Genomic DNA, 113,060 nt, shown 5'->3' on the forward strand with positions numbered 1-113,060 from the left:
TGCTCATCCGTGTCGGCAACATGGCCCGGCGAGTGCGTGGCCATCTGCTGCATGGGATGTCCATATTTCCCCATCGCCTCGCGGTAGAGGTCGGCCAGGGGCCGGAAGCCCCGCGGCTGGCCGCCGATGATCGCGAAGATGATCGGGTAACCGTACTGGGCGCACCGCAGCACGGATTCGGGGGTGCCGCCCACGCCGATCCAGGTGGGCAGCAGGTGGTGCTCCAGGGGCGGGTAAACGCTCAGCCCGTGCAGGGCGGGACGAGTGCGGCCTTCCCAGTGCACGGGTTTTTGCGCCCGGACCTTGTCGAACAGTTCGAGTTTTTCCTCGAACAGGACCTCGTAGTCCGCCAGGTCCAGCCCGAACAGCGGGAAGGACTCAATGAACGATCCGCGCCCGAGCATCACTTCGGCCCGGCCGTTGGAGATGGCGTCCACGGTGGCAAAGCGCTGGAACACCCTGATGGGATCGTCCGAGCTGAGGACCGTCACGGCCGATCCGAGCCGGATGCGGGACGTGCGCGCCGCGGCGGCGGCCAGGAAGACTTCCGGCGCGGAGACGGCGTAGTCCTTGCGGTGGTGCTCCCCCACGCCAAAGGCATGGAGTCCGACGGCGTCCGCCAGTTCCGCCTGCTCCAGCAGTTGGCGCAGGACCTGGGCATGGGGCTGCGGGCTGCCGTCCGGGTTCGCGCCGATGTCACCGAAGGTGTTCAGCCCAAGGAGGATGCGGTCCTCCCCCACGGGTGCGGTAGGCGCGGTGGAAGGACCGGTCACTGGGTTTCCTTCAGCCAGCCGGCCAGTTCGGCGGCCCAGTAGGTGAGGACCGTGTGGGCGCCGGCCCGCCGGATGCCCAGTACGGACTCGGTGATGGCGGCGCGGCGGTCGATCCAACCGTTGGCGGCGGCCGCCTCGATCATCGCGTATTCGCCGGAGATCTGGTACGCGGACACCGGTACCGGGCTCATGGCGGCAACGTCTGCCACGATGTCCAGGTAGCTCATGGCCGGCTTGACCATGATGATGTCTGCTCCCTCGGCCAGGTCCAGTTCCACCTCATGCAGGGCCTCGGTGCGGTTTCCGGCGTCCATCTGGTAGGTCCGCCGGTCGCCCGTGAGCTGGGAGTCCACGGCCTCGCGGAAAGGTCCGTAGAACGCGGAGGCGTACTTCGCGGCATACGCGATAACGGACGTGGTGACGTGCCCTGCGTCGTCCAGTGCCGAGCGGATGGCGGCAATCTGGCCGTCCATCATGCCGGAGGGGCCCAGCATGTGCGCGCCGGCCTCTGCCTGGGCCACGGCCATCCTGGCGTAGATCTCCACGGTGCGGTCGTTGTCCACGTAGCCGTCAGCGTCGAGCACTCCGCAGTGCCCGTGGTCGGTGAATTCGTCCAGGCAAACGTCACTCATGATCACCAGGTCATCGCCCACCTCCGCGCGGACGTCCCGGATTGCCTTGTTCAGCACGCCCTCCGGATCCAGGGACGCGGTGCCCTCGGCGTCGCGGGTTTCGGGAATTCCGAAGAGCATGATGCCGCCCAGGCCGAGCTCAACCGCTTCGGCGGCGGCCCGTTTCAGGGTGTCGGTGGTGTGCTGGACCACGCCCGGCATGGACGTGATGGGGTTGGGCTCGGTGAGTCCCTCCCTGATGAAGGCAGGAAGGATGAGCTCGGCCGGGGCGAGGCGTGTTTCGGCGGTCAGCCGGCGCATGGCAGGGGTGGTGCGCAGGCGGCGGGGGCGTTGGGTGGGGAAAGTCATGGGTCCTGTCCTTCGCATGGTTGTGAAGCTTTGTGGAGGGAAAACGTGCCGGCCCGGTCAGGGCGGGTTGAGGGCCTTCGCGACGGCTGCCACCAGCCCGTCCGGTGTGGGCTCTGCCGCCACCTCGGCGACCTCAAGGCCCAGGGCTGTGGCCTGGTCCGCCGTCGAACGGCCAATTGCCACCAGCCGGCAGCCGGCGAGCGGACCAAGGGCGGCGATCCGCCGCACCGCGCTCGGCGAGGCGGCGATCACGGCGGCAATGCGCCCTTCGGCGATGTCCGTGGCGGCAGCTTCCGGCGTCAGGAGGGAGTACGACGGCGGCTGCGGGCCGGCGTCGGCCGCTTCCGCCCGGACGGCGAGACGGCGCTCCGCTGCCGCCGGGTAGTCGACGGTGCGGTAGGCAGTCACAGCGGTGACGTCGCCGCCGGCGGCTTCCAGGCCCGCCGCCAGGGTGCCGGCCGCGATGTCCGCCTGCTGCAGCAGGATCCTGCCCCTCCCGGACCAGACGGCGAGCAGGCCGGCAGCTGACTGCTCGCCGGCCGGCGTGAGCGCTACGTCCAGTCCACCCGCTTCCAGCAGCCGGTGAGTTGCCGGACCGATGGCGGCGATCCGCGTGGCGGCAGGTACCAGGTGGTCCAGGCGCAGGCCACGTTCGGCGGCTTTTTCCATCAGGACGTGCACTGTTGTGGCACTGCTGACCACCAGCCAGTCGAAGGCGCCCGCTGCAAGGGCGTCGCAGGCGACGTCCAGCGCGTGCTGGTCCGGCGCCCTTTCGAAATCGATAAGCGGGAGCAGCACCGGCAGGGCACCGGCCCCTTTCAGGGCCTCCACCAGGGCGCCCGAGCGCTCCGGGCTGCGGGTGACCAGGACCCGGACCCCGCCAAGCGGCATGCTTCCATGCGGCGTGGCGGATCCGGAGTCACTGGAAGGCTGCGTCATTGCCAGGTCAGGACGCCTGCAGGTCTGCGATGTCGGCGGCTCCGGCAGCAAGGAGGACCTCCGCCAGTTCGATGCCCAGCAAGGTGGCTCCCACCTCCGTCAGCCCGTCCGTGGCGCGCTTGTCCCGCACGGTGGCGGTGCCGTCAACGGCGCACACCACGGCTTCGAGGTGCAGCATGCTGCCTTTGCGGTAGGCGTAGGCGCCCACCGGAGCTGCGCAGCCTGCTTCGAGCCGGGCCAGCACGGCCCGCTCGGCCGTGACGGCAAGGCGGGTGTCGGGGTCGTCCAGCGCCGCCAGGGCCTGGGCCAGGACGTCACGGGAGCCGTCAGCCGCGCCGGACTTTGCCGGGGCGTCCGCTGTCCGGCACTCGATGGCCAGTGATCCCTGTCCCGCGGCGGGCAGCATCACGTCGGTTTCCAGGTATTCGGTGACGGCGTCCAGGCGGCCGATCCGCTCCAGGCCGGCGGCTGCGAGCACCACGGCGTCCAGGTCACAGGACTTTCCGGGGACCACCTGGCCGGTGGAGTTGCCGGGCAGCCCGGGGACGCGGCCCAACCGGGTATCGACGTTGCCGCGGATGTCCACGATGTCCAGGTCCGCGCGGGCGGCGCGCAACTGGGCCGCACGCCGTGGCGAACCGGTGCCAATGCGGGCGCCGGCCGGCAGGTCTGCCAGCTTGAGTCCGTCGCGGGCGCACAGGACGTCGCGGACGTCCACCCGGCGCGGGGTGGCGGCAAGGCTGAGCCCTACTGCTGCCCCTGTCGGCAGGTCCTTGAGCGAGTGGACGGCAACATCGCACTCATTGCGCAGGAGCGCGTCACGCAGGGCGGCAACAAAGACGCCTGTGCCGCCCATCTGGGAGAGCGAGCCCGTGAGGACGTCCCCGTCCGTGCGGACGTGCACCAGTTCCACCGGGAAACCGCCGACGGCGGCCAACTGGTCCGCGGTCTGCTGGGTTTGGGTGAGCGCCAGCTTGCTGGCGCGTGTTCCGATCCGGACCGTCACAGCTGGGCCGTTTCCGCGGCACCGCCGGACGGGTACGGGTCATGGCCGGTGCCCACGGTGGTGTCAGCCCCTGCAATGGTGGGCTTTTCGCCGCGGAAGTTGGCGCAGCATCCCGGCCGGCAGACGTCGTACCAGGGACCAAGATCCGTCAGGGCGGGGCGGTCACTGATGTTGTTGGCCACCGTCCGCTCGCAGATCAGGTCCACCAGGCCGTCCACGAACTTCCGGTGCGTACCGGGCGTGGGGACGCGCGTGGCGGCCAGGCCCAGGTTGCCGCAGGTTTCCATTGCTTCGGTGTCCAGGTCCCAGACAACTTCCATGTGGTCGCTGACGAAACCGAGCGGAACGATGACGATGCCCTTGACGCCCTGGCCGGCCAGTTCCTCGATGGCGTCATTGATGTCCGGTTCCAGCCACGGCACGTGCGGGGCACCGGAACGGGACTGGTAGACCAGGGACCACGGTGCGGTCAGCCCGGATTCCTTCTCGACCCGCTCGATGACGGCGGCGGCATTGGCGAGGTGCTGGGCCACGTAGGCGGAGCCTTCCTCGAACACGCGGGGCTCCCCCTCGGAGCGGCCCGCTGCTTCGGCGTCCCGGGTGGGGATGGAGTGGGTGGCGAACAGAATGTGGACAGGGGCGTCCGGCGTGCCGGCTTCGGCGAGCTTTGCCCGCACGTCAGCCAGGCCGGTGGCGGTGCCCTCCACGAACGGCTCCACGAAACCGGGGTGGTCGAAGTACTGGCGGACCTTGTCCACTTCGAGCTTGCCGTCCAGGCCGGTCTCCGTCAGCGCCATGCCGATGTCCTCGCGGTACTGGCGGCAGCTGGAGTAGCAGGAGTAGGCACTTGTGGTGAGCATCAGCACCCGTCGGTGCCCGGCGTCGTACGCTTCCTGCAGGGTCTGCGGGATGTACGGGGCCCAGTTGCGGTTGCCCCACAGCACGGGCAACTCGATGCCGCGGGCAGCCAGCTCGGCTTCCAGCGCTGCCTTCAGCTCGCGGTTCTGCTGGTTGATGGGGCTGACGCCGCCGTTGGCGCGGTAGTGGTGTGAGACTTCCTCAAGCCGCTCGTCCGGGATCCCCCGGCCGCGGGTGACGTTGCGGAGGAACGGGATGACGTCATCCTGGCCTTCCGGGCCACCGAAGGAGGCCAGCAGGACGGCGTCGTAGTTCTTGGGGGCCATGCGTCCGGCCTCGGTCACCGGGTTGACGGCGGTGGCGGCCTGCTGTTCCGGGCTCATGCCAGGACCTCGGCAACCTCGTCGGCGGAGATACGTCGACCGGTGTAGAACGGGACTTCCTCCCGCACGTGGTTGCGTGCCTCGGTAGCGCGGAGGTGGCGCATGAGGTCCACAAGGTCAACGAGTTCGGGGGCTTCCAGGCCCAGGATCCATTCCCAGTCGCCCAGGGCGAAGGAGGAAACGGTGTTGGAGATGACCTGGGGGAAGTCGCGGCCCAGGAGGCCGTGGTCGCGGAGCATTTTGCCGCGCTCGGCCTCGGGCAGGATGTACCACTCGTAGGAGCGCACGAACGGGTAGACACAGAGCCACTCCGCCGGAGCGACACCGCGGGAGTATGCCGGGGTGTGGTTCTTGGCGAACTCTGCCTCGCGGTGGACACCCATCGCGGACCAGACGATCTCGGTGCCGGCGAAGAGGGTGCTGCGGCGGATGTCCCGGATGGCCTGCTGCAGCGCTTCCGGTTTGGGTCCGTGGAGCCACACCATGACGTCGGCGTCGGCGCGCATGGCCGAGACGTCGTAGCTGCCCCGGTGGGTGACGCCGGCAGCGGCGAGCCGCTCCAGCAGCGCTTCGAAGTCGGCGGCGGCGTCAGCGCTGCGGACCACTGACTCCGACCTCTTGAATACCGTCCAGAGGGTAAAGAACTGCTCGGCTGATTCTTCGGTTTTAGTGACAGATTCGGCAGAAGTGTGGCTCATGGTTACAAGTTTGCCCCTTCCCCGCCCCAAGACGAAACCGAAAAGTTCTACAGCTCGTAGAAGTGAGCAAAGTCACATTCCCTCATCCAGCAGGCCACCAGGTGCGCCCCCTTAGAGGCGGCGCATCCGCAGGAACACCAGCCCGGCAGCCGCTCCCACGCCGACCAGGCCCGCACCCAGCCACACCATGGCATCGGGCACGCCAGGCAGTGGGCCGGTGGAGGAAACTGCCTGTCCCGGTCCGGCCGGGGCGCCGGCGGCCTGCGGCGCGCGGGTGGGCTGGGACTGGCGCGCATTGATGGACAGCGACGTCGGCAGAGCGGACGCATATGCGGCATCCGGGCTGCCGGCCGGCGTCTGGGCCGGCGCGCCGAATGCACTGCCGTCCGCTACGGTGGCGCCGGCAACGAAAGGACTGCCCGCCACGCCGGAGCCCGGCACTGCTGCCTGGGTTCCCGGGGCCAAAGCAGCCCCTCCGGCTGGCGCTCCGGATGCGGCCCCGGCCGTTCCGGCGGCCGAAGGAACGGCTGAACGGGCCGGTGCCCCGGCCGCCGTGGACGTGCCGGTTGCTGGGTCAGCGGCCGGCGCTGACGCAGTGGAGGGCCCGGATGCCGTGGGAGACTCTGGCCGGTCCGTGGCCGGAGAGCTGGTCGGAGTGGCGGCGGCTGTGGTCCGCGGGCCAGGTGCCAGTGGCGTTCCCGAGGACGTCGGACTGGGCGCGCTTGTCGACGTGGCCGCCGCGGACGGGGAACCGCTGACCGCCGGAAGCAGGGAACCCGGCACCGGAAGAATTGACCATGGCGTGCGCGGGGCGCTCGTGGCCGGGGATCCCGCCGTGGGTTCGCCGGCTCCCTGCCGGCCGTCCCCCTCATGACCGGATCCAGGGTTCCCCGTGGCTTCCTGCGCTCCCGGAGCGCCTTGACGGGCCGCCGTGGACAGTCCGAACGCCGCGGCGGTTGCGGCGACGGATCCTTGTGCCGCCGGATCCTGCGGAGGGGGGACCGCGTCGTCAGCCAAGGACGCCTGGACGCCGGTGGAAAGAACCAGTACCGCTCCGACGGCCGCTGCTGCGGTGCCGCGCCGGAGTCCCCCATGGATACCGGTCCGGGAAAGTGAAAGCTCGGACCTGTGTTGAACCATAGTCATCGACCCTAACCAGAACGGCTGGCCGATTGGAAACCGGCAAGGAGGCCCGGCCGCCCGCCACGCCGGAGCCGCGGACCGGCTTCGGGGCGCTGACCAGCACCGACGCTCAGCCCGCAGTCAGTTGGCCGATTTGCTCACGTGTGTCCGCCACCACAGCGGCCAACCCGTTCCCGGCAACCCATCCGCCCACGACGGCCAGGCCGCCCGCAGCGCTGCAGGACCGCCGGATGTCCGCCGCCCGTGCGCGGTGCCCGACGGCGGCGAACGGCAGGGCTCCGCGCCACCGGATCACGTCCCAGCCCCGCACGTCCCCGCCGGTGATCCGGACGCCCAGCAGGGCAGATGCGTCGCGCAGGGCGTCCGCGAACAGCTCATCATCGGTTTGGGGGCCGGTGGCCTGGGCCGAAGCGCCGTCCACCCGGCCGTAGGAAAGGCGCACCACATGGCGCCCGGGGCCGGCAGCGGCGGTCAGCCAATCCCATTTCCCCGTGGCGTGCGTCAACGCTTTTGCTTCGATGCCGGGCGTTTGCGGGGCTACCAGGATTCCCGTTCCACGCGGCCGCCGGTCCAGGTCCGGTTTGTCCAGGACCAGCGTGACCAGCTTGACGTCCGGCCCGGAGGCAGGTTTCTTTCCCGAGATTGCAGGTACGGCATGTTCGAGCAGGTCGACGGCGGCAGGGCCCTCCACGGCCATGACAAGCAGCGCGGCATGGAAGGCCGCCCCGGCGGCGTCGACGCGCCAGCCTTCCGGGGTGCGGGAAACCGCCGTGGCGGCAGTGCCCAACAACAGGGTCACGCCGCGTCGTTCGAGCTCCGCCACCAGGGCGTCCACCAGGGTGTGCATGCCGCCTTCGAGGCCTGCGACGGCGGACCCGGCCTTTGCCGGTTGGGGCGTCCCGGCTTGGCCGGTTGTCCCGGCGCCGCGCCGCTGTGCCGAAACTGCGGCAGCGAGGGAACCATGCCTCCGCAGGCCTGCACGCAGGCCCGGAGCCACCATGTCGACGTCGAGCAGGCCGGGATCGGCGGAGTGGACACCGCCCACCACGGGCGAGACGAGGCGTTCCAGCACGCGCGAGCCCATGCGGGTCCGGACCAGCGCGGAGACGCTGGTGACGCCGGCGCCGGCCCCTATGGATGCGGGCAGCAGCCGGTCCAGGGAGGCACGCAGCGAGCCGAGCACGCCCAGGGTACGGCGGACCTCAGGGTCCCAGGGGTTGGCAGGGATGCCCAGGACTCCGGTCCGGGGCAGCTCGCGGGGCCCGTCCGGAAGCTGCACCCAGGCACCCCCGGGCCGCGGGGGAACGATCTTTCTGCCGAGCCCAAGGTCCGTGCAGAGCCGGGCTACGGCGTCGGACCTGGTGGCGAAGGACTCAGCGCCGCTGTCCAGGGTGAGCCCCGCGACCGTATGGCTGCCAACACAGCCGCCCCACGCCGTCCCGGCTTCCAGGACGGTCACCTCATAACCGGCTGCTGCGAGTTCCCGGGCGGAGAGCAGCCCGGAGATCCCGCCGCCCACCACGAGCGCCTGGCCAGGTTTCGCCGGGGAGCTGCCCACGGGTTACTCCGGCGAGATGGAGTGGATGAGCTCCACCACCCGGGTCAGGACGTCCGGGTCCGTTTCGGGCGGTACGCCGTGTCCCAGGTTCAGAACGTGGCCCGGGGCGCCGGCGCCGGCGGCGATGACCTCGCGGACATGCGCCTCCAGGATGTCCCAGGGTGCTGCCAGCAGCGCGGGGTCGATGTTTCCCTGCAGCGGAACCGTTCCGCCCAGGCGGCGGTTCGCCTCATCGAGCGGCAGCCGGTAGTCAACGCCCACCACGTCCACTCCCACGTCCCGCATGGCCACGAGGAGTTCGGACGTGCCGGTGCCGAAGTGGATGAGCGGGGCACCCAGGTGGCGGACATGGTCCAGGGCACGGGCCGACGCCGGTGCAACGTATTTGGTGTAGTCGGTCAGCCCCAGCGAGCCCGCCCAGGAGTCGAACAGCTGGGCGGCGGAGGCGCCCGCCTCCAGCTGGGCCTGGAGGAACATGCCGGACGCGTCGGCAGCCCAGTTGGCCAGCGCGTTCCATGTCTCCGGGTCCGCGTGCATCATGGTCCGCGGGCCCAGGTGGTCGCGGGACGGCTTTCCTTCCACCATGTAGGCGGCCAGCGTGAACGGTGCGCCGGCGAAACCAATCAGGGGCGTCTTGCCCAGTTCGGCCACCGTGAGGCGGACGGCTTCACGGATCGGCTCCAGGGCTTCCCACGTGAGCTGCGGCAGGGCGGCAACATCGGCCGCCGTGCGTACCGGCTTGTCGAGGACCGGCCCGACCCCGGGCACGATGTCCACTCCCACGCCGGCGAGCTTCAGCGGGATGACGATGTCGGAAAAGAAGATGCCGGCATCCACGTCATGGCGGCGGACGGGCTGCAGCGTGATCTCAGAGGCCAGCTCTGGGCGGAGGCAGGAGTCCAGCATGGCGATGCCTTCGCGCACCTTGAGGTATTCGGGCAGCGACCGGCCGGCCTGCCGCATGAACCAGACGGGACGGCGGGACGGCTTGCCGCCGCGGTAGGCCGTGATCAGCGGGGAGTCTGCTGTGCGGCCGTCCATCAGTGGATGGTCTGCGGCGAGGGTGCCGGCAGCGGAGACGGCAGGGCTAGGAGTCATGCTTTTGATTGTGCCCAAAAAGAGCTGCAAAAGATAACGACAACCTGTCGCTGACGGCACGGGAATCCTTGAGGTGGCACGGATCACGTCCAGGTGTGGCGACTATCCTTTCCGGTGGTTGTTCTACCGGGCAACGAAAAAGCTATGATTGGTCTGCTGTGGTTCTTTTCTCATTGGTGGCTACACACGCCGACATCGATCTTGAAACCGTTGCTCAGTTGAGCAACGGTTCCTCCGGGATTGCCGCATCCGCGCTCACCGAATCCCCTGCCGTGGCCGGAGCGGTGGTCCTCGCCACCTGCAACCGCTATGAGATCTACGGCGAAGCGCCCAATCCGAACGACGTCGAAGCGGCCCGGGCTGCACTGGTGTCGCGGATCAGCCAGGCCAGCGGACTCTCCGAGCCCCTCGTGTCACGCTCCTTCAGCACCCGGACCGGTCCCGAGGTAACCCAGCACCTGTTCGCCGTCAGCGCCGGACTGGATTCCGCCGTCGTTGGCGAGCGCGAGATCGCCGGCCAGGTGCGCCGCGCCCTTATCACCGCACAGCACGACGGTACTGCCAGCGCCGGCCTGGTCCGGCTGTTCCAGGCCGCCTCGAAAACCGCCAAGGACGTCGGCGCGCAGACGGCCCTCGGTTCCCGGGGGCTTTCCATCGTTTCGGTGGCCCTGGACCTGGCCACTGATCTTTCCGAAAACCCCGACTGGACCACCAAGAAGGTTGTGCTGTTCGGGACCGGCGCGTACGCCGGCGCCACTATGGCACTGCTGCGTGAACGCGGCTGCACGGACATCTCCGTCTACTCCTCATCCGGCCGGGCCGAAGGATTCGTGGCCTCGCGCGGCGGGTCCGCCCTGGATGTGGATTCGCTGCGCCCAGCGGTGGCGGCCGCCGACGTCATGATCGGCTGCAGCGGCTCGGACACCCGGGTTGAAGCGGACGAACTCGCCCAGGTCCGCGCGGACTCACCCCAGCCCCTGATTGCCATCGACCTGGCGCTCACCCACGACTTCGATCCCGCCGTCGGCGAGCTGGACGGCGTGGAACTGCTGACCCTGGAATCGGTGCGCCTGGCCGCGCCGCAGGAGCAGGCGGAATCGCTGGCCCAGGCAAGCGGCATCGTCAAGGGCGCCGCCAAGGCCTTCGAGCAGGAGCGCGAAGCCCGCTCCGTGGACTCCGCCATCGTTGCCCTGCGCCGCCACACCATGAACGTGCTGGACGCGGAGATGGAAAAGGTCCGTGCCCGGCACGGCTGCACCGCTGCCGCTGAAGAAGTGGAGTTCGCGCTCCGCCGCATGGTCAAGCAGTTGCTGCACGTCCCCACCGTCCGTGCCCGCGAACTCGCCGCAAACGGCCAGCAGGATGATTACGTTGCGGCGCTCGAGGCGCTGTACGGCATTACCGTCGAGCAGCCGGGCACCTCTCATCCCGCCACAGCCGCGCCCGCAGTGGTGGAGGCCGAGTGCCCGGTGGACCACAAGGGCCGCGAAACCGCCTGACGTTCTCCCTCCCCGACGCCCCATCACCATTTGCCCCTAAATCGGTAACGCCCCATCACTTTCTTCAGGGAAGTGATGGGGCGTTTCTCAAAAAGCGGCTAAAGGTGATGGGGCGTCCGGGTCAGTAGACGGGTTTCCCGGGTTCCACGTCCCGCACCCAGGCCAGGATCCCGCCGTCGAGATGGCTGACGCGCTGGTAGCCGGCCTGCCGGGCCGCCGCCAGGACGTTGGCCGAGCGTGTCCCGGCCTTGCAGTGGAACACGATGTCCCGGTCCTGCGGAAGTTCATCCCAGGCTTCGCCGGCCAGGATGCGTCCCTGCGGAATCAGTTTGGCCCCGTCGATCCGCACGATGTCGTACTCGCCCGACTCCCTGACGTCCACCAGTTCGAAGTCCTTGAGCCCGGCCTTGCGCGAGGCCAGCATGGTGGCCAGCTGGGTGGCCGTGACGGTGTGTTCCATGTCCGACGGGGCGGCCGGGGCGATGCCGCAGAACGCCTCGTAGTCAGTGAGTTCCGTGATGGGCTGGGCGGCCGGGTCCTTCGACACCCGGATTTCACGCCAGCTGCCGCCCAGTGCGTCAAACAGGGCCACGCGGCCCAGCAGGGAACGTCCGACGCCGGTAATCAGCTTCACCGCTTCGGTCACCATGAGCGATCCCACGGCGGCGCACAGCATGCCGAAGACGCCGCCCTCACCGCAGGACGGCACGGAACCGGCAGGCGGCGCCTCGGGGTAGAGGTCCCGGTAGGTGGGTCCGTGCTTCTCCCAGAACACACTGACCTGGCCATCAAAACGGAAAATGGAACCCCATACGTAGGGCTTTCCCAGGATGGCGGCGGCATCGTTCACCAGGTACCGGGTGGCGAAGTTGTCGGCACCGTCAAGAATGAGGTCGTACCCGCTGAACAGTTCCAGGGCATTGGATGAGTCCAGGCGTACGTTGTGCAGCCGGACGTCAACCAGCGGGTTCAGCCCGGCGATGGCATCGCGTGCCGATTCGGTCTTGGGGCGGCCCACGTCGCTGACGCCGTGGATCACCTGGCGCTGCAGGTTGCTCAGGTCCACGACGTCGTCGTCGATGATTCCGATCGTTCCCACACCAGCTGCGGCGAGATACAGCAGGGCCGGGGCACCCAGGCCGCCGGCGCCGATGACCAGCACCTTGGCGTTCTTGAGCCGCCGCTGCCCGAGCGCGCCTATCTCGGGAATGATCAGGTGCCGGGAGTACCGTTCAACCTCGGCGGGAGTGAGGCCGGCAGCCGGTTCCACCAGCGGATCCAGGGCAGGGGTTGCAACATTTGCGGTGAAAGTCGAAGCCATACTTCAATGTATGCCCCGGGATACCGCCGGGTCATATTACCCCGCAGTAAAGTGAGGGGTAACTGCAATGGAAAGAAGGACAACTGTGGTCCCTGAAGCACGGGCTGACCGTCCGGCCTCCGCCGCACCCCAAACTCCCTCCCGCCCCGCAGGCCAGCGGTCCGCCCGCCTGCCCCGGGATGAGCGCCGCGCACAGCTCCTTGCCGCGGCCCAGGAGGTGTTCGTAGCCAACGGCTACCACGGTGCGGCGATGGATGAGATTGCAGAAACTGCCCATGTGAGCAAACCGGTGTTGTACCAGCATTTTCCTTCCAAGCGCGAGCTCTACCTCGCCCTGCTGGAAAGCCATCTGGCCTCGCTGACCGAACTGATGCTGGGCGCCCTGAACTCCACCACGGACAACGATGAACGCGTCCAGGCTGTCATGCGCGCCTACTTCCACTTCATCGCCAATGACGACCAGGCCCACCGCCTGGTGTTCGAGTCCGACCTGATCAACGATCCCGATGTCAGCTCGCGGCTGGAAACGTTCAACAGGACCTTCGCCGACGCCATTGCCCGGGTCATTGCGGAGGACACCAAGCTCCCCCACCTGGAAGCGGAACTGCTGGGCCGCGGCCTGGCCGGAATGGCGCAGGTCAGCGCCCGGTACTGGCTGGAAACGGACGGCAATCTGGACCTCGATGTGGCCAGCGACCTCATCTACCGTTTAGCTTGGCGCGGAATCTCTCGCTTCCCCAAAGAGTCCTAGACTACAAATGAGACAACACCTCGTAGAGAAACACGAGTACTTTCACAGGCTGGGAGGCCCCCTTGGAAATTAAGATCGGCGTTCAGAACGTTGGCCGCGAAATCGTGCTGGAATCAACCCAGGATGCGGAGACGGTGGCCAAGGTTGTTGGCGAAGCCATTAATGAGGGCAGCGAACTGCGCCTGAAGGATGACAAAGGACGCCTGATCATTGTTCCGGGCAACGCACTGGCATACGTGGAAATCGGTGCCGAGGAGGTCCGGCGCGTAGGTTTCGGCCAGTTCTAGTCCGGCCCGTTTCACCCTCTGCCCGTCCCCGGGCCACCGCAGTTTCCCAAGGAGATCCATGCTTTCGCTGACCATCGTGGTGCTGGCAACCGTCGCCGCCGGCTTCGTCGTCTGGGCCAATGACAAGCGGCATGCCAAATACGGTGCGGCAGTTCCGGCCGGTGTTGCCGCGGGTGTTGCGGCGCTGGCCTGGATCATCCTGATGACTGCGGGCTTCGGCTACTTGCCGGGGACCACGTGGCTTCCGTGGGTCCTGCCCATGGTCCTGGGAGTAGCTGCGGCCATCGCCGCCGTCGTCTACCTGGGCCGTACCCGCGCCCGCCGCGACACGGAACGCCTGACTGTTATTCTGCGGCGCTGACCGCCGGCAGGGCAGTACAAACGCGTGTGGCCACCACCCATCCGGGCGGTGGCCACACCTGTATGACGGGGGTCAGAGGAACTCCGCCCGGCCCTCCATCGCAGAGGAGGCAAGGGCGTGCTCCCGGCGCGGGATGCGCCCGGCGGCCCTGGCCATCCTGCCGGCGATCACTGCGTGCTTGAACGCCTCGCCCATGAGCGCGGGGTTCTGGGCACGCGTCACTGCCGTGGCCAGCAGGACGGCGTCGCAGCCCAGCTCCATGGCCAGCGCGGCGTCTGACGCCGTGCCGATGCCTGCATCCAAGACCACCGGCACCGACGCGCGGGAAACGATCAGCTCGATGTTGTGCGGGTTCAGGATCCCCAGTCCGGTGCCGATCGGGGCGCCCAGCGGCATGACGGCGGTGGCGCCGAGGTTCTCCAGCCGCAACGCAAGCACGGGGTCGTCATTCGTGTAGGCGAAGACCTTGAACCCGCGGTTGACCAGCTGCTCCGTGGCGTCCACGAGTTCCACGGCGTCCGGCAGGAGGGTCTGCTCGTCGGCGATGACCTCCAGTTTCACCCAGTCGGTCTCCAGGGCCTCCCGCGCCAGTTCGGCGGTCAGGACCGCATCCCTGGCCGTGAAGCAGCCGGCCGTGTTGGGCAGCACGCGGATCCCATGGTCCACCAGCAGCTGGAACAGCGAACCGGTTTCAGCAGTGGAGTACCGGCGCATGGCCACCGTGGTCAGGGCGGTGCCGGAGGCCAGCAGCGCTGCGCCCAGGCCGTCCAGGCTGGGTGCCCCGCCCGTGCCCATGATGAGCCGGGATCCGAGGGCGACGCCGTCAATCACCAGGGCGTCGGCGGCGCCCGCGTTTCCGGCGGGGTTGATGGTGCTGGTTTCGGTCATGGCGTCAGCCTCCCTGTACTGCAGTGACAAGTTCAATATCGTCGCCCTCGGCGAGCGCGGTGGCGAACCATTGGCTCCGCGGCACCACCTGGGCATTATGTGCGACGGCGACGCCCAGTTTCCCGCCGTCCGTCGCCTGTCCGTTGGGTGCCAGCGGGCGTCCGGTGACTTGGCTGACGAGCGTGGTGATGGAGGCGCCGTCGGCCACCTCGTGCGTGTTTCCGTTCAGGGTGATGTTCACGCTGTCTCCTTGATGTGGGGTGTGGTGGCGGCTGCCGCCGGCCGGGAGAACCGCTCCGGGCTGAAGGGCGACCAGCGGGAATCTGATGTCCCGTCCAGCAGTGCCGTGCAGATGGCGGCTGCGGCGGGGGTGAGCAGGACGCCGTGCCGGAAGAACCCGGTGGCGATGATGAGTCCCGGGACATGCCCGGCGGCAGGGTTTCCGGACCCCGGATCCACCGGCACGCGGCCCAGCAGGGGCGCGTTGTCGGGGGTACCGGGGCGGGCCCGGGCGGTGCACTCGAGCAGTTCCAGTTCAGCGACGGCGGGCACCAGCGCCTGAGCGTCCCGCAGCAGCTGGTAGACGCCTCCGGCGCTCACGGCATCGGAGAGCGCGTCCTCGCGCTGGGTTGCCCCGATCACCACGGTCCCGTCCTGCCGGGGGACGATGTAGACGGGGACTCCGTGCACCAGCCCACGAACCGTGGAGGTCACCAGGGGCTGGAGGTGCTGCGGAACGGCGAGACGGAGTATGTCCCCGTGGACTGGGCGCAGTGGCAGGTCGAGGCCGTCGGGCAGGCCGCCAAGGTCCCCTGCCTGCAGGCCGTTGGCCACGATGGTTTCCGTTGCCAGGACGGTGCCGCCGCCGGCGAGGCTGGCACCGGCAACCGTTCCGCCCTCCCACAGCAGGCCGGTGGCCCGGTCCGGCACGGCATACCCGTCCACCGCGCCCGCGGCGGCCAGCTCCGGGGACGTCAGTGCAACGCCCGCGAGGGCCAGCCGCAGGGCCGCCACCAGGCGCCGGGGGTCCACTTGGTGGTCCGCGGGTGTGTCCAGGGCACAGGCGATGGCGGGGCTGAGGAGCGGCTCGCGTTTGCGGGCTTCGCGCACGGCCAGGGGCTCCACCCCCAGTCCGTTGGCCTGTTGTACCGCGCGGAGGTCCATCAGCGCGCGGCGGTCCGCGGCGTCGGCACCCACGGCGAGTGTCGGCGTCGTCAGGTATCCGCAATCCGCCCCCGTCGCGCCGGCGATCCCCGCGGCGAACCCTGGCCAGCGGGACGACGCCTCAAGCATCAGTTCCAGGAGGTCCTCCTCCTGGTAGTGCAGTTCGCTGACCGGGGCCAGCATGCCCGCGGCGGCCCAGCTGGCACCGTTTCCGGGTGCGTCGTCGATCAGGGCAACGGAGCGTCCGGAACGCTGCGCCTCCCAGGCGATGCCGTGGCCCACCACTCCCCCGCCGATGACGGCGACGTCGGCCCGGACAGTGGAGTTTGCGCTGGCGCCTTCGGGCCCGGGGAGACTGTCAACGGGGTTGCGCATGTGGTTCCTTCCCTACGCCGGCATTAACCGGATCAGGTCAAGCGGTCGGCTCTGACGCCCTCTCAGCCCGGCGCTTTATGACAGCTGCCGCGGGCTCCCGCAGTACCAGCCCAGTTTAGAGGAACTAGGCTTGCAGGCATGAATGTGTCCGCCTCATCCCTGCCCGCCGGCCCCCACGCCCCAGCCTCCGCTGCCCTCCCCGCCGAAGTTGCCAACGCCGGCCACATTGACGCCCTCAAGGCAGCGCGCCTGTACCTCTGCACCGACGCACGGACTGCGCGCGGCGATTTCGCGGACTTCGTTGACGCCGCGTTTGCCGGCGGCGTGGACATCATCCAGCTGCGCGACAAGACCATCGAAGCCGCAGAGGAACTGGACCTCCTGGCGGTCCTGAAGGAAACAGCGGTACGCCATGGCCGGCTGTGGGCCGTCAACGACCGTGCGGACATCGCCGTGCTGTCCGGGGCGCCGGTGTTCCACATCGGCCAGAAGGACCTTCCGCTGCCGGCAGCGCGGACGCTGGTCAACGGCAACGCGGCCATTGGGCTCTCCAGCCACACCACTGACCAGGTGGACGCCGCTTTGGCCGCAACGGTGGGGCCGTCCGGGCTGGACTACTTCTGTGTGGGTCCGGTCTGGGCCACGCCCACCAAACCCGGCAGGGCCGCCGTCGGCCCTGAACTGGTGGCATATGCCGCCGAAGCCTCCCGGCAGGCCGGAGATCCCGTGCCATGGTTTGCCATCGGCGGCATCGACCACGGAAACGTCCGTGACGTGGTGGAGGCCGGTGCCGGCAGGATCGTGGTGGTCCGCGCCATCACCGAAGCACCCGACCCCGCAGCCGCCGCCGCCTCCCTTCTCGACGCGCTGGACGGCACCGGCTCCTGAGCCTGCTTAATTCCGGGACTTGGGGATACGCTGATTTTTGTGTCACATCATCGGTTGGCCCCCAACGTCCATGACCACAAGAACGCCCTGGAAGAGGCGCTGGGCCTGCTGCGGACGGAACTTGAACTGCCGGGACCGTACCCCGCCGAAGCAGTGGAAGACGCCCGCGCCGCCGTCGCCGCGCTGAAACTGCCGTCCTACGACCTGACCGCCGTCGGATTCGTGACCATCGATCCGGCGTCGTCCACGGACCTGGACCAGGCAGTGTTCATCGAACCGGACGGAAACGGCTACCGGGTCATGTACGCCATCGCCGACGTTCCGGCGTTTGTTGCTCCGGGCGGCCCGCTGGACGCCGAGACGCGGCGCCGCGGACAGACGTTCTACGCCCCGGACGGCCGGATCCCGCTGCACCCCGAGGTGATCAGCGAGGGCGCCGGAAGCCTGCTGCCCGGCCAGGAGTGTTCGGCTTTCGTCTGGGACTTCACGCTCGACGGCGACGCGACAGTGCTGTCCGTGGGCGTCCGGAGGGCGCGGGTCATCAGCCGTGACAAGCTCAGCTACAAAGGCGCCCAGGCCGATCTCGACGCCGGGACTGCCTCCCCCGTACTGGGCCTCCTCCGCGAGGTGGGACTGAAGCGGGTGGCGCTGGAACGGGCACGCGGGGGCGCCAGCCTGAACATGCCTGAGCAGGAGATCGTCCAGTTGCCCGACGGCGGCTACCGGATCGACGCTGTTCCGCAGCTTCCCGTGGAGGACTGGAATGCACAGATTTCGCTGATGACCGGAATGGCCGCCGCGCAGCTGATGCTGGAGGGCAAAGTGGGCATCCTGCGCACCATGCCTGCCCCGGATGAACGGTCCCTGCGGCATTTCCGGCTGCAGACCGAGGTGCTGGGCAGGCCATGGGACGGGGAGGTCAGCTACGGCGAGTACCTCCGGTCCCTCGATCCCACCGATCCGCGGCAGCTGGCCATCATGCACTCAGCCGGCATGCTGTTCCGTGGCGCGTCCTACACAGCTTTCGACGGCACTGTCCCGGAAGACGGCATCCAGTCGGCCATCGGCGCAGCCTATGCCCACACCACCGCGCCGCTGCGCCGCCTGGTGGACCGCTTCGTGCTGGTCATTTGCGAGGCCCTGAGCAACGGCGGCGACGTTCCTGGCTGGGCGCGGGAGGCCCTGCCGCTGCTCCCGGGCATCATGGCGGGATCGGACCAGCTGGCCTCCCGCATGGAACGCCTGGCCCTGGACACCGTGGAAGCGGCGCTGCTGCTGAACCACATCGGGCAGGAGTTTGATGCGATCGTCATTTCCGGATCCAAGCCGCAGAACGGAAACGGCAACGGGAATGGCAAGAATGGAAACGGGAACGGGAAAAACGGCAACGGCAACGGGAACGGAAGTTCGGGGATCATCCAGATCGCCGAACCTGCGGTGACTGCACGCTGCGCGGGCGAACTGGAGTCCGGTACCAAGGTCCGCGTCCGGCTGGTTTCCTCGGACATCACCACCCGGCAGATCCACTTCGAACTCGTTTCCTGACGGGCCGGCGGGCCGCCTGGGCGGGCCGAAACCGTGTTTCCGCGCCTGTACGGCTAGACTGGAGGGGTAGAACTGGATGCCCGGTCGTTGATTTCCTTGATTTGAAACCAACAAGCCCGCCCCTACGCGATCTTGAGATGTACCCGTTGGTCACCAGTGCCAGCATTTAGATAGCCCGCGATCGGCTTCCACTGGAATCGCTTGCGCGCCTGAGCGTGCTCCGGAGCGGCCAGCCATGGGCCGGCCCGTTGAGCAGGCAGCGCCATTGCCCAAATGAATAAGGAAACTCCCCTGTGAGTGAATTGCATACCCACCAGCTCCTGAGCGATGAGTCCGGCACGGAGACCATCGAGCCGGAAGAAACCATAATCTCCGACGAGACGCCGCACGAGATCGCGGAGAAGTCCTTCGCCGACTACAACGTCCGCGCAGACATCGTCGAATCCCTGGCCGACGCCGGCATCACCCACCCCTTCCCCATCCAGGCCATGACCCTGCCGGTCGCGCTGGGCGGCCACGACATCATCGGCCAGGCCAAGACCGGTACCGGCAAGACCCTGGGCTTCGGCATTCCGGCGCTGCAGCGCGTGATCGGGCAGGACGATCCCGGCTACGCCAAGCTGGCCGTGCCCGGCGCACCGCAGGCCCTGGTCATTGTTCCCACCCGTGAACTGGCAGTCCAGGTGGCCGGGGACCTGGTGACGGCATCGCGGAAGCGCAACGCCAGGATCGCCACCATCTACGGCGGCCGCGCCTACGAGCCGCAGGTCGAAGCCCTCAAGCAGGGCGTCGAGGTAGTGGTGGGAACCCCCGGCCGGCTGATCGACCTTTTCAAGCAGAAGCACCTGAGCCTGAAGAACGTCAAGATCGTGGTGCTGGACGAAGCCGACGAAATGCTGGACCTGGGCTTCCTGCCGGACGTGGAGACGCTGATCGCGGCAACGCCCGCCGTCCGCCAGACCCTGCTGTTCTCCGCCACGATGCCCGGCCCCGTCATCGCCATGGCACGCCGGTACATGACCCAGCCCACGCACATCCGCGCCGCGGATCCGGAGGACGAGGGCCTGACCAAGCGCGACATCCGCCAGCTGATCTACCGTGCGCACAGCATGGATAAGACCGAAGTGGTGGCACGCATCCTGCAGGCCCGCGGCCGCGGGCGGACCATTATCTTCACCAAGACCAAGCGCACCGCCGCCAAGGTGGCCGAGGAACTGGTGGACCGCGGGTTCGCCGCCGCCGCCATCCACGGCGACCTGGGCCAGGGCGCCCGCGAACAGGCGCTGCGCGCCTTCCGCAACAACAAGGTCGATGTCCTGGTGGCCACCGACGTTGCCGCCCGCGGCATCGACGTCGAGGACGTTACGCACGTCATCAACTACCAGTGCGTGGAAGACGAGAAGATCTACCTGCACCGGGTGGGCCGCACGGGCCGCGCCGGCAACAAGGGCACCGCCGTCACGTTCGTGGACTGGGACGACATGCCGCGCTGGGGCCTGATCAACAAGGCGCTGGGGCTGAGTGTGCCGGAGCCGGTGGAAACCTACTCTTCCTCGCCGCACCTCTACACGGACCTTGACATCCCCGAGGGCACCAAGGGCCGCCTGCCCCGCGACAAGCGGACCCTGGCCGGAGTCGACGCCGAAGTCCTCGAGGACCTCGGCGAGACCGGCAAGAAGAACAGCCGCGGCGGCCGCGACGCAGGCCGCTCACGCGACCGGGACGGACGGGGCCGCGGAAACAGCGACGCCGGCAAGGGCGGCAGCCGCGAAGGCGGCCGCAGCAATGACTCGACGGGCCGCCCGGGCGAGCGCCGTCGTCGTACCTCAACTCCGGAGACCGCATCCGCCGCCGAAGCTGCAGCACCCGCGGCCGACGGCGAAAAGCCCAACCGCGCCCGCCGCACCCGCACCCGCACCCGCCGCCGCAACGGCGAAGTGGTGGCCGGTGCGGACAACGGCAGCCAGCCGGGCAACTCCGAGGCCTAACGGCCCTGATGACTGACACTGTTTGGGCGCCGGACGGCGGCAGCCTGGTGGTGCACGCGGACAACGCGGAGTACCTCCCCACGCTGCCGGACGGCGCCTTCACACTGATTTATGTGGACCCGCCCTTCAACACGGGCCGGCCGCAACAGCGCCAGGAAACCCGGATGGTGGTGAACGCCGGCGGCAGCGGGGACCGGGTGGGCTTCAAGGGCCGCTCCTACGACACCATCAAGGGCGCCCTGCACCGCTACGATGATGCGTTCAGCGACTACTGGTCCTTCCTGGAACCCCGGCTCGTGGAGGCCTGGCGCCTGCTGGCCGACGACGGCACCCTGTACCTGCACCTGGACTACCGTGAGGTGCACTACGCCAAGGTGATGCTGGATGCCATCTTCGGCCGCGAATGCTTCCTGAACGAGATCATCTGGGCGTACGACTACGGCGCCCGGGCGAAAAACCGGTGGCCCACCAAACACGACAACATCCTGGTGTACGTCAAGAACCCCGCGAAGTACCATTTCGACAGCGCCGAGGTGGACCGCGAGCCCTACATGGCGCCGGGCCTGGTGACCCCCGCCAAGCGGGAACTGGGAAAGCTGCCCACCGACGTCTGGTGGCACACCATCGTCTCGCCCACCGGCAAGGAAAAGACCGGCTACCCTACGCAGAAGCCGGAGGGCCTGGTCCGCCGCGTGGTCGCTGCGTCGTCCCGGCCCGGTGACTGGTGCCTGGACTTCTTCGCCGGCTCCGGCACCCTCGGAGCAGTTGCCGCCAAGCTCGGCCGCAGGTTCGTGTGCGTGGACCAGAACCAGCCCGCCATCGACATCATGGCCAAGCGGCTCGGAGCGCACGCCACCCTGAGCTCCTTCCCGTCCAGCTAGCCAAGGTGTTGTCCGCCCCTCAGGGACGGACGACGGCGGCTCCCGTACCCAGTTCCTCGATCCGCGCCAGCATCTCCGGGGCCGTGAGGTTTTCGCCGAGCAGGTTGGGCTTGCCGGTGCCATGGTAGTCGGAGGAGCCGGTGACCAGCAGGCCATGCCGGGCCGCAAGTTTGCGCAGGAAATCCCGGCCCTCTTCCGGGTTGTCCCGGTGGTTGATCTCCAGGCCTGCCAGCCCGGCGTCGATCATGTCCCTGTACGTCCGCTCCCCCACGATCCGGCCCCGGGCGGAAGCCACGGGATGGGCAAACACGGGCACGCCGCCGGCGGCACGGACCAGTTCGACGGCGGTGGCCGGGTCCGGGGCGTAGTGCGGGATGAAGTAGCGGGACCGGGAGGTGAGGATGGACGCGAATGCCTCGGACCGGTCCTCCACGACGCCCGCGGCGACGAGGGCGTCGGCGATGTGCGGCCGGCCAAGGGTGGCTCCGGGCGCCACGTGGTGGATCACGTCGTCCCAGGTGAGCGGATAGTCCTCGGCAAGGATGGTCACCATGCGTTCGGCGCGGGTCAGGCGGGAGTCCTTGGCCTTCGTGATTTCCTCGAGCAGCCCGGGATGGGTGGGATCGTGCAGGTAGCTCAGGAGGTGGACACTGATGCCCTCCTCGGTCCGGCAGGAGACTTCCATGCCCGGCACCAGGGCCACCCCACACGTGGCGGCGGCCGCGGCGGCCTCCGCCCAGCCGGCCGTCGAATCATGGTCGGTCAGGGCCACCACATCCAGTTCCGCACGGGCAGCAGAGGCCATGACATCGGCCGGGGTCTCGGTGCCGTCGGAGACGTTGGAGTGGGCATGCAGGTCAATCCTCACTTATCCAGCGTAGTGGACCGGGGACAGGAGACCGGGGAGGCCTGTTCGCGTAGCCGGGATGCTGGTGAGACGATGGTGCCGTGAACGATGCCGAAAACACCCAAAACTCTGCTTCCCAGCCGCTGGAGGACCGCGTCAACAACCGCTCCCAGCGGCCCAGTTCCAACGCCTTCAAGGCCTTCATGGCCAGCAACTGGGCGCCGTCCAGCCAGGAGCTCCCCCGGCGCGACGCCGTCGCCGGCTACGCCGCATCCCGGCGCAAGGCGATCTCGGCCCAGTTCAAAGGCGAACGCCTGGTTATCCCCGCGGGGCCGCTTAAGGTCCGTTCCAACGACTGCGACTACCGCTTCCGCCCGCATTCCGGCTTCGCCCACCTGACGGGCCTCGGCCTGGACCACGAGCCGGACGCGGTCCTGATCCTGGATCCGGTGGAAGAGGGAACGGGCGACGACGGCGCGCACCACCGCGCCACGCTGTACTTCCGGCCGCTGGCCGGCAGGGACACGGAGCAGTTCTACGCGGACTCCCGCTCCGGTGAGTTCTGGATTGGCGCCCGTCCCACCCTCGAAGAGTTCGAGGCCCGGCTGGGACTGGCCACCGCGCACATCGACCAGCTGGAAACGGCAATCACCAAGGATGTGGGCGCCCCGGAGATCGGCGGGATCTCCATCCGCCTGGTCCGCAAGGTTGACGACAACATCGATGCACTGGTGGACACGGCCCGGTACAACACGGCCAAGGACCCCGAGAACCTGGACCTCGAGGTGCTCGACGCCCTGGACGAGAAGCTCAGCGAAGCCCTCTCCGAACTGCGCCTGCTCAAGGACGAGTGGGAAATCGAGCAGATGAAGATTGCGGTGTCGGCCACCGTTGAAGGATTTGAAGAGGTGGTCAAGGCCCTGCCGCGCGCCCTCACGCACGCCCGCGGTGAACGCGTGGTGGAGGGTGCCTTCTTCGCCCGTGCCCGCGAGGTAGGCAACGAACTGGGCTACGACACCATCGCGGCGTCCGGAAACAACGCCACCGTGCTGCACTGGACCCGGAACACGGGCCGGATCCACGCCGGCGAACTCCTGCTCCTGGACGCCGGCGTCGAGGCCGACTCTCTCTACACCGCGGACATCACCCGGACCCTTCCGGCCAGCGGCACCTTCAGCGACATCCAGCGCAAGGTCTACCAGGCGGTCCTCGACGCTGCCGACGCCGGATTCGCAGCGGCCCAGCCGGGAACCAAGTTCCGCGACATCCATACTGCGGCCACCACAGTCCTGGCTGAGCGCCTGGCCGAATGGGGAATCCTGCCCGTCAGCGTGGAGGAAGCCATCAGCCCGGAGGGCCAGCAGCACCGCCGCTGGATGCCACACGGCACCAGCCACCACCTGGGCCTGGATGTCCATGACTGTGCCCAGGCCAAGCGGGATCTCTACCTCGACGGGGTACTCACCGAGGGCATGGTGTTCACCATCGAACCGGGCCTGTACTTCAAGAAGGAAGACCTCGCAATCCCGGAGGAATACCGCGGCATCGGCGTCCGGATCGAGGACGACATCCTCATGACCGCCGAGGGCCCCGTCAACCTCAGTGCAGCCCTGCCGCGCAAGGCGGAGGATGTGGAGGACTGGATGGCCGGCATCTACCGGACCGAAGAATCCTGATACGCGCTGAAGAAATCAAAGAGCGGGGCCGCTGGAATGATTCCAGCGGCCCCGCTCTTAGTTTGTGGCACCGGTTCCTGACGCCGTCCGCCCCGTGTACCCGGACGCACCTGCGCCGTTACTGCCGGTGGTCGCCCCGGTGCTGGTCCCCGTCCGGACCATACTGGTTTTCTACCGGGTGCTCCGCGCCATCCTGCACGTGGTCCCCTGCCCGGTGTTCTGCTTCTGCCCGGTGTTCCGTGGTTTGTCCCATGCCAGGCTGCCCCGCATCAGCGGCAGGGCCCTGGGGCAGGCGCACGCCGTACTGCGGGCGACCGTCCGGCAGGTCCGGGTAACGGACGGAACGGACCGGCTGCGCCGGCTGCTGGCCGCTGTGCTGCTGGCCGGCGTCGTACTGCTGGGCCGGCTGCTGGCCGGTGTGCTGCTGGCCTGCGTCGTCCGGGTACCCGTGGCCTTCCTGCACCGGTCCGTTGTGGGCGGACGAACCGGAGGACCGCTGGCCGTAGGGATCGTTCCACCCGGCGGGGCGGGCCGGGCCCTGCCCCTGCTGCTGCCCGGGCTGCTGGTGGTGCTGCTGCTGGTACGGCTGGTTGTAGTAGTCATGCTGCGTATACGGGCCGTGGCCGGATGCTGCGTCCGAGCGGGACATGGGCAGCTGCTGCAGGAGCCGCCGGGCCTCGTGGGCTGCCTCGGGGGCCACGATCACGTCGTAGCTGGTGGCCACCACCTGGCTGGTGGAGGTGAAGTCCCGCTTGCCGCGCTGCATGGCGTAGGTGACGATGCCGAAGAGCATGAAGAACGCCGCGCCCATCAGCACCGAGGTCATGATGGAGAAGTACCCGGGTGACGGAGCGAAGAAGGAGAGCATGACGCCCACGAACAGGCCGAACCACATGCCGCTCAGCGCTCCCGACAACGCTACCCGCGGATAGCTCAGGCGCCCCGTAACCCGCTCCACCATCTTCAGTTCATTGCCCACGATGGACACCATCTGGACCGGGAACTGCTGGTCCGCCAGGTAGTCAACCGCTTTCTGGGCGTCGAGGTAGGAAGTGTAGGAGCCAACGGTGTCACCGGTGGGAACAGCCCGGGCATCGTCCGGTCCGTTCGCGGCGCCGGCCTTGGGAGCACCAAAAATGTTCGACATAAACCCATTCTTGCCCATCAAGGTGGGTGCCGCCTGTAAATTCAGCTAAAAGAGAGCAGACTCGGTAGCCTGTAGTGGTGAGCACAACACCTACACGCGTCTTCGTGGCACGCCTCCTGGGCCTCGACGTCTTCGACCCGCTGGGCGACCGGCTGGGCCGGCTGCGCGACGTTGTTGTGCTGTCCCGGGGAACCCGGGGAGCTCCGCACGTGGTGGGCATTGTGGTGGAAGTTCCAGGCAAGAAGCGCGTCTTCGTGCCCATGACCCGCATCACCTCGATCGACCAGACGCAGATCATTTGCACGGGCCTGGTCAACCTGCGCCGGTTTGAACAGCGTGGGGCGGAAACCCTGGTGGTGGCCGAGATGTTCGACCGCCGGGTCACCCTACGCGACGGCAGCGGCGACGCCACGATCGAAGACATCGCCATAGACCAGCACCGGTCCCGCGACTGGTTCGTCAGCAAGCTCTTTGTCCGGCGCGGCCACTCCCTGTCCCCTTTGAGCCGGCTGCGCCGCAACGAAACGCTGATCATCGACTGGGCGGACGCCCAGCAGGGGCCGCGCACCGAACCGCAGGCCGCCACCCAGTTCGTGGCCAACCACGAGGACCTCAAGCCCGCGGACTTCGCCGAGGCCCTGCAGGAAATGAGCGACAAGCGCCGCTTCGAGGTTGCCAGCGAACTGCAGGACGAACGGCTGGCCGACGTCCTCCAGGAACTGCCGGAGGACGACCAGGTAGAGATCCTCTCCGCCCTGGATGTCCAGCGCGCCGCGGACGTCCTGGAGGAGATGGATCCTGACGACGCCGCCGACCTCCTCGGAGAACTCCCCTCCGCCCAGGCAGAGGAACTGCTCCAGCTCATGGAGCCTGAAGGCGCCGAGGACGTCCGCCGCCTGCTTGAGTACGACGAGGACACCGCCGGCGGCCTGATGACCCCGGTGCCTGTCATCCTGCCGCCGGAGGCCACCGTCGCCGAAGCCCTGGCCCACGTCCGGCGCGAGGAGCTCTCCCCCGCCCTGGCGTCGTCGATCTTCATTGCCCGGCCGCCGCTGGAAACGCCCACGGGCCGCTTCCTGGGCGTGGTGCACATCCAGCAGCTGCTGCGTTTCCCGCCGTTCGAGGCACTGGGAAACCTGGTGGACAAGAACCTTGAGCCGTTGTCCGACCAGGCCCACATCAGCGAAGTGGCACGGACTTTGGCCACCTACAACCTGAACTCCCTCCCGGTGGTCAATGACGCCGGCCGGCTTGTGGGGGCGGTGACTGTTGATGACGTCTTGGATCATTTGTTGCCGGACGACTGGCGCGCCCATGACGGCGAAGCCCCGATAAGAAAGCTCGGTGGCCGCATTGGCTGATAACAGCGCTCTGAAGAACACCAACCAGCGGAACCTGGCCAATGCGGAATCAAAAGGCAGTCTCGATACACCCCTAAGCGCGCGCCAGCGGATCCTGCCCAAATTCAAGCCTGACCCGGACGCGTTCGGGCATGCCACCGAGGGCTTTGCCCGGTTCATGGGCACGCCGCAGTTCCTGGTCTACATGACCGTGTTCTGCATTTTCTGGCTCGGTTGGAACACCTGGGCGCCGGTGGAGTGGCAGTTTGATTCGCGGGACCTTGGCTTCACCCTGCTGACCCTGATGCTGTCTCTGCAGGCCTCCTACGCCGCACCCCTCCTGCTGCTGGCGCAGAACCGGCAGGATGACCGTGACCGCGTCTCGCTGCAGCAGGACCGGCAGCGGGCAGAGCGCAACCTGTCCGATACCGAATACCTGACCCGGGAGCTGGCCTCCCTGCGGATCGCGCTGCGCGAAGTAGCAACCCGCGACTACGTCCGGGCCGAGCTGCGCTCGCTCCTGGAAGACCTCCTGGAAGCGCAGGAGGAACTGCGGACCCATGAGGACTCCGGGCCCGGCTCGCACGAATCCCCGCGGGACAAGGTCAAGGACAAACTGCGCGAGCAGCGGGACCGGCAGCGCAACCCGCGCACCCAGCAGATCCCCCGGGTCAAACCCGGCCACTCTGCCCAATGACAAGCAGGCCGTCCGTCACCGGCCGGCCCGCCGCCGATACCGCACGAAAGCCGAGGCTCCGTCCATGAGCGCCCCCACCCACCCCGCAGCCGCCGGCCGGCCACCACTGGTCAGTGCCGTCAACGATGCCCTGGCCACGGTCATCGATCCGGAGCTGCGCCGCCCCATCACGGAACTGGGCATGGTGGACTCCGTCCAGGTGTCCGACGACGGGAAGGTCACCGTCGCGGTCCTGCTCACCATCGCGGGCTGCCCGTTGCGGGATACCATCACCGCCGATTCGCAGAAAGCCCTTTCCGCGGTCCCCGGCGTCACGGCCGTCGACGTCGAGCTCAAGGTGATGGACCAGGCGCAGCGCGATGCCCTCAAGGAGAAGCTGCGCGGACCGGGCGGCCAGCGCACGATTCCCTTCAACGAGCCGGACTCCCTGACCAAGGTCTACGCGGTGGCCAGCGGCAAGGGCGGCGTGGGCAAGTCCTCGGTGACGGTGAACCTGGCCACGGCACTGGCCGCCCAGGGCCTCCGGGTGGGCATCGTGGACGCCGACGTCTACGGCTTCTCCGTACCCGCCCTGCTGGGCATCACGCAAAAACCCACGCAAGTGGACGACATGATCCTTCCGCCCGTGGCCTACGGCGTGAAGGTGATTTCCATCGGTATGTTCGTGACCGGCAACCAGCCGGTGGCCTGGCGCGGACCCATGCTGCACCGGGCGCTCGAACAGTTCCTCACCGACGTCTACTTCGGCGACCTGGATGCCCTGTTCCTGGACCTCCCGCCAGGCACCGGCGACATCGCCATCTCCGTTGCCCAGCTGCTGCCCAAGGCTGAAATCCTGGTGGTCACCACGCCGCAGGCAGCAGCAGCCGACGTCGCCGAACGGGCCGGTGCCATCGCCACGCAGACCGGGCAGAAGATCGCCGGCGTCATCGAGAACATGTCGTATCTGGAGATGCCCGACGGTGGCCGGATGGAGCTGTTCGGCAGCGGCGGCGGGACGGTGCTCACAGAACGGCTCAGCGCCACGGTGGGAGCGGACGTCCCCCTGCTGGGCCAGATTCCCCTGGACATCGAGCTGCGCGAGGGCGGGGATGCAGGGGTTCCGATCGTCCTTGGCAGGCCCGGGGCTCCAGCGGCGGCCGCGCTTACCGGCATCGCCGGGGAGCTTGCCGCTAAACCGCGCGGCCTCGCCGGGATGAAGCTGGGTCTGCAGCCCCGCTGAGTGGGAGGCCTAGGTAGCTTCGGTGTCGAACGGGGCGGTCTCGCCCGGGGCGAGCCGCTGGACTACCCTTTCGGGCCGGCTGGGGGCGGCATCTGCCGCGGCGGCAGCGCCGGAAACGGCAGCCACCGCGGCAGGGGCGCCTGCGCTGACAGGCTTGGTGTCGTCGTCGAGCAGTGCTTCCTTGATGATGCGCCGGGGATCGTACTGGCGGGGATCGTATTTCTTCCAGTCGACATCATCGATGTCGATGCCCACTTCTTCCTTGATTTGCTCACGGGCACCGTTGGCCATCTGGCGGACTTCCTTGACCAGGTTCGCCAGCTTCTGGGTATATTCCGGCAGCCGCTGGGGGCCGATCACCAGCACGCCAATGATCAGCAGAAGGATGAACTCCGGGCCGTTGATTCCAAACACTTTAGGAAGATTACCCTCTCCGGGCAGCGAGTGACGATTCCCACCCGGCGGGCGGGTAAACAGTCCGTGTCATTGGGTGAACAGGGCCGCGATCTTGTTGATTCCGCGCTCCAGCCGTGCATCCAGGGGTTCCGCGGCCTGCCCTTCCGGCCGGTCCGGGACGTCTGCCGCGACTCCCTCCGCCGCGGAATCGGCAAGCCGCTTGAGGATGGGCATGGCATCGTCGGCCTGCTCCGCGGGCAGGTCGGAGCGGTAGGTGATGGTCAGGCCTGCGGCCCGGTACGTGGCGGACCACTGGGAGGTGCCCGGCACCTGCACCGGTCCACCCTCCTGGCCCGCAGCGCTCTCCCCTTCTGCAACCCCGTGAACCACCGGGGCGTGGCCTGCTGGTTCATTGGCGACAGGGTGCTGCTCCGTGACAGTGGCGTGGTGTGCGCCGTCAGTGAGCCTCAACTCCACTGCGGGCTCCCCGTTGACCACCAGCGCACGCGCCGCTTCCAGATGGAATCCCATGGCCTGCAGGTCCGGACACGCCCATCCTTCGGAACGCAGGGTGGCCAGCTGCGTGGCGCTCAAGGGCCGGCCGTCAGCGGGGGTCTGCGATGAGACATGCGAAAAAGCGGCCTCGGTTCCCGCCGGTTCGCCGGCTCCGGGGTCACCTGCTGCCGTGAAAGCACCCACGGCCAGCACGCCCGCCGCAGCTACGGTTCCGCCGGCGGTGAGCGCAAGGGCCCGGGCGGCCATGCGGGGGGTGACACCCTGGGGCGGCGGCACCGGGGCGGCCGGCTGGGCTGCCAGTTCGTGGGTCCGGGCCAGCAGCCGTGCGGTCAGGTCCTGGCTGGCGGGCGGAATGGGGGCATCCCGCAGGCGCTCAAGGTACTGCCGTTCCCGGCGCACCGTGGCGGCACACTCCTGGCAGGCCTCAAGGTGGCTGCCGGTGCGCTGATGCCTGCCGCCGAAAGGAAACTGGGACTTCATGTGCCGTTCAGAGGATGCCGGCGATGCGCGGCATCGAAAGCTTGCGGCGGGACTGCTGCGGGCGCGGATCGCGGTGGGCTAGCTTTTCGCGGAGCATGGTCCGTCCCCGGTGGATGCGCGAACGGACGGTGCCCAGCTTCACGCCCAGGGCCTCGGCGACTTCGTCGTAGGAGAGCCCTTCAAGGTCGCACAGGACCACGGCGGCGCGGAAGTCCGGCGGCAGTTCCTCCAAGGCGGCCTGCACGTCCAGGTCGAGGTTGTTCAACTCGAAGCTTTGCTCCGGACCCGGCTCCCGGCCCGGCAGCCGGGACTCGGCGTCCTCCGCCAGTGCGTCGAAACGGATCCGGGTCTTCCGCCGGGCCTGGTCAAGGAACAGGTTGGTGGTGATGCGGTGGAGCCAGCCATCGAGGGTTCCGGGCTTGAAGTTCTCCAGCGAACGGAACACGCGGACAAAGACCTCCTGGGTGAGGTCCTCGGCGTCGAACTTGTTGCCGGTCAGGCGGTAGGCCAGCCGGTAGACCTTCGCGGAGTGGTTGGTGACCACTTCTTCCCAGGTGGGACGGACCCACTCATCATCGGGATTGTTTACTGCAGGGACAGGTGCCACAACTGAAGATGACATCGTCCACTCCCCTCGTGGAATGCTAACGCCCGGATACTGTTGACATCTCTGATTCGGCGCCGGTCACCTTTTGGATGAGCGGATACCAATCATTTCAAACTTGGCTGGGAATTTCCTGATCGGGCGCAAACTTCAGCCGTCGGCGCAACGCCCGCTTCCCTGCCCGGGCCGGCCGGACACAGTAGGCTTGAGGAGACATTCCCCCTTTACGCCCAGAAAGCGATTATTCATGAGCGCCGACAAGTCCAGCAGCTGGTCCTATGCAGAAGATCTGCCCGCTGAGGATGAGGTTATGCTTCGGGCCCGGGAACGTTCTTTTGAATTGGGCGTCAGCGCCATCAGTCCCGGCGTGGGCGCGGTCCTCACGGTCCTGGCCGCCGCGTCCAAGGCGCAGACGGCGGTGGAGATCGGCACCGGCGCCGGCGTCTCCGGCGTCTGCCTGCTGCGGGGCCTTGGCGCGCACGCTGTCCTGACCACCATCGATGTGGACGTGGAGCACCTGCGGGCTGCCCGCGAAGCGTTCGCCGAGGCCGGCAGTCCCGCCAACCGGACCCGCACCATTTCCGGCCGCGCGGGCGACGTCCTGCCCCGGCTCACGGACGGCGCCTACGATCTTGTCTTCATCGATGCGGACAAGCCCGGGCTCCCCGGCTATGTGGAACAGGCCATCCGGCTGCTCAAGCGCTCGGGCCTGCTGGTCATCAACGATGCCCTGGACAAGGACAAGGTGGCCAACCCTGCAGGCCGCGAGCCCAACACGGTGACCCTGCGGCAGGTGGGCAAGGCCATTCGCGACGACGACAGGCTGGCGTCGGCAATGCTTCCCACCGGGGACGGCCTGCTGGTTGCCGTCAAGAAGTAGTCGCCGCATGAAGGTCGGGGTGCGCAGCCCGCGGGCTGCGCACCCCGACCGGCACGACTATTCGGTAACGCCGACCAGGCATTCCTTGAGGTTGGCTGCCTCGGCAGCGTTCAGTTCGACCACCAGGCGCCCGCCGCCTTCGAGCGGGACCCGCATGATCAGGCTGCGGCCCTCCTTGGTGACTTCCATTGGGCCGTCGCCGGTGCGTGGTTTCATAGCCGCCATGAGGAATTCCCCTCCATTTTGTCCCAGGACTAATCAGCCCGGGCGGGCTGTGTCCGCATGTCGATCAGGCCGCTGTGGCGGGGTGGTTGGACCACCGCCGAGGCTGCGCGTTTTCTGAATGCTTTTGTCCTTGCTTACCTATCATTATCGCGGAATTACCCGCACGTAGCTAATCGATGGACATTTCCCGGAACGTGTCATTCCCGCCCTGACCTGCGCGAAAGCCCATTTTGCTACGGCGGATAATCCCCTCCGCCGGGCAGCGGCGCCCACGCCCACAGCCACACGATCCAGACGATCTGCAGCAGCAGGAACATGGCCACAACGGTCCCCCGGTACGCCCTGGACCGGGACAGGAAAACCGTGCCCAGTGCCAGCGGAAACAGCGGCAGCAGCATCCTGAAGGTACTGGTCTGGGGGTGGAGGAACGCCAGCAGGTAACCCATGTAGCAGGCGCACCAGAGCCGCAGTTCGACGCCGAGCCGCACCACCGGCGGCAGGAACAGCATCACGCCGAACAGGGCCACGAAAACCAGGGGTGCGAGGACGCCCAGCACAGGACCAAAGAGGTCGACGCCGGTGTCGAACCACGGCTTGAACGGCACCAGGTCGCGGCCCCGCCAGACGGTTTCGGTTTTGGTGTACGCCTGCAGGTCCCCGGTGGCCGCCCATGCCGCAGCCGGCCACGCCAGGGCGGACAGGCCGGCGACGGCGGTGAGTCCGGTGAGTGCCGCCAGGTCCTTGACCGAGTGGGTATTGTCAGCCGGCCCCCCTTGCCGCCCGCGGCGGAGATTCGCGGCGGCGTGGAAGACCAGGAGCAGCCCCAGCATGGCAGCGAAGGGAACGCCCACGGGCCGGGACAGGCACAGCAGGACCACTACGGGGGCGGCCCAGAGGTACCGGCGTCGCACCACCAGGAGCAGGGCCCCAGCGAGCAGCAGGAGGGACAGCGGCTCGGCGTAGGGCACTTGCAGAACAGCCGAAACAGGGAAGACCGAGAAGAACGCAACACCCCACATAGCGGGTGCGTGCGGGGCCTTCTGCCGGAAGAGGGCGTACACCGCGAGCGCAGCACCCCATCCGGCCAGCATGGCGACCACCGTGAGTGCGGCGGCAGGGTTCAGGCCGGTGAGGCGGCTGAGTCCGCCGGCCAGCGCAGGAAAGAGCGGGTAGAACGCCCACGTGTTTTCCTGGACGTTCCCGGCGGCGTCCGTGGGAAGGACCGACGGGTAGCCGTTGGCGATGACCTGCGCGTACCAGCGGGCATCCCAGATGTTGATGAAGTTCCAGTAGTCCGGCTTTGGCGGGAACCAGGGGTTGGGGCCCTGGTGGAGCGCCGCGGCCATGAAAATGCAGGCTGTTATTAGCCTGGACCCGCCGTACAGTGCGGTGACCTGGAGCCACCATGGCCAGCCCCTGACGGCGGATGCAGCCCGGTGGGCCATATTGCCGGCAGAGGCCAGCGGGCTGCGGCGGGCAACCGTGCTCACAGGCCGCCCTTCCGCGGGGCAGCGCCTTCATGGACCGCCGGGTTCCCGCCCTCTCCCGCGTCCGGCACTTCCGGAACCGTGCTGGGGGCCTGGGGCCCGCCGTCGTCCGGCTGGCCTGGGCCGGCGCCGGTTTGCGCTTCCGTGGCGGCCAGCCGGTCCCGCAGTTCGGCCATTTCCGCGTCGCGTGCCGCCAGCTGGTCCCGCAGTTCGTCCAGGACCTGGTCCACCTGGTCCATCCGGTAGCCGCGCAGGCCCAGCGAGAAGCGAAGCCGGGTCACGTCCTCCGGAACGGCGCGCTCCGGCAGCAGCACCGGCGGCAGATTGGCCGGCGGCTCTTCGAAACCGCCCAGCAGGACAGGCAGCACCGCCCCGTCCGGCCTGCGGGAGCGCCGGCCCAGGCCGGCCCAAAGGACCGCCGCCACAAGGACGACGGCGAGGAAAACCAGAAAGAAGCTCACTGCTCCATCGTGCCAGACCGGTGGCGCCAACCGCGGCCCGCAGCTACTCCGGCCGCTGTTCCCCGTTCAGTGACGGGGCCACCGCGCCGTGGAGGACCCGGTCCACGGCTTCGGCGGGGTCATCAACCAGCTGGATAAGGTCAAGGTCCTTCTCTGAGACCATGCCCTCGGCCACCAGGGTGCCCCTGATCCACTCGATCATCGGTCCCCAGAAGTCGACGCCCAGGAGGACGATGGGGAAGGACGTCACTTTCCGGGTCTGGACCAGGACCATGGCCTCGAACAGCTCATCCAGGGTGCCCAGGCCGCCGGGCAGCACAATGAAGCCCTGCGCGTATTTAACGAACATGGTCTTGCGGGCAAAGAAGTAGCGGAAGTTGATGCCCAGGTCCACCCACTGGTTCAGGCCCTGCTCGAAGGGCAGTTCAATGCCGAGACCCACCGATACGCCGTTGCCTTCCACCGTTCCCCGGTTGGCCGCCTCCATGGAACCCGGGCCGCCGCCGGTGATCACGGCGACGCCGGCTTCGGCGAGCTTGCGCCCCACTTCCACGCCCATCTCGTAGTACACGCTTCCGGGCTTGGTGCGGGCTGAGCCGAAGACGCTGACGGCCTTCCCGATGTCCGCCAGCGCGCCGAAGCCCTCGACGAATTCGCTCTGGATCCGCAGGACCCGCCAAGGGTCGGTGTGGACGAACTGGCCGGGGCCTTTCGTATCGAGCAGGTGCTGGTCCGACATTTCCACGGCCGCCTGCTTGCGGCGCAGCTCGAGGGGCCCCTTACGGCGCGGCTGGGTATTCTTGGCCGGATCTGCGTTGATGCTCATTCCCCTAGGCTAACCTCCAACTCCAGGTATCTCTTGAATCACGATCGGCATGAACTTGGGGTGATTGGCGTCATAACCCACGGTTGTTCGCTAGATTCTTTCCTATGACTACTCATGTGCCCGGCGATGCTCTCGTCTCCCTGAACGCCGTTAACAAGCATTACGGCCAGCTGCACGTTTTGAAGGACATCAACCTCCAGGTCCGCAAGGGCGAGGTTGTTGTGGTCATCGGGCCCTCCGGCTCCGGTAAGTCCACCCTCTGCCGGGCAATCAACCGCCTGGAAACCATCGAGGGCGGAACCATCAGCATCGACGGGAAAGTCCTCCCCGAGGAAGGCAAGGAACTCGCACAGCTCCGCGCCGACGTCGGAATGGTCTTCCAGTCGTTCAACCTGTTCGCGCACAAGACCATCCTTGAAAACGTCACCCTGGGGCCGATCAAGGTCAAAGGTGTTTCCAAGGCGGCAGCGGAAAAGGACGCCATGGCGCTCCTGGAACGCGTGGGCGTGGGCCACCAGGCTCCCAAGCTGCCGGCCCAGCTCTCGGGCGGCCAGCAGCAGCGCGTTGCGATCGCCCGCGCCTTGGCAATGAAGCCGAAGGTGATGCTGTTCGACGAGCCCACGTCAGCGCTGGACCCCGAAATGATCAACGAGGTCCTGGACGTCATGGTCCAGCTCGCCAAGGAAGGCATGACCATGATCGTGGTCACCCACGAGATGGGCTTCGCCCGCAAGGCGGCCGATCGTGTGGTCTTCATGGCGGACGGCCAGATCGTGGAGGACGCCACCCCGGAGGAGTTCTTCACCAACCCGAAGAGTGACCGGGCCAAGGACTTCCTGTCCAAGCTCCTCACCCACTGACTTACCGAACAACATCACACTTCAGATCGCATCCAGGCCGGAAAACCCGCGGCCACCAATGAAAGGAATGTCATGAAGGCATTTATGTCCCGGCGAAAGTCCTTCGTCGTGGCGGCTACCGCTGCCCTCGCACTGTCACTGAGCGCCTGCGGCGGTGGAGACTCAGGCGGCTCCAGCAACCCGAGCCCCGTTGAGAAGCCGTCGTTCGCTGCCGGAACCACCATGGCGAAGCTGTCCTCCGCCGGCACCATCAAGATCGGCACCAAGTTCGACCAGCCGCTGTTCGGCCAGGTGGGCCTGGACGGCAAGCCCGTAGGTTTCGACGTTGAAATGGGCAAGCTGATCGCCGCCAAGCTGGGCATCCCCGCAGACAAGATCGAATGGTCCGAGACCGTTTCGGCCAACCGCGAGCCCTTCATCGAGCAGGGCAAGGTTGACCTGGTCATCGCCACGTACACCATCAGCGACAAGCGCAAGCAGGTTGTGGACTTCGCCGGCCCTTACTACGAAGCCGGCCAGGCCCTCATGGTGAACAAGGACAACGACACCATCAAGAAGCCCGAGGACGTCAAGGGCAAGAAGGTCTGCTCCGTCACCGGTTCCACCCCGGCCGCCACGATTGTGGACAAGTACGGCGCCGAGCTCGTCCCGGCCGCCACCTATTCTGCCTGCCTGGAGCCGCTGCGCAACAAGCAGGTTGAAGCCGTGACCACTGACAACGTGATCCTCGCCGGCTTCGTTGACAAGGAGCCGGACGCCTTCAAGCTCGCTTCCGACGAGACCTTCACCAAGGAGCCTTACGGCATCGGCCTGAAGAAGGGCGACACCGAGTTCCGCAACTGGATCAACGACCAGCTCGAATCCTTCGAAAAGGACGGCTCCTACAAGAAGGCCTGGGAAGCCACTGCGGGTTCGGTCATTAAGACCGCCCCCAGCCTCCCGGCCATCAACCGTTACTGAGTAGCGTCCGCCGCGCCGCCGGGGCTGTTCAGCAGCCCCGGCGGCACCGCCTTTAATCCGTCCACGCTTACAGCCGAAGGATCTTATGGACGTCATCTTTGAAAACCTGCCCCTGTACTGGGAGGGTTTTCTCCGCACTCTTTTTCTCTCCGTTGTCTCCGGCATTTTCGCGTTGATCCTTGGCACCTTGCTTGCCGCGGCACGCGTCTCCCCGGTCGCAGCGCTTCGCGGTTTCAGCACCGTGTATGTGGAAGTCCTCCGCAACACGCCGCTGACCATCGCATTCTTCTTCGCAGCGGTGGTGCTCCCCCGGATCGGGGTCAAGTTCGAGCAGTTCGAGATCGCCGCAATCATTGCCCTCAGCACCTACACCGCCGCGTTCATCGCCGAAGCTGTCCGCTCGGGCGTCAACAGCGTGCCTGTGGGCCAGGCCGAAGCCGCACGCAGCATCGGCATGAAGTTCGGCCAGGTTCTCTCGCTCATCATCCTTCCCCAGGCACTGCGCACGGTGATCCCGCCGCTGATCAACATCCTGATCGCCCTGGTCAAAAACTCCTCGGTGGCCGGTGCCTTCTTCGTCCTGGAACTGTTCGGTTACGGCCGCCAGCTGGCCAACGCCAACGGTGACGCCGTGATCACGGTCCTGCTGGGCACGGCGTTCTTCTATCTGCTCCTCACCGTTCCGCTGGGAATCCTCGCCAACACGGTGGAACGAAAGGTGGCGATTGCCCGATGAGTTCCGTTCTCTACGACGTCCCGGGTCCCAAGGCCCGCCGGGTCTCCCTCATTGCCTCCATCATTGGCGGCCTGCTGATTCTTGGCCTGCTGGCCTGGGTTGTCCTGACCCTTTCCCAGCAGGGCATCTTCGAAGCCCGCCGCTGGCAGATCTTCACCCGTGCCGATGTTTGGCGCCTCCTCGGCAACGGGCTGGGATCCACCCTCTCGGCAGCGGCACTTGCCGCAGTCATCGCGTTCCCGCTGGGCCTGCTGCTGTGCCTCCTGCGCATTTCGGACGCCGCCGCCATCCGGGTACCCATGCGGGTCATCCTGGAGTTCCTGCGCGGCATGCCCGTGGTCCTGATGATGCTATTCATCCTCCTGGGCTTCGGCACCTCCGCGTTCGTCGCCGTGGTGGCCGGCCTGGTGCTGTACAACGCGGCGGTCTTTGCCGAAATCATCCGGGCCGGTATCCAGTCCCTCCCGAAGGGGCAGCGCGAAGCCGGCCTGGCCATCGGCCTGACCAGCTACAAGTCGCGCATGCTGATCGAACTGCCGCAGGCAATCCGCCGCATGATGCCCTCGCTCGTTGCGCAGATGGTGGTTCTGTTGAAGGACACTTCGCTGGGCTACATCGTGGCGTACGGCGAGCTGCTGCGGGCCGTCCAGGTCATGGCGGACTTCCTGGGTACCCAGTACCTGTTCCCCATCTTCTTTGTGGCGGCGGCCATCTACATCGCCATCAACATCTCGGTTTCACGGCTTGCCGTATGGATCGAGCGCCGCGGCTCCAAAAAGGCGGCCGGCGGCACGGCGAAGGCCGAACCCGACGTCCTGGAAGCTGCGGCTCCCTAGGCTTCTAAGCTGCAACAGAAAAGGTCCGGAATTCCCGTGGGGAGTTCCGGACCTTTGCCGTTAAGGGCCGTCAGCCGGCGAGCCAGCTTTGCAGCGCGGCGAGGCATTTGCGGACGGCATCAGCGTGGACGTGCTCGTTGTCCTTGTGCGCCAGCAGCGCATCGCCCGGGCCGAAGTTCACCGCGGGGATGCCCAGCTCGCTGAAGCGGGCGACGTCGGTCCAGCCGTATTTGGGCTTGGGCTCGGCTCCCACGGCGGCAATGAAGGAGGCGGCAGCCGGGTGCTGCAGGCCAGGACGCGCTCCCGCGGCGGCATCAGTGCGGACCACGTCGAAGCCCGCCAGCAGTTCCCGGACGTGGGCTTCTGCCTGGTCCGGCGTCTTGTCCGGGGCGAACCGGTAGTTGATTTCCACCACACAGCGGTCCGGGATGACATTGCCGGCGGTGCCGCCGTTGATCTTTACCGCGTTGAGGCTTTCCCGGTAGTCCAGCCCGTCAACGTTGATCGTCCGCGGTTCGTAGGATGCCAGGCGGGCCAGGATGGGGGCTGCTGCGTGGATGGCGTTGCTGCCCATCCATGCCCGCGCCGAGTGTGCGGCCTCGCCCGCCGTGCTGGCCTCGAACCGGCTGGTGCCGTTGCAGCCGCCCTCCACCGTGCCATCCGTAGGCTCCAGCAGGATGGCGAAATCTCCTTGCAGCAGGTCTCCGTGGTTGCGGACCAGGCGTCCCAGGCCGCTCTTGACCGCCTCCACTTCCTCATGGTCGTAGAACACGAAGGTGACGTCCCGCTTGGGCTGCGCGCCGCCGTCGAACATTCGTGCTGCCAGCGCCAGCTGGACCGCCACGCCGCCCTTCATGTCGGTGGCTCCGCGGCCATAGAGGACGCCTTCACCCGGAACGCCGGATTCCCAGCTGGACGGGACAGTGCCCCTGGAACCTTCGGTCAGGGGCAACGGAACCGTGTCCAGGTGGCCGGCGAGGATGACCCGTTCGGCGCGGCCCAGTTCGGTGCGGGCGACGATGGCGTCACCGTCGCGCACCACCGTGAGCTGGGGAATCCCCCGCAATGCGGCTTCGACGGCGTCCGCGAGCTGCTTCTCATTGCCCGACACGCTGTTGATGTCCATGAGTGCCGCGGTCAGCAGCGCAACGTCCTGGTGCAGGTCAAGGGTGGACACGGAAGATTCGGGGGCGGTTTCAGCAGTCACGAAGCCAGTCTAGTTCGAACCGCCTGCCCGGCCCTCGATAGACTGGAGCACATGACTGAGACTGCTTCCTCCGCCGTGCCCGAAACCCTGACCTCCAACACTGAAGACCGTTCCGCCTATGGCTTTGGTGTGGCCACCATCGCCACCACCGGCAGCGACACCACGGTCCTGGACGTCTGGTTCCCGGCACCGGCACTCGGTGTTGCGGCCGAGGACCTCCGCTCGGTGGAAAACGCCGACGAAGCCCTGACCGCCATCGCTGAGAACGGCGCAGACCAGGACCGCGGCACGGAGCAGAAGGTGGTCTTTGTCCAGATCAACCTCGACGAAGCCCCCGCCGACACCGCGGACGCCTACCTCCGCCTGCACCTTCTCTCGCACCGCCTGGTCCAGCCCAACACCATTAACCTGGACGGCATCTTCGCCAAGCTCCCCAACGTCGTGTGGACCAATTTCGGCCCCGCCGCCGTCGAGGGCTTTGAACTGACGCGCGCCAGGCTGCGCCGGCGGGGCGCTGTCACCGTCTACGGCATCGACAAGTTCCCGCGCATGGTGGACTATGTGGTCCCCAGCGGGGTCAGGATTGCCGACGCCGACAGGGTGCGCCTGGGTGCGCACCTCGCCGCCGGCACCACCGTCATGCACGAGGGCTTCGTGAACTTCAACGCCGGGACCCTGGGCACCTCCATGGTGGAGGGGCGCATCTCGGCGGGCGTCGTGACCGGGGACGGCAGCGACGTGGGTGGCGGCGCGTCCATCATGGGCACCCTGTCCGGCGGCGGCAAGGAAAAGATCACCATCGGCGAGCGGGTCCTGCTCGGGGCAAACTCAGGCGTGGGCATCAGCATCGGTGACGATTCGGTGGTGGAAGCCGGCCTCTACGTCACGGCGGGCACCCGCGTCCGCGTCCCGGGCCCCAAGGACGAGGTGGGCGAGGACACCACCAGGATCGTCAAGGCTGCCGAGCTTTCCGGCGTCCCCAACCTGCTGTTCCGCCGCAACTCCACCACGGGCGCGGTGGAGGCTCTCCCCCGCAAGGGCCAGACCGTGGAACTGAACGACGCCCTGCACGCCAACTAGTCTCTTCGTGGCACCTCTGTCTGTGGCGCGCAGGCGCGGCCTGCGCCGCCTGGCGGTGCTGCTCCTCACCCTGGCACTGGCAGCGGGAGGCATTTACACGGCGGTCTACTTTGTGCAGCGTTCCGAGACCCTCGTCTCGGAGCGCTGCACAGCCACGGCCGGCGGCCGGACCGGGGAACTGGCGCCGGACCAGGCGGCCAATGCAGCCCTGATCACCGCCGCGGCCGTCCGGCGGGGCCTCCCTCCGCGTGCCGCCACCATTGCCCTGGCCACTGCCATGCAGGAGTCAAAGCTGCGCAACATCGGCCACGGCGACCAGGCCGGCCCTGACTCGCGGGGGCTCTTCCAGCAGCGGCCTTCCCAGGGCTGGGGCACCGAGGCCCAGATCATGGACCCGTACTACGCCGTCAACGCCTTCTATGACGCCCTGGTGAAGATCCCTGGGTACGAAACGCTGGACATCACTGACGCGGCCCAGCAGGTCCAGCGTTCCGCCTACCCCAAGGCCTATGCCCAGCACGAGGAGATGGGCCGGGCCTTCGCTTCCGGGCTGACCGGACAGACTCCGGCGGGAGTCCAGTGCACGCTGCGCTCCCCGACGGCAGGCGGGAATTCAACAACAGTGGTGACGGAGCTGGAGCAGGCGTACGGCGGCGTGGATGCGCAGGTGGACGGCGCCACCCTGGTAGTGGACGCGGACGGGGCACTGGCATGGTCGGTGGCCCAGTGGGCGGTTGCGAATGCCAAGGACCTGGCGGTGACAAGGGTGGAAGTCGCCGGCCGCAGCTGGGACCGGCCAGGCGGGGACGGATGGCAGGCGTCGGGGGCCGCCGCCGGGCAGGTGCGCATCACCGTACGGCAGGACGACGGCGGCACGTGACCTCCCGCCGTCGTCCTCCCTGCAGGGGCTAGACCAGGATTTCCAGCACCGGCTGGACGTAGCTGCGGAACAGCTCAGGCTGGCCCATCAACTCATGGCTCATGATGATCTTGTCCGGTTCCAGGTACCAGGCCCGTTGCTCGTCCAGCGGCAGCTCAATGATGGTCAGCGTGAAATCCCGGGAGTCCCGCCCCACCTCCATCAGCCGGTCGTCCACCATGTCCCCGAGCAGCTGGTCCGTTCCGCTGGCCACGCGCTGGGCTTCGAGTTCGGCGTATTCGCTCCTGCGTTCCCTGGCCCAGGTGAGGGCAGAGCCGAAATGGGCCTGCAGGAGCCGTTGGAGCGCCGGCGAGTTGCCGAACGCTTCGAAATCGGGTGGAGACAGTTCCGGGGAGGTGTGGGGGTGCGCCTTGAGCAGCTGCTCCCACCAAGCCTCCCACTCTGTCTTCAGTGCGCTGAGGCCGCCAACATCCGCGGTCAGGTGCTTATGGTCCGCCGAGCGGACTTTGGGTGATGCATGGGACAGCATGGGACGGCCCACGCCGTTCAGGCCGGCGGTGTCCCGGACGTAAAGAGCAATCATCATCGGCCCGGATGTGTCGGTGGTGATCTGCCACCCTGAACCGCTTGCGTGCTGCATCCAAAGTCCTTTCCTGGCCTACCGGTGCCGGGCATCGTGATCGGTCCCGCCTACCCGGCTATCAGTCTATTCCCGCAGGCAGTCCACGGACGTGCAGGACAGTCTTTTGATCCCTTACCGTCCGATCCCGTCCAGGTGCCGCTCAAGCACGTCGCGGCACATCTGCGCCGTCATCCAGCCGGGCTGGAGCAAGGCATGCATGCACAACCCGTCCAGCGTTGCCAGGAGCCGTTCGGCCTCAACCACCAGGTTCTCCTGCGGTTCATCGTCCGGGAGCAGGGTTGCGACGAGCGCACCCATGATGGCTGCGATTTCACGGTGGCTCCGGTCCGCCTCCGCGGCGAGGAACGGCCTGATGCGGGCGGCGTTCTTAAAAGCCAGCCACGCACATGCTTCCACAGCTGTTTCCTCATCCAGGGGAAGCATGCCGCCCAGAAGGGTTAAAACAGCCTCCCGCTGTTCGGGGCTGGCTGCGGCAGCATCAAGCACGGCGGGCAGCAGGGCTTCCAGCCGGCCGGCCACCCGGTCCACCACCGTGCCGAACGTAAACGCCAGGAGCTCCTCACTGCCCTGGAAGTAGTGCCGGACCGAGCCGACCGCCAGTCCTGCTTCGTCCGCAACCTCCCGGAGCGAGGCACGCTCGAGACCGTCCACGGCAATGATGCGGAGAACCGCCTGGACCACATCCTGCCGCCGGGCATCGGCGTCTACAATTTTGGGCACCATTCTTAATAGCACACTTGTGCTTTATCTGCCTTGTCACAGTGCGCCCGGCATCCGGGACACAGCGGCGGGCAACGCTGCACGTGGGATAGCGTTGAGGCATGAAAATCTTGGTCACAGGGGGCACCGGCTACATCGGTTCCCACACTGTTCTTTCCCTGCAGGAAGCCGGCCACGACGTGGTCGTCATCGACAACCTGGTCAATTCCAGCGAGGAGTCGCTGCGCCGCGTGGCCGAACTCAGCGGCAAGACCGCGGAGTTCTACAACGTGGACCTGGTGGACGAGGCCGCCGTCGAGCAGGTGTTCGCCAGCAACGGCATCGAGGCCGTCATCCATTTCGCGGGCCTCAAAGCCGTGGGTGAATCAGTGCGGGAGCCGCTGAAGTACTACTACAACAACCTGGTGGGGACGTTGAACCTGGTCCGCGTCATGGACAGGCACGACGTCCGGTCCATCGTCTTCAGCTCCTCGGCCACCGTCTACGGGGAACACAACCCCATCCCGTACGTGGAAAAGATGGAGATCGGCGCCAACAACCCGTACGGGCGCACCAAGGAACAGATCGAGGACATCCTCTCCGACCTCGGCGCCGCCGACTCACGCTGGCACATAGCACTGCTGCGCTACTTCAACCCGGTTGGCGCACACCCCTCGGGCCGTATCGGCGAAGACCCGCAGGGCATTCCCAACAACCTTGTCCCGTTCATTGCCCAGGTGGCCGTGGGCCGGCGCGAGAAGCTCATGGTCTTCGGCGGCGACTACGACACCCCGGACGGCACCTGCCTGCGCGACTACATCCACGTGGTGGACCTCGCCGAAGGACACGTGGCCGCGCTGAACCACATCGCGGACCGCACCGGTGTTTTCCGCTGGAACCTCGGTTCCGGCAAGGGCTCCTCTGTCCTGGAAGTCCTGCGCTCCTTTGAGAAGGCAGTGGGCCAGCCCATCCCCTACGAGATCACCGGCCGCCGCGCAGGCGACCTTCCGGCGTTCTGGGCCGATGCCACCTCGGCCCTGGCAGACCTGAGCTGGTCCACCACCAAGACCGTGGACCAGATGTGCGAGGACCACTGGCGCTGGCAGAAGAACAACCCCCAGGGCTACGCCTCCTGACCCTGCCCTCCCCATCGATTGCTCCGCACTTGTCGTTATGGAGCCCCAAAACGACAAGGTGGGCCCACGCCGGCGAGGGCCCCGGCCCGAGCTTGCGAGGGCAGGGAGCCGGTGGGGAGCAATGGATGGTGATTAACGCGGAACGGCCGCCCACCTGTGAAAGGTGGGCGGCCGTCGTCGTCATGGCTGTTGCTGTCCCTGACGGGCAGGGGATCAGCGGGCGGGGTAGTCGCGCTCCGGCTCGCCGATGTACAGCTGGCGCGGGCGGCCGATCTTGGTGTTCGGGTCGCTGATCATTTCGCGCCACTGGGCAATCCAGCCCGGCAGGCGGCCGATGGCGAACAGGACGGTGAACATCTTCTCGGGGAAGCCCATGGCCTTGTAGATCAGGCCGGTGTAGAAGTCCACGTTCGGGTAGAGCTTGCGCTGGATGAAGTAGTCATCGCTGAGCGCCTTCTCTTCCAGGCGCATGGCGATGTCCAGCAGTTCGTCGTTGCCGCCGAGCTTGCTGAGGATCTCGTGGGCCGTGGCCTTGACGATCTTGGCGCGCGGATCGTAGTTCTTGTAGACGCGGTGTCCGAAGCCCATCAGGCGGACGCCGTCTTCCTTGTTCTTGACTTTCTCCATGTAGTCCTCGGGCTTGAGGCCCTCGGCCTGGATCTGGCGCAGCATCTTCAGCACTGCCTCGTTGGCGCCGCCGTGGGCAGGGCCGAAGAGGGCGTTGATGCCTGCCGAAACGGAGGCGAAGAGGTTGGCGTTGGAGGAGCCCACCAGGCGCACGGTGGAGGTGGAGCAGTTCTGCTCGTGGTCCGCGTGCAGGATGAGGAGCAGGTCCAGTGCCTTGACGATGACCGGGTCCAGCTCGTACTGCTCGGCGGGGAGGCCGAAGCTCAGGCGCAGGAAGTTCTCCACCAGGTTCATGGAGTTGTCCGGGTACAGCATGGGCTGGCCGATAGACTTCTTGTGTGCGTACGCGGCGATGACCGGCAGCTTGGCCATCAGGCGGATGGTGGAAACCTCCACCTGCTCGGCGTTGAACGGGTCCAGGGAGTCCTGGTAGAAGGTGGACAGCGCGGACACGGCCGAGGACAGCACCGGCATGGGGTGCGCGTCGCGTGGGAAGCCGCCGAAGAAACCCTTGAGCTCCTCGTGCAGCAGGGTGTGGCGGCGGATCTTCTGGTCGAACTCGTCCAGCTCAGTGGGCGTGGGCAGGTTTCCGTAGATCAGCAGGTAGGACACCTCGAGGAAGCTGGAGTGCTGCGCCAGCTGCTCGATGGGGTATCCGCGGTAGCGCAGGATGCCCGCATCGCCATCGATGTAGGTGATGGCGGAGGTGGTTGCTGCGGTGTTCATGAAGCCGGGGTCAAAGGTCACGGCACCGGTCTGCTTGAGCAGCTTGGAGACGTCGTAACCCTCGTTCCCTTCAACAACCTGGATGCGCGGGAGCTTCAGCTCGCCACCTGCGTGGAGCAGGGTCGCAGCATTGTTGGTCTCAGTCATGGAGTCCCCTTCATGAGGCGTCTTCGGCCTCTGTCGAAAGCTTGATCCAACATCAGGTGAGCCGCGCACTCGAGCCTGAGAAGACAGGTTCCAACACCCGGGCTGCCTTCTTGTAGAAAGCCACCATTGATCGTCAACTTAAAAAGTACCGCTCCTTGGCGGGTGTCACTAATCCGCAGGCTTCCCATCCAGCCTAAAAAGCGCCGGATGTGGGGCGAGTCACACGAATGTTACGTGTGCCTAGGAGCCGGAACCGGCCAGCCGTGCAACGGCTGCATCGATCCGCTCGTCGGATCCGGTCAGGGCCACGCGGACATAGCCGTTGCCCGCCTCTCCGTAGAAGACTCCCGGGCCCACCACGATGCCGCGCTCAGCCAGGCGGGCCACCGTGGCCCACGTGTCCTCCCCCGCCGTCGACCACAGGTACAGGCCGGCGTCGGACTCCTTGATCTCCAGGCCGAAGTCCAGCAGCGCGGGCACCAGGCGTTCACGGCGGCCCCGGTACAGGTCCTTCTGGGCCTCAACGTGGGTGTCATCCCCCATCGCCACCCGCATGGCCTCCTGGACCGGGTAGGGGACGATCATGCCTGCATGCTTGCGGCTGTTGACCAGGTTGGGCATCAGGTCCGGATCACCGGCAACGAAGGCTGCGCGGTAGCCCGCCAGGTTGGACTGTTTGCTCAGCGAGTACACGGCGAGAAGGCCCTGGTGCGAGCCGCCTGCCACGTAGGGATCGAGGATGCTGGGGACGCGCCGGCCGCCGCGCTGGACGTCCCAGTCGCCCCAGCCAAGCTCTGCGTAGCATTCGTCCGATGCCACCACAGCGCCGATTTCACGGGCCTGGACCACCAGCGCCTTCAGTGACTCCGCGTCGCGGACACTGCCCGTGGGGTTGCCCGGGGAATTGACCCAAATGAGGCGCACGCGTGCACGCGTGGCGTCGTCAAGCTCGTCCAGGTTGTCCGTGGCCACCGAGGTGGCCCCGGCAAGGGTGGCGCCGATATCGTACGTGGGGTAAGCCACCTTGGGGCGTACGACGACGTCTCCGGACCTGAGGCCCAGCAGCAGCGGGAGCCACGCAACAAGTTCCTTGGACCCCACTGTCGGCATGATGTTGCGGGGGTCGAGGCCCGCCACACCGCGCCGGCGTTCAAACCAGCCCGCGATGGCTTCCCGAAGCGCGGGAGTGCCGTGAACGGTGGGATAGCCGGGGGCATTCGCGGCCGCCTTCAGTGCATCCTGGACCAGCTGCGGGGTGGGATCCACTGGGGTCCCGATGGACAGATTGACTGCCCCGCCCGGGTGTTCCGAGGCTTTGGCCAGGTAGGGGGCCATGGCCTCCCACGGGTAGTCGGGCAGGTTCAGGCCAAACGAATTCACTGCTGCGGTCACGTTTCCCGTCCGCGTCAGTGGTCTTGGTTCTGCGGCGGCAGGGCGGCGATCATCGGGTGGTCCTTGCCCGTGTTGCCGATCTTGGCCGCGCCGCCCGGAGACCCCAGGTCATCGAAGAATTCGACGTTTGCCTTGTAGTAGTCAGCCCATTCCTCGGGGGTGTCATCCTCGTAGTAGATGGCCTCCACGGGGCACACCGGTTCGCAGGCGCCGCAGTCGACGCACTCGTCCGGATGGATGTACAGCGAACGCTCGCCCTCATAGATGCAGTCGACCGGGCACTCCTCAATGCATGCCTTGTCCTTAACATCCACACACGGCTGCGCGATTACGTACGTCACGTCCCTGGCCTCTCCACGTTGGGTTCCGGCTTGCCCGCCGGCTCTTGCATCCGGCAGCACGGCCGGACTATTGACATCTGAGCCTATTATCTCCCAGCCCTTTCCCGCTAACCTAGCCGGCGGCCTAGTATGAACTGGTGAGTCTGCCAGTGTCCGCCCCCGTCCGCTTCCTTGCCGCGGCTGAGCCCGGAACCCGGGTGGTGGTGCGCTACCGGATTGAAGGTGGCCTCACGGACGCCCTGGGCCACCTGCTGGCGTGCGCCGCCGGTTCCTGCACCGTCCGCACCCGCCGGGCCGACGTCGTCATTCCCCTGGAGCTTGTGGTGGCCGCGAAGGAAGTGCCGCCCGCTCCCCCGCGCCGCGCCGCTGCGCACTGACACCGCCTCTCACCGCTCATGGGCTGTCCCTGCGCAGCCACTCCTGCCGTCATTGCGCAGTGCGGTACGTGGCCAGCGCCCGCTGCACCATCCTCACGAACCCATCCGGCTCGTTAAGCAGCATCTCGAAGGTGACCCGGAGGGTTGGAACACCCCGGACAACGGTGACATTCCACCGCCGCCGGTCCTCGCGGTAAGCCTCCCGGCTGCTGTGGTGGGCGTAGCCGTCGGTTTCAACTCCGAGTAGGCCGTCAACGAGCAGATCCAGATGTCCCATCCCGGGGATCCTGACCTGCAGCTCGACCGTGTGCCCGGCCTCCTCCAACAGGTATCGCGCCATCGTTTCGATGATGGACCCGGATTGAGGGCGGATCCGGGCCACCAAGTCCCTGAGGCCCTTTTCGCGGACAGCCGGAAACCGCTCCCGCAAGGCGGGAAGTTGGATGAGCCCGTTCTTGACCGCGGACTCCGCAATGGCCAGTCCCTCCAGGGGCGCCAGGCAGCGCAACGACTGGCACACGATGTCCAGGGGTGTCAGCGGGATCCTGCTGCGGTGCACGATGCAACCAGAGACAGGCCTGCCGTGTGATGCGGCCAGATGCGTTCTGTCCGGGCGCCTGACCACCCACAAGCCCGCGGCGCTGGCAGCCGAGACGCACCCCAGGACAGCATGGTGGCGGCCTGCGTGAATGAGCACAGGATCAGCTTGCGGCTGGGCATAGACGCCACGGGCAATCCTTTGGACTGAGCCCGCAACCACGCCAGCCTCCAGGCTCCGGCGCGAAACCCCCGCCATTGACAGTGAGCGGGTACTGGCAACGCCGCCCAGGGCAGTCAGGGCTTCTGAAAGAGTTTGCATAACTGCATGCTCGCCGCTTACGGAGCCGGACGCAGGACCCGGAAACCGCCATGTGCAAAACCGTCCGTGCGCGGTGACAGCGCCGCTCGTTGCGCACGGACTGTCCCTGCTCAACGAGCGTCCGGTTCGCTGCGCAATTGCGGGCTTAAACGCAGAACGCCACCGGCAAATACCGGTGGCGTTCTGAGGACCTGCGGAGTTACTAGGCCTTGGCGCGGGCGCGGTTGGCCTTGGCGCGCTCGTTGGTGTCCAGGATGACCTTGCGGATGCGGATAGCCTCCGGGGTCACCTCGACGCACTCGTCCTCGCGGGCGAATTCGAGCGACTCTTCGAGGGTCAGGTCACGCGGCGGGGTCAGGTTCTCGAAGGTGTCCGAGGAAGCGGCACGCATGTTGGTGAGCTTCTTTTCCTTCGTGATGTTGACGTCCATGTCGTCGGCGCGGGAGTTCTCGCCCACGATCATGCCTTCGTAGACCTCGGAGGTGGGCTTCACGAAGAAGGAGCCGCGTTCCTGCAGGTTGATCATGGCGAACGGGGTCACAACACCGGCGCGGTCGGCAATCATGGAACCGTTGGTGCGGTACTCGATGGGGCCGGCCCACGGCTCGTAGCCTTCCGAGATGGAAGCTGCGATGCCTGCGCCACGGGTGTCGGTCAGGAACCGGGTGCGGAAACCGATCAGGCCACGGGCCGGAACGATGAACTCCATGCGGCACCAGCCCGTGCCGTGGTTGGCCATGTTGGTCATGCGGCCCTTGCGGGCTGCCATGAGCTGGGTGACGGCGCCCAGGTATTCCTCGGGCACGTCGATGGTCATGTGTTCCATCGGCTCGTGGATCTTGCCGTCAACGGTCTTGGTGACAACCTGCGGCTTGCCCACGGTCAGCTCGAAGCCTTCGCGGCGCATCTGCTCCACCAGGATGGCGAGGGCGAGCTCGCCACGGCCCTGGACTTCCCAGGCGTCGGGACGCTCGGTGGGCAGGACCTTGATGGAGACGTTACCGATCAGTTCCTTGTCAAGACGGTCCTTGACCTGGCGGGCAGTAACCTTGGCGCCCTTGACCTTGCCGGCCAGCGGCGAGGTGTTGATACCGATGGTCATGGAGATCGCAGGATCGTCCACGGTGATCAGCGGCAGCGGCTGGGGGTTCTCGGCGTCGGTCAGGGTTTCACCGATGGTGATCTCCTCGATGCCGGCGACGGCGACAATCTCGCCGGGGCCGGCGGACTCGGCCGGCACGCGCTCGAGCGCCTTGGTAGCAAGCAGCTCGGTGATCTTGACGTTCTTCAGCTCGCCGTTGGCGCGGGCCCAAGCCACGGTCTGGCCCTTGCGCAGGGTGCCGTTGTAAATACGCAGCAGGGCCAGTCGGCCAAGGAACGGGGAGGCGTCGAGGTTGGTGACGTGCGCCTGGAGCACACCCTCCGGGTTGTACGTCGGAGCCGGGATGTGCTCGATGATGGTCTTGAACAGCGGCTCAAGATCCTCGTTCTCCGGAGCGGTGCCGTCAGCGGGCTGCTCAAGGGAGGCGCGGCCGACCTTCGCGGCGGCGTAAACCACGGGGACCTCGAGGATCTTGTCCAGGTCGAGGTCGGGGACCTCGTCGGCCAGGTCGGAGGCGAGGCCAAGGAGCAGGTCCATGGACTCGTGCACGACCTCTTCGATCCGCGCGTCGGGGCGGTCGGTCTTGTTGACCAGCAGGATCACGGGCAGGTGCGCGGCGAGGGCCTTGCGCAGCACGAAGCGGGTCTGGGGCAGCGGGCCCTCAGAGGCATCGACGAGCAGGACGACGCCGTCGACCATGGACAGGCCGCGCTCGACCTCGCCGCCGAAGTCGGCGTGGCCGGGGGTGTCGATCACGTTGATGGTGATGGTCTCGCCGTTCGAGGACGGACCGTTGTAGGCGACAGTGGTGTTCTTCGCCAGGATGGTGATGCCCTTTTCGCGCTCCAGGTCACCGGAGTCCATGACGCGGTCTTCTACGTGGTTGTGCTCGGCAAAGGAATGGGTCTGCTTGAGCATGGCGTCGACCAGGGTGGTCTTGCCGTGGTCAACGTGGGCCACGATCGCTACGTTGCGCAGGTCACTGCGCGATGCAGTGGCTACCGCAGTGTTGGTGGAGGTTTCAGACATGCGTTATTGCTCGATTCAGTGGTGAAGTCAGCTGAGGTATCGCGACATTTCCAACCGGAACGCACGACGGACAAGGCCCTTGGCACAGGGCGCCTTCCTCTATTCTAGCCGCTGAGCCATTTGTTGGCCTAAATTCCAGCGGGACTGACCGCCGCCGCTTGAGCCAAGATCAGCCACCGTCCCGCACTTGGTGTGACCAAGTTCACTGCCGCCTGCGTGTGCATGGCATGATGTCTGTGACCAAGAGCCCATCCTTTGAGCACGCCGGAGACAACGATGCCCCCTGCCAAGGCCAGCACCATGCGCGGTGCCGCGTGGGCTGTGGCCGGAGTGGTCGCCGGTCTCGTGGTCGCCGGTCTCGTGGTCGCGGGATCCGGTGGAGACGGACTTTCCGCTGGTCCGGGCGGCAGCAGCCTGTCGCGGGCAGCCGCAGGCCAGGCAGCCAACAACCAGGCGCCAGCCGTGAAGCCGGGCGCCGCGAAGGTGTCGGTGGCAGCCACTGCCCACGTCCTGAATACGGGCAACGGCCGGCTGGAAGCAGTTGTGCCCGATGTGGGCAAGACTGTCCTGCTGATTGGGGATTCGCAGTCGGAACCCGTTGACGGCTGGCCCCGCCTGGGTTTGGCCGCCGCCGGGTACAACGTGTACTTTTGCGGCCGCGGGGGCACCGGCTACGTCGCGGCGAACGGTGCCACCGGTAACTACGTGGACGCCCTGCAGCGCGGGGACTGGCAGCTCCCCTCCGGGACCCCCGCCCTCATTGTGGTCGAGGGCGGTGGCAACGACGCCGCCGGAGGCGCAAGCAACGCGCAGATCGCACGGAACGCCGAGCGGCTGATCGCTGAGCTGCGGAGCCGCTATCCCGGCACACGGCTGGCAATGATCGGCACCCTGGCCCGGGGATCGAACGACGGCGGCGGCCGGCGGAGTGAGGTTGATGCTTTGCTCGGTGCCGTGGCGGCAGCAAATGGACTGCCCTTTATCTCCACCGGAGACTGGCTCACCAGGTACGGGCTGGCGAAGGACCTCGCCGATGCGGTGCACATGAACACCGAAGGCCGCACGGCACTGGGCGGGATTCTTGAGCGCAGGCTAAGGGAACTCGGACTGGACCGGAAAGCCGCAGCGGAGCAGGGCGCCCTCGCCGCCGTGCCTGCAGCCGGGAGCACCTTCCAGGACTGACAGCCGAACCGGGCTGGTTCCGCCGGCCACCCAGACAGTCTCGCCGGCCAATCAAACCGGTCAATTAACCGGTCACTTAAACGGCTGGAGCCGGGACCCAAAGGTCCCGGCTCCACCCGTCAGGGAAAACGTCCCGCTATGCCACCTCAGGCGGAAGCATCAGCTTCGCGCCGGGGATGGCATTGAGCAGGGCCTTGGTGTACTCCTGCTTGGGCGATTCGAAGACGTCGTCCGTGGACCCGGTCTCCACCAGGCGGCCCTTCTCCATCACACAGACGTGGTCCGCGATCTGGCGCACCACGGCAAGGTCGTGCGTGATGAACAGGTACGTCAGCCCAAGGTTGGCCTGCAGGTCGGCGAGCAGGTTCAGCACCTGCGCCTGCACCAGCACGTCCAGCGCGGAGACTGCCTCATCACAGATGATGACCTCGGGGTCCAGCGCCAGTGCCCGTGCGATGGCCACGCGCTGCCGCTGGCCGCCGGACAGCTCATTGGGATACCGCTGCATGGCGGACTGGGGCAGAGCCACCTGGTCCAGCAATGTCCGGACTTTCTTCTCCCGGCTGGCCTGGTCCCCGATCTTGTGGACCCGCAATGGTTCTTCGATCGTGCGGTAGATGTTGTACATCGGATCGAGGGAGCCGTACGGGTCCTGGAAGATCGGCTGGACCCGCCTGCGGAACTTGAACAGTTCGGCAGGCTTCAGGACCGAGGTGTCGACGCCGTCGAACAGGATCCTGCCCTCGGTCGGCTTCTCCAGCTGGAGCACCATCTTGGCCACTGTGGACTTGCCGGAACCCGACTCCCCCACGATCGCCGTCGTGGTTCCCCGCCGGACGTCGAAGCTTACGCCGTCAACGGCCGCGAAGTCCGTCGCCTTGCCCAGCCCCGAGCGGAGCTTGTAGACCTTCCGCAGGTCCTGGATCTGCAGGAAAGTGTCCGGCTTTACCGTTTCGGCGGCAGGTGCCAGCAGGTCCGACGTCTCCACGCCCTGTTCCTTGGCCACCTGGATGCGGCGGCTGGCAAGGGATGGCGCGGACTCCACGAGCCGCTTGGTGTAGGGGTGCTGCGGGTTGCGCAGCAGTTCCAGCGACGGCCCGGCCTCAACGACGCGGCCCTGGTACATGACCACGACTTTGTCGGCACGCTCGGCTGCGAGGCCAAGGTCGTGGGTGATCAGCAGCACCGAGGTGCCCAGCTCGTTGGTCATGGTTTCCAGGTGGTCCAGGATCTGCCGCTGGACGGTGACGTCAAGGGCCGACGTCGGCTCGTCCGCGATCAGCAGGCGCGGCTGGCAGGAGAGGCCGATGGCGATCAGCGCACGCTGGCGCATGCCGCCCGAGAACTCGTGCGGGTACTGGTTGGCCCGGCGCTTGGCGTCCGGCAGTCCGGCCTGGGACAACACCTTGGCGATATCGTCCGGACCGCTGGGCCGGCCGTTTGCACGCAGTGTCTCCCGGACCTGGTAGCCGATCTTCCATACCGGGTTCAGGTTGGACATGGGGTCCTGCGGCACCATGCCGATGGTGTTGCCGCGCAGCTCGATCATGCGCTGCTCGGAGGCGTGGGCGATGTCCTCGCCGTCGAGCAGGATCTGGCCGCCGGACACTTTGCCGTTGTTGGGCAGGAGGCCGATGGCGGCCAGGGCGGTGGTGGACTTGCCGGAGCCGGACTCCCCCACGATGGCCACCGTTTCACCGGGCATGATGGTCAGGTGTGCATTCCGCACCGCCTGGACGTCGCCACCGCCGGTCTTGAAGGTGATGGCGAGGTCGCGGATTTCGAGCAGCGGCCTGACGCCGGTGGCACCGGCCTCATCAATGCGGACGTCTGGACTTGTCATCTCTTTATCTCTCATCGCTGACGGCTCTTCGGGTCGAGGGCGTCACGCACGGCGTCACCCAGCATGATGAAGCTCAGCACCGTGATGGACAGCGCCGCGGCCGGGTAGAGCATGATTTCCGGCCGGGTCCTGATCGATGCCTGGGCGCCTGCAATGTCGTTGCCCCACGACATGATGCTCTGGGGCAAACCGATGCCCAGGAAGGACAGGGTGGCTTCGGCCACGATGAACACGCCAAGCTCCAGCGTCGCCAGGACGATGATGGGTGCCAGGGCGTTCGGCAGGACGTGGCGGATCAGGGCGCCGAATTTGGAGACGCCCAGCGCGCGCGCGGCTGTGACGAAGTCAGCGTTGCGTACCTCGATGACTGCACCACGGGTGATACGCGCCATCTGCGGCCAGGCCAGGAGCGAGATGACGAACACCACGGTCCATACGCTCTTGTTCTCCCGGAACAGCGGCAGCTGAGTGATCACCAGCGCGCCCAGGACAAGCGGCAGGGCGAAGAAGATATCGCCCAGGCGGGCGAGGACGGCATCGATCCAGCCACCGTAGTACCCCGCGAGGGCGCCGAGCGTCACGCCGATGACCAGCACGCAGAGCACGGAAAGCAGGCCCACGGAGAGGGAAGCCTGCGTGCCGTGGATGACCCTGGAGTAAACGTCGCAGCCCTGGAAGGTGAAGCCAAACGGGTGTCCGGCCGTGGGGGCGCCTTCGGAGTTGGCAAGCTCGCAGCCCTCGTTGGGGGGCGTGGACGTGAAGAGGCCCGGGAACAAGGCAATCACGATCAGGGCAAGGATCAGCAGTGCCGAGATGATGAACAGCGGACGACGACGGAGCTTGCGCCACGCGTCTGCCCACAGGCTGAGCGGGGCCTGGTCCGTCTTGACGGCGTCCGTTGCCTGCAGCGGTGTCTCGTCGATGGGGGCCACGAAGTGGCTGTTATTACTGGTCATAGCGGATCCTCGGGTCAAGCCAGGCGTACAGGAGATCGACAAGAAGGTTCGCCACGACGAACACCAGCACCAGCACGCTGACGATGGAGACGATGGTGGGGCCTTCACTGCGGAGGACAGCCTGGTAGAGCTTGTTGCCTACGCCGGGAACGTTGAAGATGCCCTCAGTAACAATGGCACCGCCCATCAGGCCGCCAAGGTTGGCGCCCAGGTAGGTCACCACAGGGATCAGGGAGTTGCGCAGGATGTGCGCCATGACCACCCGCGGCCGGGAGAGGCCCTTGGCCGTGGCGGTCCGCACGTAGTCGGCATTCATGTTTTCGCTGACTGATGCGCGAGTCAGGCGGAGGACGTAGGCGAAGGAGACAAGTCCCAGGACCACGGCCGGGAGCAGCAGGGTCCCCCAGTTGGCGTTCGCGCCCACTGTGGGTTTGGCCCAGCCAAGCTGCACGCCGAAGACGAGCTGGAAAACGAAGCCGAGGACGAAGGTGGGGACTGCGATGACAACCAGCGAGGCCACCAGGACGGTGGAATCGAACCAGCCGCCGCGCCGCAGCCCGGCGAAAACGCCGAACGCAACACCGAAGACAGCCTGGATGGCCAGCGCCTCGATGGCGAGCATCGCCGTCACCGGGAAGACACGGGCAAGGCTGGCCGCGATGGGCTGGCCCGTGAAGTCATTGCCCAGGTTGAAGGTGAAAAGGTTCTTGAGGAACAGGCCGTACTGGACCCAGAAGGGCTGGTCCAGGTTGTACTGGCTGCGCAGGGTGTCGATGACAGCCTGCGGGGGCTGGCGGTCGCCGAACAGCGCGGCGATGGGATCGCCCGGCAGGGCGAACACCATGTAGTACACCAAAAGGGTAGTGCCGAGGAAAACAGGGATCACCTGAAGGAGTCGGCGCAGGATGAACCGGATCACAGGATCACCTGCCTTCCGGTAAAGGGGAAAACGCGTTCATGAATGCCTTCCTGCCGCTTGCAAGCCAATGGGGGCCCGGACGCAACCGGAACCCCCATCAGCCTGACGGCAAGTTAGATCTGGTGACTACTTGGCGGTGATGCCGTAGTACAGGATGCCGCCGTTCCAGCCGGTCTCGGCCTTCACGATGTTGTTGCTCCAGACGATCGGGCGTGCCTGATCCCAGAGCGGCAGGCCGGGCAGGTCCTGGAACAGGACTTCCTGTGCCTGGTTGAACTTGGTGTTTGCCTCGTCCGTGCTCTTGGCAGCCAGGCCCTCCTTGAGGAGGTTGTCGAACTCAGGGTTCGAGTACTTCTCGTAGTTGGAGGAAGCGTTGGTGGCCCAGACCGGTCCCAGGAAGTTGTACAGCGACGGGTAGTCGCCCTGCCAGCCCGCGCGGGTCAGGCCGGGCAGCTGCTGGGACTTGCGGAGGTTCAGGACTTCAGCGAACTTGGCGAACGGCTGGATTTCAGCCTGGATGCCGAGGTTGTTCTTGAAGCCGTTGGCTACCGCATCGATCCATTCCTTGTTGCCGCCGTCGGTGTTGGAGGCGATCTGGAGCGGCTTGGAGCCGTCGTACGGCTTGATCTTCTCTGCCTGTGCCCAGAGGTCCTTGGCCTTGGCGGCGTCGAACTTCAGGACTTCGCTGCCCTTGAGGCCTTCCTTGAATCCGTCGATGACCGGCGGAACGAATGCCTTGGCCGGGGTGCGGGTGCCGTTGAAGACAACCTTGGCGATTTCCTCGCGGTTGATGGCGTAGGACAGTGCCTGGCGGCGCAGCTTGCCGGCTTCACCCTGGAAGTTGGGGTTGTACGGCGGGATGTTCAGCGTGGAGTTGGTCGCAACCGGCTTGGTGGAGTTGCGGTCCGGGAAGTCGGAGACGTAGGTCTTCAGGGCGTTCGACGGGAGAACATCCGTGATGTCGAGGTTGTCCGACTGCAGGTCCGTGTATGCGGGGCCCGGATCGGTGTAGAACTTGAAGGTCACGCCGCCGTTCTTTGCCTCGCGCGGGCCCTTGTAATCGGCGTTCTTGACCAGGGAGATCGACTGGTCATGGACCCAGGAACCCTGCTTTTCGAACTTGTACGGACCGTTGCCAACGGGGTTTTCACCGAAGGTCTTGGGGTCGGTCAGCGCGGCGGACGGAAGCGGGAAGAAGGCGGAGTAGCCAAGGCGCAGGGACCAGTCCGCTTCGGGCTGGGCGAGCTTGACCGTGATGGTGGAATCATCGGTTGCTGCCAGGCCGGACATGGTGTCGGCCTTGGGAGCAGGAGTGGTGGTGGTCTTGCCGTCAGCACCCTTTTCCGAGTTCACAGCCGAAACGTCTTCGTAACCGGCGATGGACTCGAAGAAGAATCCGTTGTTCTGCAGGTTCTTGGAGTTTGCGGCGAAGTTCCAGGAGTCGACGAAGGTCTTTGCCGTGATGGCTTCACCGTTGGTGAACTTCTGGCCCTGCTTGACCTTGATGGTCCAGTTCTGGGCGTCGGAAGACTCGATGGAGTCAGCGAGGGCGTTGACCGGCTTGCCGCTGGCGTCGTACGTGCGCAGGCCTTCGAAGAGAAGCTCGACCACGCGGCCGCCGTAAACCTCATTGGTGTTTGCCGGCAGCAACGGGTTTTGTGGCTCGTTGCTGTAGGCGGTGATGACCTTGTTCGGATCGCCGGCAGCTTTGCTGGCCCCGTCAGTGCTGCCGCCGCCGGCGCCGCACCCGGTCAGGGCAAGCGCGGCGATTGCCACGATGCCCAGTGCTTTGGAAGTGCGCGTAAAACGCATTCCGCCTCCTATGAGTTGTGGGAGAGATGTATAGGGGAATCTTGTGCTTCCCCGCAGGTCGGACGCAGCTCACCGCTGTGACGAAACCTACACAATACGAGTTAGCCTAACCGCACGAAGTCCAGATATTGGTACTCCGTTGCCAAACCGTGACCGGCGGCTTTTCAATGCCCCGGGCGGCGGCGATAGTTAGGCACGTCACATGCTACTCGCCGGTAGGCCGAACGGCGAATCGGTGCCGCAAGAGCCAAAGGACCCAAAAAAGGACGTGGCCGAGGCTAGGACAGCCGCCACTCCGCAACGTTCCACCACACGCCGAGGGGACCCGGGCTGGTCTTCACGCCGGCCACCCGGGAATTGAACGCAGTCGTTCCCGGGGTTTGATATAGGGGGAGGCCGTACGCGTCCTCCCAGATGTGCTTGTCGATCTCGGCCAGGAGCTCGTCCTGCTTGCCCAGGTCCGTGGTCACGGCCAGTTGCTCCATGATCTTGTCCGCGTCGCCGTCGGAATAGCCCGTGAAGTTGCTGCCTGCACCGGTGCGGAAGATCTGCGGCACCCTGCTGACGCCCGCCTCAGTCCCGATCCAGCCTGACAGGGCGGCATCATAGCCACCCCTGCTCAACGCGGCCGCCCAGTCTGCACTCCCCTGCCCGCCGTCGACAACCCGGAATCCCGCCAGTGCGGCCGAGTCGCGGATCAGGGCGAAGGCTTTGGCCCGGTTCGGGTTGTCCCGGTTATAGAGAATGCGGATGCTGGGGGTGGCGTCCTTGAGGAGCCTCTTTGCGCCATCGATGTCCACCTTGGCGTAATCGGAAGCCCCATTATTCTTCACGGTCTCGTCGTACTTTGGCTGTCCGGGCAGGAACACCTGGGAGTCCAGCGGCTTGTTGTCCGCCACCTGGGTGCCCACCACGGCGTCCACAATCGCCTGCCGCGGCACCGTCTTGAGGAAGGCTTCCCGGACATCCTTGCCGGCAAACGTCCCGGAGAAGTTGAGGTCAAGGTGGTCGTAGCCGGACTGTTTGTACCGTTCAACGGTGATGCCCTGACCTGACAGGCCGGTGAGGAGATTGTCTGTGGCAGCCGAGGGCTGGGGCGAAATGATGTCAGCCTGCCCGTTGCGCAGGGCATCAACCGCCGCCGGCACGGCCCCCGTGAACCGGACATTGATCTCGTCCAGCCACGGTTCCGCGCCCCACACGTAGTCCCGGTTCCGGACCAGCTTCATGGAAACTTCAGGCACGATGTCGCGGACGATGTAGGGGCCGCTGGAAAGGTAGAGCGCAGGATCATCCGGAACGGATTTCGTATCGAACCCGGTGTTCCAGAAGTCGCTGACCTTTTTGAGGGCCGGGTGCGACGCCGGTTTGTCCGGGTTGCCCCGGGGCGTGTCCTTGAGGAGCTTGACCAGGTCCTCCTCGTCGTTGAGTCCGCTCTTGGCAGCAACGACATGGGCCGGGAGTCCGACGTCGAACGCCACTTCCCAGTCAGCGTACGGTGCGGCGTACTCAATGGTGATGGAACGGCCGTCCGACCCGATTTCGGGAAACAGGGTACCCGCCAGGCCTGTGGTGTCGGAGGCGACCGAGAAGTACTTGGTGCCCTTCCCCGCTGCGGGGTCGACGTCGTCGAAGTAACCCGACCCTGCGGCCCAGCTCAGCAGGAGGTCTGCAGCTCCGATGGGCGCCCCGTCCGACCACTTCACGCCCTCATTGACCGTGTACTTTACTTTGAGCGGCTGGTCGGAGACCTTCTCGAAGTGGCCGAACTTGTCGTTGCGGACCACCTTGGAGCTGTCGTCCAGGTAGAAGAAGCCCGAGTGCGTGATGGCGCCGATCTTCGAGTTGATGTCGGTGTTGCCGTTGGCGCTGTAGGGGTTGAACGAGGAGAATGCGTTGACCTCGGCCACAGTGACGCTGCCGCCGCGCTTCGCCTCCCCCACCACCACGGACGGGGCGCTGCCGCCCGAACAGCCGGAAAGAACCAGGGCAGCCGCCAACGCGGCGATGAGCAACTGCATCAGACGCCGGACCGGCATGCCGCCTCCTTGTGGTTTTCCCTCTCCGGAGGGGATTGGGGCCGCTTCGATCACGCCCTACAAACTCAGGATACTTGGTGCTGCTGCCCGCCAACCCAATCCGAACCTCCTGGCAATGGGGTACGTAGTCCGGGCCGCCGGACGGGACCTACGGCCCAAGCCCGGGCCCGGCCGGTTCCGTAGCATGCTGGCAACGGAACCTCAGGAAGGAAAAGCTCGATGAGCATCCCCCAACCGTCCAATGTGCCCGGAAGTGCAGTCCCGCCCCTCGAACTGCCGTACTACGGTGCTCCGCCGGTGGACGCGGTCAAACGCGTCTTCCAGAAGTACGCGGTCTTCTCGGGGCGCGCCAGCCGAAGCGAATATTGGTGGTGGTTCCTCGCTTCCGGGCTGGCCTCAGCGGTGCTGAATTCCATCAGTCCCACTGTGGTCAACGGCCAGGTGACGGGGTCCAGCGCCCTGGGTGGCTTGTGGTTTCTCGCCACCGTCGTCCCGTCACTCGCGGTGGCGTCCCGACGCCTCCACGACGTGAACCTCAGCACCTGGATGCTGCTGCTCGCCCTCATCCCCGTGCTTGGATGGATTGCGCTCATCGTGCTGCTCGCGCAGCGGGAGAACCCGTCTGGCCAGCGTTTCGACAAGTACCCTGCACCGGAGCGTGGGCAGGCGTCATCCGCTCCCCCGTCCTGGCCTCAGCAGCAGCCTCCCTACCCGCCCGGTCCCGCTGGTCCGACCGGGCCGTAGGCCAGGGCAGACCTCCGGCAATTTTTCCGCCCGGACAGTGCCCCAGCATCGTTCCGGGACAGGCAGTGCGCCTGTTCCTGCGGAAATCAGACGTTGAAGCGGAACTCCACCACGTCGCCGTCGGCCATGACGTATTCCTTGCCTTCGATCCGGACCTTGCCGCGGGATTTCGCCTCAGCCATGGATCCGGCGTCCACCAGGTCGTCGAAGGAGACGACTTCGGCCTTGATGAAGCCACGCTGGAAGTCGGAGTGGATGACCCCGGCTGCCTGCGGTGCCGTGTCGCCCTGCCGGATGGTCCAGGCGCGCGCTTCCTTGGGGCCCGCCGTGAGGTAGGTCTGCAGCCCCAGGGTGTGGAAGCCCACGCGTGCCAGCTGGTCCAGGCCGGACTCGTCCTGGCCGTTCATCTCGAGCATCTCGCGCGCCTCTTCCTCGTCGAGCTCCACGAGATCGGCCTCGAGTTTGGCGTCAAGGAAGATGCAGTCTGCCGGGGCCACCATGGCGCGCAGTTCTTCCTGCTTTTCCGGGCTGCCCAGGATGCCTTCGTCGGCATTGAACACGTAGATGAAGGGCTTGGCGGTCAGCAGGCCCAGCTCCTTGAGGTGTTCCATCTCCAGTTTGTCGCTCTTGATGGAGGAGTAGATGGTGTCTCCCCGCTCGAGCACCGCCTGCGCGGCCTTGATGGCGGCGAGCTCGGCGGCTTCCCGCTTCTTGATCTTGACTTCTTTTTCGATCCGCGGGATGGCTTTTTCGATGGTCTGCAGGTCCGCGAGGATCAGCTCGGTGTTGATGGTCTCCATGTCCGAGCGGGGATCCACCTTGCCGTCGACGTGGATCACGTCGGGGTCATCGAAGACCCGGACAACTTCGGCGATGGCTTCAGCTTCGCGGATGTTGGCCAGGAACTGGTTGCCGAGCCCCTCCCCCTCCGACGCGCCCTTCACGATGCCGGCGATGTCGACGAAGGATACCGCGGCGGGCAGGACGCGCTGGGAGCCGAAGATCCCGGCGAGCTTCTGCAGCCTGGGGTCCGGGAGGTTCACGACGCCGACATTGGGTTCGATGGTGGCGAACGGATAGTTCGCGGCCAGGACCTGGTTGCGGGTGAGCGCGTTGAAGAGGGTTGATTTGCCGACGTTGGGCAGTCCGACGATGCCAATAGTTAGAGCCACGAGCATTGATTCTACCCGCCGGACCCCGCGGCCCAGTACCCGGGAATGTCACTGCCCATGATTGTCAGAGCCCCGTGCAACAGTGAAGCCATGGATGCTTTTGCCTTGATTCTGGCCCTTTTCATGCTGCTGCTGGGTGCGCTTGCCGGCGCTGCAGCCACCTACTTCTCGTTGCGCCGGAACTCGCACGCCCTGGAGTCGGACTTCGACCAGGTGTCGTCACGTCTTTCCGAGGTCACTGCGCAGCTGGCAGCGGCCGACGCCGAGCGGCGGCTTTTGGCCGCACAGAACCGTGAGCTGGGTGAGGCCCGGACACAGGACGGCAGCGTGCTGCGTGCCCTGGCGCCCGTGGCCGAGAAGCTGTCCGCGGTGCAGCAGCAGGTGGCGTTGCTGGAGCGGGACCGGGTTGAGCAGTACGGCCAACTGGCCCAGCAGCTGCAGGAGGCCAGGCTGTCCGATGAACAGCTCATCCGTTCCACGCACGCCCTGGAATCGGCGCTGCGTTCCAACAGCGCCAGGGGCCAGTGGGGCGAGGTGCAGCTTCGGCGCGTGGTGGAGGCTGCAGGGATGCTCCGCCACGTCGACTTCGTGGAGCAGGTCCACAGCGCGGGCCACGACTCAACGGTGCGGCCGGACCTGGTGGTGCAGCTGCCGGGTGAAAAACAGCTGGTTGTGGACGCCAAGGTGCCGTTGTCGTCCTACCTTGAGGCACAGGAACTGGGCTCGGTGGACCCGCGCCTGGCCCCGGCTGGACCGCAGTCGGCGAACGATGGCCGCAACAGGCAGGCCCTCCTGGCGGCACACGCCAAGGCCCTTAGGGCGCACGTGGATGCGCTCGGTACCAAAAAGTACTGGGATATCCCCGGAAACTCCCCGGAACTGGTGGTTTGTTTCATCCCGGCCGAGTCCATCCTGGCGGCGGCGCTGACAGCTGACGCCGGGCTCCTGGACCACGCGTTGTCCCGTAATGTCGTCCTCGCCTCGCCGAGCACCCTGCTGGCCGTGCTGAAGTCCGTGGCATTCACGTGGCGCCAGGACGTCCTGACGGACAGTGCACGCGAGCTCTTCGAACTTGCGCGGCAGCTGTACGACCGGATGGGCACGCTGGGCGAGAACGTCACCAAGCTCGGATCCTCGCTGAAGACGTCCGTGGACCGGTACAACGCCATGGTGGGAACGCTGGAAGCCAGGGTCCTGCCCACCGCGCGGAAACTCAACAGCCTGGAGGAAACAGGCTTGGTTGCACCACCCTTGGTGGAGGTGCAACCGCGGGCGCTGGTGGCACCCGAGCTGCAGGGCGACGGGGAAGCAGCCTGACACGGCCGCCGAAATGCAGAATGGGCCGGGCAGCCAGTGGCTGCCCGGGCCCATTCCGTTGGAATTGTGTGCCGGTTTTAGCTGCGGGTCCGTCGTCCGCCCAGCGCACGGCTGACATCGCCGGCCTGTTTCAGGGTGGCCCGGAGTTCCTTGGGCAGCGAAAAGAGGAGGTCTTCCTCGGCCGTCACGACTTCCTCCACGGCTCCGTAGCCGTAATCAGCGAGCAGCCGCAGCACGTCCTGCACCAGCACCTCGGGAACGGACGCCCCCGACGTAACACCCACGGTGGCGACGCCTTCAAACCACGCCTCGTCAACCTCGTTGGCGAAATCCACCCGGTACGAGGCCTTGGCACCGTATTCGAGCGCCACCTCCACCAGCCGGACAGAGTTGGACGAGTTGGCCGAACCCACCACGATCACCAGGTCCGCCTTGGGCGCGATCTTTTTGATGGCCACCTGGCGGTTGGTGGTGGCGTAGCAGATGTCGTCGCTGGGCGGATCCTGCAGGGTGGGGAACCGTTCCTTGAGCAGCCGGACGGTTTCCATGGTCTCGTCCACGCTGAGTGTCGTCTGCGAAAGCCAGATGACCTTCTCGGGGTCGCGGACGGTGACCTGGTCCACTTCGTGCGGGCCATTAATGATCTGGATGTGCTCCGGCGCTTCCCCTGAAGTGCCTTCCACTTCCTCATGGCCGTCGTGGCCGATCAGGAGGATATCGAAATCGTCCTTGGCGAAACGAACGGCTTCCTTGTGCACTTTGGTGACCAGGGGGCACGTGGCATCAATGGTGCGCAGGCCCCGGGTTTCGGCGGACTCGACCACTGCCGGGGACACTCCGTGGGCGGAGAAGATCACCAGGGCACCCTCGGGCACCTCATCGGTTTCGTCCACGAAGATGGCGCCCTTTTCCTCCAGCGAGCTGACCACGTGGACGTTGTGGACGATCTGCTTGCGGACGTACACGGGCGGACCGTAGTGTTCCAGCGCCTTTTCTACGGCGATCACGGCACGGTCAACACCGGCGCAGTAACCGCGCGGAGCGGCCAGCAGTACCTGCTTGGTGCCGTTCACGGGGGCCGCAGCTGCTACTTCCTCCGGGGAGCGGCGCCTGCGCGGAATGGATGGCATCGAAAGGGATACAGCCGAGGTGGTCATGCCTCCATGCTACCGGCTGGCCCCAACCCGTTTCCGGGATGCGAACAACGTCACAATGCCCACCGCCACCAGGACGCCGCCGGCAACCCCGGCCGTGGTGATCCACGTTTGGAAGTCCGTGCCGGCGGCAGCAAGGAAATGGTCGCGGAACATATTGGCCACCGCGTTGCCGGTATCCGTGGCCTGGGCGCGGGCTGAGCCCAGCTGCAGCCCCAGCCCCCACAGCCCGGCGAGCGCCAGTCCGCCGAGGCCGGCGGCCAGCAGTACCGTCCCGCGGCGGCGAGCCGCCACGAGCGCCAGCAGGAACGCTACGGCCGACCCGATGGCCAGGATGTAGCCCATGGGCGCGTAGGTGGCCAGCCGTTCAGTCCATTCCCTTTGCGCAGGCTGGCCTACATTGATCAGCGTCTGTTCCGGCGGATCGAGGGGAAGCCTGGTGGTGCGGGAGATCTCCTCCGAGCCCAGGGCAACCAGTGGGGCAACGTCGAGGGTCAGGGACGACGCCGATGCTCCTCCCTGGGATGCCGCGGCAGGATCGGCAAAGCTGAGTCGGTGGCTTCTGCGGAGGGTCTCCTCCCAGGCCGCCGGATAGCCGGGCAACCCGGTCAGCGACTCCGCCGCCTTTTCAAGCATTGGCTCCACCAGTCCCGAGAGGAACCCGGGAACCGACCCGGTGTCAATCGTTCCCACTGCGGCCGCGGCCAGCTTCTTTTGGAATTCCGTGTCCTTGCCAAGCGGAGCTGCAAGACGGACGAAGCCGTCTTCCTGGACGATGTTCCGGTCCACCCAGATGGCGGGAACGGCAACGGCGGCGAGGAGGATGCCCAGCACGGTGGCGATGGCAGAGATAAAAGTGCGCACAACAGGTCCTTAGGGGTTGGGGGCCTTATCCCATCCTAGGCAGGGTCCGGGGGCTGCCCCTGTCAGTCCCCGGTGCTAGACCTTATGGATAAGGTTGATTGACCGCCCACAACAGTTGAAGGACCGCATGCCCGCAGCACCAGCCTCCCACCGGCGTCCGCATGTCTGACCAGGCCTCCTTACCGGGTACCGCCCCCACCACCCTGCCGGCCACTGCGGCGGAAACCAGCCCGGACAACCCCTGGCCGCTGCAGCTGCTGTCGCAGAAGCTCAAGGCGCACATCGACCGCACCCCGTCGGCGTGGGTTGAAGGCCAGGTCATTGAACTGAACCGGCGCGGGACCAACGCCTACATCACGCTTCGGGACGTGGATGCCGAGGTGTCGCTGCCGGCATCCGTCTGGACCAAGGTCCTGGAGCGGCAGAACCTTCCACTGGAGCGCGGTTCACGGGTAGTGGCCCTGCTGAAACCGGAGTTCTGGCTGAAGACGGGCCGGCTGAACATGCTGGTGCGGGACATCCGGCCGGTCGGACTGGGTGACCTGCTGGCCCGCATTGAGCGGCTGCGCCAGGCCCTTGCAGCTGAGGGTCTTTTCGCCGACTCCCGGAAGAAGCGGCTGCCCCTGCTGCCGCACCGCATCGGCCTGATCACGGGACGGGACTCGGACGCCAAGAAGGACATCCTTCGCAACGCGGCCCTGCGGTGGCCGGCGGTGGAGTTCGAGATCCGCGAGGTGGCCGTCCAGGGGAACACAGCCGTGTCCCAGGTGGTCCGTGCCCTGCGTGAACTGGACGACCGGCCTGAGGTGGATGTCATCGTCATAGCCCGGGGCGGCGGGGCACTGGAAGATCTCCTGCCCTTTAACAGCGAGGAGCTGATCCGGGCCGTGGCCGCGGCCAACACGCCCGTGGTAAGCGCCATTGGCCATGAGGCGGACCGCCCGCTGCTGGATTACGTCGCCGATCTGCGGGCCTCCACCCCCACCGACGCCGCGAAGCGGATCGTGCCGGAGGTATCCGAGGAACTTGCCGGGGTGCGCCAGGCGCGGGAACAGCTGCGGCGCTGCGTGGAACGGCTGGTGGACCGGGAGTCGGACCGGCTGGCGGCACTGCATTCGCGGCCCGTCATGGCGGCGCCCGAGGGCATGGTCTCCGTCCGGGGCGAGGAAATCGAACGGCTGCTGCGGCGCTCGTCCGCCGCGGTGAGCTCCACGGTGGTGCGGGCAGCGGACCAGCTGGAGCATCTGAAAGCCCAGGTCCGTGCGCTCTCACCGCAGAAGACCCTGGACCGGGGGTACGCCGTCGTCGAACTGGCAGGCGACCAGGCCGCACGGATCGCCGAGGCCGGCCACGCCGTCGTCCGCAGGCCCGCCGAAGCACCTGCGGGTGCCGCCTTGTCCATCCGTGTCGCGGAGGGCCGCTTCGGAGCCACCTCCACCGGCCCTGCGGAGTCCACCAGGGCACCGCACCCAGGAAACCCAGACCAGCACCAGGAAGTGGAAGAGAAGGCATGACCGAACAGAAACCAGAATCCGATGTCGCCGCGCTGAGCTATGAGGAAGCCCGGGAGCAGCTCATCGCCGTGGTGGGCAGGCTGGAGGCCGGAGGGGCAAGCCTGGAGGAATCCCTGGCCTTGTGGGAGCGTGGCGAGGCACTGGCCGCGCGGTGCGAGGAGTGGCTCGAGGGAGCACGGAAGCGCTTGGCCGCTGCCCGGGACCAGCCGCTGTAACCCACGAACCGCCGGACCGGGCCAGCCTTGGGAACCGCGGCTGTCAAACCGGGGGAACCTGCTCCGGCCCCAGGGGCCCGGGTCAGGAACGGGCCACGAGCTCCCGTTCGATGTCGACGTCGAATTCAGCCTTGGGCCACTCCAGGCGGAAATCGGACAGCGCCGATATCACCAGTTGCTGCACGGCGATGCGGGCGAACCATTTCTTGTTGGCCGGAACCACGTACCACGGGGCAATCGCTGAGCTGGTCTCGTCAAACGCGGCCTGGTATGCAGCCATGTAGTCATCCCAAAAGGCGCGTTCCTTCAGGTCGCCGCTGCTGTATTTCCAGTGCTTGGCAGGGTTGTCCAGGCGGGCCAGCAGCCGGGATTTCTGCTCATCCTTGCTGATGTTGAGCATCACTTTGATGATCTTGGTGCCGGCGTCGGTTTGGCGGGCTTCGAATTCGTTGATGGCCCGGTAGCGCCGGCTGATTTCTTCCGGGGTGGCCCAGTTGTGGACGCGGTGGATGAGGACGTCCTCATAGTGGGAGCGGTCAAAGATCCCCACCATCCCGGCTCCGGGGACCTCCTTCTCGATACGCCAGAGGAAATCGTAGGACTTCTCCTGCTCGGTGGGGGCCTTGAACGCCTTGAACTGGACGCCCTGGGGGTCCATGGTTGCCATGACGTGGTTGACGATTCCGCCCTTGCCGGCTGTGTCCATGGCCTGCAGGACCAGGAGGATCCGTTTCTTTCCGCCGGCCCGGGATTCGGCGAACAGCTGTTCCTGCAGCTCCGAGAGCGTCCCGTCCATCTCAGCCAGCAACGCCTCGCCGTCCGCCTTGTTGCCGCTGTAGCCCGGGGTGGCGTCCGGGTCCACCGCTGCCAGGGAAAATCCCTTTCCAACGCGGAGCGTCTCAGACGGATGCTGGTCGAAGCCAACGACGCGGGCCATGGGGTTCCTCTCCGCAGGGGGTACACGGGCCCGGTGGCCCGTGAGCACAGGCTAGTTCCCCTGGTACCTGCTTAGGAAGTCCCCCATGCGCCCAATGGCTTCTTCGATGTCCTTCACGTTGGGCAGCGTCACCATGCGGAAGTGGTCCGGGCGCACCCAGTTGAAGGCGCGGCCGTGGGATACCAGGATCTTCTGTTCCCTCAGCAGGTCAAGGACAAACTTCTCGTCATCCCGGATGTGGTAGACCTCGGGGTCAAGCCGTGGGAACAGGTACAGGGCACCTTTGGCCTGCTGCGTGCTGACGCCGGGAATGGCGTTCAGCATGTCGTAGGCCTTGTTCCGCTGTTCCAGCAGCCGGCCGCCCGGGAGGATGAGGTCGTTGATGCTCTGGTAGCCGCCCAGCGCCGTCTGGATGGCGTGCTGGGCCGGAACATTGGCGCACAGGCGCATGTTGGCCAGGAGGTTGATGCCTTCGAGGTAGTCGGCGGCGTCCTTCTTGGGTCCTGAAATGGCCATCCAGCCTGCCCGGTAACCGCAGACGCGGTAGGCCTTGGACAACCCGCTGAAGGTCAGGCACAGGACGTGGTCGCCTGTGAGGCCGGCCAGGTTCACATGGACGGCGTCCTCGTACAGGATCTTCTCGTAGATCTCGTCGGCAAAGATCACCAGGCCGTGCTTTTCGGCCAGGGCCACGATGCGTTTCAGGGTCTGTTCCGGGTACACAGCGCCGGTGGGGTTGTTCGGGTTGATGACCACGATGCCCTTGGTGCGGGGAGTGATCTTGGCTTCCATGTCCTCCAGGTCAGGCTGCCAGCCGGACTCTTCATCGCAGAGGTAATGCACCGGTTTGCCGCCGGCGAGCGCTACGGAGGCCGTCCAGAGCGGGTAGTCCGGCGTGGGGATGAGCACTTCGTCGCCGGAGTCCAGCAGCGCCATCAGGGACATGGTGATGAGCTCGCTGACGCCGTTGCCCAGGTAGATGTCGTCAACGTGGATGTTCTGGATACCGCGGGTCTGGTAGTACTGCGAGACGGCGGTGCGGGCAGAAAAAATGCCGCGGGAATCGCTGTAGCCCTGGGCGTGGGGCAGGTGGCGGATCATGTCCACCAGGATGGCGTCGGGCGCTTCAAAGCCGAACGGTGCGGGGTTGCCGATGTTGAGCTTGAGGATCCGGTGGCCCTCCGCCTCCATCTGCTGGGCGGCTTCAAGGATCGGTCCACGGATGTCATATAGGACGTTGTTGAGCTTCGTGGACTGCCTGAATTCTGCCATCCCTCAAATATGCCACAGGAAGGATGAATGGCCGTTGAGACATCCGCCACATGGCTGACGGCGGCTGCCGGACCTTCGAAAGGCCGGCAGCCGCCGTCGTTGTCACCTCCGTGTTCCTGCCCTCGACAGGGAACGCGGACCTACTTGACGATGCCCTTCTCCTTGAGCCAGTTGGTTGCTGCCGTCTTGGCGTCCTGCTTCTGGCTGCCGCTGACGGCGCGGTTGAGGTTGATCAGGTCATCGGTGGTGAGGGTGCTGGAGACCGAGTTGAGTGCCTGCTTGGCCTTGTCCGTCATCTTGGCCTTGTTGTACAGCGGCAGGACCTGCTGGGCGATGAAGTTGTTCTTGGGATCGTCCAGCACCACGAGGTCGTTGTCCGCGATGGACGGCGTGGTGGTGTAGATATCGGCCACCTGCACCTGGTCCTCCAGGAGGGCCTTGAGCGTCACCGGGCCGCCGCCGTCGCTGAAGGGCTCAAGCTTCTTGGGTTCGCAGTTGTAGTTCTTCTTCAGCCCAGGCAGGCCGTAGGCGCGCTCGGCGAAGGTGGCCGGCGCGCCGACGACGATCTGGCTGCAGACCTTGGCCAGGTCCTCAATGGATTTCAGCTGGTACTTCTCGGCCGTTGCCTTGGTGACCACCATGGCGTCCTTGTCTTCGGCCTTGGACACGTCCAGGACGCCAAGGCCATCCGGCAGCTTGCCCGGCAGCGCCTTGGCGATGTCACCGGCGGAGACTTCCGTGGCTTCCTTGTCCACGTAGAGCAGCAGGTTGCCGCTGTAGTCCGGCACCACATCCACTGACCCGTCCTGGACGGCCTTGAAGTAGACCTCGCGGGAGCCGATGTTCGGTTTGGTGGTGGCGGTGATTCCGTTGGCGTTCAAGGCGCCGGCGTACAGTTCGGCGATGATCTGGCTTTCCGGGAAGTCCGCGGAACCCACCACCAGGGATGTGGCCCCGCCGGAAGCGCCGGCGCTGGATGCGGGCGCGTTCTTCAACGGATCGGACGAACCGCCGCAGGCTGACAGCGCCACTGCCAGGCCAAGCCCGGCGGCAAGGCCGCTGAACGCCCGCCTGCCGAGGCGCTGGGGACGGCTATCTTTCATGATTTACCTCCTTGTACAACAGTCTCCGCAACAACGGGGTCTGTGAGATCAACCGCAGCCTCCTGGCTGCGGAAGGACAGCTTCGAGGCCCCTGGTGTCAGGAACAGCCTCTGGAACAGGGACAGGAGAAGGTCGACGGCGATGGCCAGCACTGCGATGAGGAGGGAACCTCCCAGCATCTGGGGGAAGTCGCTGAGGACCAGTCCGTCAAAGAGATACCGGCCCAGTCCGCCGAGGTTGATGTACGCCACCACCGAGACGGTGGCGATCACCTGCAGCACACCGGTCCGGAAACCGCCGAACATGACGGTGAGGGCGTTGGGCAGTTCGGCCCGGAACAGAACCTGCAGTTCCGTCATGCCCATGGCCCGGGCGGCATCAACCACGTTCCGGTCCACGCTGGAGATGCCCGCGTAAGTCCCTGCCAGGAGCGGGGGCACCGTGAGGATTACCAGGGCCCAGATGGGCGGCATCAGCCCGATGCCTGCCAGGAGCACGAACAGGATCAGCAGGCCAAGGGTGGGCAGGGCGCGCAGTGCGCCGGCCAGGGCCACGACAGCGACGCGTCCCCTTCCCGTGTGGCCGACGAACATCCCGACGGGTACTGCAACGGCGGTGGCGATCAGCATGACCAGGCCGGTGTACTGGAGGTGCTCCCCCAGCCGGGCGGGAATGCCCATGCTTCCGGCCCAGTGCAGGGGGTCGGCGAGCCAGGCGAAGGTATCGGCGAAGACGTTGCTCATGCTGCCTCACCCACTGTGGAAGCAGCCTCTTCAGCAGCGGTGGTTCCGGAGGGGACGCCCAGGGCTCCGTGGCTCTTCAGCTTCCCGGCCCGCTCCCAAGGGGTGAGGACGCGTTCCAGGAGGACCAGGACGGCGTCCATCAGCAGCGCGAGGACCAGGATGGCGATGATGCCCACCACCACCTCGGTGACGAAGTCGCGCTGGAGCCCGTCAGTGAAGAGCATGCCCAGGTTGCCCACGCCCAGGAGGGCCGCAACGCTGACCAGCGAGATGTTGCTGACGGACACCACCCGGAGGCCGGCAAACATGACCGGAAGGGAGAGCGGCAGGTCAACCTGCAGGAACCGGGCCAGGGGCTTGAACCCCATGGCCTGCGCGGCCTGGCTGACGTCCGCGTCCACGGAGTCGAAGGCATCAAGGGCCGCGCGCACCAGCAGGGCCACGGCATAAATGGTCAGCGCCACCACCACGTTGAGGGGATCCAGGATCCGGGTCCCCAGGATGGTGGGAAGGATGATGAACAAGGCCAGCGACGGGATGGTGTAGAGAAGGGAAGAGGCCGTCAGCACCACGGAGCGGAGCGCACTGTTTTGGCGCGCCAACTGTGCCAGCGGGATGGAAATGAGGAGGCCCAGGACCATGGGGACCAGCGCCAGCACCAGGTGCTGGCCGCCGCGCTCCAGGATCATGCCGGTATTGGCCAGGAACCATTCCATCAGAGGGCAGCCTGCCGCACCTGGCGCGCTTCTTCGATCAATGCCAGGACCTCACCGCCGCGGACCACGCCCAGGACCACGCCGTCGGCATCCACGGCGACGCCCAGGCCGGAGGGCGAGGACAGGGCGGCATCCAGGGCGCGGCGGAGGCTCTCTCCGGGGCGGAACAGCGAGCCGCCGGGAATCAATTCAGTCTCCGTGCCGGGTGCCGACCATCCCAGCGGACGCTTGTCCGCGTCCACCACCAGTTGCCAGCCGCCGGCAGCGCTGGAATCGGACTGGTACCCTCCGGAGGCCCGGATGATCGTGGGCACCGGGTGGATCGCCACGCCGTCGGACGGGGAAAAACCAAGGTGGCGGAAGCCGCGGTCGCGCCCCACGAAGGAGGCCACGAAGTTGTTGGCCGGCGCCCGCAGGATCTCCTCTGGCGAGGCGTACTGGGCCAGCTTGCCGCCGGTGGCAAAGACAGCCACCTTGTCGCCCAGGATGGTGGCCTCATCAATATCGTGGGTCACGAAAACGATGGTCTTGGCCAGATCCTTTTGCAGCCGCAGCAGCTCGTGCTGGAGTTCGTCGCGGACAACGGGGTCCACCGCGCTGAACGGCTCATCCATGAGGAGTACGGGCGGGTCCGCAGCGAGGGCACGCGCCACGCCCACGCGCTGCTGCTGGCCGCCGGAAAGCTGCGACGGGTAACGCCCACCCAGCGACGGCGCCAGGCCCACCACATCCAGGAGTTCGCGGGCACGCTTCCTGGCGTCCGGTTTGGAGACCCCGTTCAGGCGCGGAACGGTGGCGATGTTGTCCAGGACGGAGCGGTGCGGCAGGAGACCGGCGGACTGCATCACGTACCCCATTGACCGCCGCAGTTCCGCCGCCGGTACCGACGTGACATCCCGGCCGTCCACGGTGATGGTCCCGGACGTGGGTTCCACCATCCGGTTGATCATCCTGAGGGACGTTGTTTTGCCGCAGCCGGAAGGGCCCACGAAGACGGTGACGGACCCTTTGGCGATGGACATGGACAACCCGTCCACGGCAGGCTGGCCGCCCGGATACTGCTTGGTAACGCTCTGGAACTCGATCATCGCCTGGTCCATGGTGCGGACTTACCTGTTCTCTTGGACGGGCTGTTCCCAGCACCGCGACACTGCCATAAGCACGCTGATAGTTACGGTAACCCAAACCGGGTCAGGCTTCAGCAGCTCGGGCCCTAATCCGTACAAAGGAATCCCTACTGTAACCATTCGGAACCCCGGCCGGGATGGATGGGATTCCCTGGATCCGGCCCTGCAGCGGCTCCTGTCACGGGCGCCGCGGCCGGGCCTACAGTGGAGGCGTGACCAACTTGGAAGTATCGCCGCAGCAGGAAGTTTGCCCACCCGCACCCGAAGGAGGGATGTCCGGCCCGTGCCTGCAGCTATGGCCGGAACGTGAAGTACCCCTGGGCGGCGTCCGCGCCATGAACGTCAAGCGCACGTTGCCCCAGCGCGGCCTTCCCACGATCGGGGCCTGGTGCTTCCTGGACAGTTTCGGCCCGGACCGGACCGCGATGTCCGTCCTTCCCCACCCCCACATCGGGCTGCAAACGGTCACCTGGCCGCTGGCGGGGCACATCCGCCACCGGGACAGCGTGGGCAGCGACGTGGTGGTGCGCCCCGGGGAGCTGAACATCATGACAGCCGGCCACGGCGTCTCGCATTCCGAGTTCGCTGTGCTTCCTGCCGGCGGCGGGGAGTTGCCGCTGCAACGGGGCCTGCAGCTGTGGGTGGCCCTTCCCGACGGGGACCGGCACCGGGAACCGGCATTCGAACAGCACCGCGAGCTGCCACGCGCTGCCGGGCCGGGCTTCACGGCGACGGTCATGGTGGGCGAGCTTGCCGGGGTGGCCTCCCCCGCAACAGTGTTTTCGCCGATCGTCGGCGCGGACGTTTCCTGCGAGGGCGAGGCGGTGCTGCCGTTGAACCCCGGCTTTGAGCACGGCATCCTGGTGCTCGACGGCGGCCTGGCGGTGGACGGGCAGGACCTGCCGGCGGGACCGCTGGGCTACCTGGGCACCGGCCGCAGCGAACTCAGGGTGGAGGCTCTCCCCGGTACGAGGTTCCTGCTGATCGGCGGCGAGCCGTTTGGTGAGGAACTGCTGATGTGGTGGAACTTTGTGGGCCGCACCCATGACGAAGTGGAAAAGGCCAGGGACGACTGGGAAGCGCAGGCCGGCCTGCCGGACGCTGAGACGGCTGCAGCCCGCTACGGCCTGGTGCCGGGCCACGGTCCGGATGCCGGGGCGGAAGCCGGCCGGATTCCCGCTCCCCCGCTCCCCGGTGTCCGGCTGACACCGCGGAAGCGTTCCGTGGGCTAGGCGGGTTCGGCCACCAGCTGCAGCACGCCGAACACCGGTTCCTGGTCCAGCACCCTGACGTCGGTCACGCCGGTTTCGGCGAGGTTCCGGCGGAAGGACTCCTGCAGGGGTGCCACGTTCATGCCCAGACCGCCGCCCAGGATCACCGGACCTTCGATTTTCAGCTGGCCCAGCACCTGGCCGGCCAAAGCAGCGAGGTCCTGCCCGGCCTGCTCCAGCAACATGGCGCTGTCCCGGTGCCCGGAGGCCGCGGCTTCCACGACGTGCCTGGCCTGCTGCGCCCAGAAGCGCCTCCCGGTGTCCGGGGAGTGGAACAAGGCGATGAGCTTGTTGGGGTGGTCCAGCCCGCAGGATGCCAGGAGCGCCGCCGTGAGCTGGTCGACGGGCAGGCCCTGGTTCATCCTGCGGAGGCTGTGCCGCACCGCTTCCCGGCCCAGCCAGTAGCCGCTGCCTTCATCCCCCAGCAGGTATCCCCATCCGCCGGCCCTGGCCTCGCCGCCGTCGGCATTGCGTCCCCACGCGGCAGATCCGGTGCCCGCGATGACCGCTACTCCGGTGGCGGCGCGGCCCGCGGCCAGCAGGAGGCGGGAGTCATGGACAACGGTGACGCGTGCTTCGGGAGCCAGGGGCTGGATCAGCGCAGCCAGGGCGGCGGCGTCTTCATCGGTATCGATTCCGCCGGATCCCGCGTATACCCGGTCCACGTGACCTCCGCCGATCATGGCGAACAGGTCCGCAAGGTTGCGTGCCGCCTGCTCGCGGCTGACATTCTGGACGTTGGAGCTTCCGGCCGATTCGTCGGCTACGGGGTGGCCGTCCTCGAAACGGATGCCGTGGGTCTTGGTGCCCCCGATATCCAGCCCGATCGTGATGCCGTGCAAAGGACTGGCCGCGGAGCCTGCCGCTTGGTCAAAAGGAGTGGCAGAGGAGTTCTGGGTGTTTGTCACGTCACAAGGGTACTTGCCCCATGGTGTTTGGCACCCCGCCGCCCCTGCACCGGAAGCCAGCCGCCGCCGTCGGACATTTTCCCGGCTCAGCGGCCTGCCCTCGTGACCAGCCCGGCCAGTAGCGCGGGCCCCTGCCCCACCACCAGCTCGCGGAAAAGCCTGGCCGGAACCGGCTCGCTTTCCGGTTTCCTGCGCCGCCAGCTGACGCCGACTTCCCGGAAGGCGAGTGCCGAGTCCAGCGGAACCTCCACCCACCCCAGGTCCCCGGTTTCGGGACGCGGAGTCCGGCCGGGAGCGTCGCCGCCCGGCGGCAGGATGCTGACGCCAAGGCCGGCGGAGACCAGGCCGCGGACGGTGTGGGAATCCTGGCTTTCGAAGGCGATCCGCGGACGGTACCCGGCCTCGCGGAAGAGCGCGTCGGTCAGGGAACGCAGCCCATAGCCGGGCCCGAGCACTACGACGGGCTCCATCCGGATGTCGGCCAGCCGGGCCATCCGCTGCCGGGCAAGCGGATGGGCGTGATGCACCACCAGGCGCAGCGGCTCGCGGTACAGCGGCGCCGAGTCGAGGTTCTTGCCCGGCGGCGCCACGGGTGCCGTGAGGGCGAGGTCCGCCTCCCCCGCTGACAACTCATCCAGGCAGGTATCCCGGGCGCCTTGGCTAAGGCGGAAGCCGGTCCCGGGATGCCAGGCACGGAAGGCGCTGATCAGCAGCGGCAGGGTGGCTTCGCCGAAGGTGTGCTGGAAAGACACGGACACGGTGCCCCTGACCACCTGCGACTCGTTCCGCACCAGATCGAGTCCGGCCTGGAATTCTGCGAGCGCCTGCTCGACGTACGGCAGCAACGTGCGGGCAGCCTGAGTCAGGCGGACTCCGCGGCCGTCCCTGACCAGGAGTTCGGTGCCGACGGCGGCACTGGCCCTCGCCAGCGCCCGGCTCACCGTTGACTGGGGTACTCCGAGCAGTTCGGCCGTTTCCGTCACGTGCTCCGTCCGGCCCAGCTCTGCGAGCACCGGCAGCAGCGGCAACAACTGCGCAAGTTGTTTCCGGTCAGGCTCCATCGGCAATTCCTCCCAAGCGAAAACAATCCATAATTGCTATCACTTTGGCATAAAGCATGCATTGGATGCATTCATCCGCCGAGACTACGCTGGCTGGATGCCTCAGAACGCAAGCGCCGGCACTGACGCTTCCCCCCTCTGGAACGGCCACGCCAAGGGATCCAGGGCCTACGGGCGGATCCTGGCCGGCCTGTCCTGCGCTGGCGTGGCCACCTTCGCCCAGCTCTACTCCACCCAGGCGGTCCTTCCCCTCCTGGCGGCCGACCTGCGCATCACTGCTGCCGAGGCCGCCCTCACTATTTCCCTCGCCACCGTTGGCCTCGCCGCCACGGTAATCCCCTGGTCCTTCCTGGCGGACCGGATCGGCCGGGTGAAGGCCATGATGTGGGGCATCACCGCGGCCACCATCCTGGGACTGCTGGTACCCATGTCCACCAGCTTCACCATGCTGCTGGTCCTGCGGCTGCTGGAGGGAATGGCCCTGGGCGGCATACCCGCCATCGCCATTGCCTACCTGAACGAGGAAGTCAGCAAAGCCCACGCCGCCCTCGCCGCGGGAAGCTACGTGGCCGGCACCACGCTGGGAGGACTGTCCGGCCGGCTGGTGGCGGGGCCGGTTGGCGAGCTCTGGGGATGGCGGTCCGCGGCGCTGGCCGTGTCACTGCTGGCCACCGTTGCCGCCGTCGCGTTCCTTGTCCTGGTGCCCCGCGCCCGGGGTTTCGTCCCGGCCCCGGCTTCCGGGCTCCGCAGTGCGGTCCGGACCCTGGGCGGCCACCTGCGCAATATCAGGCTGCTGGCCCTGTACGCCCAGGCATTCCTGATGATGGGCGGCTTCGTGGCGGTCTACAACTACCTGGGCTTCCGGTTGTCCGGTGCGCCGTTCGGGCTTCCGGCGACAGTGATCAGCCTGATCTTCCTTGCCTACCTGTCCGGCACGTTCTCCTCCCGCTGGGCGGCGGGGATGACCACGCGGTACGGCCGCCGGAACGTGCTGCTGGCAGGACTTGCGCTGGCCCTGGCAGGACTGGCCCTGACACTCACCCAGTCCCTGATCCTGATCCTGGCCGGGCTGGTGGTGTTTACCGGCGGTTTCTTTGCAGCCCACAGCATCGGCTCCGGCTGGACGGGTGCCATCGCCAGGACCGGACGGGCGCAGGCAGCGTCACTGTACAACCTTGCCTACTACCTTGGTTCCAGCCTGCTGGGCTGGGCCGGCGGCCTGGTCTTCCAGGCCTGGGGCTGGAACGCCCTTGCGGGAACTGTCATGGTCCTGGCCTGCCTGACTGCGGCAACTGTCGCCGTCGTCCATCCGCCGGCGGAACGCGCCTCCTGAGCCGGGGCGCCGCGGACGAATTAACCAACTTCTCAAGGCCTTGGGAGGGTTTGGATGTTCGGCAGGACGCGCGCCTGCTGCGCAGCTCGCGGCGATTCTGCGGTCTAGGATGAACTAGGACCGCTTGGAAGGAACCGCAGTGAGCACGAATGCAAGGAACACCAGGCCCGGGGCGCACCTGGAGCCGCTGGACGCCATCGACGAGCGGCTCCTCGCGGCCCTGGTGGCTGATGCCAGGATTTCCAACAAACAGCTCGCCGAGATGGTGGGGATTGCGCCCTCGACGGCACTTATGCGCACCCGTGCCCTTTCGGAGCGGGGCATCGTGCAGGGCTACGAGGCGAAGCTGAGCCTGTCAGCCATCGGCAGGTCCGTACAGGCGCTGGTGGCTGTACGGCTCCGCGCCCACGACAGGGACCAGATCGACCGTTTTACCGCCCGCGTGCCGCACCTGCCCGCCGTACTGTCCACCTTCCACACCTCAGGTTCGGTCGACTACCTGCTGCACATCGCCGTCGGGACTACAGAAGACCTGCGGGACTGGGTATTGGACAACCTGGCCACCGACCCCGTGGTGGGGCACACCGAAACCACCCTCGTCTTCGAGCACATCCAGGGCAACCACGGCCCGCTTCCGGACTAGCAGGAAAACAGCCCCGGGGGCCACGGTTCAGGCGGCGGGCTGCCGCCTCACCGTTTGGACCAGCGTCGCGGCGGCAAGTCCAAGGGCCGCCGCACCGCACAGCAGGACGAAGCCCTGCACGGCCGCTGCCATGCCGAACGCGGCGCTGGCCCAGCCCAGGCCCAGGACCGGCACCGCGCTTCCCAGGTAGGTGATGACGTAGACGGTGCTGATGATCTGCGCGTGGCGGGCCGGTTCCACCCTGGCCGCCACATCGTTGAACACGGTACGGAATGCCAGCCCCTGCCCCACTCCGGCGGCAATGGCTGCGCCCACCAGCATCACGGGGCTGTGCCAGGTCCCGGCGGCGCCCAGCAGCATGACGGAGACGCCCAGTACGGCCAGGCCGGCGGGCACGGTCAGGCGCCCGCGCACGGTCACCAACTGGCTCAGGGCCGATGCACCAAGCGGCAGCCCGGCGAGAACGCCGATCAGCGGCCGGGAGTCCGTGCCCAGGACCTGGGCGAAGTATCCCGGGGCCAGGGACAGGGAGAAGCCAAACACGGCAAAGCTGAGGAAGCCGACGCCGGATGCCAGCCAGAAAGCGCCCCTCGCCTGGCGGGACACGGAGGGCCTGCGCGGCGCAAGGGCATGCAGCGGCCGGGACACAGCGGGAATCATGATGGCCGGGCGGGCACGGATCAGGTAGAGCGGCACCAGAAGCCCGGCGAGCAGCAGCGAATGGACGGCGTACGGAGCCGTGGTGGCGCCGGGAAGCAGGGACAGCAGGCCGCCGATGACAGGCCCGGCCGCAACTCCCCCTGAAGAGGCCAGCAGGGTAAAGCGCGACGCCCATTCCGGCCGGGAGGGAAGCAGTTCACGCAGGGCAGCCGCGCTGGCTCCCGTGGCAAGCGCGACTGCGATACCCTGCAGGGCCCGGCCGGCGCACAGGGCCGCCAGCGAGTGGGCCTCGGCAAATATTCCGCCACCCGCCAGTCCGGTCAGCACGGCGACCAGGAGGGCTGCCCGCCTGCCGATATGGTCCGACCAGTGCCCGGCCAGGAGCAGGGTCCCCACCAGCGCCAGGACATAGCTGGCGAAGGCTGCTGTGACTTCCAGGCTGGACAGTCCCAGGTTGGCCTGCAGCAGCGGGTACAGCGGCGTGGCAAGGTTGGCGCCCACCAGGAGCATGAAGATGGCGGCCCCGGAAATCACCAGCCGCGCCGTGGTGGAGGCATTCCACCCGCTGGGCGTGGCGGGTACCGGACGCATGCGCAGTTCGCTGAAGACCGTCATTGTGCCGCCTTAAGGATCGCCGCGGCGGGTGGTCCTTGTGGGAGCCCTTCGCGGATACAACAGTGTTGATACAAGAGTGCGGCAAGGCTGCGCCATCCATCCGTTACGAGGTGGATAATTGAGCAAAATCATCAACTTACGGATCACCGCATGATGGAGAGTGACGATCTTGAACAAGTTGGACACCACAGACCTGAAGATCCTCCTGGCCCTCATCAGGGATCCCCGGATCCAGATCGGCGAGCTCAGCGACTCCCTGGGCATCGCCCGCAACACGGCCCAGTCGCGCGTGCGCCGCCTGCTCCGCACCGGCGTACTGCGCCCTGGCGGCCGCGAAGTCGATCTCGAAGCCGTGGGCTATGACGTGGTTGCTTTCGTCACCATCGAAGTCTCCCACCGCGAGCTCGACGGCGTCGTGGCGGCACTGCGCCTCATCCCGCAGGTCCTGGAGGTCCATGAGATCTCCGGCCGCGGGGACGTCTGGTGCCGGGTGGTTGCCACCGACACACACAACCTCCAGACCTCCCTGCGGCAGGTCCTGAGGATCAAGGGAGTCATCCGGACAGAGACCGTCCTGGCCCTGCACACCCATATCCCCTACCGCACCGAGCCGCTCATCAGTGGCCTTAGCAGTGCCGCAGCCCCGGCTAGGATTTCCTGAATGACCATCATCGATAACGCCGTCTACGTCAACGGCGTCCGCCACGCCGAGCCCAAAAGCCTGGAACAGACCTTTGAGACCCTGGCCCGGCACGGCGGCATGGCATGGATCGGGCTCTACCGTCCCACTGCGGAAGAAATGACCGCCGTCGCCAATGAGTTCGGGCTGCACGCCCTCGCGGTGGAGGACGCCGTCTCGGCACACCAGCGGCCCAAGCTGGAGCGGTACGACGACAACCTCTTCACCGTCCTGCGTCCGGCCCGGTACCTGGATGTGGACGAGACCGTGGAGTTCGGCGAGCTCCACGTCTTCACCGGGAAGAACTTCGTAGTGACCGTACGGCATGCGGAAACGGCGGGCGTGGCCCGCGTGCGGCAGCGGCTGGAGGCCCGCCCCGACCTCCTCCAGCACGGGCCTGAAGCTGTTCTTTACGCCCTGCTGGACCGGGTGGTGGATGACTACGCGCCGGTGGTGGCGGGCCTGGAGAACGATATTGACGAAATTGAGGACCAGCTGTTCAGCGGCGATTCCTCGGTGTCACGCCGGATCTATGAACTGGCCCGCGAAGTCATCCAGTTCCAGCGCGCCATCCACCCCCTGCCGGAGATGCTGGACCAGCTGAAGCGGGGCTTCGAGAAGTACGGGGTGGAAACCGAACTGCGGCACAACCTGCGCGACGTGGAGGACCACCTGGAGCGGGTGATTTCCCGGGCTGACTCGTTCCGGGACTTGCTGCAGAATGCCCTGACCCTGGACGGAACCCTGACCGCCAACCGGCAGAACGAGGCCAGCGCCGAGCAGAACGAACAGGTCAAGAAGATCTCATCCTGGGCAGCGATCCTGTTCGCGCCGTCATTTGTGGCCGGCATCTACGGGATGAACTTCGACAACATGCCTGAGCTCCACTGGGCCGGCGGTTATCCCTACGCCTTGGTCCTCATGGTTGCCGCCGGGGCCCTCATGTACGGAATCTTCAAAAAGAAGGGCTGGATCTAGGGGCTTCGGCGCCGCGGGCCCTGCCGGCCCCGCCGGCCCCGCCGGCCTTTCCGGCCGCCAGCGCCGCCCGGGCGTTACCCGCTGCGTGGACAAGGACCGAGACAACCAGGAACGCAACCAGGACCTGGGTCGTGGAAACAAACACCCTGGCCCACCCGCCGTCGAGCGTGGGATCCAGGAAGTCGTAGACGTACCATCCGTCGAGGCCCCCGCGGATCCAGGAGAACGCAAGGAAAGCCACGGGATAGCCCAGCCAGGCGAGGGGCCGCCACCACGCCCCGCGCACCGTCCGTGTCACCAGGAGCCAGTCGAGCGCCGTCACCAGCGGGGCGAGGCGGTGGTGCACCATCTGGGGCCAATACAGATCCCAGCTCCACCACGGTTCTCCCGGCGGAGCCACCAGCACCACATAGATGATGCCCGTCATCACCAGATAAAGGACCAGCGCTCCGAAAAGGTGGTCCCACCAGTGCGGCAGCCGGGCCCGCCGCCGGACACCCGAAACAATCAAAACGAGCCCCAACGCAAGGTTTCCCTGGACGGTGAACTCCGAGTACAGCTGCGGAACATCCACGTCATTGGCCGGGAGGGTGGCGTCGAACGTCTTCTGGACCAGTGCGGCGAGCACGAAGAGTCCGACAGATATGCGGACGGACCGGATCCAGGGACGGTCAGGGTGCAGGGCGCGGTTGGCAGGGGTATCCCGGCGGACCGATGGGACCAAGGCCAAAGGACCGGCGGCGGGCTCTGTGAGGCTCATGGAGAAAGCGTGGAGCCGCGGAGGCGGAAGAGCTAGGGCCTTTTGGCAGTAAGGAGTTCACCGCCGGCCGGGCCGGCAGCCATTGGCCAGGCCGGCGGATTTACCGTCAGGCGTTGGTTCGGCGCTTTAGCCAGCCCCAGACGCCGGTGGCGACGAAGAGGACCAGGCCGATGATGGCGAGCCAGAGCAGGCCCTTCACCACGAAGCCGACGATGGACAGGATGAGCCAGATGACCAGCAGGCCGATGATGATTCCCATGGGCCCCACTCTAGGCCCCCATAATTCAATCGGGCCGCCCATCGGTCCCGCGTTTTGCCACGTGGCATTTTCCCCACTGGACTGCCCGCAGCGTCTGCCTCCGGCCGGCAGTGTTGGCTTGGGTCAGGCCGCGGTGACCCGCCCAGTGCTTCCGTCCACCATGACGGCCTGCCCGTCGGACAGGGTGCCGGTGCCGTTCCCCGTGCCCATGACGGCCGGGATGCCGTACTCCCGGGCGACGATCGCGGCATGGGAGCCGGCGCCGCCCAAATCCACCACCACCGCAGCAGCCCGCTGGAACAGTGGGGTCCAGGATGGGTTGGTATAGGGGCAGACCAGAATTTCACCGCTCCTGAGCAACCCGAATTCCTCCGGGCTGCGGATCACCCGCACTGTCCCCGTTGCCTGGCCGCGGCTGGCAGGCATGCCGCTGGCCAGGACCCCGTGCGGCCGCCGGGAGTCCGCGAACAGGGAAACGGGGTCCAGCAGCGGGATACCCTCAAGCTCCCTGCGCTTGGCAGCCCTTGCCAGCACCAGGCGGCGGTACCGTTCCCGGTCGTCCGGTGGCAACGCCCCGCCGTCGGGCATTGCGGCCAGTTCCTCGAAGCGCAGGTGGTTGACCTCCTGAGGGTCCGCCAAAACTCCTGCGATGACCAGGCGGCGCCCCAGCTCCAGCAGCGCCCGGCGCAGGGGCGGCAGCACCTTGGTGGCATGGAAGTGGCTGTCCTCCCGGAACGCCATCCCGGTTTTGGCTGCCTGGACAGTGGACAGGACGTGGCGGCGGAGGACGGGCACACGGAGGGCAGGATGCCGCATCAGGTCCGCGAGCGCCTCGCCGGTCTGGTCCCGGACCGGCGGGCGATCGCCCATCATCGACGTGATGAGCCCGAGCACCACCTCGGGCGCGTCCGACCACGTGGGTGCGCTGCTGAGCAGCACACTGACCGTTTCGCGGTGGCCGTACTCGGCCAGGAAACCGTCGAACGCGGACCGGAAGCCGGCGAACTCCTGTTGGTGCTCAAGGGCAGCCAGCAGTTCGCCCGGTGCGAGGCTGCTGAAGGCCTGCTTCAGGGCCGGGCTGGTCCTGACCTGGTCAGCCAGATTCCCGAGCGCCGTGTTGGCCTGGCTGGTGCGGGTCTCCGCACCGGCGATGAGTGCGGGTGCAAGCTTCAGTTTGCCCAGTGGGAGGAGCAGCAGGCGCAATTCCAGTTGGGGAAGGAGTATCCCGGGAAAGTACGAGATCCTGAGTTCGGTGATCCCCCGCATGGTGGTGAAGGCCTCAGTGGCGAGCGAAACGACTCCCTGCCAGGAGAGCGGGCGCGGGTCCTGGGCCGCCAGCCTGCTGACGTTGTCCAGAAAGGCCGTAAACCTGCTGTCGAAGGTCCACCGGGAAGGGTCGTAGCGCCTGGCCCGGCGGATAAGGGCCAGCGGCGCTGCCAGCGTCCGCAGGGTGGGCCGGGGTACCGGCGGAACCAGCCGCACCACCACACCGTCCTCTTCGGGCAACAGTTTCTCCACGGGCGGGAATGACACCCCCACGCTGCCGGCTATGCCGTGGAGCATGGCCAGGATGCCGCGCTGCATCCATCCGGAGACGTCCAGGGGGTAGGGGCGGACCTGGAACATCTCCAGCAAAAACGGCGCCAGCAGGCGCTGGATCGGGTTGAGCCGCAATGGCTGCGGGGGCAGGGCCGTTATGGGCCGGGCCTGCACCAGGAATATACGGCGGCCGGCAATCGCCCATTCGATGTCCTGGGGGCGGCCGAAATGGTCCTGCACGCCCACCGCCAACCGTGCCAGCTCAGCCGCCTGGCCGCTCCCGAGTCCGCGGACGGGCTCCCCTGCCCCAACGGACCTCTGGGTGCCGCCTTCGGTCCCTGCCCGGATAACCACCTCATGCCGGCCCGGCCTGAAGGCGCGGATCCCGCCCGCCCGGTCCAGGACATACCGTTCAGGGATGACCTCGCCTGCAACCACCGCCTCACCCAGGCCGGGGCTCGCATCGATGAGGATTTCGTTGCGCTCACCAGTTACCGGGTTGGCGGTGAACATGACGCCCGCCAGGTCTGCGCGCACCATTTCCTGGACGACGACGGCCATGGCGGCGCCGCCGGGGTCCACACCCTGCCTGCCGCGGTAGGCAATGGCCCGGTCCGTCCACAGCGACGCCCAGCAACCCACCACGGCCTGGACCACCGCCGTCTCGCCATGGATATTCAGGTAGGTATCCTGCTGCCCGGCGTATGTGGCCCCTGGCAGGTCTTCGGCGGTGGCGCTGGAACGGACCGCCACCGGGCTCCCGCCCAGGCCCGCATAAGCCGCGGCAATGTCCTTGCGGACACGGTCCGGCATCTTTGCCTCCGTGAAAAGACTGCGTACCTCCGCCGGCGCGGCGCCTGCCTTGAGCAACCGGCCAAGCTCGCCGCCCACCCCGGATTCCTCCAGCATGGCAAGGTATGCCCTGGTGGTCACTACAAACCCGGGCGGAACCGGAAAGCCGGCGCGGACCAGTTCCCCAAGGTTGGCGCCTTTCCCACCGGCCAGGGCGACGTCGCGGGCACCAAAATCCCCCAGGTTGCCGACCGTCGTCACATTCATTCCGGGGCTCCTGACACTGTTCCGCCCGCTGCTCACTCCACGCTAAGCCCCCGGGACCGGGCACACAACAACAACCCAGCCAGCGGCGCTAAGGCATGTATGGACGGGAAGCCAGCGCGGGTGTATACCGATGGAAGCCGCGACCGCGGCCGGGGAGAGGGTCGGATTCCCAGGAAGACGAAATGGCCAAGCGCATAGTAGTTTGCTGCGACGGAACGTGGGCAACCCCGGACCAGGCTGACGACGGGCAGCCGTGCCCCACCAATGTCACAAAGCTCGCCCTGGCCATCGCTGCGGCCGGCAAGGACCAGGACGGCACCGACATTGAACAGAGGGTCTTCTATCATCGCGGCGTGGGCACCGGACGCCAGGGCCGTCTCGGTGGAGGCGCGTTCGGCGCAGGGCTCTCCTACGACATCCTCGCCGCCTACCGCTTCATCATGGGCAACTTCCAGCCAGGGGATGAGCTGTTCCTGCTGGGCTTCAGCCGCGGCGCCTACACAGCCCGCAGTACCGCTGGACTGATCAGGAACGCGGGCATCCTGCGCCGGCGTTTCCGTGGAAGGCTGGGCGCCGCCTTCAGCCTTTACAGGGACCGGACTGCCACCACCAACCCGCGTTCGGTCGAAGCCACGCTCTTCCGCCGGTCCTTCTCCCACGAGACCCGGATCCACTGCATCGCGGTCTGGGACACCGTGGGGGCGCTCGGCATCCCGCTCACCGGGGTACCTGTCGTTGACAGGTTCAACCGCAGGTTTGCCTTCCACGACACGGCACTCTCCACTACCGTCGACAACGCGTTCCAGGCCTTGGCAATTGATGAAAAAAGGAAACCATTCGCTCCGACGCTCTGGCAGCCGCAGGACGACGCGGGAACCCAGAGACTGGAACAGGTATGGTTCACCGGAACGCACGGGGACGTAGGCGGCGGCAACCGGAGCACCCTGCTGTCCGACGTTGCCTTGTCATGGATCGTTGAACGCACCCGGAGCGCAGGGCTTGCCTTCCGGCCCGATGCCTCCGGGGCCGCGGCAGGGGCGCCGGTTGAGCCGTCCAACCAGTACCCGCCGATCCAGGAATCCCGCGTTGGTTTTTGGAGAATGCTGCCTGCCTACGTCAGGCCCATAGGGTCAACCGATCCGGCACACGAACGGGTGGCAGAGTCCGCTCTGAAGCGGCATGATGGCGATCCCACCTACCGGCCGTCCAACCTTGTCCGCTATCTGGGGGAAAGGCCCGGCACTCCATCCCTGTCCTGAGGGGGCGGGCCGGTCACCCGCCGGAACCGGCCGGGTGCCTGCAAATGGTGGAGCTAAGGAGATTCGAACTCCTGACCTCTTCGATGCGAACGAAGCGCTCTACCAACTGAGCTATAGCCCCGGACGTATCCGCGCCCTGGCGGACTGCTGCCCGCCGGTGCGGGACCGGTGTCCCTAGGCTACAAATTTTCCCGGCTCAACGCCAATTGACGCGCGCAGTGGGCGGCGGAGGAAGGCAAGGCGCTGCCGGGCCCTATGCGCGGCGGCGCTGCAGGACGTCGTCGAGGTTGCTGAGGGCGCTTTGAGCCTTGGACAACTGCTGTGCTTCCGCTGCAGCAGCCGTCTCTGCCGCGGGCGCTGCGGAAGCGCCCTGCTTCAGTGACGGCTTGCCGACCGCCTTGGGCGCTTCGGGAAGCTCAAGCGGCTTCGGCTCGGGACGCTCCGCCTTTGGGGCTTCCACGTACACGGGCTTGGGGACTTCCACCGGCTCCCAGGGGGTGCTGGCGGGGGCGGCCGGAGCAACTGCCGGTGCGCTGGTGTCGCCGGCAGCCACGGCAACGGCGAGGGCGGCTTCGCGAAGCTCCATGGCGGTGAGCGGTTTGACCTTCGGCTCCCCCGCCTCGGCGTCGAAAAGCCGGCTTTCCGGCAGCACGGGGGCGGTTTCGGGCTTCGCAGGCAGGGCGACGGCGTCTTCCGGACGGCGCGCCGGGGCGCTCATCGCGGAGCGAAAGGCGGCGTCCACCTTCGCCTTGCGGTCACGGATGGCGAGCCAGCGCAGCAATGCCACGGATGCAACCGTCAGCAGGGTGCAGGTGAGCGGCAGAGCGGGCGAGCCGATGCCGAAGGGAAGCAGCACACCTGAGATGAATGCAGTCACCAGGGAAAGGAGTCCCACAAGGGCCACGCCAGTGCGGCCGTAGCGGATGCGGAACGGCGCCGCAGGTGGGGTGCTTGCAGTGCCGGCAAGGGATGCGGCACTCTTCCTGGGTTCCATGGCTTTCTCCTGCTGGGCGGCGACGTTCAGGACCAGGCCGGCATGCGGATCCGGCCTTTCATCGGCGGGGGCGTCTGCCAGGAACTCGCCGGCGGGCTGGAACTGATGCCTGCGGTTCCGGAGGACGTAAGGGGCAACCCATACAATCCAGAGCGCGACGGCAACCACAAGGATCACTGAGCTGCTAAGGGGGAAGTCCACACTCAAAACCGTATGAGCATCATGCCTGCTCAGGCCGCATTAGCTGCGGTGTGTCGTGCCCCCACTGGCAAACCGTTGGATTTATGACCGGCGCGACGCCAGCCACGGACCCAGGAGGCCTTCCGGGACCTCTTCGGAGGTGAGGGCGAACGAACGGTGGTCCGCCCATTTGCCGTTGATATGCAGGAAACGGGGACGGTACCCCTCGTCCCGGAACCCCAGCTTTTCCACCACCCGCAGGCTGGGTCCGTTCTCGGGCCGGATGTTGATTTCCATCCGGTGCAGGCCAAGCGTACGGAAACAGTGGTCCGTTACCAGCGCCACGGAGGTGGGGGCTATCCCCCGTCCCGCCCGGGATTGGTCCACCCAGTACCCCAACGTTGCCATCATGGCCGAACCCCAGACGATGGAAGACACCGTCAGTTGGCCCACGATGGCCGGATTCCTCAGGCCCGGCCTCCACTCCGTGATGACGAAGGGCAGGGCGGTAGCCTGTGCAGCCTGCAGGTTGAGCGAGCGGACCATGTGCCGGTAGTCGGGAAGTCCGCCGGACGGGTCCGGGTTGGAGGCTTCCCACGGTGCCAGCCACTCACTGTTCCGTGACCGGACTTCTGTCCACTCTTTCTTGTCCCGGTACCGGATGGGCCGCAGGACCAGGTCGCCGCACTCGAGGGTGGCCGGCCAGATGGGACCTGTGCGCACGGCGCTACCGGGAGAGGCCGGCGGTGAAGCCCGGCAGCCATTCCCGCAGGCCGGGCCCCAGGTCATCGCTGTCGATGGCCAGCTGGACGCAGGCCTTGAGGTAGCTGAGCTTGTCGCCGGTATCGTAACGGCGGCCCCGGAACACCACGCCATACACGCCATGTCCCTCGCCGTCACCGGAGGCGAGTTCCTGCAGGGCATCCGTCAGCTGGATTTCGCCTCCGCGGCCCGGCTCCGTGTGCTCGAGGACTTCGAACACGGCGGGGTGCAGGACATACCGCCCGATCAGCGCCAGGTTGGACGGTGCTTCCTCGGGCGAGGGCTTCTCGACGAGCCGGTTGACGCGGACATAGTCCTCGCCGTCGATGGCCTGGACGTCGGCGCAGCCGTAGGCGCTGATCTGGGAGGGTTCCACCTCAATGAGGGCGACGACGGACCCTCCGGTTTTCGCCTGCACGTCGATCATGGTGCTGAGGAGTTCGTCGCGGGCATCGATGAGGTCGTCGCCCAGCAGCACGGCGAAGGCTTCATCGCCAACATGCTGCTTCGCCCGGAGCACGGCATGGCCCAAGCCATGGGGATCGCCCTGCCGGACGTAGTGGATGTCACCCAGCTGGCTGGCGGCCTGGATGGACGCAAGCTTTTCCGTATCGCCCTTGTCCTCAAGGGTCGATTCGAGGGACGGCACCCTGTCGAAGTGGTCTTCGAGGGCCCGCTTGTTGCGGCCGGTAATCATCAGGATGTCGTTGAGGCCCACATGGACGGCTTCCTCCACCACATACTGGATGGCAGGCTTGTCCACGACGGGAAGCATTTCCTTGGGCATGGCCTTGGTGGCTGGCAGGAACCTGGTGCCCAGGCCCGCTGCGGGAATGACGGCTTTGCGGACTCTGGGATTACTGGTGTTCACCGGACTAATCTAACGTCAGCGTCAAGTATTTCAGTAACCCCCGGCACCGAAGGCCGGCACGCGGCCTCAAGGCGCGGAACACCGGACTTCAGGGAGGACAACATGCTGCAGGAGACAAACGCCGTCAAGGACGGGATCCGGGCTATCCACCGGCAGCGGCGGGCAGGCCTGACGCCGGCGCAACTGGAAGCTGCCGGCCAGGCCCTGGCCACCCATGGGGACGCCTGGGCTGGATCGGTGACGGAAGGCCGTCCCGGGATAGCATGCGTATACCTTGGCGTGGGTCAGGAACCACCTACCCTCCCGCTGATCAAAGCCCTGCACCGCAGCGGCCACCAGGTCCTGCTTCCGGTGTGCGAACCGGCCAGGGAGTTGAGCTGGGTGTTCTGGACTCCGGACACCGGCTTCGAGCGCAGCAGGTACGCGCCCATCCTGGAACCCACGGGGCACCGGCACGGGCCCGAAACCGCCGGCGACGCCGCTGTGCTTTTCATTCCCGCCACAGCCGTGGACCTGGCCGGCAACAGGATTGGCCAGGGCGGCGGCTACTACGACAAATTCCTGGGGCACCTCGCTACGGCCGGGAAGGAAATCCCGCTGGCCGCTGTTATCTACGACGATGAATTGCTGCCCGCCGGACGGATCCCGGCCGAGGAGTTCGACCGTCCAGTCCCGGCCGTCCTGGTCCCTTCCGGGTACCGGCCCCTGGCGGGCGGCGCCTGAACACCGTCGTTCCGTGCACAGTGATAGAATTAGCACTCAGGCCCTGCGACTGCTAATGGTTTACCAGGTGGCAGCACGGGACCTCTCGTTTGCCCAAGAGGAGGAGCACCAGTGCCAACATATGCTTACGCCTGCAAGGATTGCGGCCACGCCTTCGACATCGTCCAGTCGTTCTCGGACAGCAGCCTGACGTCCTGCCCTGAATGCGAAGGCACGCTGCGCAAGAAGTTCAACAGCGTCGGTGTCGTCTTCAAGGGCTCCGGCTTCTACCGCACGGACTCCCGCGATTCCAAGGGCAGCTCCGTTTCCGCCGCGCCTGCTGCCGCCCCCGCCGCGCCGGCGCCCGCAGCCGCCGCGAGCTAATCCGGCACAGACTTCACGACGGCGGCCGGCGCTTTCCAGCGTCCGGCCGCTTTTGTCCACATAGGCCTTATCCCGGCTCCCTTGCGCGTGCGCCCGGAGTTAGCGTGGGCGCATGCCCCTTCTTCCCCGCCGCCGTGCCGCCCTCCGGTATTCTTCGGGCCCCGCAGGCGCTGCCCGCAGTCCAAGGAACCGCCCCCTGCCCGCGCGTGTTGCCGCCTGGTTGAGCCGGAACCGCCGGCTCGCCGCTGCACTGTTGCTGTGCGCAGCTGCCGCCATCGCCGTCCAGCAGCTCACTCCTGCCCCGCTCTCCACCGCCACCGCACTGGCCGCAGCTCGGGATCTTCCTGCCGGGACCGCCGTGACGGACGCGGACGTGGTCCGAGTCCAGGTGCCCCCTGGCATGGTGGCCGACGGCTTCCTCCGGGATGACGCCGCCGCCACCGGCAAACAGCTCGCCGCACCGATGCGCAAGGGCCAGCTCCTCAGCGATGCCCAGCTGGTGGGTCCCGGGCTCCTGGCAGGTACACCGCCCGGTTCAGCCGCAGTTCCACTGCGGATGGCGGATGCCTCGTCGATTCAGCTGGTCTCCCCCGGCCAACTGGTCAACGTTGTGCTCACATCGGCCAACGGGTTCGACCAGCAAGGGCCGTCGGAGGTACTGGCGTCGGCCGTCCCCGTGCTCTGGACCTCCAACAAGGGCGGCCAGAGCGGCCAGTGGCTGGGCACCACGGAGACCGACGGTCTGATCGTGGTGGCAGCCACCGCCGAACAAGCATCACGCCTGGCCGGAGCGTCAACCCATGGCCGGCTGTTCTTCGTCCTGGTCGGCCCGCCGTAAGCTTGCACCGGTCAGCCCCAGTGCGGCGGCTTCTGTTCCTTCAACCACGTGTCGTGGTCATCCTCCCGGTCACCCCAGCTGCGGGCGTCATCCTCTGCGGCCTTGCTCGGGAGGATCTCTTCAGTGCCGCCTGTTACTGTCCGGGGCGCCGGTGCCGTTTCGGCCGGGCCTGCAGGAACGTCCCCGCCGGTTACTGTTTCTGCCTGCCCGTCCTGGAGCTCATCCTGGCGCATGTCTTCCTCGCGGCCGTCTTCCTCAAGCCTGCCGTGTGCAGGTTTCTTTTCCTCGGTCATGGATCCCGCTTCCTGGTGTCCGCTGTCACCGGTCCGGCCTGCGCCGCGATCCCCGGGCAGGTAGGAAACTCCGGCGGACGGCGCGGCGTCAATTCCATTGAGCGCCTGGTCAACGTCGTCGTCAAGGAAGCCCGCAGACTGGTGGGCCCTGCCCGGCAGCACCATCTTTTCCAGGCCCAGATAGCCGGCAATGCGGTCTGCGCAGGACGACGGGTCCGTGAACACTTCGATGGTCCACAGCGGCATGTACCGCCAGCCAAGGCGTTCCAGCAGTTGGGGACGCAGCCTGCTGCGTTCCCGCACGCTCATGGTGCGGTACTGCGCAGTGCCGTCGGACTCGATGGCCACCGGCCGCGGGATGTCGGAGTCCTCCTGGCCCATGGTATTCAGGGGGTCGGCGGCTGCCACTACATCGATTGCCCCGTCGTATTGGTGCCAGACCCTGGCGCCCCGGGCACGCAGCCGGTCACCGAGATCCGCCACCAACGGGTCCGCGCCCAGCGCCTGTTCGCTGGCGGCGGCGCGGGACGCGGGGGTGCCAAGATCCGTGTTGCCGGAAATTTCCCGGTCCAGCAGCGCGTACAGGTCCACCGCCCCGTGGGTAAGCCGGGTGTGGTCCAGGTCCTCGGGCCGGAAGCACGTAAGTACGTGCAGGGAACGCCGGGCCCGGGTCATGGCCAGGGCAAACTTCTCCCGGCCGCCTTCAGCGGACAGCGGCCCGAAGTTGTGGAGGGCACGGCCGTGCGGGGTCCGCCCGAATCCCGGCGAGAAAATGACATGGTCGCGGACCAGGCCCTGGGCACGTTCCAGGTCCACCACGCGGAAGGACTCCGGGCCGGCGCCGAAGAATCCGGCCAGGCCCGGCTGGTTGGACAGCTGGAGCCGGATGGACTCGCCAATCCTCGCGGCGTGGCGCAGGCTGGCGGTGACTACGGCGAGGGAGGTCCGCGGACGCAGGCGGGCGTGCTCGAAGACCAGCTCCACTACGCGGTTGACCTCGGCAACCACGGACTCCACGCCTTCGTGGTCGGCACTGGGAAGGCCGGTGCCGTCCGGCAGGTATTCCACCAGCAGGGACCGGTCCAGCCCCGTGGCCGACTGGCCCTCGGGCAGCCGGCGCAGGCCGCCGTCGTAAAAGTTCTTACTGAGCTGCAGGACCAGGTCCTCGTCCACTGCGCGGTACACCACGTTGAGGCGCCACACCGGCAGCACTGCGGAGAGCGCGGTAAAAGCGCTCTCGACGCGGTGGTGGGCAGACTCGCCGGGTGCAAGCCGCTCCACCCCAACCGTGAACGTCCGGGGCGTGGCAATGCGCGGGTCGCCGAAGGCGATCACCTGCCGTGCCCGGGCAATCGACGGCAGGACGGCCTGCAGGGAGGTGGCCTCCGCGTCGAGGATCACGACGGCGTCGAAGTGCTGTTCTGCCGGGAGCAGGCCCGTCATCAGGTACGGGCTGACGGACCAGACCGGGACGAGTGTGCCGATCAGCTCAGGTGCCTGGGCGGTGAGGGAAGGCAGGGACACCCGGCCGTCCTTGAGCAGGCTGCGGAGCAGGTCTGCCTGGCGCGGCTGGGCAGCGATGGCTGTCCGCCACCGTTCCGCGAGGTCCCACCGCAGACGGGCGGCGCCGCTGGCAATGTGGGCATTGTCGGCCAGCCGGTACTCCGCTTCCAGCTGGCGCAGGGCGTCGCCGTCGGACATCGCCAGGTAGTCGTCGCCGCTGATCATTGCCTCAAGCGCGGACTGCCACCACGCCAGCTCCAGCTCCGCGGCGACGGATCCTTCCGGAACTTCCCGTTCTGCGAGATCGGCCAGGAGTTCACCCAGGCCATGTTCGCGCATGTTCTCAATGAGGAGTGTGCGTTCGGGCAGCGTCTTGAGCGTATCGGTGTCCGCCACCAGGCGGTCCAGCCGGTCCATCAGCTGCGCGTAGGGCACCGTGGCCAAAGCCCCGCCATCTTCGGTGTGCTGCAGCGCCTCGCCCAGCTGTGCCAGCTCCTGGTCCAGTGACCGGTACATGGCGTTCATTTCGGCCAGGCCGGAGGGAACAGCGGGATGGCGCTGCGTGGTGGCGTAGCCAGCCCAGAGGGCACGCTGTTCCTGGACCAGCACCAGGGACGAGTGCAGGTCCGCGATGTGGACGCCCGGGCGCACGTATTCCTTGGCCACCCTGCGCAGCCTGGAGCGCTGCATGGCGGTCAGCTCGATGCCGCGCTCCCGCCGCCACGCGGACGGCGCCGTGGCGGAAATCAGGTCTGTCACGGGCCGGTCGAAGATGTCCGGAGTGAACTTGTCCAGGCTGCCGCGGACGGCAACCAGCAGTTCCAGCTGCTCTCCCCACTCCGCGAAGGACTCGCCCAGGCGGATCTCGGCGTGCTCGGCAACGGCGTCCATGCGGTCGCGCAGGACGGGGAGGCTCTTGGCCACCGAGCGGACCAGGTCCTGGGCTTCCTCGGTTTCCTTCCGGGTCAGCAGCCGGGCGCCGTGCCAGGGGCTGGTGGTGGCCGCCTTGCTGAAGCTGCCCAGTTCCGCGGCGCGCCGCAGCCTGCCCGCCAGCTCCTCACGGTCCCGGATGCTGTCCAGGACGCTGCGCTTGAGCCGGACGGTGGTGGCCGGGGCAGGATGGATCGAGGTGAGCTCAGCGAGTGACTGCATGGCCTGGTACGGCGAGCAGCCCCACCTCTCGCGGACGTTGTGGAGCGATGCCACGTGGTCCATGAGGGCGTGCCGGTGTTCGGTCAGGGTGGCGTGCAGGTTCCCCAGCTGGGGTTCCAGGGACTTTTCATTGCGGACGATCGCCCGGACCAGCTGGCCTTTCAGCTGTTGGGCGGTGACGTTCCCGGTCAGTTGGAAGAGGATGGACTCCAGGCCCAACGACTCCAGGTGCCCGGAAACCTCGTTCAGGCTGGCGCGGCGATCGCCCACCACCAGCACGGTCTTGCCGGCATCCACCAGGGCGCCGATGGTGTTGATGGCCGTCTGGGTCTGGCCGGTCCCGGGCGGGCTGCTGACCACCAGGGAGTCCCCGGCGCGGGCAGCATCAACCACGTACTGCTGGTCCGTGTCGGCATCCAGCAGCAGCAGCTCGTCCTTGGGGTGCCTGTTGTCCAGGTGCGGGAAGCGGGACGGGTCCGGTTCCTCGACGTCCACCACTTCGCCTCCGGCGGCGGTGGCCAGCGCAGAGACGATGGGGTGGGAATCGTTGATCCAGGGGTCGTCGAGGTTGCCGGAGAGGTCCGCAAAGGTGGAGACCAGCAGGTTGTGCTGGGTTTCAGCGCCGTGGATGGGCCGGATCAGGGTGGCCAGCCGGTCCAGGACGGGCTGGGGGTCGAACCGCGCGGTGCTGTAGGCCAGGCGGGTCACGGCGTTGACGTCGAACACGATCCCGTGGATGTTTTTCAGGTGCCGAACCAGGGCGGGGTTGATCTGCGCCTGTTCGGTCAGCTGCAGTTCGAAGTCATCCTCCCCGGGGCGCACCGTCAGGGAGATGGCGGTCAGCATGACCGGGGCTGACACGCGCTGGGGTTTGCCCCCGACGGCGGATGTCCACACCACGGTGCCCGCCGACAGGTATCCGGCGTCGATGCCGCGGTCGTTAGCGAGTTCGAAGATCTTTGACCGGATGTTGCGTGACGCCCTCGCGGCCACCACATACTGCTGGCGGTCACGGATCAGGGTGGACAGGCGTGTGCGGCGCCCGGCCATGAGCTGGGCAAGGCCCGAGGGGTGGGCCGAGGTGAGGTCGATGGAACCTTCCGGCGTCTTGGTGAAGCGGAGCATTGTGTCCGCGCCGGTGACGGGTTTGAGCCCGGACAGCCATTTACGAAGCTCTTCCGAGCCTTCCGGGTGGCCTTGACCAACTGACACTTCTGCCTTCTTTTCTGCGTTTGCACGTGACGCCCTGGACCATACCGGCATAGATTCGAGAGTAGCCGCTCCGGCGCCGGACTTGAGCGACCGCAACACTGGGGCACCGGAAATTGCGGAGGAATTCGCTGGGAAAAAGCAGTGGCCGGCCCCCGCTGACGGAGGCCGGCCACTAGGATGCTATTCCCACTCGATGGTTCCCGGCGGCTTGCTGGTGACGTCCAGCACCACCCGGTTGACGCCGTCCACCTCGTTGGTGATCCGGCTGGAGATCCGTGCCAGCAGGTCGTACGGCAGGCGCGACCAGTCGGCAGTCATGGCGTCTTCCGAGGAGACCGGACGGAGCACGATGGGGTGGCCGTAGGTGCGGCCGTCGCCCATGACGCCGACGCTGCGGACGTCTGCGAGCAGGACCACGGGCATCTGCCATACCTCGTTGTCCAGCCCGGCCGCGGTCAGCTCGGCACGCGCGATGGCGTCCGCCCTGCGCAGCAGGTCCAGCCGCTCCTTGGTGACCTCGCCGACGATCCGGATGCCCAGGCCGGGGCCCGGGAAGGGCTGGCGGCCGACGATTTCCTGCGGCAGGCCGAGCTGGGCGCCGACGGCACGGACCTCGTCCTTGAACAGGGCGCGCAGCGGCTCAACGAGCTCGAACTGCAGGTCCTCGGGGAGGCCGCCCACGTTGTGGTGGCTCTTGATGTTGGCTGCACCTTCGCCGCCGCCGGATTCGACGACGTCCGGGTACAGGGTGCCCTGGACCAGGAACTTGATCTTCTCGCCGTGGGCTGCGGCCTCGGCGATGATGGCCAGTTCGGCTTCTTCGAAGGCGCGGATGAATTCCCGGCCGATGATCTTGCGCTTGGTTTCGGGATCGCTGACACCGGCCAGGGCCGAGAGGAAGCGTTCCTGTTCGTTGGCCACGTACAGCTTCACGCCGGTTGCGGCCACGAAGTCGCGTTCAACCTGTTCCGCTTCGCCTTCACGCAGCAGTCCGTGGTCCACGAACACGCAGGTGAGCTGGTCGCCCACGGCGCGCTGGACCAGGGCTGCGGCCACGGCCGAATCGACGCCGCCGGAGAGGCCGCAGATAACGCGGGCATCCCCTACCTGCTGGCGGATGCGCTCCACCTGTTCTTCCAGGATGTTGCCCGTGGTCCAGTTGGGCTCCAGCTTTGCGCCCTTGAACAGGAAGTTCTCGAGCACCTGCTGGCCGTAGGCGGAATGCTTGACCTCAGGGTGCCACTGCACGCCGAAGAGGCCCTTTTCCTCGTTGGCGAAGGCTGCTACTTCGGCGCCTGCCGTCGTGGCGAGGACATCGAAGCCTGCAGGGGCTTCGTGCACGGAGTCGCCGTGGCTCATCCAGGTCTTCTGGTGCTGGGGCATGCCCTCAAGCACCGAGCGGCCGTCACCGAGGATGGTGGTTTCCGTGGATCCGTACTCCCGCAGGCCGGTCTTGTCCACCTTGCCGCCCAGGGCGTTGGCCATGGCCTGGAACCCGTAGCAGATCCCAAAGACGGGGACGCCGGCTTCGAAGAGGTCGGCACCCACGCTGGGGGCGCCGTCGGCATAGACGCTGGAGGGGCCACCGGAGAGGATGATGGCGGCAGGGTTCTTGGCCAGGAGCTGCTCGGTGGAGTAGGTATGCGGAACCACTTCCGAATACACATTCGCTTCCCTGACGCGGCGGGCAATCAGCTGCGCGTACTGGGCACCGTAATCAACAACCAGCACCGGCTTCTGGGAAGTCTGGGATGCAGTGGGAGTAGTCACCGTAATAGCCTACTTTGCGCCCTTGCACCGGCGCACCTTCAGAAGCCGCGCTGTGACGCAGCAGACGTCCGACGGCGGATGGCCGGCGCGCGCCGGGCCCGTTTCAGTAGCGCTGGGGAGCCTGCGGATTGGCGGCAAGCTCGGCTTCCACCTCTGCGTGGAATTTCTTCTCCACGATGAAGGACAGGAACGGCACGACGCCGCCCAGTGCCAGCAGCACCAGTTTCAGGAAGGGCCAGCGCATCAGGGACCACAGCCGGAAGTTGGAGATCAGGTACACAACGTACATCCAGCCGTGCACGATCAGCACGGTGACGGAGACGTTCATGCCGTTGAGCACCCCCGGCGGTTCCGCGTCGGCGAATCCGAAGCCGAACGGCTGGCCGGTCACCGCGTTGGTTCCGCCGGCGAACAGGTACTGCCCGAAGCCGTACCGTGCCACCAGTTCCGCACACAGCAGCAGGAGCATGGTGCCGGTGAGGTAGGCCATGACCTTGTAGAACTTCAGGGCGGACCGGATCTGCGCCTCGGTACCGCCGAAACGGCGCTTCTTCCCGGAGGTCTGGCCGGAAGCCTGCGATGAGGGGGTGGCCGGTTTCGGATCAATCATGGCTGTACCTTCTGCTGGTGCTGTTCAGGCTGCTGGTGCTGTTCGGCCTGCTGTGGAAGCTGTTGGTTTTCGTCGTGCCCGTCACCGTCGTCCCCGGCGTCGTCAAGGGCCTCCTCCAGGTCCCGGTGGTAGTCGTCCTTGACCAGCCGCCACCAGATGAAGAGGGCGAACCCGGCGAAGACAACCCACTCGATGGAGTAGAAGAGGTTGAGCCAGTTGATGTGCTGCGCCGGCGGCTGCGGACCGATGTCCAGTGGAAGGAGGTTCCCCGGAACCGCGGCAGCGCTGACGTCCTGGCCCCCCACCACTTCCGCGGTGGCAGACACGAAACCTGGGTAGCTGCTGACCTCCCAGTAGTTGATGAGCTCCGCCACGGAGACGGCGGAGGCCTCCCCCGATTTAGGAGCTTTCCCCGCCACCGGCGCTTCGGACGGCAGCAGCCGGCCGGTCAGCTCAACAAGGCCCGACGGCGGTGCTGCCGCGTCCCCGGGCTGGGCGACCCACCCGCGTGCCACCGGGATCCACGTCTGTGGTGAGGCACCTGCTCCGGTCAGGGCGGGGGCACCGTTAACGGCGAAGGCTGAAACAACCCAGTAGCCGGTTTTGCCGTCGTGGAGCCTCCCGGGGACCAGGACCTGCTTGTCGGGACTGTACGTCCCCTGGGCAGTGACCATCTGGTCGGCAACACTGCCGTGGAAGAACTCACCCGGCTGCAGGGTGCCGGTAAGCGGCTGGACCTGTTCGGTGGCGGGATTGACCGGCACCTCGGGCTGGGTGGAGCGGCCGAATTGCCACTGGCTCAACAGCACGAAGACCCCGGAGAGAGCGATCGCGAAGATAAAGCCTGCGATCCATCGGGGCTTAAGGGCAGTTTTCCACACGTCTTAACCGTACTTCGTAGTTCTGTAGAACAACTAAACGCCGGGGGCGTCCGGGCCCGGAGGCGGGACCGGGGATGCGCCTAGTGGTCGAAGAACACCAGGCTGGAGTTGATGAGCTCGGCGATTACTTCGGCGTCATAGGCACGCCGCAGCGACTCGCGGAATGATTCCTTGGAGAGTGACCGGGCCAGGGTGGCCAAAACTTCCAGGTGGTCGGAGAAAGAGCTCGCCGGGGTGGCAATCAGCAGGATGACCGTGGCTGGACCGTCGGCTGCACCGAAGTCCAGGGCGTGGCCGTACTTGGTGATGCCGACGGCGATGGAGGTCTGGGACACGAATTCGCTGCGGGCATGCGGCAGTCCGATGCCGCCCGGGAGCCCCGTGGCCAGCTGGTGCTCCCGGGCATTGACGTTTTTCAGGAACCCGTCAAGATCCGAGATCCGCCCTGCGGCGTGGAGCCGCTCTGCCAGCTGGTTGGTGGCGTCGGTCTTGTCCTTCGCCTCCATTTCCAGGATCACCATGTCGGCGGTGGTCAGGTGGGCGTCATACGGGTCCAGTGGTTCCGCCAAGGCGTTTCCCTTCGGTCAGCAGTGGGGCGAACGGCTCCTCAACGCAAGGGCACGATATCTTCCGCGCCCAGGCGGGCGGCGTCTGCGGATTCGTCGTCCGGCTGTTGCTGGCTGAGGCGTTCGGCCTCCACGCGGGCAAGGTAGTGGCGGACTTCGTTTTCACGCTGCGTGTCACTCCAGCCAAGGACGTCACCCATCAGTTTAGCGACAACGGGGGCGGCGGACACGCCGCGGTCCCATGCTTCGATGGAGATCCTTGTGCGCCGGGTCAGGACGTCCTGCACATGGCGGGCACCTTCGTGGCTTGCGGCGTAGACGGCCTCTGCCTGCAGGTAGTCGTCGGCGCCAGGGAGTGGCTCCGCCAGCTCCGGGTTCTGCTCAATGAGGGCCAGGACCTCAGGCGTCATGGACCCGTACCGGTTGAGCAGGTGCTCGATCCGGGCGACGTGCACCCCGGATTCCTCTGCGGTGCGGTTCCGGCGGTTCCAGGCGGCCCGGAAACCGCTGGCGCCCAGGAGCGGAATGGTTTCGGTGCAGCTGGGCGGGACGCGTTCGTCCATGGTGCGGGTGGCCTCGTCAACGGCATCCTTGGCCATGACCCGGTAGGTGGTCCACTTTCCGCCCGCCACCACCACCAGTCCGGGAACAGGGTGCGCCACCACGTGCTCGCGGGACAGCTTGGCGGTGGAGTCGTTTTCGCCGGCCAGCAGCGGCCGCAGGCCGGCATAGACCCCTTCGACGTCTTCCCGGGTCAAGGGCCGCTTGAGCACCTGGTTGACATGCTCCAGGACGTAATCGATGTCTTTGCTGGAAGCGGCGGGGTGGGCCTTGTCCAGGTGCCAGTCAGTGTCAGTGGTGCCGATGATCCAGTGCCGTCCCCATGGGATGACGAACAGCACCGACTTCTCGGTGCGCAGGATCAGCCCCACCGTGGACTGGAAGCGGTCGCGGGGAACCACCAGGTGGATGCCTTTGGAAGCACGGACCTTCAGCTGGCCGCGGTCGGTCACCATGGCCTGCGTTTCGTCGGTCCACACGCCGGTGGCGTTGATGACCTGCTTGGCGCGGATGCTGAACTGCGTCCCGTCCTCGCGGTTTTCCACCTTGGCCCCCACCACGCGTTCGCCTTCGCGGAGGAAGTCCACCACCTTCATCTGGTTCACGGCGTGGGCGCCGTAGTAGGCAGCCGTGCGGACCAGGTTGGCGCAGTATTTGGCGTCATCCACCTGGCCGTCGTAGTACCGGATGGACCCGACGAAGGCATCGTTCTTGAGGCTGGGGGCGGCCCGGAGCGTTCCCCGGCGGCTGAGGTGCTTGTGGAACGGCACTCCCCTGCTGTGGCCGGCGGAGACTGACATGGCGTCATAGAGGGCGATGCCGGCACCAACGTAGGGACGCTCGATGAAGGGTTTGGTCAGCGGATACAGGAACGGCACCGGCCGGGCCAGGTGGGGTGCAATCTCGGAGAGGAGCAGCCCGCGTTCCTGCAGGGCCTCTTTGACCAGGGCAAAATCCAGCATTTCCAGGTAGCGCAACCCACCGTGGATCAGTTTGGAAGACCGCGACGACGTGCCTGCCGCCCAGTCGCTTGCCTCGACGATGCCCACGCTCAACCCCCGGGTCACGGCGTCGAGCGCGGCTCCCGTGCCGACGATGCCGCCGCCGACAATCAGGATGTCCAGTTCCTGGCCGGGTTCCGTGGTGGCGCGCAGCCGCTGGATGGATGCTTCCCTGGCTTCCGGGCCAAGGACCCCGCCGTTTGCAGGAACACTCTTCATTGAACGCCTCCAGTGCCTCTAGTGCCGGTAGTAAACCCACACTACTTGCTGGGGGCGTGCTTTGGGCAGGGCGGGACCGCGCCCGCCCCGCCCTGCCGCGGCGTGTCAGTTCCCGGCGTACGGCGACACGACGACGTCAACCCGCTGGAATTCCTTCAGGTCCGAGTATCCGGTGGTGGCCATGGAGCGCCGCAGGGCGCCAATGAGGTTGGACGTGCCGTTGGTGTGGTGGCCTGGTCCAAACAGGACCTCCTCCAGCGGGCCCACAGTGCCTACGTTGGCGCGGTCTCCGCGCGGCAGCTCCGTGTGGTGCGCTTCCTGGCCCCAGTGCCACCCCTTGCCCGGTGCTTCTTCTGCCCGGGCCAAGGCACTGCCCAGCATGACGGCGTCGGCGCCCATGGCGATCGCCTTGACGATGTCACCCGAGGTGCCCATGCCGCCGTCGGCAATCACGTGCACGTAGCGGCCGCCGGACTCGTCCATGTAGTCGCGGCGTGCCGCGGCGACGTCGGAGATGGCTGAGGCCATGGGCGAGTGGATGCCCAGCGCGCGCCGCGTCGTGGTGGTGGCACCGCCGCCGAAGCCCACCAGTACGCCCGCAGCGCCGGTGCGCATGAGGTGCAGCGCCGGAGTGTAGCCGGCCGCGCCGCCGACGATGACGGGGACGTCGAGTTCGTAAATGAACTGCTTCAGGTTCAGCGGCTCGTGGTCCTTGGAGACGTGCTCTGCGGACACGGTGGTGCCACGGATGACGAAGATGTCGACGCCGGCGGCCAGGACCGTCTTGTAGTGTTCCTGCGTGCGCTGGGGGGTCAGGGACCCGGCAACAGTGACGCCGGCATCACGCATTTCGGCGAGCCGGGACGTGATGAGCTCGGGCTGGATGGGTGCCTGGTACAGCTCCTGCATGCGCGTGGTGACGGCAGGGCTGTTGGTTTCATCCTGGAGCGCCGCGATCTCATCGAGGATGGACTGCGGATCCTCGTACCGGGTCCAGAGGCCTTCCAGGTCCAGCACGCCGAGGCCGCCGAGCTTGCCGAGGGCGATGGCGGTGGCCGGGGACATGGCCGAGTCCATCGGCGCGGCGATCACGGGCATCTCGAACTGGTAGGCGTCGATCTGCCAGGAGACGGAGACGTCCTTGGGGTCGCGGGTGCGACGGTTGGGGACGATTGCAATGTCATCCAGGGAGTAGGCACGACGCCCACGCTTGCCACGGCCGATCTCGATCTCATAAGTCACTGCTCTAGGTTATCCCAGCAGGTCCGCTGGCCTGGCCTGGGCCGGCGCTGAAGGTCATCGCTGGCCCTGGCGACTGCGCCGAGCAAGCACGTAGCCTTGGGCAGGGGGCTTCGGTGGATGCTCCCGCGACAGCTTCCACGATTGGGCCTCCTTCCGATATGACGCACTCCATTCCTTTTCCCGCCGACACGCCTGTCCATTCGCTCGACCATTGGCTCTCCCCCGAACTGGCCCGTGTCAGCCCGCCGGACGCCCCCTCCCGGCTCCGCGAGCTGGCCGATGCCCAGGGCACTTTGGCCGCCGGCTGGAGCGGGGCGATCGCCGGCGGCCCCGTCCTGGCCCTGGCAGGCGCCTTCACCTCCGTGATGTCGGGGAATCCCGCGGCAGCGCTTGTCCTGCTCCCGCTGGGGGCCGTCCTGGTGCTGCTGGGCCTCTTCGGGTGGAAACGGGTCCGATCCGTCCTGCCCCGGACTGACAAGGCCCTGATCACCCGTGGCCCCGGATCTGCCCGCGGCGGCATCGGCATGGTGTCGTTCCTGGCTGTCGTTCTCGGCGGGATCATTTACCTGTACCTGCCCTCCGCCATGGCGAAGGGCGCCGGTGAGGTCACTATCCTGGTGGGCAGCTACGTACTCATGCTGGCCCTCCTGGTCGCGTGCATCATCGTCCCGTCCGCGGTCCTGGGCCGGGCCCGGGAGTCGTTCCGCCTGCGGGTGCAAACCAGCCCGAGGCTTCGGAGGGCACTCGAGGAAGATCTGGCCGTCTGGCGCGATCCCTACGGCAACGCCGCTTACGGCCCCCTCTGACATCCGGGAAGCGCAGGATTGTGATGGGCAGTCGGTGGACATTTGACGGGCATATCGCCGGGATCGGCACTGCCTCCGGGTTGCGCGCCGTAGTTGGAATGTGGCAGGACTCCCCCTTTGGGTCCTTCTCGGACGTCATGGTGCAGCAGCCTTCTGGGCATCGCCTTCTGCTCGCTCCGACATCCGAGGTGGCCGGCTTCATTGCCGCCACCTACACCTTTGATGAAGTGCGGGTGCTGGACGTTGCTGCCTCGCTCACCGACCACACGTTGACGGTCGATGCCGGCCCGCTGGCAATCCAGGCCGTCACCGGTTCGAGGACCCTGCTGGGAACAGCGCTGCGGACAGTACCCCGGCGCCTTGCAGTCCATCCCCGCTGGCTCGCCGCGGTCAATCCGTTCGCTGCCCTCGCGGCACCCGGCGCCCGCACCTACGGAACTGCGGGCAGCGGAAGGACGGAGTTCTATGGGGTGACGGACCTGCACCACGTGACGTCCGCCGTTGTCCGCTGGAATGGTGCCGATGCCGGAGCGCTGGCCCCCATCCGGCCAGCCGTCACGTTCGGCTTCAGCAGCGTCCCTCCCCGCCCGAGCATCGCCCGCGTGCGTACCACCGTGGTGGACGGCAGGCACGGAGGTTAGATCTGCCCATCGCTGCATGCGCGGGCCTGTATTAGCCTTGGCACCGGAAAATTGATTTTGGGGGGAACAGCGTGGCACCAGGCGACGAATCAACGGCATCGGCTCCTGCCTGTTCCGGCATCAGGGATCTGAGAAGGGTGCCGGACGCGACGGCTTACGGCTACGCCCAGCGCCGGTCCTGGATCTTTTTTGCCTGGTGGTACCCGGCAGTGCTGTCCATCGCCGGCCTGCTTCACGCCGTGCTCGCGCTGGCACTGGGCCAGAGCGCCGAAACCGGCATCGGTATGGCCGTTCTGGGGGCAGTGCTGGCTTCCACGGGTTGGGCCTTGACCGCCTGGCTCCGGTTCACCCGCAGGCCACCGCGCCCCGCTTCTAACCTTCTGCGGGTGGAGCGGGGGATCCGGGGCACCCCAGTGATGGTCTGGACTATCTTGGTCGCCACCACGGCCGCCGTTGTGGCCTTGATCCTGTTCACCCTCAACGGCGCCTCTCCGGAAAATTTGCCGGTGCTCGGACTGCTGGTCACGGTTCCCCTCGGCTCGGCCGCCGGCCTGCTGCACACCCGCCGCCTGATGTGCAACAACGCCGGACTCTACGCCCGCTGGCTCGAACGCCGTTCCCTGACGGAGCATTCATGAGGGGTGGCGTGGCTTCGCCCAGCACTGAGGCCGTCCCGCAACTAGCCCTGGGCCATGCCCATCGCAGGGCCCGTGTCTTCTGGTTTTGGTGGATGGGCATGGTCTTCGCCGTACCCGGCGCGGTTCAGGCGATTGTATTGGCCGGCACTGGCCAGAATCCCGGGAACGGACTTGTGCTGCTGGTGCTGGTTTCACTCCTGGTGGTGGCCACGCCGCGAGGGACGTCCCCTGATGTCCTGCCCATCCTTGCGTTGCGTTTTTGGTTGCCTTTCCCTTGTCGGTTGGAGCAGGAATGCTGTACCCGCGGCATCTGCACCAGCACCGGGACCGCCTGTACGCCGCCTGGTTGCGGCGACGCTGACAGAAGTGCCCGATCGGCGGGCGGGCTCCCCCGACCTGCATCAGACTCCTTCAGGTTCCTCCACGGAAAGCTGGGACTCGAACATCCTGAAGTACCGGCCGCGCAGGGCCACCAGTTCCTTATGGGTGCCTTTCTCCACAATGCGGCCATCCTCCAGCATGTACACCACGTCCGCCTTCTCGATCGTGGCGAGCCGGTGGCTGATGGCGATGATGGTGCTGCCGCGGTCAGCGAAGAGCCTGGTGAAGATTCGGTGCTCAGCGAGGGCATCGATGGCCGAGGTGGGCTCGTCCATCACCATGAAGGATGCGTCGCGGTAGAAGTTCCGTGCCATGGCCAGGCGCTGCCACTGGCCTCCGGACAGGCCACTGCCCTTCCGTCCGCGCGGATCCTCCATCCAGTTGCTCACGTGGTTGTCGAGTCCGTTCGGCAGCCTATTGATGAAGTCGAGCGCCTCGGCGTCGGCTGCAGCCTTGCGGACGCGGGCGTCGTCCCGACGTGAATCAACGTCGCCGAAGTAGATGTTCTCGGCCGCCGTGGCGAACTCGTACTTCAGGAACTCCTGGCTGAGCACGGCAAGGTGGCGGTGCCAGGATTTAACGTCGACGGCGGCGAGGTCCACGCCATCGAGCAGTATCTGCCCTGAGTCGGGCCGGTAGAGTCCGGCGAGGATGCGGATGAGGGTGGACTTCCCGGCGCCGTTCTCCCCGACGATGGCGATGTGTTGGCCCTGCCGGATGGTGAGGCTGATGCCCTTGATCACCTCGATGTCGCTGCCCGTGTAGGTGAAGCGGATGTCCTTCAGCTCCACTTCCCTGGGCGCCTCCAGGAGGGGTGGGGCATGTTCCGAGTGCACGGGCATCGCCATGAACAGCTCGTAGTCCTTCAGGTTGGCCAGGTCTTCATCAATGGAGCTGAGCGAGGACACCAGGCTGTTTGCGGTGGACAGGGCACGGCTGACGATCTGCTGGACGTAGAGGAACTGGCCCACCGGGGCTGCGCGGGCAATGATCTGGCCCACCACCCAGATCAGCGAGACCACTTCCGCGCCGTACTGCAGGGCGTCCGCCGCCAGCTGCCTGGGGATGTATCGGCGCTGGTAGTCCAGGCGCCGCCGTTCGTCGGCGTCCCGGAGCCGGGACCGAAGGTCCATGAGGAAACCGACGATGCCATAAAGCCGCATTTCGGCAATGTGCTGCGGCCGGAGGAGGTTGGTCTCGATCATGCGGCGCTGGCGCCGCGAGTCCACCTGCGTGTTCCAGTGCGCAATCTGTTCCCTGGACAGCTTGAACTGCAGGTACACGCTCGGAACGATGGCCACCAACACGATGACGGCGATCCACCAGCTGACCAGCAGCAGGGCGCCCACGGCCAGGATGACCGAGACCAGCTGGGTGAAGATCGCGGCAATCCGGTCCAGGACGCGGGCGTAGGAGTCGGAGAACCGTTTGGCGCGGTCGTAAAGGTCCACTGTCTCCTTGTCGTCGTAGCGCCAGAAGTCCAGGGAGAGGAAGCGCTCGTACATCTGGTCCCCCACGATGGCGCCTACTTTGAAACTCATCAGCTGCTGGATGTAGCGGTCCACGCTGTTGAAGGCGCCCCAGAACAGGCCCAGCGCCGCAGTGACGACGACGTACACGATGGCAAGCCGCCCCGCTCCGCCGTCGCCCGCGTACGCTGCCGCCAATGCTGTGGTAGTGAGGGACGCGTAGAAGGTGGTGACCAGCGGCAACACCGCGGAAATCAGGGAACCCAGCACCTTCATGACGACGGCGCCCGGGGAGGCATGGAAGCTCACCCGGAGCACCTGGGCCACGGCCTTGGCATAGGGGCGCACGGCAAGCCGCTTTTGCGGGTCGCGTTTAGGGGTCAGCTCCGCCGGATGGCGCGGTTGGGACATGGAATCAGCCTAATGCGGGGCGGTCCGTCACGATGTGGAATGGAGACAGCGCAGCAGGGCATCTTCGCCTGGCGAGTGTGCCATGTAGTGGAAGTCCGGCGGCCCACCGGCCAATCGACGTGCTCCACCGCTGTGGTACGCCGCGCTCATCCACTCCGGGCCACGCCATTGTGGCCAGTCGGATGGTTCGGGGTCGGGGTGTTCGGGTTTGTAGTGGCGTCCGGTGGGTGAGGTCCAGCCGGGCGGCTCGTTCTTGGTGGCCGGGTCGGGTGTCCATTGGCTGTGGTGTTTGAGTCGATGGTGTTTGGGGCAGAGCTGGGCCAGGTTGCTGACGTTGGTGGTGCCGCCGTGTTGCCACGCTTGTAGGTGGTCGGTTTCGTTGTCGGGGGTGCGGTTGGTGCAGCCGGGGAAAGTGCATTTGGTGTCCCGCAGCCTGATCCAGCGTTTGATGGCTTCGGTGAGCCGGTAGTTTTTCCGGCCGATCTCCAGTGGTGCGCCGTCGCGTGGGTCGACAAGGACCCGATAGAACGAATCCGCCCCGTCCGCGACGAGCCTCCGCGCCATGGAGGCCGGGATCGGTCCGAAACCGTCCAGCACTGCTGGTTCGTCGGTCGCTCCGAGGAGGGAGAACACCGGCACAGTGACCAGGACGTCGGCCCGCGGGGTGGGCACCTTTCCCATCGCGGTCGTACTTGCGGTGGCCGCGGTGGTGCCAGAGGAACGTTCACCCGCAACCTGCCCGGTACCGAGGAGCAGCGATGCTGCGATGTCGGGGCGGAGTTGGGTGAGGGTGCGCTCTTCGGTGGGCCCTTGGAGGCCGCGGGCGGTGGCGGTGGTCCGGTTCCAGATGGCGCACGCGGTATCCCCGGGCAGGTACAGCGAGATCCAGGCCATGCCGTCCCGGTCGGGGACATATTCCATCCGCCGGTCCGCCGCACCCTTGGCGTGCCGCTTCTCGATGGAGCCCGGATGATGGCGTTCCCTCCACCCACGGACCTTGGCCCGGAACCGGGACGGGACAAGCTCACCGGGAGCCGCACCCCGGGCGGGGTTGGCAGCGGCGGGGTCGAAGAAGTGTGCCACCAACCCGGCGGCGCCAGCGGCATCGAGGCCGTCGGTTTCGTCGGCGATGATCTTTGCGTGCTGCCAGGACAACGATCCGGCCGACAGGGCCTCAAACACGGGCGGGAACAAACAGATCCGCCGTGACTGGTCCACGAGGGCGCCCGCTGCGGCCGAGCTGATGGTCAGGACCCCGGCGACCTCCTCGACAACGGAGACGTAGGCGTAGGTGCGGTCTTGAACGGAAGCGTCCGGCGGGGTCATCGCCTGCTGGAACTCCACTGCCTCGGCGGCGTCCCGTGCTTTCATCGCAGCGAGTTGTGCTTCCAGTCGGGATGCAGCTTCCAGTCGTGCAAGCCGGATCCCATACCGCCGCTGCAACACATCCACACCGACACCGACATCCACGCCAGCACCAGCGTGAGCCCCGGAAGCCAGGAAAGCGTCCTCTTTCTCCAGGGCGCTCAGGGCAGCAACAGAGGCACGAACACCCTCCAACGCCACCCCAGCACTACCGCCGATTCCCATAAGAACATCATCCAACGGGGGTCCGACATTCAAACCGACCGCGTTCTCCGGTACCCAACAATAAGAGGAGGCGGGAAAATCCCGCCTCCTCTTTCACACGCCTCAGCGTGAAAAACCCTTCGCCGTTAGCGCGATCCGTAGTTCGGCGCCTCGACGGTCATCTGGATGTCGTGCGGGTGCGATTCCTTCAGGCCGGCGGAGGTGATCCGGACAAACTTGCCGCGGACCTTCAGCTCGGGAATGGTGGGCGCTCCGGTGTAGAACATGGTCTGGCGGAGGCCTCCCACCAGCTGGTACGCCACTGAGGACAGCGGGCCACGGTACGCCACCCGGCCTTCGATGCCTTCGGGGATCAGCTTGTCGTCACCGGACACGTCGGCCTGGAAGTACCGGTCCTTGGAGTAGGACGTGTTCTTGCCGCGCGACTGCATGGCGCCGAGGGAGCCCATGCCGCGGTAGGACTTGAACTGCTTGCCGTTGACGAAGATCAGGTCGCCCGGAGACTCGTCGCAGCCAGCCAGGAGGGAGCCCAGCATGACTGTGTCGGCGCCGGCCACCAGGGCCTTGCCGATGTCGCCCGAGTACTGGAGGCCGCCGTCGGCGATCAGCGGCACGCCGGCCGGAATGGCAGCCTTGGCGGATTCGTAGATGGCCGTGATCTGCGGGACACCCACGCCCGCCACCACACGGGTGGTGCAGATGGAGCCGGGACCAACGCCCACCTTGATACCGTCGGCGCCGGCGTCAATCAGTGCCTGGGCACCTTCACGGGTGGCAGCCTGGCCGCCGATAACATCCACGTGAGCGGCGACGGGATCGGACTTCAGCCTGCGGATCATATCCAGGACACCCTGGGAGTGGCCGTTGGCGGTGTCCACGAACAGCGCGTCCACGCCGGCGTCCACCAGGGTCATGGCGCGCTCCCAGCCGTCGCCGAAGAAGCCGATGGCGGCACCCACCCGGAGGCGGCCTTCATCGTCCTTGGTGGCCAGGGGGTACTGCTCGGCCTTGGTGAAGTCCTTGGTGGTGATCAGGCCCTTGAGCCGGCCCTGCTCGTCCACGAGCGGGAGTTTTTCGATCTTGTTGGTGGCCAGCTTGTGCGAGGCTTCCTCGCGGCTGATGCCCACGTGTCCGGTGACCAGGGGCATCTTGGTCATGACGTCGCTGACCAGCCGCAGCGGAAAATCGGACTCCGGCACAAAACGGGTGTCGCGGTTGGTGACGATGCCCAGAAGGCGGTTGTCCTCGTCCACCACGGGGAGGCCGGAGACGCGGTAGTGGGCGCAGAGATCATCGAGCTCGCGCAGCGTTGCCTCGGGGCGGATGGTCAGCGGGTTGGTGATCATCCCGGACTCGCTCCGCTTGACCCGGTCCACCTGGTCCGCCTGGTCGGCGATGGACAGGTTGCGGTGCACGACGCCCAGGCCGCCCTGGCGGGCCATGGCGATGGCCATGCGGGACTCCGTGACCGTGTCCATCGCCGCGGAGAGCAGCGGGGTCTGAACGGTGATGCGCTTGGAAATTCGTGAGGACGTGTCTGCCTCGGACGGGATGACGTCCGTGTGGCCCGGCAGGAGCAGGACGTCGTCGTAGGTCAGGCCGATGAAGCCAAAGGGGTTGTGTTCGGGCTCGGTCATGAGTGCGCCTCTTACCTTGGTTGCTGGGTCACGGGTAGGGGTTGCAGCCGATGACCAGCCCGTAATTACGGAACTGGCCTGTGCAGACGATCCTGCGGGAGCACCGTGCAGGACGGCGTTCCGGGGGCAGAAAGTGTTGAGTAAATATTAGAACCTCGGCGGCAATCCCCCTATTCCAGGCCGGCAATGTGAGCAACCCCACGGGCCCGGCAGGCGGAATGGTTCAGCTCCAGCCGGTGGCGGCCAGCAGCCGCTGCTCGAACATCGGGATCATGGTTTCCACATAGGTCCTGGTGAGGTGGTTGTCGTCCTTGTAGACGTACACGTTTCCCACCACGGCCGGGCAGACGCCCCGCGCGCAGATGAAATCGCTCATGTCCATCAGGTGCAGCCCCGGCAGTTTGCCGCGGTAGTTCTCCAGCGGTGACGGCTCCACAAGGGACTCCGCCAGGGACGGGTTGCAGGCAGGGGCGCTTGCACCGTTCCGCTGGGCACACTGCGGCATGTTGAAGGTGAACCGCGGGTTGTCCCGGATGCCCACGATTTCGATCCCGGCGTCCGCGAACGGCCGGACGCCATCGAGGTATCCCGGCACTTCGGTTTCGAACGGAGCGTCCTCGTGGGTCAGCGACGCCACGGTGAACACGGCGTCCGGCCGGTGTTCCAGGACATAGGCGGAGCTGGCCCTGTTGTAGGCGTTGCATTCGGCGTTCCTGGTGTCCGATTCGGCGCCGAAGCGGCAGGCAGGCATCAGCAGCGTTACCAGTTCCCAGCCACGGGCCGCTGCCACGGGCGCCAGGGCGGCGAGGTACTGCTGGGCGTGGGAGTCGCCCAGGACCACGATGCGCCGGGTGGCTGGTTCCTCCGGCAGCTCCTGCCGGCAGCCCTCAAGGATCGGATCGCCGGTGGCGTTGGCTCCTGTGCAGGGCGAATCGATGCCGGCCCAGTCGTTGTCCAGTGCGGTGGGTCCGGGGATGGTGCGCGCCCTTGGTGCGGGCGAGTTTTCGTTTTCCGGGGTGAGCGCCAGGGCACCTGGCGTCAGCTCCCGCGGTTGGGCCGCCGTCGCGCTTTCCTCTGCGGTGAGCGTCGTCTGCCAGACCGCGACAGGCCCCGCCAGGACGGCGCCGCAGGCGACGATGACGACGACGGTCCGCCAGGCGCGGAGCTTGGGCCAGTGCCAGTCGCGCAACGGCTTTTCCACGAAGCGCGTGGTCAGCACGGCAAGCACGATGGAGGCCCCGACGATGCCAAGACCCTGCTTGAGGTTCGGCGCGTCGACGCCTGTGGCGGCCAGCACCAGCACCAGGACGGGCCAGTGCCAGAGGTACAGCGCGTAGGAGTTATCCCCCAGTGCGACGGCGGGCCGGCTGCTGAGGAGGCGGTCCACCCCGTACCGGCTGCCCGACTGGCCCGCGACGATGATCGCTGCTGCCGCAAGGGTTGGCCACAGGGCCACATATCCGGGGAAGGAACGGTCAACGGTAAGGACCAGCCCGCAGGAAACCATGGCCGCCAGGCCGGCCCAACCCAACGCCACGCGCAGGACGCGGCCGGGCTTGAGGTACGGCAGCGCCAGTGCCAGCAGGGACCCCAGCGCAAACTCCCACAGGCGGGCCCGGGTATCGAAGTAGGCGTACGCCTGGTTGGTGGCGGTCTGGTCAATGGAGTAGGCCAGGGACACCGCAAATACCGTGCCGAACACCAGCGCCAGCAGGCCCCTGTACGTCAGCCAATGCAGGCGGGGTACCCTGCGGAGCCCGGCCAGCACGGCTGCCGTGGCGGCAAAGACCAGCGGCCACAGGATGAAGACCTGGCCCTGGATGGACAGGGACCAGAAGTGCTGCAGGGGGCTGGCACCGGCGTGGTCCTGCGCGTAATAGTCCACCGACAAATCGGCAAGGAGCCAGTTTTGTCTGTACAGCAGTGACGCCCAGGCCTGGTCGAGCACCTGCGGCCACCGGCCCTGCGGCAGGATCAGCCAGGTGCCGGCGAGAACTCCGAGAATCACCACGACGGCGGCTGGCAGCAGTCGCTTGAACAGGTGCAGCCAGTGCGCCAGGAGCCCGAAGGGTTTGCCTGATTCCGCCTTGCGGACGAAGGACAACGTAAGCAGGAAGGCCGAAACCAGGAGGAAGATGTCCACGCCACCGGACACGCGGCCCAGCCAGACGTGGTAGGTGACAACCATCAGGACGGCCAGGGCCCGCAGCCCCTGGACCTCGGGCCGGAAGGTGGGCTTCCGTTGGCGGGGCGCGGCGCCCGGGCCGGGTTCGGGTGCCTTCGGGGTTTCCGTTATCGACACTAGAACCTCTCACAACTCCCGCCAGCCAAAGCCCCCAGCCTAGCCAACGCGCTGTTCAACAGCCAATCACGCCGCCGGTTCAGACTATGCTGGCCCCAGTCGTGGAAGGGAGCGGGCGTGGTTGTCCAGCTGCGGATTTGTGTGCCCGGCGAGCTGTCCGACGTGACCCGGCAGACCTGCCGCGACCAGCGCGGAACGGCAGAGGTCGCTGTGGTCCGGGGCGCCTCCGTGGTGCCGGAGGGCGATGTTATTGAAGTCCTGATCGCCCGGGAGGCAGTGGAGGAACTGCTGGAGAAGCTGAATATCCTGAAGGTCCGCGATGTTGGCTCCATTTCCATGTCCACACCGGAATTTGTGCTGTCCAGGAATGCGGACCGGGCAGAGCGGGACGCCCCCGGGGATGGCGCCGACGCGGTGATCTGGGATGACGTCACCCGCCAATCCGGCGAAGACTCCCGGCTGACGTGGAACTTCCTCGCGTTCCTGGTGCTGGCCACGCAGCTCGCGGGGATCGGCATCGTGACCGATTCCCCCATCGCCATCGTGGGCGCCATGGCGGTGGGCCCTGAGTTCGGACCGCTGGCCGCGCTGGCGGTTTCGATCGCCACCCGGAAGTGGAGGCTTGGCCGCCGGGCTGCAGTCGCCCTGGCCGTGGGCTTCCCGGTTGCCATGCTGCTGGCGGCACTGACGGCGTGGCTGTCGATCCCGCTGGGCCTCTTCCCGCGGGATGCCCTGGACAAGGGATCCGCCGTCGAGTTCATCTACCATCCCGGCCCGTATTCGTTGATCGTGGCCCTCCTGGCCGGAATCGCCGGAATGCTCTCCATCATTGGCCGGCGTTCGGCGGCACTGATCGGCGTGTTCATCTCCGTGACCACGGTGCCGGCCGCCGGATACGTGGCGGTGGCCTTGGTGCTGGGCGAGTACCAGAAGGCCGCCGGTTCCGCGCTCCAACTGCTGCTCAACCTCGTGGGCATCGTGGTGGCCGCCCTCGCGGTGCTGCTCTTCTACCGGGTGGTCGCACGGCGCCTGCCCGACGGGGTGGCACGCAGCCTGAAGCGCCAGCGGACCGGAACAGGCCGCTGACCGCTCGCCTCTAGGAGCGCAGCAGGGCGCGCAGGGCCTGGATGGTGTCCGCTTCCGCCGGGGCCTTGTCGTCCCGGTAGCGCTTGACGCGAGCGAACCTCAAGGCGATCCCGCCCGGGTAGCGCGGCGACTGCTGCACGCCGTCGATGGCTATTTCGACGACCGTGACCGGTTCAACCCAAACAGTGCCTGCCGTGCGCCGCACCTCAAGCTCCTGGAACCGCTCCGTTTGCCAGCGCAGCAGTTCATCGGTGAGGCCTTTGAACGTCTTGCCCACCATCACGTAGCCGCCGGGTTCGCCGAACTCCCCGGTAGGGTCAAGGGCACCAAGGTGCAGGTTGGAGAGCATTCCCGTGCGGCGTCCAGAGCCCCATTCGCAGGCGAGCACCACCAGGTCATACGTGTGGACCGGTTTCACCTTCACCCAGTTGGATCCACGCCTCCCGGCGGCGTAGGTCGATTCGATCGCCTTCACCACCACGCCCTCGTGGCCCGCGGCGAGTGCATCCCGCGACACCCGTTCGGCAACGGCCGGATCCGCCGTGACCTCCCCGGGAATCCGGTGTGCCGGTGCAACGCGTTCCAGGACGTCGATGCGGGTGGACAGCGGTTCATCCAGCAGGTCACGTCCGTCAATGTGGAGCACATCGAAAAACCAGGGATGGAGCAGCGTTTCGCGGACTGCATCGGCGCCGAAGCGGGACATCGTTTCCTGGAAGGGCCGCGGGGCGCCGTCCTCATCCAGGGCGAGCGTTTCGCCGTCAAGGATCACGTCCTGCACGGGCAGCCCGCGGACCAGGTCAACCACCTCGGGCAGCCGGTGCGTCACCTCCGCGAGGTTCCGGGTGAAGATGCGTACCTCGCTGCCCGACCGGTGCACCTGGATGCGGGCGCCGTCGAGCTTGAATTCCACCGAGGCCTCCCCCGTCGCTTCCAGGGCGGCACCCGCGCTGCCGGCGGTGGCCGCGAGCATGGGCTGCACCGGGCGGCCCACCACCAGGCCGACGGCGTCAAGTTCGGCCGGGGTGCCGGTGAGCGCCAGGAGGGCGGTTCCTCCGAGGTCCCCGGAAAGCATTGCCGCACGCCGGACCGCCTCGACGGACCTGTCTGCGGCGCGGGCAATGGCATCCGTGAGTACTCCTTCCAGGGCGCCGGTGCGCAGTTCCCCGAGCAGCACGCCGGCGATGAACGACTGCTCCGACGCGGTGGCCGCTCCCATCAGCGTCCCGAGGATGGAGGCCCGCCCCGCACCCGACCCGCTGCCCGCTGTTGCCAGGAGCCGGTCCAGCGCGGCATCGAAATCCGCCACGGTGAGGCTTGGCTCCGCGGCGGGTTCTTCCTTGGCCGCCGCCACGGCGCTCCAACCGACGCCAACCCGGCCCTGACGGGGCTTGGCACTGAGCAAACCCACCGCCGTCGGGATCTCCGCGGGTTCCAGCCGGCGCAGGAGGTGGGCCAAAGCGTCCACTTTCGCGAGCCGGGACCGGGTCGATGCGACGGTTTTCGTGGTGTCCACGAACTCAAGGAGCAGCATGGCACCATCCTGCCACGGGCACCGGACCGGGACACTGGACAGAGCCCCGGTGCGGGTCCACAATGTGCGCGTGGGGATCATCGTGGCGAACCTGTTCATCACCCTCGACGGCGTGTACCAGGCGCCGGGCGGCCGTGAAGAAGACCCCGAAGGCGGATTCGCGTTCGGCGGCTGGCAAGCGCCGGTGTCCGACGACGAGGCCGGCGCCTCGATAGCGGACGAGATCAGCCGGATGGATGCCCTCCTCCTCGGCCGGAAGACCTATGACATCTTTGCGTCCTACTGGCCGCACCAGTCCGGTGACATAGCCGATGCCCTAAACCGGGTCCCCAAGTTCGTTGTCTCC

107 protein-coding genes, 1 tRNA gene and 1 riboswitch (2 of these 109 running past the window's edge) are annotated in these 113,060 nt (G+C 66.8%); of the genes, 41 read left to right on the forward strand and 67 right to left on the reverse strand.

The genetic code is table 11. The annotated features are described in order from the left end of the window. The 8 genes from LDO22_RS06895 to LDO22_RS06930 form a co-directional block, all read right to left on the reverse strand. On the reverse strand, positions 1–773 hold the 5' portion of the coding sequence (locus tag LDO22_RS06895) for an LLM class flavin-dependent oxidoreductase (protein ID WP_224026553.1). It extends 301 nt beyond the left edge of the window; the window shows 773 of its 1,074 coding nt (coding positions 1–773); the start codon lies at positions 771–773; the stop codon falls past the left edge of the window. After that, positions 770–1,753 (reverse strand): porphobilinogen synthase, encoded by a 984-nt coding sequence (hemB, locus tag LDO22_RS06900; protein ID WP_224026554.1) that lies wholly within the window; start codon positions 1,751–1,753, stop codon positions 770–772. Before hemB ends, LDO22_RS06895 begins: the two co-directional genes overlap by 4 nt. A 57-nt stretch (positions 1,754–1,810) precedes the next feature. Continuing rightward, positions 1,811–2,692 (reverse strand): uroporphyrinogen-III synthase, encoded by an 882-nt coding sequence (locus LDO22_RS06905; RefSeq protein WP_224026555.1) that lies wholly within the window; start codon positions 2,690–2,692, stop codon positions 1,811–1,813. 7 nt (positions 2,693–2,699) lie between these two features. Continuing rightward, the gene (gene hemC, locus LDO22_RS06910) at positions 2,700–3,698 is read right to left on the reverse strand and encodes a hydroxymethylbilane synthase (protein ID WP_224026556.1); all 999 of its coding nucleotides are present in this window, start codon (positions 3,696–3,698) and stop codon (positions 2,700–2,702) included. Then, positions 3,695–4,939, reverse strand: coding sequence for a ferrochelatase (locus tag LDO22_RS06915; protein WP_224026557.1), 1,245 nt, complete (start codon positions 4,937–4,939; stop codon positions 3,695–3,697). Before LDO22_RS06915 ends, hemC begins: the two co-directional genes overlap by 4 nt. Further along, on the reverse strand, positions 4,936–5,637 hold the full coding sequence (hemQ, locus tag LDO22_RS06920) for a hydrogen peroxide-dependent heme synthase (RefSeq protein WP_141181959.1): 702 nt from the start codon (positions 5,635–5,637) through the stop codon (positions 4,936–4,938). Before hemQ ends, LDO22_RS06915 begins: the two co-directional genes overlap by 4 nt. A gap of 111 nt (positions 5,638–5,748) precedes the next feature. Next, positions 5,749–6,102: a hypothetical protein gene (locus LDO22_RS06925; RefSeq protein ID WP_159631511.1), complete on the reverse strand. Its 354-nt coding sequence runs from the start codon at positions 6,100–6,102 to the stop codon at positions 5,749–5,751. Between the two features lie 109 nt (positions 6,103–6,211). Beyond that, positions 6,212–6,436, reverse strand: coding sequence for a hypothetical protein (locus LDO22_RS06930; protein ID WP_224026558.1), 225 nt, complete (start codon positions 6,434–6,436; stop codon positions 6,212–6,214). Positions 6,437–6,507: 71 nt separating this feature from the next. Here LDO22_RS06930 and LDO22_RS06935 point away from each other — a divergent pair, with 71 nt between their 5' ends. Next, on the forward strand, positions 6,508–6,753 hold the full coding sequence (locus tag LDO22_RS06935) for a hypothetical protein (protein WP_224026559.1): 246 nt from the start codon (positions 6,508–6,510) through the stop codon (positions 6,751–6,753). A gap of 136 nt (positions 6,754–6,889) precedes the next feature. Here the strand turns inward: LDO22_RS06935 and hemG are convergent, their stop codons facing one another. Further along, positions 6,890–8,338, reverse strand: coding sequence for a protoporphyrinogen oxidase (hemG, locus tag LDO22_RS06940; RefSeq protein ID WP_224026560.1), 1,449 nt, complete (start codon positions 8,336–8,338; stop codon positions 6,890–6,892). Between the two features lie 3 nt (positions 8,339–8,341). Then, positions 8,342–9,436: a uroporphyrinogen decarboxylase gene (hemE, locus tag LDO22_RS06945; RefSeq protein ID WP_224026561.1), complete on the reverse strand. Its 1,095-nt coding sequence runs from the start codon at positions 9,434–9,436 to the stop codon at positions 8,342–8,344. Between the two features lie 158 nt (positions 9,437–9,594). Here hemE and LDO22_RS06950 point away from each other — a divergent pair, with 158 nt between their 5' ends. Further along, positions 9,595–10,935, forward strand: coding sequence for a glutamyl-tRNA reductase (locus LDO22_RS06950; protein ID WP_224026562.1), 1,341 nt, complete (start codon positions 9,595–9,597; stop codon positions 10,933–10,935). 121 nt (positions 10,936–11,056) lie between these two features. Here the strand turns inward: LDO22_RS06950 and moeB are convergent, their stop codons facing one another. Further along, the gene (gene moeB, locus LDO22_RS06955; RefSeq protein ID WP_224026563.1) at positions 11,057–12,256 is read right to left on the reverse strand and encodes a molybdopterin-synthase adenylyltransferase MoeB; all 1,200 of its coding nucleotides are present in this window, start codon (positions 12,254–12,256) and stop codon (positions 11,057–11,059) included. Positions 12,257–12,341: 85 nt separating this feature from the next. On the opposite strand from moeB, the gene LDO22_RS06960 reads away from it, so the two are divergent. The 3 genes from LDO22_RS06960 (at position 12,342) to LDO22_RS06970 (ending at position 13,655) form a co-directional block, all read left to right on the forward strand. After that, positions 12,342–13,007, forward strand: a complete 666-nt coding sequence (locus tag LDO22_RS06960; protein WP_159631505.1) for a TetR/AcrR family transcriptional regulator — start codon at positions 12,342–12,344, stop codon at positions 13,005–13,007. Between the two features lie 62 nt (positions 13,008–13,069). Then, entirely contained in the window at positions 13,070–13,294 is a 225-nt protein-coding gene (locus tag LDO22_RS06965) for a DUF3107 domain-containing protein (protein ID WP_159631504.1), read from the forward strand. A gap of 58 nt (positions 13,295–13,352) precedes the next feature. Next, entirely contained in the window at positions 13,353–13,655 is a 303-nt protein-coding gene (locus tag LDO22_RS06970; protein WP_224026564.1) for a hypothetical protein, read from the forward strand. A 72-nt stretch (positions 13,656–13,727) separates the two neighbouring features. Here LDO22_RS06970 and LDO22_RS06975 read toward each other — a convergent pair whose 3' ends face one another. From LDO22_RS06975 to LDO22_RS06985, 3 genes are all read right to left on the reverse strand, one after another. Then, entirely contained in the window at positions 13,728–14,543 is an 816-nt protein-coding gene (locus LDO22_RS06975) for a thiazole synthase (RefSeq protein ID WP_159631502.1), read from the reverse strand. A 4-nt stretch (positions 14,544–14,547) separates the two neighbouring features. After that, positions 14,548–14,784: a sulfur carrier protein ThiS gene (gene thiS / locus LDO22_RS06980; RefSeq protein WP_159631501.1), complete on the reverse strand. Its 237-nt coding sequence runs from the start codon at positions 14,782–14,784 to the stop codon at positions 14,548–14,550. Continuing rightward, the gene (locus LDO22_RS06985; RefSeq protein WP_224026565.1) at positions 14,781–16,082 is read right to left on the reverse strand and encodes an FAD-dependent oxidoreductase; all 1,302 of its coding nucleotides are present in this window, start codon (positions 16,080–16,082) and stop codon (positions 14,781–14,783) included. Before LDO22_RS06985 ends, thiS begins: the two co-directional genes overlap by 4 nt. Beyond that, a riboswitch (TPP riboswitch) is annotated at positions 16,075–16,193 on the reverse strand. Its footprint overlaps the gene before it by 8 nt. A 27-nt stretch (positions 16,194–16,220) precedes the next feature. Between LDO22_RS06985 and thiE the strand changes: the two genes are divergently transcribed. The 4 genes from thiE (at position 16,221) to LDO22_RS07005 (ending at position 21,384) form a co-directional block, all read left to right on the forward strand. Continuing rightward, positions 16,221–16,970, forward strand: a complete 750-nt coding sequence (thiE, locus tag LDO22_RS06990) for a thiamine phosphate synthase (protein WP_224026566.1) — start codon at positions 16,221–16,223, stop codon at positions 16,968–16,970. A 39-nt stretch (positions 16,971–17,009) separates the two neighbouring features. Next, entirely contained in the window at positions 17,010–18,515 is a 1,506-nt protein-coding gene (locus LDO22_RS06995; RefSeq protein ID WP_159631499.1) for an RNB domain-containing ribonuclease, read from the forward strand. 293 nt (positions 18,516–18,808) lie between these two features. Continuing rightward, positions 18,809–20,503 (forward strand): DEAD/DEAH box helicase, encoded by a 1,695-nt coding sequence (locus tag LDO22_RS07000; RefSeq protein WP_224026567.1) that lies wholly within the window; start codon positions 18,809–18,811, stop codon positions 20,501–20,503. Positions 20,504–20,511: 8 nt separating this feature from the next. Then, the gene (locus LDO22_RS07005) at positions 20,512–21,384 is read left to right on the forward strand and encodes a site-specific DNA-methyltransferase (RefSeq protein ID WP_224026568.1); all 873 of its coding nucleotides are present in this window, start codon (positions 20,512–20,514) and stop codon (positions 21,382–21,384) included. Positions 21,385–21,403: 19 nt separating this feature from the next. Here the strand turns inward: LDO22_RS07005 and LDO22_RS07010 are convergent, their stop codons facing one another. Continuing rightward, positions 21,404–22,252 (reverse strand): PHP domain-containing protein, encoded by an 849-nt coding sequence (locus LDO22_RS07010; protein ID WP_159631496.1) that lies wholly within the window; start codon positions 22,250–22,252, stop codon positions 21,404–21,406. 80 nt (positions 22,253–22,332) lie between these two features. Here LDO22_RS07010 and LDO22_RS07015 point away from each other — a divergent pair, with 80 nt between their 5' ends. After that, positions 22,333–23,907 (forward strand): aminopeptidase P N-terminal domain-containing protein, encoded by a 1,575-nt coding sequence (locus tag LDO22_RS07015; protein WP_224026569.1) that lies wholly within the window; start codon positions 22,333–22,335, stop codon positions 23,905–23,907. Between the two features lie 118 nt (positions 23,908–24,025). Here the strand turns inward: LDO22_RS07015 and LDO22_RS07020 are convergent, their stop codons facing one another. Then, positions 24,026–25,054 (reverse strand): general stress protein, encoded by a 1,029-nt coding sequence (locus LDO22_RS07020; protein WP_224026570.1) that lies wholly within the window; start codon positions 25,052–25,054, stop codon positions 24,026–24,028. 77 nt (positions 25,055–25,131) lie between these two features. On the opposite strand from LDO22_RS07020, the gene LDO22_RS07025 reads away from it, so the two are divergent. The 3 genes from LDO22_RS07025 to LDO22_RS07035 all read left to right on the forward strand — a co-directional run bounded on the left by LDO22_RS07025 (position 25,132) and on the right by LDO22_RS07035 (position 28,313). Next, positions 25,132–26,415: a CBS domain-containing protein gene (locus LDO22_RS07025; RefSeq protein ID WP_159631493.1), complete on the forward strand. Its 1,284-nt coding sequence runs from the start codon at positions 25,132–25,134 to the stop codon at positions 26,413–26,415. Further along, complete coding sequence (locus LDO22_RS07030) at positions 26,399–27,091, forward strand: DUF1003 domain-containing protein (RefSeq protein ID WP_159631492.1); 693 nt, start codon at positions 26,399–26,401, stop codon at positions 27,089–27,091. The genes LDO22_RS07025 and LDO22_RS07030 overlap by 17 nt, the downstream gene beginning before the upstream one ends. Before the next feature lie 64 nt (positions 27,092–27,155). Beyond that, entirely contained in the window at positions 27,156–28,313 is a 1,158-nt protein-coding gene (locus LDO22_RS07035) for an Mrp/NBP35 family ATP-binding protein (protein ID WP_224026571.1), read from the forward strand. A 9-nt stretch (positions 28,314–28,322) separates the two neighbouring features. Here LDO22_RS07035 and LDO22_RS07040 read toward each other — a convergent pair whose 3' ends face one another. The 3 genes from LDO22_RS07040 to sigE all read right to left on the reverse strand — a co-directional run bounded on the left by LDO22_RS07040 (position 28,323) and on the right by sigE (position 30,327). Next, on the reverse strand, positions 28,323–28,727 hold the full coding sequence (locus LDO22_RS07040) for a Sec-independent protein translocase TatB (RefSeq protein ID WP_224026572.1): 405 nt from the start codon (positions 28,725–28,727) through the stop codon (positions 28,323–28,325). Positions 28,728–28,796: 69 nt separating this feature from the next. After that, entirely contained in the window at positions 28,797–29,705 is a 909-nt protein-coding gene (locus LDO22_RS07045) for an anti-sigma factor (protein ID WP_224026573.1), read from the reverse strand. Positions 29,706–29,712: 7 nt separating this feature from the next. After that, the gene (gene sigE, locus LDO22_RS07050) at positions 29,713–30,327 is read right to left on the reverse strand and encodes an RNA polymerase sigma factor SigE (protein ID WP_159631489.1); all 615 of its coding nucleotides are present in this window, start codon (positions 30,325–30,327) and stop codon (positions 29,713–29,715) included. Positions 30,328–30,556: 229 nt separating this feature from the next. Between sigE and LDO22_RS07055 the strand changes: the two genes are divergently transcribed. Then, positions 30,557–31,189, forward strand: coding sequence for an O-methyltransferase (locus LDO22_RS07055; protein ID WP_159631488.1), 633 nt, complete (start codon positions 30,557–30,559; stop codon positions 31,187–31,189). Between the two features lie 57 nt (positions 31,190–31,246). On the opposite strand, the gene LDO22_RS07060 is transcribed toward LDO22_RS07055, so the two are convergent. From LDO22_RS07060 to LDO22_RS07075, 4 genes are all read right to left on the reverse strand, one after another. Then, positions 31,247–31,414: a DUF3117 domain-containing protein gene (locus tag LDO22_RS07060; RefSeq protein ID WP_009357720.1), complete on the reverse strand. Its 168-nt coding sequence runs from the start codon at positions 31,412–31,414 to the stop codon at positions 31,247–31,249. A gap of 233 nt (positions 31,415–31,647) precedes the next feature. Further along, positions 31,648–32,904 carry a hypothetical protein gene (locus tag LDO22_RS07065; protein WP_224026574.1) on the reverse strand — a complete coding sequence of 419 codons (1,257 nt, stop codon included), beginning with the start codon at positions 32,902–32,904 and terminating at the stop codon, positions 31,648–31,650. Beyond that, positions 32,901–33,362 carry a DivIVA domain-containing protein gene (locus LDO22_RS07070; protein WP_159631486.1) on the reverse strand — a complete coding sequence of 154 codons (462 nt, stop codon included), beginning with the start codon at positions 33,360–33,362 and terminating at the stop codon, positions 32,901–32,903. The genes LDO22_RS07065 and LDO22_RS07070 overlap by 4 nt, the downstream gene beginning before the upstream one ends. Positions 33,363–33,405: 43 nt before the next feature. Then, positions 33,406–34,188, reverse strand: a complete 783-nt coding sequence (locus LDO22_RS07075; RefSeq protein ID WP_159631485.1) for a TIGR00730 family Rossman fold protein — start codon at positions 34,186–34,188, stop codon at positions 33,406–33,408. A 104-nt stretch (positions 34,189–34,292) separates the two neighbouring features. Between LDO22_RS07075 and LDO22_RS07080 the strand changes: the two genes are divergently transcribed. The 4 genes from LDO22_RS07080 (at position 34,293) to LDO22_RS07095 (ending at position 37,580) form a co-directional block, all read left to right on the forward strand. Beyond that, on the forward strand, positions 34,293–35,048 hold the full coding sequence (locus tag LDO22_RS07080; protein WP_026265670.1) for an amino acid ABC transporter ATP-binding protein: 756 nt from the start codon (positions 34,293–34,295) through the stop codon (positions 35,046–35,048). A gap of 72 nt (positions 35,049–35,120) precedes the next feature. Beyond that, complete coding sequence (locus tag LDO22_RS07085) at positions 35,121–36,008, forward strand: glutamate ABC transporter substrate-binding protein (RefSeq protein WP_141159890.1); 888 nt, start codon at positions 35,121–35,123, stop codon at positions 36,006–36,008. Positions 36,009–36,093: 85 nt separating this feature from the next. Beyond that, entirely contained in the window at positions 36,094–36,744 is a 651-nt protein-coding gene (locus LDO22_RS07090) for an ABC transporter permease subunit (RefSeq protein WP_018768597.1), read from the forward strand. Beyond that, positions 36,741–37,580: an ABC transporter permease subunit gene (locus LDO22_RS07095; RefSeq protein WP_224026575.1), complete on the forward strand. Its 840-nt coding sequence runs from the start codon at positions 36,741–36,743 to the stop codon at positions 37,578–37,580. Before LDO22_RS07090 ends, LDO22_RS07095 begins: the two co-directional genes overlap by 4 nt. Positions 37,581–37,650: 70 nt before the next feature. Here LDO22_RS07095 and dapE read toward each other — a convergent pair whose 3' ends face one another. Further along, positions 37,651–38,787, reverse strand: a complete 1,137-nt coding sequence (dapE, locus tag LDO22_RS07100; protein ID WP_159631482.1) for a succinyl-diaminopimelate desuccinylase — start codon at positions 38,785–38,787, stop codon at positions 37,651–37,653. A gap of 51 nt (positions 38,788–38,838) precedes the next feature. On the opposite strand from dapE, the gene dapD reads away from it, so the two are divergent. Continuing rightward, positions 38,839–39,867: a 2,3,4,5-tetrahydropyridine-2,6-dicarboxylate N-succinyltransferase gene (dapD, locus tag LDO22_RS07105; protein ID WP_159631481.1), complete on the forward strand. Its 1,029-nt coding sequence runs from the start codon at positions 38,839–38,841 to the stop codon at positions 39,865–39,867. A 22-nt stretch (positions 39,868–39,889) separates the two neighbouring features. Beyond that, a complete protein-coding gene (locus LDO22_RS07110) occupies positions 39,890–40,747 on the forward strand; it encodes a hypothetical protein (RefSeq protein WP_224027184.1) in 858 nt (285 codons plus the stop codon). Between the two features lie 28 nt (positions 40,748–40,775). On the opposite strand, the gene LDO22_RS07115 is transcribed toward LDO22_RS07110, so the two are convergent. Continuing rightward, positions 40,776–41,387, reverse strand: coding sequence for a hypothetical protein (locus LDO22_RS07115; protein WP_224026576.1), 612 nt, complete (start codon positions 41,385–41,387; stop codon positions 40,776–40,778). 114 nt (positions 41,388–41,501) lie between these two features. Continuing rightward, positions 41,502–42,110, reverse strand: coding sequence for a TetR family transcriptional regulator C-terminal domain-containing protein (locus tag LDO22_RS07120; RefSeq protein WP_224026577.1), 609 nt, complete (start codon positions 42,108–42,110; stop codon positions 41,502–41,504). A 101-nt stretch (positions 42,111–42,211) separates the two neighbouring features. Between LDO22_RS07120 and galE the strand changes: the two genes are divergently transcribed. Beyond that, the gene (galE, locus tag LDO22_RS07125; protein ID WP_224026578.1) at positions 42,212–43,225 is read left to right on the forward strand and encodes a UDP-glucose 4-epimerase GalE; all 1,014 of its coding nucleotides are present in this window, start codon (positions 42,212–42,214) and stop codon (positions 43,223–43,225) included. Between the two features lie 213 nt (positions 43,226–43,438). Here the strand turns inward: galE and LDO22_RS07130 are convergent, their stop codons facing one another. The 3 genes from LDO22_RS07130 to fdxA all read right to left on the reverse strand — a co-directional run bounded on the left by LDO22_RS07130 (position 43,439) and on the right by fdxA (position 46,458). Beyond that, positions 43,439–44,725, reverse strand: a complete 1,287-nt coding sequence (locus tag LDO22_RS07130) for a citrate synthase (protein WP_056334606.1) — start codon at positions 44,723–44,725, stop codon at positions 43,439–43,441. A gap of 240 nt (positions 44,726–44,965) precedes the next feature. Continuing rightward, on the reverse strand, positions 44,966–46,117 hold the full coding sequence (gene dapC / locus LDO22_RS07135; RefSeq protein WP_224026579.1) for a succinyldiaminopimelate transaminase: 1,152 nt from the start codon (positions 46,115–46,117) through the stop codon (positions 44,966–44,968). A 14-nt stretch (positions 46,118–46,131) separates the two neighbouring features. After that, positions 46,132–46,458 carry a ferredoxin gene (fdxA, locus tag LDO22_RS07140; protein WP_013601705.1) on the reverse strand — a complete coding sequence of 109 codons (327 nt, stop codon included), beginning with the start codon at positions 46,456–46,458 and terminating at the stop codon, positions 46,132–46,134. A 137-nt stretch (positions 46,459–46,595) separates the two neighbouring features. Between fdxA and LDO22_RS07145 the strand changes: the two genes are divergently transcribed. Further along, entirely contained in the window at positions 46,596–46,835 is a 240-nt protein-coding gene (locus tag LDO22_RS07145) for a hypothetical protein (RefSeq protein WP_224026580.1), read from the forward strand. Positions 46,836–46,884: 49 nt separating this feature from the next. On the opposite strand, the gene LDO22_RS07150 is transcribed toward LDO22_RS07145, so the two are convergent. Both LDO22_RS07150 and typA read right to left on the reverse strand, forming a co-directional pair. Beyond that, entirely contained in the window at positions 46,885–47,694 is an 810-nt protein-coding gene (locus LDO22_RS07150; protein ID WP_224026581.1) for a type IV toxin-antitoxin system AbiEi family antitoxin domain-containing protein, read from the reverse strand. 202 nt (positions 47,695–47,896) lie between these two features. Further along, positions 47,897–49,825: a translational GTPase TypA gene (gene typA, locus LDO22_RS07155; protein ID WP_159631474.1), complete on the reverse strand. Its 1,929-nt coding sequence runs from the start codon at positions 49,823–49,825 to the stop codon at positions 47,897–47,899. A 276-nt stretch (positions 49,826–50,101) separates the two neighbouring features. Between typA and LDO22_RS07160 the strand changes: the two genes are divergently transcribed. Continuing rightward, positions 50,102–51,007 carry an SGNH/GDSL hydrolase family protein gene (locus LDO22_RS07160; protein ID WP_224026582.1) on the forward strand — a complete coding sequence of 302 codons (906 nt, stop codon included), beginning with the start codon at positions 50,102–50,104 and terminating at the stop codon, positions 51,005–51,007. Between the two features lie 136 nt (positions 51,008–51,143). On the opposite strand, the gene LDO22_RS07165 is transcribed toward LDO22_RS07160, so the two are convergent. The 5 genes from LDO22_RS07165 to LDO22_RS07185 form a co-directional block, all read right to left on the reverse strand. Then, a complete protein-coding gene (locus tag LDO22_RS07165) occupies positions 51,144–52,850 on the reverse strand; it encodes an ABC transporter ATP-binding protein (protein ID WP_224026583.1) in 1,707 nt (568 codons plus the stop codon). Positions 52,851–52,861: 11 nt separating this feature from the next. Next, entirely contained in the window at positions 52,862–53,806 is a 945-nt protein-coding gene (locus LDO22_RS07170; RefSeq protein WP_224026584.1) for an ABC transporter permease, read from the reverse strand. Next, entirely contained in the window at positions 53,796–54,725 is a 930-nt protein-coding gene (locus LDO22_RS07175) for an ABC transporter permease (RefSeq protein ID WP_159631470.1), read from the reverse strand. The genes LDO22_RS07170 and LDO22_RS07175 overlap by 11 nt, the downstream gene beginning before the upstream one ends. Positions 54,726–54,851: 126 nt before the next feature. Next, entirely contained in the window at positions 54,852–56,537 is a 1,686-nt protein-coding gene (locus LDO22_RS07180) for an ABC transporter substrate-binding protein (RefSeq protein WP_224026585.1), read from the reverse strand. Positions 56,538–56,815: 278 nt separating this feature from the next. After that, positions 56,816–58,576 (reverse strand): ABC transporter family substrate-binding protein, encoded by a 1,761-nt coding sequence (locus LDO22_RS07185; protein WP_224026586.1) that lies wholly within the window; start codon positions 58,574–58,576, stop codon positions 56,816–56,818. Between the two features lie 219 nt (positions 58,577–58,795). Between LDO22_RS07185 and LDO22_RS07190 the strand changes: the two genes are divergently transcribed. Further along, positions 58,796–59,320, forward strand: a complete 525-nt coding sequence (locus tag LDO22_RS07190) for a DUF805 domain-containing protein (protein ID WP_224026587.1) — start codon at positions 58,796–58,798, stop codon at positions 59,318–59,320. Positions 59,321–59,406: 86 nt separating this feature from the next. Here LDO22_RS07190 and ychF read toward each other — a convergent pair whose 3' ends face one another. Then, a complete protein-coding gene (gene ychF / locus LDO22_RS07195; RefSeq protein ID WP_159631466.1) occupies positions 59,407–60,492 on the reverse strand; it encodes a redox-regulated ATPase YchF in 1,086 nt (361 codons plus the stop codon). A gap of 90 nt (positions 60,493–60,582) precedes the next feature. Between ychF and LDO22_RS07200 the strand changes: the two genes are divergently transcribed. After that, a complete protein-coding gene (locus LDO22_RS07200; RefSeq protein WP_224026588.1) occupies positions 60,583–61,809 on the forward strand; it encodes a DNA recombination protein RmuC in 1,227 nt (408 codons plus the stop codon). Positions 61,810–61,886: 77 nt separating this feature from the next. On the opposite strand, the gene LDO22_RS07205 is transcribed toward LDO22_RS07200, so the two are convergent. Together LDO22_RS07205 and LDO22_RS07210 are read right to left on the reverse strand one after the other, a co-directional pair. Continuing rightward, complete coding sequence (locus tag LDO22_RS07205) at positions 61,887–62,966, reverse strand: 4-hydroxy-3-methylbut-2-enyl diphosphate reductase (protein ID WP_224026589.1); 1,080 nt, start codon at positions 62,964–62,966, stop codon at positions 61,887–61,889. Positions 62,967–62,975: 9 nt separating this feature from the next. Then, complete coding sequence (locus tag LDO22_RS07210; protein ID WP_224026590.1) at positions 62,976–63,827, reverse strand: hypothetical protein; 852 nt, start codon at positions 63,825–63,827, stop codon at positions 62,976–62,978. Positions 63,828–63,988: 161 nt separating this feature from the next. On the opposite strand from LDO22_RS07210, the gene xseA reads away from it, so the two are divergent. Both xseA and LDO22_RS07220 read left to right on the forward strand, forming a co-directional pair. Next, entirely contained in the window at positions 63,989–65,341 is a 1,353-nt protein-coding gene (gene xseA, locus LDO22_RS07215) for an exodeoxyribonuclease VII large subunit (RefSeq protein ID WP_159631462.1), read from the forward strand. After that, complete coding sequence (locus tag LDO22_RS07220) at positions 65,338–65,556, forward strand: exodeoxyribonuclease VII small subunit (protein WP_056334565.1); 219 nt, start codon at positions 65,338–65,340, stop codon at positions 65,554–65,556. The genes xseA and LDO22_RS07220 overlap by 4 nt, the downstream gene beginning before the upstream one ends. 82 nt (positions 65,557–65,638) lie before the next feature. Here the strand turns inward: LDO22_RS07220 and LDO22_RS07225 are convergent, their stop codons facing one another. The 6 genes from LDO22_RS07225 to LDO22_RS07250 all read right to left on the reverse strand — a co-directional run bounded on the left by LDO22_RS07225 (position 65,639) and on the right by LDO22_RS07250 (position 71,427). Then, entirely contained in the window at positions 65,639–66,493 is an 855-nt protein-coding gene (locus tag LDO22_RS07225; RefSeq protein ID WP_224026591.1) for a polyphosphate kinase 2 family protein, read from the reverse strand. Between the two features lie 51 nt (positions 66,494–66,544). After that, the gene (locus LDO22_RS07230; RefSeq protein WP_159631460.1) at positions 66,545–67,765 is read right to left on the reverse strand and encodes a pyridoxal phosphate-dependent aminotransferase; all 1,221 of its coding nucleotides are present in this window, start codon (positions 67,763–67,765) and stop codon (positions 66,545–66,547) included. A 140-nt stretch (positions 67,766–67,905) separates the two neighbouring features. Next, entirely contained in the window at positions 67,906–68,868 is a 963-nt protein-coding gene (locus LDO22_RS07235; RefSeq protein WP_224026592.1) for an ABC transporter substrate-binding protein, read from the reverse strand. After that, on the reverse strand, positions 68,865–69,611 hold the full coding sequence (locus tag LDO22_RS07240; protein ID WP_224026593.1) for an ABC transporter permease: 747 nt from the start codon (positions 69,609–69,611) through the stop codon (positions 68,865–68,867). Before LDO22_RS07240 ends, LDO22_RS07235 begins: the two co-directional genes overlap by 4 nt. Continuing rightward, positions 69,608–70,327 (reverse strand): ABC transporter permease, encoded by a 720-nt coding sequence (locus LDO22_RS07245; protein WP_224026594.1) that lies wholly within the window; start codon positions 70,325–70,327, stop codon positions 69,608–69,610. The genes LDO22_RS07240 and LDO22_RS07245 overlap by 4 nt, the downstream gene beginning before the upstream one ends. Beyond that, positions 70,327–71,427 carry an ATP-binding cassette domain-containing protein gene (locus LDO22_RS07250; RefSeq protein ID WP_275967109.1) on the reverse strand — a complete coding sequence of 367 codons (1,101 nt, stop codon included), beginning with the start codon at positions 71,425–71,427 and terminating at the stop codon, positions 70,327–70,329. Before LDO22_RS07250 ends, LDO22_RS07245 begins: the two co-directional genes overlap by 1 nt. Before the next feature lie 239 nt (positions 71,428–71,666). Here LDO22_RS07250 and LDO22_RS07255 point away from each other — a divergent pair, with 239 nt between their 5' ends. Next, positions 71,667–72,686 (forward strand): pirin family protein, encoded by a 1,020-nt coding sequence (locus tag LDO22_RS07255; RefSeq protein ID WP_224026595.1) that lies wholly within the window; start codon positions 71,667–71,669, stop codon positions 72,684–72,686. Here the strand turns inward: LDO22_RS07255 and LDO22_RS07260 are convergent. Continuing rightward, positions 72,683–73,633, reverse strand: a complete 951-nt coding sequence (locus LDO22_RS07260; protein ID WP_159631454.1) for a BadF/BadG/BcrA/BcrD ATPase family protein — start codon at positions 73,631–73,633, stop codon at positions 72,683–72,685. The two genes, LDO22_RS07255 and LDO22_RS07260, sit on opposite strands and share 4 nt — an antisense overlap. An 86-nt stretch (positions 73,634–73,719) precedes the next feature. Continuing rightward, entirely contained in the window at positions 73,720–74,694 is a 975-nt protein-coding gene (locus LDO22_RS07265) for a LysR family transcriptional regulator (RefSeq protein WP_224026596.1), read from the reverse strand. Between the two features lie 97 nt (positions 74,695–74,791). On the opposite strand from LDO22_RS07265, the gene LDO22_RS07270 reads away from it, so the two are divergent. Continuing rightward, positions 74,792–76,027, forward strand: a complete 1,236-nt coding sequence (locus tag LDO22_RS07270) for an MFS transporter (RefSeq protein ID WP_224026597.1) — start codon at positions 74,792–74,794, stop codon at positions 76,025–76,027. A gap of 139 nt (positions 76,028–76,166) precedes the next feature. Next, positions 76,167–76,670, forward strand: coding sequence for an Lrp/AsnC family transcriptional regulator (locus tag LDO22_RS07275; protein WP_159631451.1), 504 nt, complete (start codon positions 76,167–76,169; stop codon positions 76,668–76,670). Positions 76,671–76,697: 27 nt separating this feature from the next. Here LDO22_RS07275 and LDO22_RS07280 read toward each other — a convergent pair whose 3' ends face one another. Next, complete coding sequence (locus tag LDO22_RS07280) at positions 76,698–77,945, reverse strand: MFS transporter (protein WP_224026598.1); 1,248 nt, start codon at positions 77,943–77,945, stop codon at positions 76,698–76,700. Between the two features lie 169 nt (positions 77,946–78,114). On the opposite strand from LDO22_RS07280, the gene LDO22_RS07285 reads away from it, so the two are divergent. Both LDO22_RS07285 and corA read left to right on the forward strand, forming a co-directional pair. Then, positions 78,115–78,606 carry an Lrp/AsnC family transcriptional regulator gene (locus tag LDO22_RS07285; protein ID WP_224026599.1) on the forward strand — a complete coding sequence of 164 codons (492 nt, stop codon included), beginning with the start codon at positions 78,115–78,117 and terminating at the stop codon, positions 78,604–78,606. After that, on the forward strand, positions 78,607–79,602 hold the full coding sequence (gene corA / locus LDO22_RS07290) for a magnesium/cobalt transporter CorA (protein ID WP_224026600.1): 996 nt from the start codon (positions 78,607–78,609) through the stop codon (positions 79,600–79,602). Here corA and LDO22_RS07295 read toward each other — a convergent pair. The 3 genes from LDO22_RS07295 to LDO22_RS07305 all read right to left on the reverse strand — a co-directional run bounded on the left by LDO22_RS07295 (position 79,580) and on the right by LDO22_RS07305 (position 83,219). Continuing rightward, a complete protein-coding gene (locus tag LDO22_RS07295; protein WP_224026601.1) occupies positions 79,580–80,362 on the reverse strand; it encodes a Pr6Pr family membrane protein in 783 nt (260 codons plus the stop codon). The genes corA and LDO22_RS07295 overlap by 23 nt on opposite strands. Positions 80,363–80,468: 106 nt before the next feature. Continuing rightward, positions 80,469–80,621 carry a hypothetical protein gene (locus LDO22_RS07300; protein ID WP_018760353.1) on the reverse strand — a complete coding sequence of 51 codons (153 nt, stop codon included), beginning with the start codon at positions 80,619–80,621 and terminating at the stop codon, positions 80,469–80,471. A gap of 123 nt (positions 80,622–80,744) precedes the next feature. Then, a complete protein-coding gene (locus LDO22_RS07305; protein WP_224026602.1) occupies positions 80,745–83,219 on the reverse strand; it encodes a PEP/pyruvate-binding domain-containing protein in 2,475 nt (824 codons plus the stop codon). 182 nt (positions 83,220–83,401) lie between these two features. Here LDO22_RS07305 and LDO22_RS07310 point away from each other — a divergent pair, with 182 nt between their 5' ends. Next, complete coding sequence (locus tag LDO22_RS07310; RefSeq protein ID WP_224026603.1) at positions 83,402–84,478, forward strand: DUF2235 domain-containing protein; 1,077 nt, start codon at positions 83,402–83,404, stop codon at positions 84,476–84,478. Between the two features lie 45 nt (positions 84,479–84,523). Here LDO22_RS07310 and LDO22_RS07315 read toward each other — a convergent pair. The 4 genes from LDO22_RS07315 to galU all read right to left on the reverse strand — a co-directional run bounded on the left by LDO22_RS07315 (position 84,524) and on the right by galU (position 87,285). Beyond that, positions 84,524–84,599, reverse strand: a tRNA-Ala gene (locus LDO22_RS07315). Positions 84,600–84,731: 132 nt separating this feature from the next. Then, positions 84,732–85,649, reverse strand: a complete 918-nt coding sequence (locus tag LDO22_RS07320; RefSeq protein ID WP_224027186.1) for a hypothetical protein — start codon at positions 85,647–85,649, stop codon at positions 84,732–84,734. Positions 85,650–85,754: 105 nt separating this feature from the next. Continuing rightward, positions 85,755–86,375: a GNAT family protein gene (locus LDO22_RS07325; RefSeq protein WP_159631445.1), complete on the reverse strand. Its 621-nt coding sequence runs from the start codon at positions 86,373–86,375 to the stop codon at positions 85,755–85,757. Between the two features lie 4 nt (positions 86,376–86,379). Further along, entirely contained in the window at positions 86,380–87,285 is a 906-nt protein-coding gene (gene galU, locus LDO22_RS07330; protein WP_224026604.1) for a UTP--glucose-1-phosphate uridylyltransferase GalU, read from the reverse strand. 102 nt (positions 87,286–87,387) lie between these two features. On the opposite strand from galU, the gene LDO22_RS07335 reads away from it, so the two are divergent. The 3 genes from LDO22_RS07335 (at position 87,388) to LDO22_RS07345 (ending at position 89,209) form a co-directional block, all read left to right on the forward strand. Continuing rightward, complete coding sequence (locus LDO22_RS07335) at positions 87,388–88,008, forward strand: 5-formyltetrahydrofolate cyclo-ligase (protein WP_224026605.1); 621 nt, start codon at positions 87,388–87,390, stop codon at positions 88,006–88,008. 111 nt (positions 88,009–88,119) lie between these two features. Next, positions 88,120–88,371, forward strand: a complete 252-nt coding sequence (locus LDO22_RS07340; protein WP_224026606.1) for an FmdB family zinc ribbon protein — start codon at positions 88,120–88,122, stop codon at positions 88,369–88,371. 112 nt (positions 88,372–88,483) lie between these two features. Further along, positions 88,484–89,209 (forward strand): RcpC/CpaB family pilus assembly protein, encoded by a 726-nt coding sequence (locus LDO22_RS07345; protein ID WP_159631441.1) that lies wholly within the window; start codon positions 88,484–88,486, stop codon positions 89,207–89,209. 11 nt (positions 89,210–89,220) lie between these two features. Here the strand turns inward: LDO22_RS07345 and LDO22_RS07350 are convergent, their stop codons facing one another. The 7 genes from LDO22_RS07350 to LDO22_RS07380 form a co-directional block, all read right to left on the reverse strand. Next, positions 89,221–93,420, reverse strand: a complete 4,200-nt coding sequence (locus tag LDO22_RS07350; protein WP_224026607.1) for a DUF4011 domain-containing protein — start codon at positions 93,418–93,420, stop codon at positions 89,221–89,223. 129 nt (positions 93,421–93,549) lie between these two features. Further along, positions 93,550–95,139 (reverse strand): glutamine-hydrolyzing GMP synthase, encoded by a 1,590-nt coding sequence (gene guaA / locus LDO22_RS07355; protein WP_224026608.1) that lies wholly within the window; start codon positions 95,137–95,139, stop codon positions 93,550–93,552. A 103-nt stretch (positions 95,140–95,242) separates the two neighbouring features. Beyond that, positions 95,243–95,749: a DUF3817 domain-containing protein gene (locus LDO22_RS07360; protein ID WP_224026609.1), complete on the reverse strand. Its 507-nt coding sequence runs from the start codon at positions 95,747–95,749 to the stop codon at positions 95,243–95,245. Beyond that, a complete protein-coding gene (locus tag LDO22_RS07365; protein WP_224026610.1) occupies positions 95,746–96,630 on the reverse strand; it encodes an SURF1 family protein in 885 nt (294 codons plus the stop codon). Before LDO22_RS07365 ends, LDO22_RS07360 begins: the two co-directional genes overlap by 4 nt. Positions 96,631–96,710: 80 nt before the next feature. Continuing rightward, positions 96,711–97,199 (reverse strand): PTS sugar transporter subunit IIA, encoded by a 489-nt coding sequence (locus LDO22_RS07370; RefSeq protein WP_159631436.1) that lies wholly within the window; start codon positions 97,197–97,199, stop codon positions 96,711–96,713. Between the two features lie 38 nt (positions 97,200–97,237). Beyond that, positions 97,238–98,977 (reverse strand): glycerol-3-phosphate dehydrogenase/oxidase, encoded by a 1,740-nt coding sequence (locus LDO22_RS07375; RefSeq protein WP_224026611.1) that lies wholly within the window; start codon positions 98,975–98,977, stop codon positions 97,238–97,240. A gap of 105 nt (positions 98,978–99,082) precedes the next feature. Continuing rightward, entirely contained in the window at positions 99,083–100,219 is a 1,137-nt protein-coding gene (locus LDO22_RS07380; protein WP_159631434.1) for a GuaB3 family IMP dehydrogenase-related protein, read from the reverse strand. 158 nt (positions 100,220–100,377) lie between these two features. On the opposite strand from LDO22_RS07380, the gene LDO22_RS07385 reads away from it, so the two are divergent. From LDO22_RS07385 to LDO22_RS07395, 3 genes are all read left to right on the forward strand, one after another. After that, positions 100,378–101,025, forward strand: coding sequence for a hypothetical protein (locus tag LDO22_RS07385; protein WP_159631433.1), 648 nt, complete (start codon positions 100,378–100,380; stop codon positions 101,023–101,025). Between the two features lie 23 nt (positions 101,026–101,048). Beyond that, positions 101,049–101,666, forward strand: coding sequence for a hypothetical protein (locus LDO22_RS07390; protein WP_159631432.1), 618 nt, complete (start codon positions 101,049–101,051; stop codon positions 101,664–101,666). A gap of 137 nt (positions 101,667–101,803) precedes the next feature. Further along, positions 101,804–102,304: a hypothetical protein gene (locus LDO22_RS07395; protein WP_224026612.1), complete on the forward strand. Its 501-nt coding sequence runs from the start codon at positions 101,804–101,806 to the stop codon at positions 102,302–102,304. A 401-nt stretch (positions 102,305–102,705) separates the two neighbouring features. On the opposite strand, the gene LDO22_RS07400 is transcribed toward LDO22_RS07395, so the two are convergent. The 4 genes from LDO22_RS07400 to LDO22_RS07415 form a co-directional block, all read right to left on the reverse strand. Next, the gene (locus LDO22_RS07400; protein ID WP_224026613.1) at positions 102,706–104,565 is read right to left on the reverse strand and encodes an ABC transporter ATP-binding protein; all 1,860 of its coding nucleotides are present in this window, start codon (positions 104,563–104,565) and stop codon (positions 102,706–102,708) included. A gap of 27 nt (positions 104,566–104,592) precedes the next feature. Then, on the reverse strand, positions 104,593–105,936 hold the full coding sequence (locus tag LDO22_RS07405) for an HNH endonuclease signature motif containing protein (protein ID WP_263422196.1): 1,344 nt from the start codon (positions 105,934–105,936) through the stop codon (positions 104,593–104,595). Between the two features lie 344 nt (positions 105,937–106,280). Beyond that, positions 106,281–107,792: an IMP dehydrogenase gene (gene guaB / locus LDO22_RS07410; protein WP_159631427.1), complete on the reverse strand. Its 1,512-nt coding sequence runs from the start codon at positions 107,790–107,792 to the stop codon at positions 106,281–106,283. A gap of 223 nt (positions 107,793–108,015) precedes the next feature. Then, positions 108,016–110,088 (reverse strand): acyltransferase family protein, encoded by a 2,073-nt coding sequence (locus LDO22_RS07415; protein WP_224027187.1) that lies wholly within the window; start codon positions 110,086–110,088, stop codon positions 108,016–108,018. A 123-nt stretch (positions 110,089–110,211) separates the two neighbouring features. Between LDO22_RS07415 and LDO22_RS07420 the strand changes: the two genes are divergently transcribed. Continuing rightward, a complete protein-coding gene (locus LDO22_RS07420) occupies positions 110,212–111,180 on the forward strand; it encodes a DUF389 domain-containing protein (RefSeq protein ID WP_159631426.1) in 969 nt (322 codons plus the stop codon). A gap of 10 nt (positions 111,181–111,190) precedes the next feature. Here the strand turns inward: LDO22_RS07420 and LDO22_RS07425 are convergent, their stop codons facing one another. Beyond that, a complete protein-coding gene (locus LDO22_RS07425; protein WP_224026615.1) occupies positions 111,191–112,714 on the reverse strand; it encodes an ATP-dependent DNA ligase in 1,524 nt (507 codons plus the stop codon). A 70-nt stretch (positions 112,715–112,784) separates the two neighbouring features. On the opposite strand from LDO22_RS07425, the gene LDO22_RS07430 reads away from it, so the two are divergent. After that, a protein-coding gene (locus LDO22_RS07430) for a dihydrofolate reductase family protein (RefSeq protein WP_224027188.1) crosses the window boundary here: on the forward strand, positions 112,785–113,060 show its 5' portion. The gene runs 327 nt beyond the window's last position; the window shows 276 of its 603 coding nt (coding positions 1–276); its start codon is at positions 112,785–112,787; its stop codon lies off the right edge, out of view.

The organism is Arthrobacter sp. NicSoilC5 (assembly GCF_019977395.1).
In the GTDB taxonomy this organism is placed as follows: Bacteria; Actinomycetota; Actinomycetes; order Actinomycetales; family Micrococcaceae; genus Arthrobacter.

Excerpts from the sequence above, each read along its gene's own strand:
- LDO22_RS07005 (WP_224026568.1), top strand. The coding sequence starts at position 20,512 with ATGACTGACACTGTTTGGGCGCCGGACGGCGGCAGCCTGGTGGTGCAC.
- LDO22_RS07080 (WP_026265670.1), top strand. The coding sequence starts at position 34,293 with ATGACTACTCATGTGCCCGGCGATGCTCTCGTCTCCCTGAACGCCGTT.
- LDO22_RS07345 (WP_159631441.1), top strand. The coding sequence starts at position 88,484 with ATGCCCCTTCTTCCCCGCCGCCGTGCCGCCCTCCGGTATTCTTCGGGC.
- LDO22_RS07335 (WP_224026605.1), top strand. The coding sequence starts at position 87,388 with ATGCTGCAGGAGACAAACGCCGTCAAGGACGGGATCCGGGCTATCCAC.
- LDO22_RS07265 (WP_224026596.1), bottom strand. The coding sequence starts at position 74,694 with ATGGAGCCTGACCGGAAACAACTTGCGCAGTTGTTGCCGCTGCTGCCG.
- galE (WP_224026578.1), top strand. The coding sequence starts at position 42,212 with ATGAAAATCTTGGTCACAGGGGGCACCGGCTACATCGGTTCCCACACT.
- xseA (WP_159631462.1), top strand. The coding sequence starts at position 63,989 with ATGTCTGACCAGGCCTCCTTACCGGGTACCGCCCCCACCACCCTGCCG.
- LDO22_RS07270 (WP_224026597.1), top strand. The coding sequence starts at position 74,792 with ATGCCTCAGAACGCAAGCGCCGGCACTGACGCTTCCCCCCTCTGGAAC.
- LDO22_RS06905 (WP_224026555.1), bottom strand. The coding sequence starts at position 2,692 with ATGACGCAGCCTTCCAGTGACTCCGGATCCGCCACGCCGCATGGAAGC.
- LDO22_RS07310 (WP_224026603.1), top strand. The coding sequence starts at position 83,402 with ATGGCCAAGCGCATAGTAGTTTGCTGCGACGGAACGTGGGCAACCCCG.
- LDO22_RS06970 (WP_224026564.1), top strand. The coding sequence starts at position 13,353 with ATGCTTTCGCTGACCATCGTGGTGCTGGCAACCGTCGCCGCCGGCTTC.
- LDO22_RS07075 (WP_159631485.1), bottom strand. The coding sequence starts at position 34,188 with ATGAGCATCAACGCAGATCCGGCCAAGAATACCCAGCCGCGCCGTAAG.
- LDO22_RS06975 (WP_159631502.1), bottom strand. The coding sequence starts at position 14,543 with ATGACCGAAACCAGCACCATCAACCCCGCCGGAAACGCGGGCGCCGCC.
- LDO22_RS07170 (WP_224026584.1), bottom strand. The coding sequence starts at position 53,806 with ATGACCAGTAATAACAGCCACTTCGTGGCCCCCATCGACGAGACACCG.
- sigE (WP_159631489.1), bottom strand. The coding sequence starts at position 30,327 with ATGTCATCTTCAGTTGTGGCACCTGTCCCTGCAGTAAACAATCCCGAT.
- LDO22_RS07160 (WP_224026582.1), top strand. The coding sequence starts at position 50,102 with ATGCCCCCTGCCAAGGCCAGCACCATGCGCGGTGCCGCGTGGGCTGTG.
- typA (WP_159631474.1), bottom strand. The coding sequence starts at position 49,825 with ATGTCTGAAACCTCCACCAACACTGCGGTAGCCACTGCATCGCGCAGT.
- hemE (WP_224026561.1), bottom strand. The coding sequence starts at position 9,436 with ATGACTCCTAGCCCTGCCGTCTCCGCTGCCGGCACCCTCGCCGCAGAC.
- dapD (WP_159631481.1), top strand. The coding sequence starts at position 38,839 with ATGACTGAGACTGCTTCCTCCGCCGTGCCCGAAACCCTGACCTCCAAC.
- LDO22_RS07390 (WP_159631432.1), top strand. The coding sequence starts at position 101,049 with ATGGGCAGTCGGTGGACATTTGACGGGCATATCGCCGGGATCGGCACT.
- LDO22_RS07205 (WP_224026589.1), bottom strand. The coding sequence starts at position 62,966 with ATGACCACCTCGGCTGTATCCCTTTCGATGCCATCCATTCCGCGCAGG.
- LDO22_RS07150 (WP_224026581.1), bottom strand. The coding sequence starts at position 47,694 with ATGCAAACTCTTTCAGAAGCCCTGACTGCCCTGGGCGGCGTTGCCAGT.
- hemQ (WP_141181959.1), bottom strand. The coding sequence starts at position 5,637 with ATGAGCCACACTTCTGCCGAATCTGTCACTAAAACCGAAGAATCAGCC.
- corA (WP_224026600.1), top strand. The coding sequence starts at position 78,607 with ATGACCATCATCGATAACGCCGTCTACGTCAACGGCGTCCGCCACGCC.
- guaB (WP_159631427.1), bottom strand. The coding sequence starts at position 107,792 with ATGACCGAGCCCGAACACAACCCCTTTGGCTTCATCGGCCTGACCTAC.
- LDO22_RS07020 (WP_224026570.1), bottom strand. The coding sequence starts at position 25,054 with ATGTCGAACATTTTTGGTGCTCCCAAGGCCGGCGCCGCGAACGGACCG.
- LDO22_RS07220 (WP_056334565.1), top strand. The coding sequence starts at position 65,338 with ATGACCGAACAGAAACCAGAATCCGATGTCGCCGCGCTGAGCTATGAG.
- LDO22_RS07305 (WP_224026602.1), bottom strand. The coding sequence starts at position 83,219 with ATGAATGTGACGACGGTCGGCAACCTGGGGGATTTTGGTGCCCGCGAC.
- LDO22_RS07280 (WP_224026598.1), bottom strand. The coding sequence starts at position 77,945 with ATGACGGTCTTCAGCGAACTGCGCATGCGTCCGGTACCCGCCACGCCC.
- LDO22_RS07035 (WP_224026571.1), top strand. The coding sequence starts at position 27,156 with ATGAGCGCCCCCACCCACCCCGCAGCCGCCGGCCGGCCACCACTGGTC.
- LDO22_RS07375 (WP_224026611.1), bottom strand. The coding sequence starts at position 98,977 with ATGAAGAGTGTTCCTGCAAACGGCGGGGTCCTTGGCCCGGAAGCCAGG.
- LDO22_RS07185 (WP_224026586.1), bottom strand. The coding sequence starts at position 58,576 with ATGCCGGTCCGGCGTCTGATGCAGTTGCTCATCGCCGCGTTGGCGGCT.
- LDO22_RS07300 (WP_018760353.1), bottom strand. The coding sequence starts at position 80,621 with ATGGGAATCATCATCGGCCTGCTGGTCATCTGGCTCATCCTGTCCATC.
- LDO22_RS07200 (WP_224026588.1), top strand. The coding sequence starts at position 60,583 with ATGGATGCTTTTGCCTTGATTCTGGCCCTTTTCATGCTGCTGCTGGGT.
- LDO22_RS07225 (WP_224026591.1), bottom strand. The coding sequence starts at position 66,493 with ATGGCCCGCGTCGTTGGCTTCGACCAGCATCCGTCTGAGACGCTCCGC.
- LDO22_RS07180 (WP_224026585.1), bottom strand. The coding sequence starts at position 56,537 with ATGCGTTTTACGCGCACTTCCAAAGCACTGGGCATCGTGGCAATCGCC.
- LDO22_RS07230 (WP_159631460.1), bottom strand. The coding sequence starts at position 67,765 with ATGGCAGAATTCAGGCAGTCCACGAAGCTCAACAACGTCCTATATGAC.
- LDO22_RS06935 (WP_224026559.1), top strand. The coding sequence starts at position 6,508 with ATGACCGGATCCAGGGTTCCCCGTGGCTTCCTGCGCTCCCGGAGCGCC.
- LDO22_RS06915 (WP_224026557.1), bottom strand. The coding sequence starts at position 4,939 with ATGAGCCCGGAACAGCAGGCCGCCACCGCCGTCAACCCGGTGACCGAG.
- LDO22_RS07055 (WP_159631488.1), top strand. The coding sequence starts at position 30,557 with ATGAGCGCCGACAAGTCCAGCAGCTGGTCCTATGCAGAAGATCTGCCC.
- LDO22_RS06930 (WP_224026558.1), bottom strand. The coding sequence starts at position 6,436 with ATGGTCAATTCTTCCGGTGCCGGGTTCCCTGCTTCCGGCGGTCAGCGG.
- LDO22_RS07060 (WP_009357720.1), bottom strand. The coding sequence starts at position 31,414 with ATGGCGGCTATGAAACCACGCACCGGCGACGGCCCAATGGAAGTCACC.
- LDO22_RS07400 (WP_224026613.1), bottom strand. The coding sequence starts at position 104,565 with ATGTCCCAACCGCGCCATCCGGCGGAGCTGACCCCTAAACGCGACCCG.
- hemB (WP_224026554.1), bottom strand. The coding sequence starts at position 1,753 with ATGACTTTCCCCACCCAACGCCCCCGCCGCCTGCGCACCACCCCTGCC.
- LDO22_RS06985 (WP_224026565.1), bottom strand. The coding sequence starts at position 16,082 with ATGCGCAACCCCGTTGACAGTCTCCCCGGGCCCGAAGGCGCCAGCGCA.
- LDO22_RS07295 (WP_224026601.1), bottom strand. The coding sequence starts at position 80,362 with ATGAGCCTCACAGAGCCCGCCGCCGGTCCTTTGGCCTTGGTCCCATCG.
- LDO22_RS07240 (WP_224026593.1), bottom strand. The coding sequence starts at position 69,611 with ATGAGCAACGTCTTCGCCGATACCTTCGCCTGGCTCGCCGACCCCCTG.
- LDO22_RS07235 (WP_224026592.1), bottom strand. The coding sequence starts at position 68,868 with ATGAAAGATAGCCGTCCCCAGCGCCTCGGCAGGCGGGCGTTCAGCGGC.
- moeB (WP_224026563.1), bottom strand. The coding sequence starts at position 12,256 with ATGGCTTCGACTTTCACCGCAAATGTTGCAACCCCTGCCCTGGATCCG.
- LDO22_RS07090 (WP_018768597.1), top strand. The coding sequence starts at position 36,094 with ATGGACGTCATCTTTGAAAACCTGCCCCTGTACTGGGAGGGTTTTCTC.
- LDO22_RS07350 (WP_224026607.1), bottom strand. The coding sequence starts at position 93,420 with ATGCCGGTATGGTCCAGGGCGTCACGTGCAAACGCAGAAAAGAAGGCA.
- LDO22_RS07095 (WP_224026575.1), top strand. The coding sequence starts at position 36,741 with ATGAGTTCCGTTCTCTACGACGTCCCGGGTCCCAAGGCCCGCCGGGTC.
- LDO22_RS07165 (WP_224026583.1), bottom strand. The coding sequence starts at position 52,850 with ATGACAAGTCCAGACGTCCGCATTGATGAGGCCGGTGCCACCGGCGTC.
- LDO22_RS07115 (WP_224026576.1), bottom strand. The coding sequence starts at position 41,387 with ATGCAGCACGCAAGCGGTTCAGGGTGGCAGATCACCACCGACACATCC.
- LDO22_RS07130 (WP_056334606.1), bottom strand. The coding sequence starts at position 44,725 with ATGACTGAGACCAACAATGCTGCGACCCTGCTCCACGCAGGTGGCGAG.
- LDO22_RS07360 (WP_224026609.1), bottom strand. The coding sequence starts at position 95,749 with ATGATTGATCCGAAACCGGCCACCCCCTCATCGCAGGCTTCCGGCCAG.
- LDO22_RS07405 (WP_263422196.1), bottom strand. The coding sequence starts at position 105,936 with ATGAAAGCACGGGACGCCGCCGAGGCAGTGGAGTTCCAGCAGGCGATG.
- LDO22_RS07190 (WP_224026587.1), top strand. The coding sequence starts at position 58,796 with ATGAGCATCCCCCAACCGTCCAATGTGCCCGGAAGTGCAGTCCCGCCC.
- LDO22_RS07250 (WP_275967109.1), bottom strand. The coding sequence starts at position 71,427 with ATGGACCAGGCGATGATCGAGTTCCAGAGCGTTACCAAGCAGTATCCG.
- LDO22_RS07425 (WP_224026615.1), bottom strand. The coding sequence starts at position 112,714 with ATGCTGCTCCTTGAGTTCGTGGACACCACGAAAACCGTCGCATCGACC.
- LDO22_RS07245 (WP_224026594.1), bottom strand. The coding sequence starts at position 70,327 with ATGGAATGGTTCCTGGCCAATACCGGCATGATCCTGGAGCGCGGCGGC.
- LDO22_RS07385 (WP_159631433.1), top strand. The coding sequence starts at position 100,378 with ATGACGCACTCCATTCCTTTTCCCGCCGACACGCCTGTCCATTCGCTC.
- LDO22_RS07085 (WP_141159890.1), top strand. The coding sequence starts at position 35,121 with ATGAAGGCATTTATGTCCCGGCGAAAGTCCTTCGTCGTGGCGGCTACC.
- thiE (WP_224026566.1), top strand. The coding sequence starts at position 16,221 with ATGAATGTGTCCGCCTCATCCCTGCCCGCCGGCCCCCACGCCCCAGCC.
- LDO22_RS07045 (WP_224026573.1), bottom strand. The coding sequence starts at position 29,705 with ATGAAGTCCCAGTTTCCTTTCGGCGGCAGGCATCAGCGCACCGGCAGC.